This is a genomic window from Acidovorax sp. NN32 (assembly GCF_057597245.1).
The window spans coordinates 2702562-2815192 of sequence record NZ_CP199679.1; the positions used below are offsets into that span (position 1 = coordinate 2702562).

At 63.9% G+C, this 112631-nt stretch carries 104 protein-coding genes (2 of these 104 cut by a window edge); 52 read left to right on the forward strand and 52 right to left on the reverse strand.

Annotation, left to right across the window (positions count from 1 at the left end):
* From ACT89O_RS12650 to ACT89O_RS12665, 4 genes are all read left to right on the forward strand, one after another.
* Positions 1-669: the 3' portion of an NAD(P)/FAD-dependent oxidoreductase gene (locus ACT89O_RS12650; protein ID WP_218301029.1), read on the forward strand. It extends 429 nt beyond the left edge of the window; only the last 669 of its 1098 coding nucleotides appear in the window; its start codon lies off the left edge, out of view; it ends in the stop codon at positions 667-669.
* Between the two features lie 146 nt (positions 670-815).
* The gene (locus ACT89O_RS12655) at positions 816-1118 is read left to right on the forward strand and encodes a DUF883 family protein (protein ID WP_008904788.1); all 303 of its coding nucleotides are present in this window, start codon (positions 816-818) and stop codon (positions 1116-1118) included.
* 42 nt (positions 1119-1160) lie between these two features.
* Positions 1161-1556: a phage holin family protein gene (locus ACT89O_RS12660; RefSeq protein ID WP_055395878.1), complete on the forward strand. Its 396-nt coding sequence runs from the start codon at positions 1161-1163 to the stop codon at positions 1554-1556.
* Positions 1556-1888 (forward strand): hypothetical protein, encoded by a 333-nt coding sequence (locus ACT89O_RS12665; protein WP_487260184.1) that lies wholly within the window; start codon positions 1556-1558, stop codon positions 1886-1888. Before ACT89O_RS12660 ends, ACT89O_RS12665 begins: the two co-directional genes overlap by 1 nt.
* 106 nt (positions 1889-1994) lie before the next feature.
* On the opposite strand, the gene ACT89O_RS12670 is transcribed toward ACT89O_RS12665, so the two are convergent.
* Positions 1995-3047 carry a quinone-dependent dihydroorotate dehydrogenase gene (locus tag ACT89O_RS12670; protein WP_487260185.1) on the reverse strand — a complete coding sequence of 351 codons (1053 nt, stop codon included), beginning with the start codon at positions 3045-3047 and terminating at the stop codon, positions 1995-1997.
* A gap of 36 nt (positions 3048-3083) precedes the next feature.
* Between ACT89O_RS12670 and rpiA the strand changes: the two genes are divergently transcribed.
* The gene (gene rpiA, locus ACT89O_RS12675) at positions 3084-3773 is read left to right on the forward strand and encodes a ribose-5-phosphate isomerase RpiA (protein ID WP_487260186.1); all 690 of its coding nucleotides are present in this window, start codon (positions 3084-3086) and stop codon (positions 3771-3773) included.
* Positions 3774-3869: 96 nt separating this feature from the next.
* Here the strand turns inward: rpiA and ACT89O_RS12680 are convergent, their stop codons facing one another.
* The 5 genes from ACT89O_RS12680 to ACT89O_RS12700 all read right to left on the reverse strand — a co-directional run bounded on the left by ACT89O_RS12680 (position 3870) and on the right by ACT89O_RS12700 (position 10847).
* Positions 3870-4523 (reverse strand): glutaredoxin domain-containing protein, encoded by a 654-nt coding sequence (locus ACT89O_RS12680; protein ID WP_487260187.1) that lies wholly within the window; start codon positions 4521-4523, stop codon positions 3870-3872.
* A 70-nt stretch (positions 4524-4593) separates the two neighbouring features.
* Entirely contained in the window at positions 4594-6663 is a 2070-nt protein-coding gene (locus ACT89O_RS12685) for a M3 family metallopeptidase (protein ID WP_487260188.1), read from the reverse strand.
* A gap of 72 nt (positions 6664-6735) precedes the next feature.
* On the reverse strand, positions 6736-7590 hold the full coding sequence (folD, locus tag ACT89O_RS12690) for a bifunctional methylenetetrahydrofolate dehydrogenase/methenyltetrahydrofolate cyclohydrolase FolD (RefSeq protein WP_228895231.1): 855 nt from the start codon (positions 7588-7590) through the stop codon (positions 6736-6738).
* A gap of 72 nt (positions 7591-7662) precedes the next feature.
* The gene (locus tag ACT89O_RS12695; protein WP_007848524.1) at positions 7663-8289 is read right to left on the reverse strand and encodes a response regulator transcription factor; all 627 of its coding nucleotides are present in this window, start codon (positions 8287-8289) and stop codon (positions 7663-7665) included.
* Positions 8286-10847, reverse strand: a complete 2562-nt coding sequence (locus ACT89O_RS12700; protein ID WP_487260189.1) for a PAS domain S-box protein — start codon at positions 10845-10847, stop codon at positions 8286-8288. Before ACT89O_RS12700 ends, ACT89O_RS12695 begins: the two co-directional genes overlap by 4 nt.
* A gap of 167 nt (positions 10848-11014) precedes the next feature.
* Between ACT89O_RS12700 and aceE the strand changes: the two genes are divergently transcribed.
* From aceE to ACT89O_RS12730, 6 genes are all read left to right on the forward strand, one after another.
* On the forward strand, positions 11015-13738 hold the full coding sequence (aceE, locus tag ACT89O_RS12705; protein ID WP_121506474.1) for a pyruvate dehydrogenase (acetyl-transferring), homodimeric type: 2724 nt from the start codon (positions 11015-11017) through the stop codon (positions 13736-13738).
* A gap of 17 nt (positions 13739-13755) precedes the next feature.
* On the forward strand, positions 13756-15441 hold the full coding sequence (aceF, locus tag ACT89O_RS12710; RefSeq protein ID WP_487260190.1) for a dihydrolipoyllysine-residue acetyltransferase: 1686 nt from the start codon (positions 13756-13758) through the stop codon (positions 15439-15441).
* 19 nt (positions 15442-15460) lie between these two features.
* Entirely contained in the window at positions 15461-17305 is a 1845-nt protein-coding gene (gene lpdA, locus ACT89O_RS12715) for a dihydrolipoyl dehydrogenase (protein WP_487260191.1), read from the forward strand.
* A 61-nt stretch (positions 17306-17366) separates the two neighbouring features.
* Entirely contained in the window at positions 17367-18815 is a 1449-nt protein-coding gene (dgt, locus tag ACT89O_RS12720; protein WP_487260192.1) for a dGTP triphosphohydrolase, read from the forward strand.
* A 14-nt stretch (positions 18816-18829) separates the two neighbouring features.
* Positions 18830-19465: a hypothetical protein gene (locus ACT89O_RS12725; protein WP_487260193.1), complete on the forward strand. Its 636-nt coding sequence runs from the start codon at positions 18830-18832 to the stop codon at positions 19463-19465.
* A gap of 416 nt (positions 19466-19881) precedes the next feature.
* Positions 19882-21303: an aspartate kinase gene (locus ACT89O_RS12730; RefSeq protein ID WP_487260194.1), complete on the forward strand. Its 1422-nt coding sequence runs from the start codon at positions 19882-19884 to the stop codon at positions 21301-21303.
* Positions 21304-21388: 85 nt separating this feature from the next.
* On the opposite strand, the gene ACT89O_RS12735 is transcribed toward ACT89O_RS12730, so the two are convergent.
* The 7 genes from ACT89O_RS12735 to ACT89O_RS12765 all read right to left on the reverse strand — a co-directional run bounded on the left by ACT89O_RS12735 (position 21389) and on the right by ACT89O_RS12765 (position 27771).
* A complete protein-coding gene (locus tag ACT89O_RS12735) occupies positions 21389-22744 on the reverse strand; it encodes a four-carbon acid sugar kinase family protein (protein ID WP_487260195.1) in 1356 nt (451 codons plus the stop codon).
* A 3-nt stretch (positions 22745-22747) separates the two neighbouring features.
* Positions 22748-24028 carry a ribulose-bisphosphate carboxylase large subunit family protein gene (locus tag ACT89O_RS12740; RefSeq protein WP_487260196.1) on the reverse strand — a complete coding sequence of 427 codons (1281 nt, stop codon included), beginning with the start codon at positions 24026-24028 and terminating at the stop codon, positions 22748-22750.
* A gap of 84 nt (positions 24029-24112) precedes the next feature.
* Positions 24113-24655 (reverse strand): VOC family protein, encoded by a 543-nt coding sequence (locus tag ACT89O_RS12745; protein ID WP_431152951.1) that lies wholly within the window; start codon positions 24653-24655, stop codon positions 24113-24115.
* Between the two features lie 92 nt (positions 24656-24747).
* A complete protein-coding gene (locus ACT89O_RS12750; RefSeq protein WP_487260197.1) occupies positions 24748-25542 on the reverse strand; it encodes a transporter substrate-binding domain-containing protein in 795 nt (264 codons plus the stop codon).
* Between the two features lie 62 nt (positions 25543-25604).
* Complete coding sequence (locus ACT89O_RS12755) at positions 25605-26387, reverse strand: amino acid ABC transporter ATP-binding protein (RefSeq protein ID WP_192421421.1); 783 nt, start codon at positions 26385-26387, stop codon at positions 25605-25607.
* Between the two features lie 14 nt (positions 26388-26401).
* Complete coding sequence (locus tag ACT89O_RS12760) at positions 26402-27091, reverse strand: amino acid ABC transporter permease (protein ID WP_121506464.1); 690 nt, start codon at positions 27089-27091, stop codon at positions 26402-26404.
* Positions 27088-27771: an amino acid ABC transporter permease gene (locus ACT89O_RS12765; RefSeq protein ID WP_487260198.1), complete on the reverse strand. Its 684-nt coding sequence runs from the start codon at positions 27769-27771 to the stop codon at positions 27088-27090. The genes ACT89O_RS12760 and ACT89O_RS12765 overlap by 4 nt, the downstream gene beginning before the upstream one ends.
* Before the next feature lie 267 nt (positions 27772-28038).
* Between ACT89O_RS12765 and ACT89O_RS12770 the strand changes: the two genes are divergently transcribed.
* The gene (locus tag ACT89O_RS12770) at positions 28039-29106 is read left to right on the forward strand and encodes a LacI family DNA-binding transcriptional regulator (RefSeq protein ID WP_487260199.1); all 1068 of its coding nucleotides are present in this window, start codon (positions 28039-28041) and stop codon (positions 29104-29106) included.
* Between the two features lie 883 nt (positions 29107-29989).
* Here ACT89O_RS12770 and ACT89O_RS12775 read toward each other — a convergent pair.
* The gene (locus tag ACT89O_RS12775) at positions 29990-30688 is read right to left on the reverse strand and encodes a hypothetical protein (RefSeq protein WP_487260200.1); all 699 of its coding nucleotides are present in this window, start codon (positions 30686-30688) and stop codon (positions 29990-29992) included.
* Between the two features lie 565 nt (positions 30689-31253).
* Here ACT89O_RS12775 and ACT89O_RS12780 point away from each other — a divergent pair.
* From ACT89O_RS12780 to ACT89O_RS12790, 3 genes are all read left to right on the forward strand, one after another.
* Positions 31254-31769 (forward strand): hypothetical protein, encoded by a 516-nt coding sequence (locus ACT89O_RS12780; protein ID WP_487260201.1) that lies wholly within the window; start codon positions 31254-31256, stop codon positions 31767-31769.
* 66 nt (positions 31770-31835) lie between these two features.
* Positions 31836-32111, forward strand: a complete 276-nt coding sequence (locus tag ACT89O_RS12785) for a barstar family protein (RefSeq protein ID WP_487260202.1) — start codon at positions 31836-31838, stop codon at positions 32109-32111.
* A gap of 104 nt (positions 32112-32215) precedes the next feature.
* On the forward strand, positions 32216-32617 hold the full coding sequence (locus tag ACT89O_RS12790) for a hypothetical protein (protein ID WP_487260203.1): 402 nt from the start codon (positions 32216-32218) through the stop codon (positions 32615-32617).
* An 82-nt stretch (positions 32618-32699) separates the two neighbouring features.
* On the opposite strand, the gene ACT89O_RS12795 is transcribed toward ACT89O_RS12790, so the two are convergent.
* From ACT89O_RS12795 to ACT89O_RS12805, 3 genes are read right to left on the reverse strand one after another with little or no spacing between them, the layout of a single operon-like run.
* A complete protein-coding gene (locus ACT89O_RS12795) occupies positions 32700-33071 on the reverse strand; it encodes a DUF1731 domain-containing protein (protein ID WP_487260204.1) in 372 nt (123 codons plus the stop codon).
* A gap of 6 nt (positions 33072-33077) precedes the next feature.
* Positions 33078-33635 (reverse strand): NAD-dependent epimerase/dehydratase family protein, encoded by a 558-nt coding sequence (locus ACT89O_RS12800; protein ID WP_487260205.1) that lies wholly within the window; start codon positions 33633-33635, stop codon positions 33078-33080.
* Positions 33636-33686: 51 nt separating this feature from the next.
* Positions 33687-34106, reverse strand: coding sequence for a RidA family protein (locus tag ACT89O_RS12805; protein ID WP_487260206.1), 420 nt, complete (start codon positions 34104-34106; stop codon positions 33687-33689).
* A 144-nt stretch (positions 34107-34250) separates the two neighbouring features.
* Here ACT89O_RS12805 and ACT89O_RS12810 point away from each other — a divergent pair, with 144 nt between their 5' ends.
* Entirely contained in the window at positions 34251-35198 is a 948-nt protein-coding gene (locus ACT89O_RS12810) for a LysR family transcriptional regulator (RefSeq protein ID WP_487260207.1), read from the forward strand.
* Positions 35199-35335: 137 nt separating this feature from the next.
* Here the strand turns inward: ACT89O_RS12810 and ACT89O_RS12815 are convergent, their stop codons facing one another.
* Together ACT89O_RS12815 and ACT89O_RS12820 are read right to left on the reverse strand one after the other, a co-directional pair.
* On the reverse strand, positions 35336-37597 hold the full coding sequence (locus ACT89O_RS12815; protein WP_487260208.1) for a hypothetical protein: 2262 nt from the start codon (positions 37595-37597) through the stop codon (positions 35336-35338).
* 271 nt (positions 37598-37868) lie between these two features.
* Positions 37869-38630 carry a DeoR/GlpR family DNA-binding transcription regulator gene (locus ACT89O_RS12820; RefSeq protein ID WP_487260209.1) on the reverse strand — a complete coding sequence of 254 codons (762 nt, stop codon included), beginning with the start codon at positions 38628-38630 and terminating at the stop codon, positions 37869-37871.
* A gap of 93 nt (positions 38631-38723) precedes the next feature.
* Here ACT89O_RS12820 and ACT89O_RS12825 point away from each other — a divergent pair, with 93 nt between their 5' ends.
* Together ACT89O_RS12825 and nudK are read left to right on the forward strand one after the other, a co-directional pair.
* Positions 38724-38888, forward strand: a complete 165-nt coding sequence (locus ACT89O_RS12825; protein ID WP_487260210.1) for a hypothetical protein — start codon at positions 38724-38726, stop codon at positions 38886-38888.
* 20 nt (positions 38889-38908) lie between these two features.
* Positions 38909-39505: a GDP-mannose pyrophosphatase NudK gene (nudK, locus tag ACT89O_RS12830; RefSeq protein WP_487262857.1), complete on the forward strand. Its 597-nt coding sequence runs from the start codon at positions 38909-38911 to the stop codon at positions 39503-39505.
* 76 nt (positions 39506-39581) lie between these two features.
* Here the strand turns inward: nudK and ACT89O_RS12835 are convergent, their stop codons facing one another.
* On the reverse strand, positions 39582-39833 hold the full coding sequence (locus ACT89O_RS12835; RefSeq protein WP_055394624.1) for a GlsB/YeaQ/YmgE family stress response membrane protein: 252 nt from the start codon (positions 39831-39833) through the stop codon (positions 39582-39584).
* A gap of 299 nt (positions 39834-40132) precedes the next feature.
* Here ACT89O_RS12835 and ACT89O_RS12840 point away from each other — a divergent pair, with 299 nt between their 5' ends.
* From ACT89O_RS12840 to ACT89O_RS12850, 3 genes are all read left to right on the forward strand, one after another.
* On the forward strand, positions 40133-41086 hold the full coding sequence (locus ACT89O_RS12840; RefSeq protein ID WP_487260211.1) for a class I SAM-dependent methyltransferase: 954 nt from the start codon (positions 40133-40135) through the stop codon (positions 41084-41086).
* A 172-nt stretch (positions 41087-41258) separates the two neighbouring features.
* Positions 41259-41780, forward strand: a complete 522-nt coding sequence (gene xrtH, locus ACT89O_RS12845) for an exosortase H (RefSeq protein ID WP_121506455.1) — start codon at positions 41259-41261, stop codon at positions 41778-41780.
* Positions 41770-42381 (forward strand): exosortase H-associated membrane protein, encoded by a 612-nt coding sequence (locus ACT89O_RS12850; RefSeq protein ID WP_055394618.1) that lies wholly within the window; start codon positions 41770-41772, stop codon positions 42379-42381. Before xrtH ends, ACT89O_RS12850 begins: the two co-directional genes overlap by 11 nt.
* Before the next feature lie 55 nt (positions 42382-42436).
* On the opposite strand, the gene ACT89O_RS12855 is transcribed toward ACT89O_RS12850, so the two are convergent.
* Positions 42437-42922 (reverse strand): EVE domain-containing protein, encoded by a 486-nt coding sequence (locus ACT89O_RS12855; protein WP_487260212.1) that lies wholly within the window; start codon positions 42920-42922, stop codon positions 42437-42439.
* A gap of 292 nt (positions 42923-43214) precedes the next feature.
* On the opposite strand from ACT89O_RS12855, the gene ACT89O_RS12860 reads away from it, so the two are divergent.
* Positions 43215-45011: a DUF3592 domain-containing protein gene (locus tag ACT89O_RS12860; RefSeq protein WP_487260213.1), complete on the forward strand. Its 1797-nt coding sequence runs from the start codon at positions 43215-43217 to the stop codon at positions 45009-45011.
* A 10-nt stretch (positions 45012-45021) separates the two neighbouring features.
* Here the strand turns inward: ACT89O_RS12860 and alkB are convergent, their stop codons facing one another.
* The 3 genes from alkB to ada all read right to left on the reverse strand — a co-directional run bounded on the left by alkB (position 45022) and on the right by ada (position 47741).
* On the reverse strand, positions 45022-45675 hold the full coding sequence (alkB, locus tag ACT89O_RS12865) for a DNA oxidative demethylase AlkB (protein ID WP_487260214.1): 654 nt from the start codon (positions 45673-45675) through the stop codon (positions 45022-45024).
* 84 nt (positions 45676-45759) lie between these two features.
* Positions 45760-46515 carry a 2OG-Fe(II) oxygenase gene (locus ACT89O_RS12870; RefSeq protein ID WP_487260215.1) on the reverse strand — a complete coding sequence of 252 codons (756 nt, stop codon included), beginning with the start codon at positions 46513-46515 and terminating at the stop codon, positions 45760-45762.
* The gene (gene ada, locus ACT89O_RS12875) at positions 46512-47741 is read right to left on the reverse strand and encodes a bifunctional DNA-binding transcriptional regulator/O6-methylguanine-DNA methyltransferase Ada (RefSeq protein ID WP_487260216.1); all 1230 of its coding nucleotides are present in this window, start codon (positions 47739-47741) and stop codon (positions 46512-46514) included. The genes ACT89O_RS12870 and ada overlap by 4 nt, the downstream gene beginning before the upstream one ends.
* Before the next feature lie 300 nt (positions 47742-48041).
* Between ada and ACT89O_RS12880 the strand changes: the two genes are divergently transcribed.
* From ACT89O_RS12880 to fur, 4 genes are all read left to right on the forward strand, one after another.
* Entirely contained in the window at positions 48042-48515 is a 474-nt protein-coding gene (locus ACT89O_RS12880) for a hypothetical protein (protein WP_487260217.1), read from the forward strand.
* Positions 48515-49081 (forward strand): DUF3592 domain-containing protein, encoded by a 567-nt coding sequence (locus ACT89O_RS12885; protein WP_487260218.1) that lies wholly within the window; start codon positions 48515-48517, stop codon positions 49079-49081. The genes ACT89O_RS12880 and ACT89O_RS12885 overlap by 1 nt, the downstream gene beginning before the upstream one ends.
* A 185-nt stretch (positions 49082-49266) precedes the next feature.
* Complete coding sequence (gene zigA / locus ACT89O_RS12890; RefSeq protein ID WP_487260219.1) at positions 49267-50490, forward strand: zinc metallochaperone GTPase ZigA; 1224 nt, start codon at positions 49267-49269, stop codon at positions 50488-50490.
* A 31-nt stretch (positions 50491-50521) separates the two neighbouring features.
* Entirely contained in the window at positions 50522-51007 is a 486-nt protein-coding gene (gene fur, locus ACT89O_RS12895; protein ID WP_487260220.1) for a ferric iron uptake transcriptional regulator, read from the forward strand.
* 69 nt (positions 51008-51076) lie between these two features.
* On the opposite strand, the gene ACT89O_RS12900 is transcribed toward fur, so the two are convergent.
* From ACT89O_RS12900 to ACT89O_RS12930, 7 genes are all read right to left on the reverse strand, one after another.
* Positions 51077-53899 (reverse strand): DEAD/DEAH box helicase, encoded by a 2823-nt coding sequence (locus ACT89O_RS12900; RefSeq protein ID WP_487260221.1) that lies wholly within the window; start codon positions 53897-53899, stop codon positions 51077-51079.
* 42 nt (positions 53900-53941) lie between these two features.
* A complete protein-coding gene (locus ACT89O_RS12905; protein ID WP_487260222.1) occupies positions 53942-54664 on the reverse strand; it encodes a hypothetical protein in 723 nt (240 codons plus the stop codon).
* Between the two features lie 55 nt (positions 54665-54719).
* Positions 54720-56048: a sensor histidine kinase gene (locus ACT89O_RS12910; protein ID WP_487260223.1), complete on the reverse strand. Its 1329-nt coding sequence runs from the start codon at positions 56046-56048 to the stop codon at positions 54720-54722.
* Between the two features lie 4 nt (positions 56049-56052).
* Positions 56053-56742, reverse strand: coding sequence for a response regulator (locus ACT89O_RS12915; RefSeq protein ID WP_487260224.1), 690 nt, complete (start codon positions 56740-56742; stop codon positions 56053-56055).
* 14 nt (positions 56743-56756) lie between these two features.
* On the reverse strand, positions 56757-57302 hold the full coding sequence (locus tag ACT89O_RS12920; protein WP_487260225.1) for a cytochrome b/b6 domain-containing protein: 546 nt from the start codon (positions 57300-57302) through the stop codon (positions 56757-56759).
* A 51-nt stretch (positions 57303-57353) separates the two neighbouring features.
* On the reverse strand, positions 57354-57611 hold the full coding sequence (locus tag ACT89O_RS12925; RefSeq protein WP_121506444.1) for a PepSY domain-containing protein: 258 nt from the start codon (positions 57609-57611) through the stop codon (positions 57354-57356).
* 343 nt (positions 57612-57954) lie between these two features.
* Positions 57955-58848: a helix-turn-helix transcriptional regulator gene (locus ACT89O_RS12930; RefSeq protein WP_199731209.1), complete on the reverse strand. Its 894-nt coding sequence runs from the start codon at positions 58846-58848 to the stop codon at positions 57955-57957.
* Between the two features lie 206 nt (positions 58849-59054).
* Between ACT89O_RS12930 and ACT89O_RS12935 the strand changes: the two genes are divergently transcribed.
* The gene (locus ACT89O_RS12935) at positions 59055-59531 is read left to right on the forward strand and encodes a DUF3237 domain-containing protein (protein ID WP_055395923.1); all 477 of its coding nucleotides are present in this window, start codon (positions 59055-59057) and stop codon (positions 59529-59531) included.
* Between the two features lie 81 nt (positions 59532-59612).
* Entirely contained in the window at positions 59613-60653 is a 1041-nt protein-coding gene (locus tag ACT89O_RS12940) for a Bug family tripartite tricarboxylate transporter substrate binding protein (protein WP_487260226.1), read from the forward strand.
* A gap of 60 nt (positions 60654-60713) precedes the next feature.
* Here the strand turns inward: ACT89O_RS12940 and ACT89O_RS12945 are convergent, their stop codons facing one another.
* Positions 60714-61217, reverse strand: a complete 504-nt coding sequence (locus ACT89O_RS12945; RefSeq protein ID WP_487260227.1) for a hypothetical protein — start codon at positions 61215-61217, stop codon at positions 60714-60716.
* A 75-nt stretch (positions 61218-61292) separates the two neighbouring features.
* Complete coding sequence (locus tag ACT89O_RS12950; RefSeq protein WP_487260228.1) at positions 61293-61544, reverse strand: GlsB/YeaQ/YmgE family stress response membrane protein; 252 nt, start codon at positions 61542-61544, stop codon at positions 61293-61295.
* 280 nt (positions 61545-61824) lie between these two features.
* On the opposite strand from ACT89O_RS12950, the gene ACT89O_RS12955 reads away from it, so the two are divergent.
* Positions 61825-62211, forward strand: coding sequence for a hypothetical protein (locus tag ACT89O_RS12955; RefSeq protein ID WP_055395930.1), 387 nt, complete (start codon positions 61825-61827; stop codon positions 62209-62211).
* Positions 62212-62231: 20 nt separating this feature from the next.
* Here ACT89O_RS12955 and ACT89O_RS12960 read toward each other — a convergent pair whose 3' ends face one another.
* Positions 62232-62807 carry a C40 family peptidase gene (locus ACT89O_RS12960; protein WP_055395932.1) on the reverse strand — a complete coding sequence of 192 codons (576 nt, stop codon included), beginning with the start codon at positions 62805-62807 and terminating at the stop codon, positions 62232-62234.
* Between the two features lie 332 nt (positions 62808-63139).
* Between ACT89O_RS12960 and ACT89O_RS12965 the strand changes: the two genes are divergently transcribed.
* The 6 genes from ACT89O_RS12965 (at position 63140) to ACT89O_RS12990 (ending at position 69662) form a co-directional block, all read left to right on the forward strand.
* A complete protein-coding gene (locus ACT89O_RS12965; RefSeq protein WP_487262858.1) occupies positions 63140-64165 on the forward strand; it encodes a PQQ-dependent sugar dehydrogenase in 1026 nt (341 codons plus the stop codon).
* A 145-nt stretch (positions 64166-64310) separates the two neighbouring features.
* Complete coding sequence (locus ACT89O_RS12970; protein ID WP_487260229.1) at positions 64311-65927, forward strand: thymidine phosphorylase family protein; 1617 nt, start codon at positions 64311-64313, stop codon at positions 65925-65927.
* A 2-nt stretch (positions 65928-65929) separates the two neighbouring features.
* On the forward strand, positions 65930-66844 hold the full coding sequence (locus ACT89O_RS12975; protein ID WP_487260230.1) for a ribose-phosphate diphosphokinase: 915 nt from the start codon (positions 65930-65932) through the stop codon (positions 66842-66844).
* Positions 66845-66932: 88 nt separating this feature from the next.
* Positions 66933-67538, forward strand: a complete 606-nt coding sequence (locus tag ACT89O_RS12980; protein WP_055396123.1) for an isochorismatase family protein — start codon at positions 66933-66935, stop codon at positions 67536-67538.
* A gap of 112 nt (positions 67539-67650) precedes the next feature.
* Entirely contained in the window at positions 67651-68841 is a 1191-nt protein-coding gene (locus ACT89O_RS12985; protein WP_487260231.1) for a hypothetical protein, read from the forward strand.
* A gap of 191 nt (positions 68842-69032) precedes the next feature.
* Positions 69033-69662, forward strand: a complete 630-nt coding sequence (locus tag ACT89O_RS12990) for a transglutaminase-like domain-containing protein (RefSeq protein WP_487260232.1) — start codon at positions 69033-69035, stop codon at positions 69660-69662.
* Positions 69663-69863: 201 nt separating this feature from the next.
* Here the strand turns inward: ACT89O_RS12990 and ACT89O_RS12995 are convergent, their stop codons facing one another.
* The 3 genes from ACT89O_RS12995 to ACT89O_RS13005 are packed head-to-tail and all read right to left on the reverse strand — an operon-like array spanning position 69864 to position 73156.
* Positions 69864-70790, reverse strand: a complete 927-nt coding sequence (locus tag ACT89O_RS12995) for a Fe-Mn family superoxide dismutase (protein ID WP_487260233.1) — start codon at positions 70788-70790, stop codon at positions 69864-69866.
* A 33-nt stretch (positions 70791-70823) separates the two neighbouring features.
* Positions 70824-72191 (reverse strand): chromate efflux transporter, encoded by a 1368-nt coding sequence (chrA, locus tag ACT89O_RS13000; RefSeq protein ID WP_487260234.1) that lies wholly within the window; start codon positions 72189-72191, stop codon positions 70824-70826.
* Positions 72188-73156: a chromate resistance protein ChrB domain-containing protein gene (locus tag ACT89O_RS13005; protein ID WP_487260235.1), complete on the reverse strand. Its 969-nt coding sequence runs from the start codon at positions 73154-73156 to the stop codon at positions 72188-72190. The genes chrA and ACT89O_RS13005 overlap by 4 nt, the downstream gene beginning before the upstream one ends.
* 272 nt (positions 73157-73428) lie before the next feature.
* Here ACT89O_RS13005 and ACT89O_RS13010 point away from each other — a divergent pair, with 272 nt between their 5' ends.
* On the forward strand, positions 73429-75363 hold the full coding sequence (locus tag ACT89O_RS13010; RefSeq protein WP_255354221.1) for a propionate--CoA ligase: 1935 nt from the start codon (positions 73429-73431) through the stop codon (positions 75361-75363).
* 75 nt (positions 75364-75438) lie between these two features.
* Here ACT89O_RS13010 and ACT89O_RS13015 read toward each other — a convergent pair whose 3' ends face one another.
* The 5 genes from ACT89O_RS13015 to ACT89O_RS13035 all read right to left on the reverse strand — a co-directional run bounded on the left by ACT89O_RS13015 (position 75439) and on the right by ACT89O_RS13035 (position 83217).
* Entirely contained in the window at positions 75439-75987 is a 549-nt protein-coding gene (locus ACT89O_RS13015) for a hypothetical protein (RefSeq protein WP_487260236.1), read from the reverse strand.
* Between the two features lie 136 nt (positions 75988-76123).
* Positions 76124-79942 carry a sensor domain-containing protein gene (locus tag ACT89O_RS13020; protein WP_487260237.1) on the reverse strand — a complete coding sequence of 1273 codons (3819 nt, stop codon included), beginning with the start codon at positions 79940-79942 and terminating at the stop codon, positions 76124-76126.
* A 154-nt stretch (positions 79943-80096) separates the two neighbouring features.
* On the reverse strand, positions 80097-81023 hold the full coding sequence (locus ACT89O_RS13025) for a DMT family transporter (protein WP_055401926.1): 927 nt from the start codon (positions 81021-81023) through the stop codon (positions 80097-80099).
* Positions 81020-81568, reverse strand: coding sequence for a methylated-DNA--[protein]-cysteine S-methyltransferase (locus tag ACT89O_RS13030; RefSeq protein ID WP_487260238.1), 549 nt, complete (start codon positions 81566-81568; stop codon positions 81020-81022). Before ACT89O_RS13030 ends, ACT89O_RS13025 begins: the two co-directional genes overlap by 4 nt.
* A 65-nt stretch (positions 81569-81633) precedes the next feature.
* Complete coding sequence (locus ACT89O_RS13035) at positions 81634-83217, reverse strand: DNA-3-methyladenine glycosylase 2 family protein (RefSeq protein ID WP_487260239.1); 1584 nt, start codon at positions 83215-83217, stop codon at positions 81634-81636.
* Positions 83218-83374: 157 nt separating this feature from the next.
* Here ACT89O_RS13035 and ACT89O_RS13040 point away from each other — a divergent pair, with 157 nt between their 5' ends.
* The 3 genes from ACT89O_RS13040 (at position 83375) to ACT89O_RS13050 (ending at position 86974) form a co-directional block, all read left to right on the forward strand.
* Positions 83375-84763 (forward strand): phosphomannomutase/phosphoglucomutase, encoded by a 1389-nt coding sequence (locus tag ACT89O_RS13040; RefSeq protein ID WP_487260240.1) that lies wholly within the window; start codon positions 83375-83377, stop codon positions 84761-84763.
* A gap of 73 nt (positions 84764-84836) precedes the next feature.
* Positions 84837-85613: a carbon-nitrogen hydrolase family protein gene (locus ACT89O_RS13045; RefSeq protein ID WP_218301075.1), complete on the forward strand. Its 777-nt coding sequence runs from the start codon at positions 84837-84839 to the stop codon at positions 85611-85613.
* 20 nt (positions 85614-85633) lie between these two features.
* Positions 85634-86974, forward strand: a complete 1341-nt coding sequence (locus ACT89O_RS13050) for a 3-deoxy-D-manno-octulosonic acid transferase (RefSeq protein WP_487260241.1) — start codon at positions 85634-85636, stop codon at positions 86972-86974.
* A 27-nt stretch (positions 86975-87001) separates the two neighbouring features.
* Here ACT89O_RS13050 and ACT89O_RS13055 read toward each other — a convergent pair whose 3' ends face one another.
* The 6 genes from ACT89O_RS13055 to ACT89O_RS13080 are packed head-to-tail and all read right to left on the reverse strand — an operon-like array spanning position 87002 to position 94643.
* Positions 87002-88339, reverse strand: a complete 1338-nt coding sequence (locus ACT89O_RS13055) for a TolC family outer membrane protein (RefSeq protein ID WP_218301077.1) — start codon at positions 88337-88339, stop codon at positions 87002-87004.
* A gap of 56 nt (positions 88340-88395) precedes the next feature.
* Complete coding sequence (locus tag ACT89O_RS13060; protein WP_121420154.1) at positions 88396-88737, reverse strand: rhodanese-like domain-containing protein; 342 nt, start codon at positions 88735-88737, stop codon at positions 88396-88398.
* Positions 88738-88768: 31 nt separating this feature from the next.
* Positions 88769-89482 (reverse strand): protein-L-isoaspartate O-methyltransferase family protein, encoded by a 714-nt coding sequence (locus tag ACT89O_RS13065; RefSeq protein ID WP_487260242.1) that lies wholly within the window; start codon positions 89480-89482, stop codon positions 88769-88771.
* Between the two features lie 41 nt (positions 89483-89523).
* Entirely contained in the window at positions 89524-92706 is a 3183-nt protein-coding gene (locus ACT89O_RS13070) for an efflux RND transporter permease subunit (protein ID WP_055401745.1), read from the reverse strand.
* 24 nt (positions 92707-92730) lie between these two features.
* Positions 92731-93918 (reverse strand): efflux RND transporter periplasmic adaptor subunit, encoded by a 1188-nt coding sequence (locus tag ACT89O_RS13075; RefSeq protein ID WP_487260243.1) that lies wholly within the window; start codon positions 93916-93918, stop codon positions 92731-92733.
* A 2-nt stretch (positions 93919-93920) separates the two neighbouring features.
* Positions 93921-94643 (reverse strand): TetR/AcrR family transcriptional regulator, encoded by a 723-nt coding sequence (locus ACT89O_RS13080; protein WP_218301082.1) that lies wholly within the window; start codon positions 94641-94643, stop codon positions 93921-93923.
* 95 nt (positions 94644-94738) lie between these two features.
* Here ACT89O_RS13080 and msrA point away from each other — a divergent pair, with 95 nt between their 5' ends.
* A complete protein-coding gene (gene msrA / locus ACT89O_RS13085; RefSeq protein WP_436129305.1) occupies positions 94739-95275 on the forward strand; it encodes a peptide-methionine (S)-S-oxide reductase MsrA in 537 nt (178 codons plus the stop codon).
* Positions 95276-95348: 73 nt separating this feature from the next.
* Here msrA and ACT89O_RS13090 read toward each other — a convergent pair whose 3' ends face one another.
* Positions 95349-95795, reverse strand: coding sequence for a hypothetical protein (locus ACT89O_RS13090; protein WP_487260244.1), 447 nt, complete (start codon positions 95793-95795; stop codon positions 95349-95351).
* A gap of 384 nt (positions 95796-96179) precedes the next feature.
* On the opposite strand from ACT89O_RS13090, the gene ACT89O_RS13095 reads away from it, so the two are divergent.
* The 8 genes from ACT89O_RS13095 (at position 96180) to ACT89O_RS13130 (ending at position 104460) form a co-directional block, all read left to right on the forward strand.
* Complete coding sequence (locus tag ACT89O_RS13095) at positions 96180-96605, forward strand: Fur family transcriptional regulator (RefSeq protein ID WP_436129334.1); 426 nt, start codon at positions 96180-96182, stop codon at positions 96603-96605.
* On the forward strand, positions 96602-97285 hold the full coding sequence (locus ACT89O_RS13100; RefSeq protein WP_121420161.1) for an ABC transporter ATP-binding protein: 684 nt from the start codon (positions 96602-96604) through the stop codon (positions 97283-97285). The genes ACT89O_RS13095 and ACT89O_RS13100 overlap by 4 nt, the downstream gene beginning before the upstream one ends.
* Entirely contained in the window at positions 97282-98520 is a 1239-nt protein-coding gene (locus tag ACT89O_RS13105; RefSeq protein WP_487260245.1) for an FtsX-like permease family protein, read from the forward strand. The genes ACT89O_RS13100 and ACT89O_RS13105 overlap by 4 nt, the downstream gene beginning before the upstream one ends.
* A 59-nt stretch (positions 98521-98579) precedes the next feature.
* A complete protein-coding gene (locus ACT89O_RS13110) occupies positions 98580-98831 on the forward strand; it encodes a hypothetical protein (protein ID WP_487260246.1) in 252 nt (83 codons plus the stop codon).
* 60 nt (positions 98832-98891) lie between these two features.
* Positions 98892-99584: a DUF3299 domain-containing protein gene (locus tag ACT89O_RS13115; RefSeq protein ID WP_487260247.1), complete on the forward strand. Its 693-nt coding sequence runs from the start codon at positions 98892-98894 to the stop codon at positions 99582-99584.
* A 46-nt stretch (positions 99585-99630) separates the two neighbouring features.
* Entirely contained in the window at positions 99631-100113 is a 483-nt protein-coding gene (locus ACT89O_RS13120) for a hypothetical protein (protein WP_487260248.1), read from the forward strand.
* A 276-nt stretch (positions 100114-100389) separates the two neighbouring features.
* A complete protein-coding gene (locus tag ACT89O_RS13125) occupies positions 100390-102528 on the forward strand; it encodes a TonB-dependent receptor domain-containing protein (RefSeq protein ID WP_487260249.1) in 2139 nt (712 codons plus the stop codon).
* 309 nt (positions 102529-102837) lie between these two features.
* The gene (locus ACT89O_RS13130) at positions 102838-104460 is read left to right on the forward strand and encodes a PAS domain-containing protein (RefSeq protein ID WP_487260250.1); all 1623 of its coding nucleotides are present in this window, start codon (positions 102838-102840) and stop codon (positions 104458-104460) included.
* A 315-nt stretch (positions 104461-104775) separates the two neighbouring features.
* Here ACT89O_RS13130 and rbp read toward each other — a convergent pair whose 3' ends face one another.
* Positions 104776-105126 (reverse strand): RNA-binding regulator, encoded by a 351-nt coding sequence (rbp, locus tag ACT89O_RS13135; protein WP_055401895.1) that lies wholly within the window; start codon positions 105124-105126, stop codon positions 104776-104778.
* Between the two features lie 123 nt (positions 105127-105249).
* Entirely contained in the window at positions 105250-105459 is a 210-nt protein-coding gene (locus tag ACT89O_RS13140; RefSeq protein WP_055401919.1) for a hypothetical protein, read from the reverse strand.
* 585 nt (positions 105460-106044) lie between these two features.
* Here ACT89O_RS13140 and ACT89O_RS13145 point away from each other — a divergent pair.
* From ACT89O_RS13145 to ACT89O_RS13155, 3 genes are read left to right on the forward strand one after another with little or no spacing between them, the layout of a single operon-like run.
* Positions 106045-109656, forward strand: a complete 3612-nt coding sequence (locus ACT89O_RS13145; protein WP_487260251.1) for a hypothetical protein — start codon at positions 106045-106047, stop codon at positions 109654-109656.
* Positions 109653-110567 (forward strand): UbiA family prenyltransferase, encoded by a 915-nt coding sequence (locus ACT89O_RS13150; RefSeq protein ID WP_228895340.1) that lies wholly within the window; start codon positions 109653-109655, stop codon positions 110565-110567. The genes ACT89O_RS13145 and ACT89O_RS13150 overlap by 4 nt, the downstream gene beginning before the upstream one ends.
* Positions 110564-111253, forward strand: a complete 690-nt coding sequence (locus ACT89O_RS13155) for a glycosyltransferase family 2 protein (RefSeq protein WP_487260252.1) — start codon at positions 110564-110566, stop codon at positions 111251-111253. The genes ACT89O_RS13150 and ACT89O_RS13155 overlap by 4 nt, the downstream gene beginning before the upstream one ends.
* A gap of 191 nt (positions 111254-111444) precedes the next feature.
* Here the strand turns inward: ACT89O_RS13155 and ACT89O_RS13160 are convergent, their stop codons facing one another.
* A complete protein-coding gene (locus tag ACT89O_RS13160) occupies positions 111445-112074 on the reverse strand; it encodes a Crp/Fnr family transcriptional regulator (RefSeq protein ID WP_487260253.1) in 630 nt (209 codons plus the stop codon).
* Positions 112075-112211: 137 nt separating this feature from the next.
* Here ACT89O_RS13160 and ACT89O_RS13165 point away from each other — a divergent pair, with 137 nt between their 5' ends.
* Positions 112212-112631, forward strand: partial view of a hypothetical protein gene (locus tag ACT89O_RS13165; RefSeq protein WP_487260254.1) — the 5' portion only. It continues 141 nt past the right edge of the window; the window shows 420 of its 561 coding nt (coding positions 1-420); it begins with the start codon at positions 112212-112214; its stop codon lies beyond the right edge, outside the window.

Here is a 112631-nt window from a genome sequence, read left to right on the forward strand (position 1 = left end):
ACCGGCATTGTGGACAGCCATGCCCTGATGCTCGCGCTGCAGGGCGATCTGGAGCATGCGGGGGGACTTGTTGCACTGAATTCGCCCCTGGCGCTTGCGGAATGTGCGCAAGATGCTATAAATTTGGAAGCATTCGACGGTACGCGCTTGCGAGCGCGCACGGTGGTCAATGCAGCAGGGCTGCACGCCCCCGCGCTGGCCCGCCGATTCGCAGGGCTGGGGGTGGATCATGTGCCCCATGCTCGCTGTGCCAAAGGCAGCTATTTCACGCTGTCCGGCAAAGCCCCCTTCAGCCGCTTGATCTACCCCGTGCCCGAGGCCGCAGGCCTGGGCGTGCATCTGACACTGGACCTGGGTGGGCAGGCCAAGTTCGGCCCCGACGTGCAGTGGGTGGATTCGCCAGATGACCTGTTGGTAGACCCCGCACGCGGAGATGCGTTTTACGCCGAGGTCCGCAAGTACTGGCCCGCACTGCGCGACGGGGCGCTGGCACCCGGCTATGCGGGCATGCGGCCCAAGATCCACGGACCGGATGAGCCGGCAGCGGACTTTGTGATCCAGGGACCATCAGTCCATGGCATCCCCGGTCTCGTGAACCTGTTTGGCATTGAGTCCCCGGGGTTGACAAGTTCTCTGGCGATTGCAGAACATGTGGCCGCACTCGTTTGATCTGGGGTAAGCCATTTGCAATCGGTAACCTCTTGAGACCCCGTCCTACGAAGGGGAACAGAGCGGATGACTAAGATGAACTGGTGTTTTGCACGGCTCTGCCGACAGGGCTGACTGATTTTTTTGTTGCTTAAAGAAAGGCTTGTATGACTGCTTCCGACACCACCACGACCCAGGGCGAACTGGAAAAGCTGGTTTCTGATCTGCGGGGGCTACTGGCCAACAAAGATCTCGACGCGGTTCCGGAAATCAAGCTGCTGCGCCAGCGTCTTGACGATGGCATGCACAACGTGCGCGAGTCTGCCGTGCGTGCGGCGCAAGATGCCGCCCGCCAGGCCAAAGAAGCGGCACTTGCGGCCGACCGCTATGCGCATGATGAACCATGGCGCGTGGCCGGGGCCGCACTGGCGGTGGGCGCGCTGGTGGGCTTCCTGCTTGCACGCCGCTGATCCGGGCCGTCAGGGCTCGGTTGCACAACACGGGGGCTGCGCATGAACTGGCTTTCTCTTCTGGGGCTGGAGTCGCTGGTGGCCCGGTGGCGCGCCAATGTGATCGAAGGCGCCATTGCGGCCGAAGACCGGATGGACCTCGCCCGTCTGGAATGGCAGGATCAGAAACAGCGCCTGCAGCAGATGCTGGTGTTGACCATCGTGGTGGCAGGGCTCACGGTGGTGGCTTTGATCATGCTTTCGTTGGCGGTGCTGGTTCATTTCTGGGATACCCCCCATCGCACGCTGGTGGCCTGGTTGGTCGCGGCCGTGTGGACTGTGGGATGGGCCGCGACGCTGATGTCGCTGGTTTCCGTGGTTCAGAAGGCGGGCAATGGCTTCGCCCTCACGCGCCGCGAACTTGCGCAGGACTGGCGTGACATCAAGGAGCGTTTGTAATGGCGACGACCTCTTCATCTCCGTCTCCCATGTCGCAGCCTGTGGTTCCCTCGCCGACGGCTGCCCAGCAGCGGGTGCTGGACCGTATTGGCCTGCAACGCGAACGTCTTCGCGCCCGCAGGGCTGCGCGAGCCCAGTCGCTGGCCTTGGCGCAACGTGACCCTGGGGCGGGCGGCATGGACGAATCCCTGGCGCTTCGCGCCGCAGGGTTTGCGCGGGAGCATCCCCTGGCGGTTGCGGCCATGGCAGGGGTTGCCTTGGTGGCAGGGCCGCGCCGCCTGATTCGTTGGGCGGGTGTGCTGCTGCCCATGTTGATGCGGCTGCGGCGCTAGGCCGGTGCTGCACGCACCTGCGCAAGGCGGCCTGCCTCTCGCAAACACAAAGAGCCGCTGATCACAGCGGCTCTTTGTGTTTCCGGTTCAGCGGGGCGACCTGGACTCACCCCATGGCTTTGATGGCCTTTGCGGCCTTCACCACCAAAGCGGGGCCTTCGTAGATCAGTCCGGTATAGATCTGCACCACGTCGGCGCCCGCGCGGACCTTGCTGACGGCATCCTCTGCGCTCATGATGCCGCCCACACCGATGATGGGAAAGCGGCTGCCCAGTGCGGCCCGCAACTGGCGGATGACCTGGTTGCTGGCCTCCAAGACCGGCGCTCCGCTCAGGCCGCCGGTCTCTCCTGCATGGCGCAGGCCTTGCACTGCAGTGCGGCTGATGGTGGTGTTGGTCGCGATCACGCCGTCCATCCCGTGGCGTTGCAGTGTGGCTGCGATCACGGACACCTGGGCTTCATCGAGGTCGGGGGCAATCTTCACGAACACCGGCACGCGGCGGCCATGCTGTGTTGCCAGGGCCTCACGCCGCTCGGCGATGGCACCCAGCAGGGCATCCAGGGCCGCGTCGCTTTGCAGTGCGCGCAGGTTCTGGGTGTTGGGTGAGCTGATGTTGACCGTCACGTAGTCGGCGTGGGGGTAGACGCCCTCCAGGCAGGTCAGGTAGTCGCTGGTGGCATTCTCGATGGGGGTGGTGGCGTTCTTTCCGATGTTGAGGCCCAGCAGCAGGGGATGTTTGCGGCTTTGGGTGCGAAATTGCGCCTGCAGCACGTTGTGCAGGAAGGCGTCCAGGCCCTCGTTGTTGAAGCCCAGCCGGTTGATCAGCGCGCGGGCTTCGGGCAGGCGGAACATGCGCGGCTTGGGGTTGCCGGGCTGCGCCTTGGGCGTCACCGTGCCCACCTCGACAAAGCCGAAGCCCATGGCACCCAGCGCGTCGATGCAGCGGGCGTTCTTGTCCAGGCCTGCCGCCATCCCCACGCGGTTGGGAAAAGTCAGGCCTGCCAGTTCCACGGGGTCGTCCACGGTTTCGTTGCACCAGGCCCACTGCAGCGGAGTGCGCTGCCCGCGTGCCAGCATGTCCATGGTGAGTTCGTGGGCGGTTTCGGCATCCATGCCGAAGAGAAAGGGGCGGGTGAGGGCGTAGGGGATCAGGGACATGGGGGGATAATTCAGGATTACCCCTGATTTTCTCCCATGACGACCACCACTTCCCTGACCCAAGACGAACTCAAGACCCTGGTTGGCCAAGCCGCGCTGCAATATGTGGTGCCTGGCGAGATTGTGGGTGTAGGCACCGGCTCCACCGTCAACAAGTTCATTGACGCACTTGCCACCATCAAGGACCAGATCAAGGGTGCTGTCTCCAGCTCGGTGGCCAGCACGGAGCGGCTCAAGGCGCTCGGTATTCCAGTGTTTGATGCCAACGAAGTTGCTTCGCTTGCGGTCTACATCGACGGTGCCGACGAGATCGATGGCAAAGGCCATATGGTCAAGGGCGGTGGCGCTGCGCTGACGCGCGAGAAGATCGTCGCGGCTCTGGCCACGCGTTTTGTGTGTATTGCCGATGAATCCAAGCTGGTCCAGGCGCTGGGGCAGTTTCCCTTGCCGGTCGAGGTGATCCCCATGGCTGCCAACCACATTGCACGGCGTTTTGCGGCGATGGGTGGCCAGGCGCAGCTGCGGATGCGGGATGGGCAACCTCTGGTGACCGACAACGGTCAACACATCCTGGATGTCCGTGGGCTCTCGATCACGGACCCTTTGGCGTTTGAATCCGACATCAACCAGTGGCCGGGGGTGGTGACGGTGGGGGTTTTTGCCCACCAGAAGGCGTCTGTCTGCCTGTTGGGCACCGCACAGGGTGTGAAAACGCTCACCTATTGAGCATGAACTCCTGAGCAGTTTTTCTGGCAAAGAAAAAGGGGCTTGAAAAGGCCCCTTTGTTTTGGCAGTTGGCAGCGCGTTCTCGCACTCCGTGGATCAGAACCGGATACCTGCGGGATTGCTGGGTGATGGCCCATCATTGACAGGTGCGGGCGGGCGTGCCCTGGACGGTGCTGCGGGCGCTGGGGCCGAGGCCGCTGCTGCGGGTTCTGCCGCCTTGACGGCCACCAGCGGCGTAGGCGCTGGCTGGCGGTAGTTTCGGGGCAATGCGGATTGTTTCGGGTAGCCCGCAGCGTCCAGATACTGTACCCATTCCCCTTCGGAAAAGCCTGCGAGCTGCTGGCCGCCGATGGTGCCAAAGGGCAGGCCGGTACCGCCACTCAACCTTTGAAACGCCGCGATGTCTTCGTTGCTGGACACGGTGCGCTCGGTGAACGGGACACCCCGTGACGTGAGCAGGTTGCGCGCAGAGGTGCAGGGCGGGCAGTCGTTGCCGGTGTAGAGAGTGACCGGAAAGCGGTTGGCAACCTGGCGCAGCTCGTAGGGCAGCGCACCGTTGGCAACAGCGGGCGCCTCATTGGCCATGCGGGCGGGCTGAGCGTTGGCATCGGCGGGAGGTCGGTCCGAAAACGTCACTTTGCCATCCGGGCCGACGATGCGGTAGACGCCTTGTGCCTGCACGCTGGCGCAGGCCAGTGTCATCAGCAAAGTCGCCAACAGGGGGGCGGTCAGTGGCTTGTGCATGTTCATTCTCCTTGCTCCTTCTTTGTCGTCAGGCCTGGGTGCAACGTGTGCATTTCAGGCCGTGGGTTCGGTTCGCTCAGGCAGTCGATTCTTCCGCCATGCCCTGGTGGCGCAGCAGGGCTTCCAGGCTGGGCTCGCGGCCCCGGAAGGCCTTGAACGATTCCATCGCAGGGCGGCTGCCACCGGCTTCCAGGATGGCCTGGCGGTAGCGGCGACCCGTTTCTATACTCGGCAGACCGTCGCTTCCAGCGGTTTCCTCGAAGGCTGCGTAGGCGTCTGCACTCAGTACCTCGGCCCATTTGTAGCTGTAGTAGCCAGCGGCATACCCGCCCGCAAAGATATGGCTGAAGGTGTGTGCCGTGCGGCTGAATGCCGGGGGCTGCAGCACGGCCACTTCGCGGCGCACCTGGTCCAGCAGAGGCATGATGTCCTGGGCCGGGTCGTGTTCGGTGTGCAGCAGCATGTCGAACAGCGAGAACTCAATCTGTCGCAGCGTCTGCATGCCGCTCTGGTAGTTCTTGGCGGCAATCATCTTGTCGAACAGCGCGCGGGGCAGGGGCTCGCCCGTGTCCACATGGGCCGTCATGTGCTTGAGCACATCCCATTCCCAGCAGAAGTTCTCCATGAACTGGCTGGGCAGCTCCACCGCGTCCCACTCCACACCGCCAATGCCCGAGACGTCGCGCTCGTTCACCTGGGTGAGCATGTGGTGCAAGCCGTGGCCGAACTCGTGGAAGAGGGTGATCACGTCGTCGTGAGTGAGCAGCGGTGGCTTGCCGTCCACGCCGCTGGCGAAGTTGCACACCAGGTGCGCCACCGGGGTTTGCAGCACGCCCGTGTCGGGGCGCAGCCAGCGTGTGCGCACATCGTCCATCCATGCGCCGCCGCGTTTGCCGGTGCGTGCAGGTTGGTCGAGGTAGAACTGGCCCACCAGCTGGGTGCCCTTATGGGCGCCCTCCGGGTGCGTGCGCTCAATGCGGTAGAACTCAACGGCTGGGTGCCAGACGGCGGCCGTGTCGCGCCGGATGGACACTTCGAACAGGGTTTCGATGATCTTGAACAGGCCCGCCAGCACCTTGGGCGCCGTGAAGTACTTCTTGACCTCCTGCTCGCTGAAGGCGTAGCGCGCTTCCTTGAGTTTTTCGGAAATGTAGGGCCAGTCCCAGGCCTGCGGATTGGCCAGGCCCAGGTGTTCGGCGGCAAACGCGCGCAGGTCGGCGATATCCTTCTCGGCGTAGGGGCGTGCGCGTCGGGCCAGATCACGCAGGAAGGTGATCACCTGCGCCGGAGATTGGGCCATCTTGGGCACCACGGACACTTCCCCAAAATTGGCGTAGCCCAGCAGTTGGGCCTCTTCGCGGCGCAGTGCCAGGATTTCGCTGATCAGCGCTGTGTTGTCGAATTTGCGTGCATCGCCCTCAGCCTGGTCGGAGGCACGGGTCACATAGGCGCGGTAGAGCTTCTCGCGCAGGTCGCTGCGCGCGGCAAACTGCATGACCGGCAGGTAGCAGGGCATCTTCAGGGTGAGCTTGTAGCCTTCCTTGCCGTCTACCTGTGCTGCGGCCAGCGCGGCCTGTTGGACATCGTCTGGAATGCCATCGAGCTCTTCGGCCGTGGCGTAGTAAGCGTAGGCGTCGGTGGCATCGAGGGCGTTTTCGCTGAACTTCTGGCTCAGCTCGGCCTGGCGTTCCTGGATCTGCGCAAAACGCTCCTTGGCGGCACCGGTCAGCTCCGCGCCACTCAACACAAAGTTGCGCACCGCGTTCAGGTGTGCCTGCCGCTGCTCTGCAGTCAGGGTAGCGGGGTCGATGGCCTTGTACTTGGCGTACAGGCGTTCATCGGCACCCAGGCGCGTCCAGAACTCGGTGACCTTGGGCAAGGCGGCGTTGTAGGCTGCGCGCAGTTCAGGGGTGTCGGCCACGCTGTTGAGGTGGCTGATGCTGCCCCAGGCGGTGCCCAGCCGTTCGGTGGCCACATCCAGCACTTTCGCAATCGCATCCCAGCGGGCTGGAAAGTCGGGTGCGGTGACGGTCTCCAGCGCGGCATTGGCACGCTCCAGCAGAACATCCACGGCAGGCGCCACGTCCTGCGGTGTGATGCGGTCGAAATGGGGGAGGTCCGAGAAGTCGAGAAGGGCGTTGCTCATGCGAAATCAGATGGCGCCATATGGCGCAGGTTCAAGTTGCAAAGCCGCCGACATCGACAGCACTGACCCAGGTCAGTGCCCTGCAGTGCGCTCAGCGGCTTCGATGGTATTCACCAGCAGCATGGTAATGGTCATGGGGCCAACCCCGCCAGGCACGGGGGTGATCCAGCCGGCCACTTCCTTGACGCCGTCAAAGTCCACGTCGCCGCAGAGTTTGCCTTCGTCATTGCGATTCATGCCCACGTCAATCACCACGGCGCCAGGCTTGACCATGTCGGCGGTCAGCACATTGCGTTTGCCGACTGCGGCCACGATCACATCGGCCTGCAGGGTTTGAGCCTTGAGGTCCTGGGTGGCACTGTGGCAAATAGTGACGGTGGCGTTCTGGCCGAGCAGCATCAGCGCCATGGGCTTGCCCACGATGTTGCTGCGGCCGATGACCACGGCGTGTTTGCCCTTGAGCTCGTAGCCGATGCTTTCCAGCATCTTCATGCAGCCATAGGGTGTGCATGGCCAGAAGCCGGGCATGCCAGTCATCAGAGCCCCGGCGCTGGCGATGTGAAAGCCGTCCACATCCTTGGCGGGCGAGATGGCTTCGATCACCTTCTGCGCATCAATGTGTTTGGGCAGGGGCAACTGCACCAGGATGCCGTGAATGGCCGGATCGTTGTTGAGGGCCTCCACACGGGCCAGTAACGCGGCTTCGGTCATGTCGGCCTCGTACTTTTCGAGGACGGAGTACAAGCCGCTGTCTTCGCAAGCCTTGACCTTGTTACGCACATACACCTGGCTGGCAGGGTTGTCGCCCACCAGGACAACGGCCAGCCCGGGGGTGACGCCACGGGTTTTCAGGGAGGCGGCGCGTTGCGCCACGTCGGCGCGCAGTTGGCGGGAAAGGGCGTTGCCGTCGATGAGTTGGGCTGTCATGTCAGAGAATATGAGTCAAATTGGTCTCTAGCGCTTTATCAGCAAGCGCGAGAAGCTATCAAAATGTGAGTATCAACCCTTGGGGGCGTTTTGGCCGAGGGCGATCTTGAGCAGGTCGGCCACGGTGTTGGCGTTGAGCTTCTCCATGATGTTGGCACGGTGCGCCTCCACCGTCTTGATGCTGATGCCCAGGTCGTCGGCAATCTGCTTGTTCAGGCGACCGGCCACGATGCGTTCGAGCACCTGGGCTTCGCGGCTGGTCAGCTTGGACAGCAGGGCATCGCGGCTGGCGGCCTGCTGGTAGCCGGCGAAGGCTTCGCGGGCGTGGTCGAGCATGCGCTCGACGAGTCCGACCAGTTCTTCTTCGTCAAAAGGCTTCTGGATGAAATCCAGCGCGCCTTTCTTCATGGTGTTCACGGCCATGGGCACATCGCCGTGGCCTGTAATGAACACGATGGGCAGGGGGGACTTGCGCTCGATCAGTCGATCCTGAAGCTCCAGGCCCGTCATGCCGCCCATGCGGATGTCCACAATCAGGCAGGCGACTTCGCGGGGGTCGTAGCGTGAGAGAAAGGTCTCGGCCGAATCAAAGCAACGCACCCGGTAGTCCTTGCCTTCCAGCAGCCACTGCAGGGAATCGCGAACTGCCTCGTCGTCGTCCACAACGTAGACAGTGCCTTTTTTCGGAATCAAGCTCATGCAATTGTCCTTGGTTTTTGATTGTTTGCTACAGAATTTGTAGTGGCATCAGCAGGCTTGGCAAGCGGCAGCCAGAAGGAGAACTTGCAGCCCGTGACCTCGGATCCATTGTAGAGGTTCTCCGCCAGCATCCTGCCCTGGTGCGACTCGACGATGCTGCGGCACAGATTGAGGCCCATGCCCATGCCTTCTTCCTTGGTGGAGAAGAAGGCTTCGAAGAGGCGCTCCAGCACTTCGGGGGCCAGGCCCTTGCCGGTGTCCTGCACCGAAAATTCCACCACTTCGCGGTCTTCGACGTGTTTGGGCACCACGCGCAGTTCCACGCTGCGACCCGACGGTGGACGGTTGGCGTGCTGGATGGCTTCGGCGCCGTTCTTCATCAGGTTGACCAGCACCTGCTCGATCAGGATGGTGTCCACCATCACAGGCGGCAGGCGGGCGGCCACATAGTGCGTCAGGCGCACGTTGTGTCGGCGCAGCTCGATGTCGGCCAGCTCCACGGCTTCGTTGACCATCGAATGCACGTCGGCCAGGGTGCGGTTGGGCTCGCTCTTCTTCACAAAGGCCCGGATGCGCTGGATGATCTGGCCCGCGCGCTGGGCCTGGTGGGCGGTCTTTTGCAGTGCCGTGAGCAGCGCTTCTTCGGTCAGCTGGCCACTCTGGATGCGCGAGACCATGCCACTGCAGTAATTGTTGATGGCCGTGAGCGGCTGGTTCAATTCGTGCGCCACGCTGGAGGCCATCTCGCCCATGGTGATGAGGCGGCTGACGGATTGGGCGCGCTCGGCCTGGCGCGCCGCCTGCTCCTCGGCCTGGCGGCGGGGGGTGATGTCGGTGGCAATCACCATCTGGGCCAGTCGGCCGTCCACCCAGTTGAGGTAGCGCGAGCGTACTTCGAGCCATTTTCCCAGGTCGGGCAGGTAGATTTCGGCGTTCTCGGTGCGGGCGCTGGTGAGTGGGTCGGTGGGCAGGCCCATGAGTCCGTCTTCGTCGTCCATGCCCGTGTGCTCCGTGCCCGCTACTGGCACCACGCCCGCCTGCGCCACCAGCTGCAGGTGGCCGCCCGTCTGCGAGCCGAACCATTGGCGGTAGAGCTTGTTGGCGAACAGCAGTTCTTCGCTGCCCAGCGGGGCCACCGACACCGAGGCGTCCAGCGATTCCAGGACGATGGTGAAGCGCTCGTGCGATGCGGAAAGCTGTTCGCGGATGCGGTTGGGCTCGGTGATGTCCGTCATCGAGGTCATCCAGCCCGTCTGCTGGCCGTGTGCATCGATCAGGGGCGACACATACAGTCGCGCATCGAAGAGCGTGCCGCTTTTGCGCCGCACCCGCACCTGAAAGCCGCCGACGATGGTTTTGCCCGACAGTTCGTCGCGCAGCTTGGCGTGCAAGGCTTCGTGGTCGGAGTCGGGCCAATAGGGGAAGGGTGCTTTCAGGCCCACCAATTCGGCCTCGCTCCAGCCAGTCATCTGGCAGAAAGCGGCGTTCACATAGGTAATGCGGCCTTCCATGTCCAGCGCGCGCATGCCCGTCAGGATGGAGTTCTCCATCGCGCGGCGGAAGTTCGTCTCTGCCACCAGGGCCTGCTGGGCCTGCATGCGGCGGCGGGTGTGGCGCCAGGTGGCGATCAGCATCCAGGCCGTCATCGCGCTCAGCGTGCCCACCAGCCAGAACAGCCCGCTGCCCACCACGCCCAGCGAGGTGCGGTAGGCCTGTGCCTTGAGCACCAGCCCGTTGCCCACCGGGGAGACGGGGACCTCGTATTCGTTGGCACGGGGTGACCAAGGAAGGAGCTGTGTGGCCGTGTTGCGCGGTCCCAGGGGGGTTCCGGCCAGCACCTGGTTCTTGCCATCGAGCAGCGTGACGGCGTAGCGCGCCAGCACCTCGGTCGGCGTGCCGTAGCGCAGCAGGCTGTCGATGGAGTATTCCCCCAGCACCACGCCGCTGAACTTGCCCTGGTTGTTCAAGGGCACTTGCAGCTGGAGCAGCGGGGTCGAATCGCCCGAGGTTGCGGCGGGCTGGGCATACACCGGCTGCTGCAGGTCGCGGGCCAGGCCAAAGGTGTCGGCCGTGTCGCCGGATTTGAGCACTTCGCCGGCAATGCGCAGCTCGCTGCTGGCCAGCGTGGGCGCTGCATGGCTGGCGCGGATGCGGCGGCGCTCGTCGATCCAGGTGATCGCCTGCAGTTCGGGGTATTGGCTGATCAGGCTTTCTGCTCGGCTCACAAACTCTGTGCGTTCCAGCTCTTGGTTGGACAGGTCACGCGCAATGCGCATGAGCTGTTCTTGCCGCTCCAGCAGCCGCAGGCGCACACGCTGTTGCGCGTATTCCACGTCACGCCGTAGGGCTTCTTGTTCGCGCTCGGCCTCTTCGGCGCGCAAATACCAGAACGCCGCCACGATGGCGGCCAGAAACATCAGCACGGCAGCCAAGGGTGCCAGCGCCGCAAACCGGTCCTGCCGGGTAGGCGACAACCCGCGCCACCACTTGCGCCACCAGCGGGCGGGCGCCGCCACGACCATGGCTGTGGGGGAGGGGTGAGGGGGCAGGGAATCCATCCTTCAAGTGTAGGGGAGCCGCAGCTTGGAATCCGGGGCAAGTGCAATGTGCGTTCGCAGCATTTTCTTGCAATATGAAATGCATGGGCACCATTTGAAATTCTAAAAAAATATGCGAAACTAGAGCCAACGTACTAAATTGCTGCCACACCTACAGGAGACAAAGCATGTCAGCTCAGCCCGACCCTCAGGCCGGAAACGGCAACGCGCCCGCCACCGATACCGACCAACAGGAAACCCGTGAGTGGATGGATGCGCTGTCCGCCGTCATCGACAAAGAGGGGGCCGAGCGCGCCCACTACCTGTTGGAGCAATTGCTGGAACACGCCCGCCAGAACAGCGTGGACCTGCCGTTCTCGGCCAATACCGGCTACGTGAACACCATCGAGCCCAGCCAGGAGGCACGCAGCCCCGGCAACCTTGAAATCGAACAGCGCCTGCGCGCCTACATGCGCTGGAACGCCATGGCCATGGTGGTCAAGGCCAACCGCCATCACCCGCCCGAAGGTGGCGATCTGGGCGGCCACATCGGCTCCTTTGCCTCGCTGGCCAGCATGTTTGGCGCGGGCTTCAACCATTTCTGGCATGCCGAGAGCGAGAACCACGGCGGTGACCTGCTTTACATCCAGGGCCACGTATCGCCCGGTATTTATGCCCGCGCCTACCTGGAAGGCCGCCTGAGCGAAGAGCAATTGCTCAACTTCCGCCAGGAAGTGGACGGCAAGGGCCTGTCGAGCTACCCGCACCCCAAGCTCATGCCCGAGTTCTGGCAGTTCCCCACGGTGTCGATGGGCCTGGGCCCGCTGATGGCCATCTACCAGGCGCGTTTCCTCAAGTACCTGCACGCCCGCGGCATCGCCAATACCGAGAACCGCAAGGTCTGGGTGTTCTGCGGCGACGGTGAAATGGACGAGGTCGAATCCCTGGGCGCCATTGGCCTGGCCGCGCGCGAGAAGCTCGACAACCTGGTGTTTGTCATCAACTGCAACCTGCAGCGCCTGGACGGCCCCGTGCGTGGCAACGGCAAGATCATTCAAGAGCTCGAAGGCGAGTTCCGCGGCGCGGGCTGGAACGTCATCAAACTCATCTGGGGCAAGGGCTGGGACGAGTTGCTCGCCAAAGACCATGATGGTGCGCTGCGCAAGCTCATGATGGAAACCAACGACGGCGACTACCAGGCCATGAAGGCCAACGACGGTGCCTACGTGCGCAAGAACTTCTTCGGCCGCGACCCTCGCACTCTGAAGATGGTCGAGCACATGACCGACGACGAGATCTGGAACCTGCAGCGCGGCGGCCACGATTCGCAAAAGGTCTATGCCGCATTCCATGCCGCTCAAAACCATGGCGGCCAGCCTTCCGTCCTGCTGGTCAAGACCGTCAAGGGCTTTGGCATGGGCAAGATTGGCGAAGCCAAGAACACGGTTCACCAGACCAAGAAGCTCAGCGACGAAGACATCAAGGCCTTCCGTGATCGCTTCAACATCCCGATCCCCGACAGCCAACTTGCCGAACTGCCCTTCTACAAGCCCGCCGACGACACCCCGGAAATGAAGTACCTGCACGAGCGCCGCAAGGCCTTGGGCGGCTACCTGCCACACCGCCGCGTGAAGGCCGACGAGAGCTTCACCGTGCCTGCGCTGGACACCTTCAAGGCCATCCTGGAGGCTACGCCCGAAGGCCGCGAAATCTCCACCACGCAAGCCTACGTGCGCTTTCTCACGCAGCTGCTGCGCGACCAGGCCCTGGGCCCGCGCGTGGTGCCCATCCTGGTGGACGAAGCCCGTACCTTCGGCATGGAAGGCCTGTTCCGCCAGATCGGCATCTACAACCCCGCAGGCCAGCAGTACACCCCGGTCGATAAAGACCAGGTCATGTACTACAAGGAAGACAAGGCGGGCCAAATCCTGCAAGAGGGCATCAACGAAGCCGGCGGCATGAGCAGCTGGATCGCGGCGGCCACCAGCTACAGCACGAACAACCGGATCATGATCCCGTTCTACGTGTACTACTCGATGTTCGGCTTCCAGCGCATTGGCGACCTGGCCTGGGCGGCGGGTGACATGCAAGCCCGTGGCTTCCTGCTGGGCGGCACCTCGGGTCGCACCACGCTCAACGGCGAAGGCCTGCAGCACGAAGATGGCCACAGCCACATCCTGGCCAACACCATCCCCAACTGCGTGAGCTACGACCCGACCTTTGCGCACGAAGTCGCGGTGATCATGCACGACGGCATGAAGCGCATGGTCGAGCGGCAGGAAAACGTCTTCTACTACCTGACGCTGCTGAACGAAAACTACCCCATGCCCGGCCTGCAACCCGGCACCGAAGAGCAGATCATCAAGGGCATGTACCTGTGCAAACAGGCGCCCGCACTGCCCAAGGATGCGCCCACCGTGCAACTGCTGGGCAGCGGCACCATCCTGCGCGAATCGTTCTTTGCGCAAGAACTGCTTGAAAAGGACTGGGGCGTGGCCGCTTCGGTGTGGAGCTGCCCAAGCTTCAACGAACTGACCCGCGACGGCCAGAACGCCGAGCGATGGAGCCTGCTGCACCCGACCGAAGAGGCCAAGGTGCCGTTCGTCACCCAGCAACTGTCCGCATCGCAAGGCCCCGTGGTCGCGTCCACCGACTACATGAAGGCCTATGCCGAGCAGATTCGTCCGTTCATCCCCAAGGGCCGCACCTACAAGGTGCTGGGCACCGACGGCTTTGGCCGCAGCGACTTCCGCAGCAAGCTGCGCGAGCATTTCGAGATTAACCGCCACTACATCGTGGTCGCTGCGCTCAAGGCGCTGAGCGAAGACGGCATGCTGCCCGCCACCAAGGTGGCTGAGGCGATCGCCAAGTACAACATCCAGGCCGACAAGGTCAACCCGCTGTACGCGTAAACCGAACGGAGACAACAATGGCATTGGTAGACATTCAAGTCCCGGACATCGGGGATTTCGACGAAGTGGGCGTGATCGAACTGCTGGTCAAGGTGGGCGACACGGTCAAGGCCGAGCAGTCGCTCATCACCGTCGAATCGGACAAGGCATCGATGGAGATTCCGTCCAGCCACGCGGGCGTGGTCAAGGAACTCAAGATCGCCCTGGGCGACAAGGTCAAGCAGGGCTCTGTGATTGCCGTGGTCGAGTCGGCAGACGCGGTTGCCCCAGCCCCGGCTGCTGCGCCAGCCCCTGCCGCTGTTGCACCCGCCCCCGTTGCGGCCGCTGCGCCAGCACCGGTTGCACCCGCTGCAGCCCCTGCAACTGCAGGCCCGGTGGAAGTGCGCGTGCCCGACATCGGTGACTTCAAGGACGTGGCCGTCATTGAGTTGCTGGTCAAGGTGGGCGACACCATCAAGCTCGAACAATCGCTGTTCACCGTCGAATCCGACAAGGCCTCCATGGAGATTCCGTCGCCCGCCGCTGGCGTGGTCAAGGAGCTCAAGGTCAAGATTGGGGACACCGTCAACATCGGCGACTTGGTGGCCTTGCTGGAAGGGGTGGCGGGCAGTGCGCCAGCTGCCGCTGCAGCGCCCGCAGCGCCGGCGGCGGCTCCCGCTGCTGCGCCTGTTGCAGCCCCCGCACCGGTTGCAGCAGCCGTTGCACCGGTCGCCGCTACGGCCTCCGTGCCCGCCCACCAGCCTGGCACGCCCACAGCGGGCCTGCCGCACGCATCGCCCTCGGTGCGCAAGTTCGCCCGCGAGCTGGGTGTGCCCATCGATGAAGTCAAGGGCAGTGGCCCCAAGGGCCGTATCACGCAAGACGACGTGCAGTCCTTCACCAAGCAGGTGATGGCGGGTGCCACCCAAACCAAGGCGCAGGCTGCCAAGGCGCCTGCCGCATCCGGTGGCTCTGGCGGTTCCGGTGTGGTCCTGGATCTGCTGCCCTGGCCCAAGGTCGACTTCACCAAGTTCGGCCCCGTCGAGCGCAAGGACCTCTCGCGCATCAAGAAGATCAGTGGCGCCAATCTGCACCGCAACTGGGTCGTCATCCCGCACGTCACCAACCACGACGACGCGGACATCACCGACCTCGAAGCCTTCCGCGTGCAGTTCAACAAAGAGAACGAGAAGAGTGGCGTCAAGGTCACCATGCTCGCCTTCATGATCAAGGCCGCCGTGGCCGCGCTCAAGAAGTTCCCCGAGTTCAACAGCTCGCTCGACGGCGACCAGCTGGTGCTCAAGCAGTACTTCCACATCGGCTTTGCGGCCGACACGCCCAACGGCCTCGTTGTGCCCGTCATCCGCGACGCCGACAAGAAGGGCATCGTCCAGATCTCGCAAGAGATGGGCGACCTGGCAAAGAAGGCGCGCGACGGCAAGCTCGGCCCGGCCGACATGACCGGTGGCTGCTTCTCCATCAGCTCGCTGGGCGGCATTGGCGGGCGCTACTTCACGCCCATCATCAACGCGCCCGAAGTCGCCATCATGGGCGTGTGCAAGAGCAGCATCGAACCGAAATGGGACGGCAAGCAGTTCGCACCGCGCCTGATGCTGCCGCTGTCGCTCAGCTGGGACCACCGCGTGATCGATGGCGCGGCCGCCGCACGCTTCAACGTGTACTTTGCCTCGCTGCTGGCGGACTTCCGCCGCATCGTGATGTAACGAAAGGGCAAGACACACCATGGCAATCATCGACATCAAGGTGCCCGACATCGGCGACTTCGCCGAAGTGGCCATCATCGAAGTGCTGGTCAAACCCGGCGACACCATCAAGGCCGAGCAAAGCCTGATCACCGTGGAGTCCGACAAGGCCTCCATGGAGATCCCGTCCAGCCATGCTGGGGTTGTGAAGGAGCTGAAAGTGAAGCTGGGCGACAAGATCGCCGAAGGCTCGGTGGTGTTGACGCTGGAAGTGCAGGGCGCGGCAGCTCCAGCGCCTGCTACAGCCCCGGCACCCGCAGTTTCTGAGCAAAAACAGGCCCCATCGCCCGCCCCACAAGCGCAAGCAGCTATCAATTCGGTAGCATCCAGCTTTGCAGGCACTGCCGATATGGACTGCGACGTGCTCGTGCTCGGCGGCGGCCCCGGCGGCTACTCGGCTGCCTTCCGCGCGGCCGATCTGGGCCTCAAGGTCATCATCGTCGAGCGCTACGCCACCCTGGGCGGCGTGTGCCTGAACGTGGGTTGCATCCCGTCCAAGGCGCTGCTGCACGTGGCAGCCGTCATGGACGAAGTGAGCCACATGGCCGACCTGGGCGTGGACTTTGGCACACCCGCCGTCAACGTCGACAAGCTGCGCGGCCACAAGGAAAAGGTCATCGGCAAGCTCACCGGTGGCCTGGCCGCCATGGCCAAGATGCGCAAGGTGACCACCGTGCGCGGCTACGGTGCTTTTGTCGGCGCCAACCACCTTGAAGTGGAAGAGACCACCGGCACCGGCCAGGAGAAGACGGGCACCAAGAAGGTCATCGCCTTCAAGAAGGCCATCATCGCCGCCGGAAGTCAGGCAGTGCGCCTGCCCTTCATGCCCGACGATCCACGCGTGGTCGACTCCACCGGCGCCCTGGCGCTCAAGGAAGTGCCCAAGCGCATGCTGATTTTGGGCGGCGGCATCATCGGCCTCGAAATGGGCACCGTGTACAGCACGCTGGGCGCGCGCCTCGATGTGGTCGAAATGATGGACGGCCTGATGCAGGGCGCCGACCGCGATCTCGTCAAGATCTGGCAGAAGATGAATGCCAAGCGCTTCGATAACATCATGTTGAAGACGAAAACCGTCGGTGCAGAGGCAACCCCTGATGGCATCAAGGTCACGTTCGCGCCAGCGGAAGAGGGCGGCACCGCCCCCGAGCCGCAGGTGTACGACCTGGTGCTGCAGGCTGTGGGCCGCACACCCAACGGCAAGAAGATTGCCGCCGAAAAGGCAGGCGTTGCCGTGACGGACCGTGGCTTCATCAACGTCGACATCCAGATGCGCACCAACGTGCCGCACATCTTCGCCATCGGCGACATCGTGGGGCAGCCCATGCTGGCGCACAAGGCGGTGCATGAGGCGCATGTGGCGGCAGAAGTGATTGCTGGTGAACTGCAGGGCAACAAGGAACTGGCCTCCGCCGCCTTCAACGCCCGCGTGATTCCGTCGGTGGCCTACACCGACCCCGAGGTGGCATGGGTGGGCCTTACCGAAGACCAGGCAAAGGCGCAAGGCATCAAGGTCAAGAAGGGCCTGTTCCCCTGGACGGCTTCTGGCCGCGCCATCGCCAACGGCCGCGACGAGGGCGTGACCAAGCTGCTGTTCGACGACTCGCCCGAGGCCCATGGCCACGGCAAGATCCTCGGTGGTGGTATTGTAGGAACGCACGCGGGCGACATGATTGGCGAGATAGTGCTGGCCATCGAGATGGGGGCTGACGCGGTGGATATCGGCAAGACCATCCACCCTCACCCCACGCTGGGCGAGAGCATTGGCATGGCAGCAGAGATTGCGCATGGTTCGTGTACGGACGTGCCACCTCCGCGAAAATAGTGCCTTTCCTCCAATAGCCCTCTCCAGAGGGCTTTTTTTATTGCAACAACGAGGCGGGTAAATGCAAGAAAAATGGCAGAAACTTTTAAATCCGATGCGTAGAAAAGCCGAGTCGGAACAAAGTGCTGGAGGTTCTAAAAATGATACCCAAGGGAAAATGGAATATCGAACAGAGCTGGAAAGGGATCATGATCGAATATTGTTTTCAACTCCTGTTCGACGGCTGGCAGATAAAACACAGGTCTTCCCGCTTGATAAAAATGATAGCGTTCGGAATCGCCTGACTCACTCGCACGAAGTTTCAAATTTGGCGCGCAGCATAGGAGTCACATTTTCCACGTCCATTCGTCCAGAAATTACTAATGGGGTTAGGAATATCCCTTCAGTCCTTGGCGCTGTAGGATTGGTTCATGATCTTGGGAATCCTCCTTTTGGGCATCAAGGTGAGGCTGCAATAAGGAAATGGTTCTCATCTAGAGAAAAATATTTCGAAAAAACATTTGGCGATAACAAGAAAAAATTACTTAAAGATTTTTTGAATTTTGAGGGCAATGCTCAAACATTTAGGCTGGTAACTAGACTGCAGTTGATTAATGATGGCTTCGGATTGGATCTGACGCGCGCTACTCTGGCCGCGATGATGAAGTACCCAACTTCCTCTTACGAATTAGATAAAAAATTCTGTGCAAAGAAGAAGCACGGTTTTTTTGAGTCCGACAGAAAAGTTGCTGAAGATGTTTTGCACTCCGTCGGTCTTTCAATTGGTCGTCGCCATCCTTTGGCATATATCATGGAAGCATGTGATGATATTGCGTATGCTACGATTGATGTTGAGGATTGTGTGAAAAAGGGATTGGCATCTTTTAATGATGTTGTGGTATATCTAGAGAATAACTGCAGCGACGATGAATTAGTAAAAAAAGTTGTCTTCGATTCAAAAGAAAAATTTAAAGAATATTCTCAGCTAGGCTTATCTGCAAATGAGTTGGATGATATTTCCATTCAACGATTTCGGGTCTATGCGATCGGTGCAATGATCAATTCTGTAATTGACTGTATAAAAAGCAATATCGAAGAAATAGAGGATGGTTCGCATCGTGAGCCTTTGTTGGAAAAATCCACAGCTCATGCCCTTAGAGAGTGCCTTGGTGATTTTACAAAAAAGTATGCATTTACAAATCGCGCGGTTCTGGAGCTTGAGCTGAGAGGCTTTAATACTATTACGGAATTAATGGATATATTTTGGTTTGCTATTCAGCGTGCTCAGAGCAGCGATGATGCTCACGGCGTGCCAAAGGGTGAGCATCCGTTTGCGCGATATGTTTATTCAAGAATATCCGAAAACTACCGCCGTGTTTTCGAGCATCCTCTGCCGGAAGATAGTGCTTATCCAATCGACTACAGGCGATGCTTATTATTGACGGATATGATCTCTGGAATGACTGATTCCTATGCGCTAAATATACTTGATGAGTTGAAATCTTATAAGACGTTTAATTTGCAAATTTAGAGTTGCGAGGCCTTATGATTCTGTCGATTAAAAATGCGCCTGCATTAATTGATGCTGAATTGAATAAAACCAAAAATGGCGATGAAACGATAGTTGATTTCTTTTCTAGAAATATTGAAATATTCGAAGATGTAGTTTTGTTTGGGGGGGCAATTCGTGATATTTTTTTATTTGGGAAAATAAGTTCAGAATCGGATCTGGATTTTGTGGTTCGCTGTGATAAAGAGAGGCTAAAAAAGACGTTGGCATCTTTTAATCCGGTTGAGAATAAATTTGGTGGTTTTAGATTTTTATTCGGACAGCGCCAGATAGATATGTGGCCGCTCGAAGAAACTTGGGCTATAAAAAATGGGTATTCAAGAAAGTTTGGGAGCACGGCTGCCGGGCGCCCAAGCGCTTCAATGATGGATTTATTAAACACGACATTATTTAATGTTGATTCGGTTTATTACAGAGTTAATAGAGGCAATCTGATTTGCTCCACTTTTTTTCTGGATGGTATAAGAAATAATATTTTAAAACTAAATCTAGAAAAAAATCCGTCTCCGCAAGGGGTGATCAAGCGAATTGGGAGAATGAGGGACGAAAAGGGTTTTGAGGTTGATAGTAAAATATTTAGTTATATTAATAATTTGAAAATTAAGAATTAATTTGAGTTTGGGATTTGTTTTGGCTTTAATTTAATTGTGTTGATTTAAATATTTGGGGGATTGCCAATTCCTAAATAATTTTCTGTGAACGCGGTATTTCTTGTCGTCCGGTTCGCAGGGGGCTTTACATCGAGGCCTTGCTAACAAAAAGCCTCATCGAGCAAAAAGCCTCATCGAGCGAGCCCCCTTGAGGTCAGATTGCGGCAGCAAAGGAGCAGTTGGTAGCTGGTACCTTTGACTTAGTCACGCATATCACCGTCGGGCCGAGCCGGGTTACGGCCCCTTGTATGCTCCATCCGTCGCGTCCGTATGAGGATCAGGCAAAAGTCGTGGAAAATAGAGGGTTTCCTGCCGCTGAACCCCTTGGCAGAGCATTCGTCCAGCTTTCCAACCTTTTTGCTCCCCTGAGCCTGTCCATGCAAGACGTTCAAAACTCCAAGATCTCTGTCGAGAAAATCGGCGGCACCTCCATGACCGCCTTTGGCGATGTGCTGCGCCACATCATGCTGCACGATCCCAAGCGCATTTATGGCCGGATCTATGTGGTGTCTGCCTACTCTGGCGTGACGAACCAGTTGCTGGAGCACAAGAAGACGGGCGAGCGCGGCATCTACGCCCTGTTTGCAGAGGGCAAGGGCTACCAGGACGCCTTGACCCAACTGGCCGCCAGCCTCAAAAAGCTGAACGCGGGCTATGCCGACCTGGGCCTGCCGCTGGATGTGGCCGATGCCTTCATCGACCAGCGCATTGGCCAGGCGCGTGAATATCTGAACGCCATGCAGCACGTGCTGGCCAGTGGCTATCTGAGCCGCAAGGATGTGCTGCTGGCCGCGCGCGAAGTGCTGGCCTCCATTGGCGAGTCGCACAGCGCGTTCAACTCGGTCGAGATCCTCAAGGTCAATGGCGTCAACGCCATCCTGATGGACCTGGCCGGTTTTGACGACAACGAAGCCTGGACCATTGATGAGCGCATTGCGCAAAGCTTCAAGGGCCTGGACCTGAGCGACAAGGTGGTGGTGGCCACCGGCTATACCAAGGGCACCGAAGGCATCATGCGCGAGTTTGACCGCGGTTATTCCGAGGTCACCTTCAGCAAGATCGCCGTGGAAGTGCGCCCCGCCGAGGCCGTGATCCACAAGGAATTCCACCTCTCGTCCGCCGACCCCAACCTGGTGGGTCTGGAAAACGCCATCGTGGTGGGTGCTACCAACTACGACGTGGCCGACCAGCTGGCCGACGTGGGCATGGAAGCCATCCACCCCAAGGCTGCCAAGCCTATGGAACTGGCTGGCATTCCCATCCGCCTGAAGAACACGTTTGAGCCCGACCACCCCGGCACGCTGATCACCAAGGACTTCGTGGGCGAGCGCGCGCGCGTGGAGATCGTCACCGGTACCGACAAGGTCACGCTGATCGAGATCCACGACCCCAGCATGGTGGGCACGGTGGGCTTTGATGCAGGCCTGATGAACGTGTTCTGCAAGCACGACGTGAGCTACATCCTCAAGGCGACCAACGCCAACTCCATCGCCCATCTGGTGTGGGACAACCAGGTCACGCCCGAGCTGGTGGCCGAGCTGCAGGAGGGCTACCAGGTCGTGACGATCAAGCCCAGCGCGATCGTGTGCACCATCGGCTCCAACATCGGAATCCCCGGCGTGCTGGCCAAGGCCGCACAGGCGCTGGCCGATGCGCGGGTCAACGTGAACTGCGTGTCCCAGACCCTGCGTCAGGTGAACATGCAGTTCGTGATCGAGCGCGAGGATTACAAGACCGCGATCAAGGCACTGAACCTGGCACTGTGCGTGAACTCAGGAACTCCCGTTCCACGTGTTTGAAGGAATAGCGGCAGGCTTGCCTTCCGCTATGCCGTTCCATAACGAGCCCGCCATGCGCGGGCTTTTTATCGCCTGGATGTCTCCGTCAGGCGGTGCCGAGCAGCTTCTCGAAGAGACCCGTCCCCCCCATCTGTCCGCCCTTGAGCATCAGCTCCAGCCCGTCGCGCGACGGGCTTGCGCTGTGCGCGCGGCTCAGCGTGACCCCTGGGCAGACCGTCGTTTGGTACGACAAGCCCCACAGCTGAAGCGCCTGCACGGCGTGGCTGGAGGTGTCGCCGCCCGCAATGCCAATGCGCCCCAGGGGCGTGCCGTTGTCGGCCTGCGCCTGCACCACACCGGCGACCAGGGCAGCGCTGGCGGGTGCGACGGCTGCCAATGCGCCACCGGCGGGGGCATGGGCGCCGTCGTTTGGCCCGGTGTAGGCCAGAACGTGGTGGCCTTGCTGCAGCCCGGCACATATCGTGCGCTGGGTGGCCTGGGCATACGCTGCATCGTCGCCTAGGCGCTGCGCGTCCACAGAGATGCGCTGGTAAGACGCTGCGGCCTGGACCTGGGCCGCAGTGATGGGTGACAGGCTGCCCGCCCAGGCGAACACAGGGCCAGTCGATGGCGCCAAGGCTGGGGTGGGGTGGTTTGCGTGGGCTCCCCAGTGCGCGATCAGCGCTTGCGCCACGGAGCTGGGCCCCACTGCGAGCAGGCGCGCGTGTTGTGCCTGTTGCCACAGCAGGCGCCCCACGCTGGCCAACTGATCTGCACTGGTCAGGTCCAGCAGCGTGGGCACCAAAGGCAAATCGGGCAGATCGGCCGGGCCATTGTCCAGAAGCGTGCCCAGTGCGGTGCGCAAGGTTGCCGCGTTTGGCCCTGTATCCGCTTCAAACAACGGGTAATGCAACGCCGTGATGCCCTGCAATCCTTGTTGTGCCAGGTGCACCCTCAAGTCTGCCTCGGCCATGGGGGTCACTGGGTGGCGGTGCATCGTCGGGTGCCGGTCAATGCGGTAGACGGCTCCACCCGTCCCGGCCGCCGCAAACAGATTGCTGAACGCGCAGTATCGGCCCAGGCTGGGCTGGCCTCCGAGGATGGGCACCCAGCGGTTGTCCACGCTGGGATGCAGGGTCTGGATGGCGCAGGCAATGTTGCCAACATGCGGTGCGCTGTCGAAGGTGGAACACACCTTGTAGTGCAGCACGGTGGGCGCAACCTGCCTGAAAAATTGGCCCACACCGGTCAGCTCGGCGCGCATGGCGTCGGGCGCCATGGCACGCGCGGCGCCGGCAATGCCGATGGCATCCAGCGGCCCGGCGGCCACCAACGCTTGTGCGCTGGGCACGCCCATGAACAGCATGGACCGCAGGCCCGCTTGGGCCAGCACGGCCAGGGTGTCGGTGGCGCCGGTGAAGTCGTCGCCGTACCAGCCGAACCGGGGGGCTTCAGTGGTCATGGTTCAGGACTTCTTGCCGAAGAATTCGATGGCGCGGCGCAGCTCGGGGGCGCGTGCCGCGCGCTCGGCCAGGGTTTCGCCATGCTGCACCGCATCCCACGCCTGCTGCAGGCTGGCCACGCCCGCAGCGGGGCCGTCTGGGTGGGCCAGGATGCCACCACCGGACATGAACAGCAGGTCGTTGGACTGGATGCTGTCCCACGTGGCAGGCACGGTGCCGGCCCACTGGCCGTTGGAGAAGGCGGGCAACACGCGGTCGTCCAGGCCTTCGCACAGCGGGGCCAGGGTGTCGTGGGCGGATTCGATCACTTCTTCATCGGTCTGCGAGAACTTGCCCTGCAGGCCGTGCACATGCATGTGGTCCACGCCCGCCAGGCGCCACAGCGTCTGCCAGGCGTTGAACGAGAAGCCCAGCAGCGGGTGGCGCGACAGTGCGCCGTAGCCGTTGCGGTGGCCGTGCAATGCCAGCGGCGTGTGGCGGCGCAGCGTCTGCACGGCGGAGTAGCCACACCAGTTCAGGCTGACCATCACACAGCTGCCACCCTCGGCGGCGATCAGGTCGGCGTGGCGGCGCATGGCGTCGGTTTCGTCGGTGATGTTGAAGGCCACCATCACCCGCTTGCCGGTCTTGTCCTGGTGGGCGCGCACGCGGCGCATCACGGCTTTGACGCGGTCGGCCAGTGGCGCGTGAACCGGGTTGGCGCAGACCTCGTCGTCCTTGATGAAATCCACACCCGCCGCACACAGACGGCCTGCCAGGTCGCCGGTTTCTTCGGCCGACAAACCCACGTTGGGTTTGATGATGGTGCCGATCAGCGGGCGGCCCTGCACACCAGTTAATGCGCGGGTGCCGCTGATGCCGTGGCGGGGCATGTCGAACTGCGCGCGGTAGGCGCTGGGCAGTTTCATCGACTCCAGCCGCAGGCCGGTAACCTCGCCCAGGTCGTACAGGTTGCCCGACACCGTGGCGGCCAGCGTGGGCAGGTTGGGGCCGATGTTGTCGCACGGAAAGCTCACGCGCAGCCGGGCGCGCTGCCAGGTCTGCGGCGTGTCAAACATGCCGCGCCGCTGCATCCACCCGTTGGGCAGCGACGGCGCGGGCGCCACGTCCAGCAGCTCGACCGACTCGACCGTGGCGCGGGCACGTTCGCGCAGAGCGTCGGTCTCGCCCTCCACCCGGGTGAAGGTGCCACACGATTGCTCGCCCGCCAGCACCTCGGCCACATGGGCGGGGTCCAGGGGGGTCTCGATCAGGTAGGTGGCTTCAAAGCGGTCTGGGGACATGGTGGGTGAACTACTGTTTTGATATCTGCTAGCGCTTATGGAAAAAGCGCTAGAGGCCAATTTGGCTTAAAAATCAGACCTTCTTCAGATCTTCGACAGATCAGGAAACGGCCGCACCGGGTCGGTCATGCCGTCCCAGGTTTCCGACTCCGCACGGATCAGGTCGAACATTCGCCCCTTGGGCCCGGCCACTTCCGACAGCTCGATCACGGTGCCCGGGTGGTACTCGGTGTCGAAGTAGACAAAGCGGCCTTTTTCGCCCACCTCGCCGCTCATCACCGTCTTGAAGCCCTGGGCCGTCAGCCGCGCCAGGTCTGCGTCGTAGTCGCTCGTCCAATACGCCACGTGCTGCAGCCCGGTGCGCCCGGCCTGCAGAAAGTCGCGGTACATCGACGGCACATCGTTGCGCGTCTGGATCAGTTCGACCTGCACATAACCCGAGTTGGCCAGCGCCACCGAGTTGTGCGGCTCGTATCGCTCGCCCTTGTAAACGTAGTTCTTGATCGGAACCTTCGGGTTGTAGAACCAGGGGCCCACGCCCAGGGTCTTGCTCCAGTAGTCCATGGCGGCTTCGATGTCGTGGACCACATAGCCAAGCTGGCGGATGGCGCCGAAATGACGGCTCATAAAAATTTCCTTTGGTGGTGATGCGTCAGGGCAGGGCGCAGCCGGGCGGGGCCCGTCAGGCGCCGCCCAGGTTGCAGGCTTGCTTTATTTGCTTACTTGGCGCCGTCGATGATTTCTTTGGGGATCGGCACGCCCGCGTACTTCACATGGATGTCGTTCAGCTTGCCGTTGGCCAGGTTGGTCTTGATCCAGCCGTTCACGGCGGCCATCAGCTCGGGTTGGCCTTTGCGCATGGCCATGCCCAGCTGGTACGACTGCAGGATGAACTTGGTCTCGAAGTCGCGCGCCGGGTTCTTCTTGGCGATGGCCGCAATGATCGGCGGCGTGATGGCCACGATGTCGGCCTGGCCGGTGGCGGCGGCGGTGATGGAGGCCGATTCGTCATCAAACCGCACCACCTTGGCCTGCGGCGCACGCTCGGTCACGATCTTGTCTTGCGGGCCACCGCGCGTCACTGCCACGGTTTTGCCGGCCAGGTCTTCAATGCTGGTGAGCTTGAGGCCCTTGGGCGCGCCCACTGCGGCCTGGATGGCGCCGTAAGGGATGGAGAAGTCCACCGCCTTCTGGCGCTCAGGCGTGATCGACAGCGACGAGATGATCAGGTCCACCTTGTTGGACAGCAGGTTGGGAATGCGCGCGGAGTTGGTCGTGTTCACGATCTCCAGCGTCAGGCCCAGGTCCTTCGCCAGCAGCTCGGCCGCTTCCACGTCCGAGCCCACGGGCTTCATCTTGTCGTCCACGTAGCCGTAGAACGGCGCGCCAAAGTCGATGCCCACGCGCAGCTTGCCGGCGGACTTGATGTCGGCCAGCTCGGCCATGGCGGGCATGCACAGGGCGGCGGCGCCCATGGCCAGCATGGTGCGGCGGAGGAAGAGGGAAGTGGTCATAGTGGTTGTCTCCTGGTGGTTTTTGAGTACGGAATCGAAACGGGCTGGGCTGAAGCAGAAACTCAAAGCCCGTGAGAAAGAAAGTCGCGCAGCTCGGCGGTCTGTGGGTTCTTGAGCATGTCGCCTGGGCCCGTCTCCCACACTTTGCCCTCGTGCATGTAGATGATGGTGTCGGCCACCCGGGCGGCGAACTCCATCTCGTGCGTGACCAGCACCATGGTCATGCCGCCCTGGGCCAGGGCTTCGATCACGCGCAGCACCTCGCCCGTGAGCTGCGGGTCAAGCGCAGAGGTCACCTCGTCGAACAGCATCACCTGCGGCTCCATCGCCAGCGACCGGGCAATGGCCACGCGCTGCTGTTGCCCGCCTGACAGCTGCTCGGGGTAAGCCTGCGCCTTGTCCGCCAGGCCCACCTGCTGCAGCGTGCGGGCGGCAATCTCGCGCGCCTTGGCCGCTGGCAGGTTCTTCACGGCCTTGGGCGCCAGCGTGATGTTCTGCTCCACCGTCAGGTGCGGAAACAGGTTGTAGCTCTGGAACACGATGCCCACGTCCTGGCGCAGCTGGCGCAGGTCTATGGCAGGGTCGTGCACCGCGTGGCCGCAGACATTGATGGTGCCGCTGTCGATGATCTCCAGCCGGTCGATGCAGCGCAGTGCCGTGCTCTTGCCCGAGCCACTCTTGCCGATGATGGCCACCACCTGGCCCCGGGGAATGGCAAACGACACGCCCTTGAGCACCTGGTTGCTGCCAAAGCTTTTGTGTACGTCCTTTAGTTCAACGACGGGCTGCGCAGGCGAGGCCGCTGGCTGGGAGTGTTGCGCGGCAGCGTCTCGGGCGAGGTTCATGGTGTCTTCTCGTTTCATGCGGTGGTCACAGAGGGGGTGGCTGTGCCACGGGTGTTTCCAAACTGCTGGCGCTGCTCCAGCTTGCGGCTCCAGACGGACAGCGGGTAGCACATCGCAAAGTAGACGATGGCGATCAGCAGGTACACGGTGAAAGGCTGAAAGATGGAGTTGTTGATGAGCTGCCCCGCACGCACCAGCTCGATAAACCCCACGATGGACGCCAGCGACGTGTTCTTCACGATCTGCACCATGAACCCCACCGTGGGCGGCGTGGCAATGCGCACTGCCTGCGGCAGCACCACCAGCCGCATGCGCTGCGTGCGCGACAGCGCCAGGCACTCGGCCGCCTCCCACTGCGTGCGCGGCACCGACTCGATGCATCCGCGCCATATCTCACCTAGGTACGCGCTGACGTAAACAATCATCGCAATGCTGGCCGCCACGATGGCGGGCAGCTCCAGCCCGGCAATGCTCAGGCCGAAGTAGCACAGGAACAGCACCACCAGCAGCGGCGTGCCCTGGATGATCTGAATCCACGCAATCGTCGCCCAGCGCACGGCTTTGATGGGGCTGACGCGGCACAGCGCAATCACGCCCCCAGCCAGGCCACCGCCCACAAACGCAATCAGCGACAGGCCAATGGTCCACAGCGCGCCAAACAGCAGGTACTGCAGGTGATACGAGTTCAATCCACCGTCAATCATTTGGCGTTCCCCAATTTGCGTTGGCGCGTGAACACGAGCTGCCCGAACACCCACAGCCCCAGCCGCATCAACAGCGACAGCGCCAGATACGCCACCGCCACCAGGATGTAAGCCTCAAACGGGCGGAAGGTCTCGGACTGCACCCGCGCCGCCACGGCCGTCAGTTCTTCCACCGAGATCTGCGAGGTGATGGACGACGCCAGCATCAGCAGCACAAACTGGCTGGTGAGCGCGGGGTACACCTTCTCCATCGCCGGGCGCAGCACCACATGCCAGTACACCTGCCGTCGCGTGAGGCCCAGGCACTCGGCCGCCTCGATCTGGCCCTTGTGGATCGAATCCATGCCCGCCCGCATGATTTCGCAGGTGTAGGCCGCCACGTTGATCACCAGCGTCAGCAGCGCCGCAGCAAACGCCGACACCTTGAAGCCCAGGCTGGCCAGGCCAAAGAACACCAGAAACACCTGCACCAGCAGCGGCGTGTTGCGCAGCACTTCTACATATGCGCCGCAGGCCTTGGCCAGCCAGCGCGTGTCGCCGCGCCGCCCCATGGCCAGCAGCGTGCCACCCACAAAACCAATCACCGTGGCCGGGAAGGACAGCAGGATGGTCATCCAGGCCCCTTCCAGAAACTGGGGCCAGTTGGCCAGCACGCTGGCAAAGTCGAACTCGTATTGCATGGGCGCGGCGGCGATGCTTCAGCGCACGCAGGCGGGGCGCATGGTCACGAACGGCACGAAGGGCACGGGCAGGCCCGGGGCGCTGCACGCGGCGCGAGTTGGGGTGTCAGGCATGTCTTGTCTCCTGCGGAATCGGTTTTGGCCGCTGCAACCTAGGGTTTGTACTGATGGTTTTTGATGCCTTTCAGCATCGAACGCCCAGTGATACTATCCGCGGAATCCATCAAATACCAGCAAACCAAATGATGGTTTTTGATTGAATCCACCATGGCCCAAAACCCGCCCAACCCCAGCAATCTCCGCAGCCCGCGCATCCCCGACATCGCCCAGCTGTCCGGCGTCTCCACGGCCACGGTCGACAGGGTGCTGAACCAGCGGTCGGGCGTGCGCAACGCCACCGCGCAGCGGGTGCTGCAGGCCGCCGCCACCCTGGGCTACCTGCCGCAGGCCGAGCTGCACGCAGCGCTGCAACCGCAACCCTTGCGCCTGATGGTGCTGATCCCCGAGGGCAGCAACCGCTTCCTGCAAATGCTGGGCGACGTGATCGGCTACGCGCAAGACCACTGGGCACCGTTCAACGTGCGCTGCCAGGCGGCGTATATCGAAAGCTTCAACCCCGATGCGCTGGCAAAAGCACTGCTGCACTACGGCAAGCGCTGCGACGGCATCGCCTTCATGGCGCTGGAGCACCCCGTGGTGCGCGAGGCCGTGGCCCAGCTGGCAGAGCAGGGCGTGCCCACCGTCACACTGATCTCGGATTTATCCAACTCGCGCCGCGTGGCCTACGTGGGCCTGGACAACCGCGCCGCAGGCCGCACCGCCGCCTACCTGATCGCCCGCTTCATGGGCCCCTTGGCCCACAGCCGCAAGGCGCATGTGGCAATGATTGTTGGATCACTGCGCTACCGCGCCCATGAGGAGCGCGAGGCGGGCTTTCTGCACCTGTTTGAAGAGCAGTTCCCCCTGGTGCAGGTGGTGGGCGTGCGCGAAGGCCAGGACGACGCCGAACGCAACTACCGCCAGGCCCGCGCCCTGCTGGAGCAGCACGATGATTTGGCAGGCATCTACAACATCGGCGGCGGGGCCGAAGGCATCGGCCGGGCGCTGAAAGAGGCGGGCGCAGACCGCAAGATCGTGTTCATCGGGCATGGCCTCACGCCGGATACGCGCGCGCTGCTGATCGACGGGACGATGGATGCGGTGATAACCCAGAACCCGCAGGGCGCGGTGATGAACTGCGTGCGGATTTTTGCCAACCTGCGGGATCGGCGGGAGCCGACGAGCGGGGTGGAGACGACGCGGAGCCAGGTGATATTTCGGGAGAATTTGCCGTAGGGGCAATGCTGCACCGCGTTGGCGGCAGGCCAACAGGCGCGCGAAGGCTTGCTCTGTATTGGGAAACCCATGCTGAGGTGGCTCATTGACCGCACAGGCTGGTTGCAGTCATACGCTGACTGCAAACGAATGAGTACTATCGGCCAAGAACGGCCATTGGGTGCGGCTGCAAGCAGGCGCTCAACGTCTGTGAGCTAACCGGACCCTAGCAGCGCGTTGCTAAAGGCCAAGAATGAAATTGGCGAGCCTTTGGCAGCAAGCCGCAATGGGTACGGTTGAGCGAATGGCTAGACCTCACTATGGTAAATGCGGTCAAAGTCTTTCTCCATGCGCAGTAACTCTTGCTGAAATGAATGCGGCTCAAATGCTTGTAACGTGAGCCACGAAGACCCTAAGCGGCTAACAGGGTATCTGAGTTGAATACTAGGTTGAGCTGTGTGCTCCCGATAGTATTTTTTCTGATCCTGATTTAGATCATCCGGCAGTGAGTGGCGAAACGGGATATCCCAAGAGAGATTTGGCTCGGGAAATTGTCGCTCGTATTCGTTCGCTAGGCTGTGTATGTCGTGACTGAACGCCCATACGTCGAAGTTGGAGTTCTTGCGAAGCAAGGTGGCCTTCAAGAAAAGCTCAACAGCGTGCGCTGCATTCATTAGAACAACAGCTCCAGCTGGTCAATCCTTGAGTTCGGCGCGTTCTACTGCGCGTTGTCCCAGTACGGTTGCAGCTGCAAGATAGGCGTACGCGAACGCAAATAGCTGCTCGTGGACCGGCAGCATTCTGATGTTTGAGTCGGATGTCAGATTCCAGGGCATGTGGAGCTTAGCGTTCGACATGAGCATCATGACCCGGCTTGCCGGGACATATCCGCTTGATGGAGGGGCTAGACGCCCTCGTGCTTCGTTGCCTCGAGAGCAGTGTCATTGGCGACGATCCATTGTTCTAAGGTCTCGAAGGCCGCTGGCCACTCTTCGTTGTACTCGTAATCAAACAGCGACATGCACAGCTCGACGCCTGACACGTGGGAGCTTGAGTACATGGAGGCCCACTTGTTTGAAAACGTAGTGACATATTCGCTGGGATCAATGTCCGAGTATCCGAGGCAGATACCCTCGTGATTGGGATGTGCGCTTTCTGATAGTGCCGCATACAGAGCCTCTATTCCGGGGTATAGCGCTTCGCACTTCTGGAGCACAGTGATGATGTTGATCGCGGATACGCTGGTCGATTTATCTCTCGATCCCAGGAGAAGAGAAGTAGTCTTAGAGGAGAACTCATGAAAGCCCAACGTTCCGGCGACGACTTTTCTGGTTAAGTGGTTGAGATATACAAGAATCGCCACCGTTTCAAGTGCACTGCGAAGGAGGATCCTCGCGCCCAGCGCGTGGCCCGCATCGTGCAGAACGTATGACTGCGTGAGGAGGTCTTGTACGCGCCAGGCGACCGTTTCACGGAGGGTCAGACTTCTGAACGGTGCTTTCCATTTGTGAGCGATGGCGTTGCGGCTGAACAGGCCACCAACCTCGAAGCGCTTGCAAAGCGACTGCTTCCAATCGGCCAGAGTTTGCGGGACTCTGTGCATTGGCATCTAACGTGATGTATCCCGCAAAACCTGCGGGATAAGCTGGACCGTGCGGGATATTCTGAGCACTGGTTTCTCCTGTAAGTGGCTTGCAGCATGGGTCTGCAGGCGATTGCCAGTTTAGGCAAGCAGGTATGAAAATTCAGCGAAACCCGGCAGGCGTCAACGAGGCAAACTATAGCTCGCTACCAATCAGGGCCCACGCACTCAGCCAGCAGATTTTGGACTGTTAGGCAGCGGGTAGCGAATGAACGGCAGCTATGGGGGGTGTTGCCTAACGTCGGGTCGGGGCCCTAAACAGCCGGTGGACGAAACTACCGCAAAGCTGCCGTTGACTCACTACCCACTGGCTTGACGTCCAAACCGCGCTGTCTCAGTGCCCGGTGCCTGCCTACTGGCAAGCTATAGTTTGCTGAGTTGATGCCTGCCGGGTTTGTCGGAAATTTTATACCTGTGCTTTTGAACAGCGCACTGACCGCAAGCCCAATCTGCAAGCCATTTTCAGGAGGAATCAGTGTCCAGAATATCCCGCAGGTTTTGCGGGATACATCACGTTAGGCATCGCATGCACCACAAGCTTCGCATTTCTCCCAAAGAACTCCGGTCTTATCAGCAGCGATATGACTACAACGCTGACCCAAAGCTGGAACACATCCGCCCCTTGGCCAAGGCGCAGGGTTACCTAACTGTGTCGCAGCTGTATGAACTTGCGCGCTGGAAGTCGAAGCGGAGGGCCGAACTTGCCAGAGAAAATCCTGAAGCGTTCGTTCGTGAAGTCACCTCGTTTTCCTTTTCTGCCAAGTTCGAGCAATCCCGAATCGGCTCACTCGTGCTGCTGAGTGGGGTTCAGTTTCCAACGGCCTCAGTGATCCTGCACTTTTGCGTTGATTCCACGTATCCAATCCTTGACTTCCGTGCTATCTGGAGCCTTGGTTTAGAAAAGCCAGCCGTCTATTCACCCGACTATTGGGTTGAATACACAGATGTTTGCCGCTCACTGGCCGCTAAGCACGGGCTCACAGTTCGAGAGCTAGACATGGCTCTCTGGCAGTTCTCCAAGGAGCACCAACGCGATGCCTAACCCTTCAATCGAGAGGACATGCCCCGGCAAGCCGGGTCATGCCTCTCATCTCAAACGTTAAACCTTATGGGCACCTACACAATCGACTGTGCAGCAGTCACTGATGAAGAGAGTTTCTGGCGGGCTTACTTGTCGGCAACCACTCCAGAAGGCGCAAGCTACTTCGGACGCAACATAGATGCTTTTTGGGATGCACTACATGGCGGTCCTGGTTGGCCGGGTGAATGCGATTTGTGTTTCATCAACACATCGAGCATCAATAAATTCCGTGACGGGCAGTTCTACTCAGCGCTTCAACAGATCGCAAAGGATTCAAAGCATGTTCGTGTACGGCTTGAATAAGTTCAGGTTTAACATGTTGCTCGTCTCGGACGCGCAACCGAAGGCTGCCGCTTCGCGGCGCGGGCTGCCCGCCGGACAGCGCCAACGTTAGAGCGCCGCGCGTCATGCCATCTCTCAAACCACTTCGGTCTGTCGCTCACAATCTCGCGCATCAGTTTGCGAGCACGCTGAACTATTGGTCTGATGACTATGCAATCAATCGTTTGGCCAGAGCCGCTGTACTTGCAAACGAACCTGTCGTGATCATCGATGTTCTTGGGCAGAGCATGGAGCCAAGATCCGTTCAAGTAGGTGTAGTGATCGAGTTTGTTCCAGCCCTGATACGAACACTTGAAGACTTACTTCAGAAGGAAGGTATGAAGGCAATAGCCCTATCCGCCGCAAAACTGGAGTTCAACTTTGGTGCAAACAAGCTTGCCCCTCCAAGGGAAAGGGCGGCATGCCAATCTACGAATGCCTCTGCACTCTCGAAACGATTGAAGGCAAGAGGTTTGAAGCTCGCTTGACCGAGAGAAATAGCTGAAGAATGAACCAGCGCCCTAACCCTTCAATCGAGAGGACGTGCCCCGGCAAGCCGGGTCACGCCTCTCATCTCAAACGTTGAGCGTCCGATTTCGCCAGCCGCCACCGACTGCTTCTGGCGGATAGTAAGCGTTCGACGGCCAAGTCGAGATGACTGCAACCGCTGCACAGCTGACATAGCGACTCGCAATTGCTACTGTATTTATAGCTGCTAGCGCTTTGCCAATAAGCGCCAAGACCTATTTTGATTAATATTCTGTGTGAGCCAAATCCGTTCCCGCTAGCATCAGCTAGCGCAAGGTCTGCCAGCGCACCACTCAGCTGCGGGTGCACAAAACGGTATCCCTGACCCAGCGCTGTACTCGCCACCGCGTTCTGCCCGTCCAGCAGCAGAGTAGACAGTGCTCCCAGCAGGGCCCGCAACGGCAACCCCGGCATGCGCAATCAAGCCCGTCGGCCAAACGATGCAGCCAAGGTCCGCGCAAATATGGCTTGCGTCGCTGCTTCAGGCGCCACAGCATTGACAGGGCCTTGCAGGTATTGGTGCGCCGTCGCAAACCGCACCAGTCCCACCGCGTCAGCCAAGTGAACCCAAGGCGCAGGCTGGCGCCCATGCCCCAGCACGGCGCCCAGGCCCAGGCGGGCGCTCAGAGCCTGCATCGGATACGCACCACCACCGTGCCCGAGCACCACACCAAACCGCATGCGCACCACCCGCACGCCCAGGGCTTCGGCGCGCCGGGCCTCGTGTTCGATAGCAGCGCACAGGTCGGACTGGAACTCGCCCGGGCGGGGTGGGGCGGTTTCGTCCAAGGGCTCCATCGACGCGTTGGGCGATGCGCCGTAGAAGCCCACGGCCAATGCGCTGACCAGCACGCGCGGGGCCTTTTGCAGGCGCCGCATCAGTTGGACAACTGCCACGGTGGTGTCGACGCGGCTGGCCAGCAGTTGGCGTCTGCGCGCCTGGGTCCACGGCATGCCCAGCACGCGGGCGCCTGCCAAGTGACGACAGCGTCGATGGTGGTTATGGAGCAACGCGCGTGCCGCCACATTTCAGCGTCTCACCTCCTCCGGCAGCTTCGCAATCACCTTGATCTCGAACTGAAAGCCATACAGCCAGGTCACGCCAATGCCCGTGAGCGTGGGGTGCGGCGCATTGCCCCAGTATTCGCCCACCACTTCCCACGCGGCCTCGAAATGCTTTTCTGGGTCCACCATGAACACCGTCACATCGATCACGTCGTCAAACGTGCAGCCGGCGGCCTGCAGGATGGCGTTGAGGTTGTCGAACGCCAGCCGCACCTGGGCTTGGTAGTCGGGCTCTGGCGAGCCATCGGGCCGGCTGCCCACCTGGCCCGAGACGAAGAGGAAACCGTTGGAGCGGATGGCGGGCGAGTAGCGGTTCTTTTCGTAGAGCGCCTGGCGCCCGGGTGGAAAGACCACGTCGCGAGGGGATGTGTGCGTCGATGCCATAGGAGTGTTTTCCTTTCGGTAGGCCGCAGGGGCCTTGGGTTGTTGTTGAAAGGAATTTATCGGCGTGCCCCCGGCAGATAAACGGGCAAGCCTGTCCATCACTGTTTGTAAACTCCAAACAATCTCTGACGAGGCAGGAGCACCATGGACCGGTTCGATGCAATGCAGGCGTTTGTGCGGGTGGTCGAATCGGGCAGCTTCACCAAGGCGGCCGACACGATGCACGTGAGCAAGACCACGGTGACGCAGCTGGTGCAGCAACTGGAGGCGCGGCTGCGCGTGAAGCTGCTGCACCGCACGACACGGCGGGTGCAGGTCACGGCCGATGGGGCCGTGTATTACGAGCGCGCCGTGCGTCTCTTGGCCGACATGGACGATGCCGAGACCAGCCTGTCGAGCGCATCCGCCGCGCCGCGGGGCCGCTTGCGGGTGGATGTGCCCAGCCCGCTGGCCCGGCTGATCCTGGTGCCGGCCCTGCCGGAGTTTCATGCCCAATACCCCGACATCCAGCTCGACATGGGCGTGAGCGATCGCATGGTGGATCTGATCGGCGACAACGTCGATTGCGTGGTGCGCGGGGGCGAGATTCAGGACCAGTCGTTGATTGCGCGGCGTGTGGGCGACCTGCAGCTGGGCGTGTACGCAGCGCCCAGCTACCTGAGTCGTGCAGGCAGCCCTGTACACCCGCACGAGCTGGAGGATTCGCACCACCGCGTGGTGGGTTTTTTGTGGTCGAGCACGGGCAAGACGTTTCCGTACGCGATGCGGCGTGGCGCCGAGGACATTCAGGTGCAGGGCCGCTATGTATTTGCGGTCGACGACGGCAACGCCTACCTCGCGGCCGGGCTGGCTGGCATGGGCGTTCTTTGGCTGCCGCACTACATGGCCCGCCCGCACCTGGGCAGCGGCGAACTGGTGCCCCTGCTGGAAGACTGGGCGCTCGACCCCATGCCGCTGTACGTGGCCTACCCACCCAATCGCCATGTGAGCGCCAAGGCGCGGGTTTTCATCGACTGGGTGGCAGCGCTGATGGCAAAGCATGCGCCGCCGGTGCGCCCACCGGCCAAGCGGCCCAGCGGGGCGGCGGACTGAACACCACCGCCCATGCAGGTCAAGCTACTGCGCATTTTGCAAGAGGACACTTTTGACGCTGCCTTGCCTTGGCACCACGGTGGCCATGGAGAAGGCGCTCGGCTTTCATGGCCGCTGGGTGCCGCACTGCATCAGGGCTAAGGTTGCCCGAAGCTCAACATCACTTGATGCCCCTCTGGCTCCACGCTCAACATCCAGTAGCGTCCATCAATCAGGGCCAGGGCAGGGGTGATGTTGCTTAAAAGCTGCTCGCCGTCAGCTGCATCCACATCACCAGGAAGGTACTGGCGTTGTGTTGTGTCGCCAAGGGTCTGCTGGGTGATGCTGCGAAGTGCGTTGTCATCGTGCGGCACGACCAGCAACACCTGGCTGTCAGTGGGCTGTGCGGCAGCCGCTACGGCTGCTGACGTCCAAGCGACGCTCTTGTCGATCAGGCGGATGGGCTCGTTGCCGTAGAAGTAGAAGTTTCTAGCGGGGTCGTTGTCGCTGACCCAGATGGAGTACACACTGCGTCCGCCATGGGCGCGGAAGTACACGAAAGCACCCTCGCGCGTGCAGGCAGCGCAAGGCTGTTCATCTGTCATTGCTGCGTAGCCCTGGCCCGTCTGAACCGGTGTGTTTCCCAACCACTTGGTTTCCTTTTCAAAGCGCCATGCGTAGTAGAGGTCACTGGACCGAGATCCCTTGAAGAACAGCACAAGGTGACGTGCGTTGGGCAGTGACACCGCACAAGGGGCGCGATCGGTTTTGGCGGCACTGCCGTTGACTTGCACGGTGCCATGTTTCATCCAACGGTCGCCGTTCCATTGCAGCCACTGTAGACAGCCCTCGAAGTCGGCATAGAAGCAATGCAGCACGTCGCCATGAACAACCAGTGTCGCAGGGGTGGATGTCTGCACCGGGTCGCCGGACACCTTCAGCAGTTGAAAGTCGGTCCACTGCGTGCGGTGGCGCCCGATCAAAAACTGGTTTCCTTGTTTGACGCACACCCACCGTTCACCCTTGAACTCGGCGATGGCAGGTGAAGACTGCGTGGTCAGCGGTTTGCCCTGACGCTCCAGCAGACGGGCTTGCACTATCCAGTTTGTGGCGCTGCCAGAACCGGTGTTTGGGCCTGTGGCCTGGCCTTTGCCGGGTGGTACGCCAATTTTTGGGGGGCGCAGCGCACCATTGAGTTCTGCCGCCAGTACCCACCAAGGCGCGACGCCTAGTATTCCCGCGCGCATCCATTCGCGCGAATTGGGGTTTGCGGTTGGGACACGGACCCGAGCCAAGGCTTCACCCGGTTTTGCGACAAACAGTGGTGAAAAGTTGTCGGTAGCCTGAGGGTCGAGCGGGAGCTTGGGAAGAAGTCGCAGGTAAGTGGGAGCGGCCACGGCCTTGCCATCGGTGAACGCGCGATATACATCGGCGATAGCCGCGCGAAGGGCCGCGCGCATCACATTGCGGTTGGCCGCATTCACGGCGTCAAAGTAGCGCCCATCGCCGTAGGCGATCCAGTGGTCGCCAGCCGCATTGCTTACCCACAAACCGTTGAAACCGTCCTCGTCATGCATCGCCTTGGCGCATGCATCCGGCGCAAAGTCGATCGCATGGGTCTGAGAGCTCTGGAAGTCGTGCAGGTGACGCCGCGGCGTGCGCAGATGTCCGCTGGCGAAACCGTCGGTCAGATAGTGGCTGGCGAATGCCAGGTACGCATACGCCTTCAACAGTCCGTTGCTGCGATGCAGTCCCTGCTGGGCACTGGCTGAAGCGGCGGTCTCCATTGCTACTTGAAGACCTGCGCGGCAGACATCGTGGGCGTGGGCACCGAAGTGGTCCCAGTTGAAGCTGGCAATCCACATGTAGCGGCCCCAAAAACTGGTGTCATAGGGATAGATTTTTTTGTCCGCCCCGCCGGTGGCGACGTTGTATTGCAGGTCCCAGTGGTCGCTGTTGCGTGCGTAAGCTTCGTGGGGGTCTTCGCCCTTCGCGATCGCGTTGGCGATGGCCTGAAACTCTTCCTCCATGATTCCCAGAATTTTTTTGACCTCCTGCGGGTCTGCCTTGTCGAGCGTGGCGAAGGTTTCGCGAAACGCAGCGGGCTTGTCCGCCTGATCGGAGATGGGCTTGTGCGGAAGGGCATAAAAATCGCCAGCCAGCGCGACGATCTGGCCGAAACTCAGTCGGCAGCCGTTTTCCAGTGTGAATTCGAGATGAGCGGCATCGTGTGAGCTGCCATCCGCCAGCGTGAGCCTGAGCCCATCCACGATCGACCAGTGCTCGGCGCTACCGAAAAAAGCCCCCCCTGGCCTACGCCCACCCGCAAGCGCTGTGCGTGTGCGAAAGCGCATCGGGACCTTGCGAGGTTGCTGCTGCGTCTGATCCGGACCGAGCGGTTGATTGACTTTGATGTCCATGAGGTTCTCCTGGTAGTCGGCTTGGTGGGCGCTGCTCCGCGCCTGTCAGCCGGTGTTGGGAAGAACCGAAGGCTAGCGACAGAGGGTAGCGTCGAACAGTCCAAAGCTTGCATGGGTCGTGTGCGTGGCATGAACACACGAGGTTTTTCAGGCATTCGGCTGATCACCAACCTGAAGCTGCGCATCCGACCGTTGGCCACGAATTTGGGGAATCCTTCGAGCTCGGCATGGCCATGCTGTTGGCTGCTCCTGTCGGGGAAGCAGACGGCCATCACGGCCGGGCGCTGACGACCTTGGCCCCCGCCACTCGCAGGCTGGCGACAAGCTTGGCGGGCGTGGCGGCTGGCACTACCAGTGTGGTCAGCTCCTTGAGCGCCGCGATGCCGAAGGGGGAGGCGGCTCCGAGTTTGTCGATGGAGGCCAGCACCACGGTTTCTGCAGCGCGCGCGTGCAACGTGCGCTTGACGGCGGCCTCTTCAAAATCCCCGGTAGTCAACCCGGCGTCGGCATGCACACCCGTCACGCCCATCAGGTACAGGTCTGCGCGCAGCTTCATGGCGGCTTCGGTCACGCTGGCGCCCACGTTCACCATCGAATGGCGGAACAGGCGGCCGCCCAGCATCAGCACCTCTACCTGCAGGTGGTCCGCCAGCGCCACAGCCACGCTGGGGCTGTGGGTGACCACGGTGGCGCGCAGGTCCAGCGGAAGGTGTTGCACCACCTGCAGCGAGGTGGTGCCGCCGTCGAGGATCACCACCTGGCCAGGCTGCACCAGAGCCGCGCCGGCACGGCCCAGTGCGCGCTTGTCGTCGGTGGCAAGGTGCTCGCGCACCTGCAGGTTGCCCACGGCCTTTGATGCGGGCAGGGCGCCGCCATGCACGCGCTGCAGCTGGCCCTCGGCCGCCAGCTCGCGCAGGTCGCGCCGCACGGTGTCTTCCGAGATCCCGAGTTCCTCGCTGAGTGCCTTGGCCACGATCTGGCCGTCTTGCCGCAGGCGCTCCAGAATGAGTTGTTTGCGTTGGGTGGTGAACATGGGCGTGAAGCGGGGCAACCGTGGATCAAAATCAGGGTTGCATGAATTTGCATGCTTGTGCATGATATTGCACGAATCAAAATTTGCAAGACCATGTCCACCCCTACCGACCCCAACCCTCCGCTCCTGGTGCCTATTGCTGGCCCCTATCTCTCGGGCACCGACGGCGACCCCGTGGTGCACCCCGTGAATGAATGGCCGCTGCGGCAGCACGCCTGCGCTGCCAAAGCCATTCCCGCAACGGAGCCAAGCCTGTGAGCCGCCCCGTGCCCGCACCGGTGCCTGCCAGTACCGAGCAGGTCAAGCTGCAGTCGGTGGAGGTGCTGTCTGACCATTGGTACACCCTGCGCAAGGTGACCTTTGACCTGCGCCGCCGCGACGGCCAGTGGCAAACGCTCAGCCGCGAGGCCTATGACCGCGGCAACGGCGCGGCCCTGCTGCTGTATGACCCGCGCCGTCGTACGGTGGTGCTCACACGCCAGTTCCGGCTGCCGGCGTTCCTCAACGGCAGTGTCGACGGCATGTTGATCGAAACCTGCGCCGGCCTGCTCGACGGGGACGACCCCGAAACCTGCATCCGCCGCGAAGCCGAGGAAGAAACCGGCTACCGTGTGCGCCAGCCACGCAAGGTGTTCGAGGCCTACATGAGCCCCGGCTCGGTCACCGAAAAGCTCCACTTCTTCATCGCCGAATACGAACCGCAGGACCGCATCCGCACCGGAGGTGGCCTCGCCCACGAGGGCGAGGACATCGAAGTGATCGAGATGCCACTGGCCGAAGCCCTGGCGGGCATTGGCAGCGGCGTGATCGAGGACGGCAAGACGGTGATGCTGCTGCAGCATGTGGCGTTGATGCTGCAGGAGGCGGCGGGATGAGGACATGCGGGCGGCGCAGGCGTTAAGGCCTGCGATGCCTATCGCGGTGTGCCGCCGGGCAATGCGCCGCCGCGCATCAGGCCTTCTTCTTCACCAGCCCGTAGATCACCAGCAGCACGATGGCGCCGATGATCGATGCGATCCAGCCGACGGACGCGTTGGGCCCGTACCAGCCCATGGCCACGCCCACATAGCGCGCCAACAGCGACCCGGCAATGCCGAGAACGGTGGTCATGATCAAGCCCAATTTGTCATTGCCCGGCTTCAAGGCGCGCGCGAGCAATCCGACGATGAAGCCGACAACGATGGTTCCGAGAATGGAAAACATGGAATTCCTTTGTGATGATGGTCAAGCCGCACCGATGGCCCGGCAGCGACTGTAATTGCATTTCTGACCACGGTTTTCCACGCAGGATCCAGGTCGTTGCAGGCTGACGGCGCACTATTGAGAATGGCCTGCATGCTCCTGGCGAGGCGATGGTGGCGCGGATCGGCACGGCGCCTTGGTCCTTGCAGGCACGATAATGGAAGACGCTATTATTTCAGTAGCTAACAGCGCTTATATTTCAAGCACCAGCGGCCATTTTTTCTCATAGTCTCGTTTATCCAACCCGCCCCCGCTCCTCCATGCAAGCTTTGCTCGACGCCATCGCCGCCATGCCCCTGCCCGTTGAGGCCCAACGCGTCTTTCACGGGCGGGGCGGGCTGCATCCGGGTTCTGAGCAGTGGTCGCTGGACGCCTACCCTCCGGTGTTCGTACTGACCAGTTTCGCACCCGCCACGGACGAAGACCTGGCCGCCATCGGCGCCGCGTTGCAGGCGCGCTGGGCGCAGATCGCACCGGCTGGCGAGCCGCTCAACTGGGTCTTTCAGCACCGGGGCGAGGCTCTGCGCATGGAGGGCCGTAGCGAAACACGGCTGATGGCAGGCGCCGTGCCCGACCCGCACATCGTGACGGAGGCTGGCGCGCGCTATCGCGTGCATGTGCTGCGGGGGCAAAACCACGGCCTGTTCCTGGACATGGCCGAGGGCCGTCGCTGGGTGCGCGACCACGCGGCAGCCCGCAGCACCGACCGCTACGGCCTGAAGGTGCTCAACCTGTTTGCCTATGCCTGCGCTTTCTCGGTGGTGGCGCTGCAGGCGGGCGCCAGGCACGTGGTCAACGTGGACATGAGCCATGGCGCCATCGGCGTCGGGCAGCAAAACCACCAGCTCAACGACATTACCACGGGCGCGGCGTTTTTGCCGCACGACATCTTCAGCAGCTGGGGCAAGATCACCCGCAGCGGGCCGTATGGCCTGGTCATCGTGGACCCGCCCAGCTACCAAAAGGGCAGCTTCGTGGCCACCAAGGACTACGCACGGCTGATGCGCCGCCTGCCCGACCTGCTGGCACCCGGCGGACATGCACTGCTGTGTCTGAACGCGCCCGAGCTGGGCGTGGGCTTCCTGCAAGAGCAGATGCAGGAGCTGGCGCCTGAACTGCACTTTGTCGAACGGGTGGCCAACCCGGCTGTGTTTGCGGATGTGGACCCCGAGCGCGCCCTCAAGGTGCTGGTGTACGCCGCCCCGAACCTTTGAACAGGTTCTCAGGGCCGCTTACGAGTGCCATTTGGGCTTTGTGGGTTATGGGTAGCTTCTGATATTCTTTGCGGCGCCTGTGTGAACCACAGGCCCACGTTCTCACGGCCTCGCCGCCTGGCGCATTCCTGGCGCGTTGGTGCGCGCTTCACCAGGTTCTTCTCATCGACGTATGGTCCGATTTTTCTTGATTTTCATCGCCGTCTTGGCGGTCCTCTTTCGCATCGACATGCTCGATGAGGTGCAACGGGTCGCCATCGAGCCCTGGACCAGCCTGCTCGCCACCGCCAGCGCAGCGCTGATGACCCCGCTGGACTCGGATGTGGCGCACCATGGCCGCATCCTGATGAGCAAGGCCACGGGTTTTGCAGTGTCCATCGAGGCGGGCTGCAACGGCGTGGAGGCGGCCATCATCCTTATCGCCGGCATGATCGCGTTTCCTTCCAGCTGGAAACACAAGCTCGCCGGCATCGCCATTGGCATTGCGGCGGTGCAGGTCGTCAACCTGCTGCGCATCATCAGCCTGTACTACCTGGGCAAGTGGAACATGACCGTGTTCGAGTTTGCCCACCTGTACCTCTGGCAGGCGCTCATCATGCTGGATGTGCTGGTGGTCTGGATGCTCTGGATTCGCTGGATCGCCCGCCAGCAACCTCCCTCACCCCCTCAACCCCCCCTCGCCAATGCAGCTTAGTTCTGTCGGACGTTTCCTGCTGGTTGCCATCGCTAGCCTGCTGTGCCTGATGCCGCTGTGGTACTACCTGTCGCCACAACTGTCCAAGCCCGTGTTCTTCATGGCGGGCGAGGCGGCTTCCACCCTGTTCCATTGGGCACTGAGCTACACCCAGAAAGAGACCACGGCGTTGTTGAACACCACGCTCAAGGTGGTCTCCGTGCAAAACGGCCAGTTCAAGTCGGGCAAGCTTGCGCCTTTGGTGGACTACCGCTTGCTGGGGTACGGCATCGTGATCTTCTGGGCGCTGGTGCTGGCATCGTTTCCCCGTCACTGGGGGCGCAAGCTGCTCATAGGCTCCTTGGCCATGCTGCCGATCCAGGCGCTCAACGTGGCCCTGCAGTGGTGCAACGATGTCTTCAACCGGGCGGGGCCTGAGGTGTTTGTGCAGACGGGACTGCCCGGGTGGGTGGCCGACGTGGTGGCATTTCTGTACCACTTCAACCTGTTCATCTTTACCGCACTGGCCCCGGTGATGCTGTGGCTGTTGCTGGACCGGGAGTTCCTGGCCAAGCTCCACGCCCAGGCGCGTGCCGCCGTGGCCGTTCAGCGGCCACAGTAAAGCGGGGAGGCCCCAGGGCGGGCAGGGCGGTGGTAAAGCAGGGCAAGCCTGTGGCTCAGCCCAGCATCTCCATGATTGCAGCCCACTCGACGGGCTCCACGGGGGTGATCGACAGGCGGTTGCCGCGCTGCAGCACCCGCATCTGCGCCAGATCCGGGTGGTCCCGCAGCTGCGCCAAACCCACCACCTGTGTCTTGCGCTGCGCCTGCACATCCAGCAGCAGCCACCGGGGTTTGTCGGCAGGGGATTTGGGGTCGTAGTACGGCGAGGCGGGATCAAACTGCGTCGGGTCGGTTCGTGTGCCGCTCGCCACGCGCGCAAGGCCGGCAATGCCTGGTTCGGGGCAGCTGGAGTGGTAGAACAAAACGCCATCGCCCACCTGCATGTCGTCGCGCATGAAGTTGCGGGCCTGGTAGTTGCGCACGCCCGTCCAGGGCACGGTGGCATTGGGCGCGGCCAGGGCGTCGTCGATGGAGCACTCGTCAGGCTCTGACTTCATGAGCCAGTAGCGCGCGGGGCGGGGTGTGGCAGAGGCAGTCATGGCCGCCATTCTGGCAAAGGTGTGGTGGTGCGCATACAGGACAGGCCACGCATGTTTTACCAAGGTGCTTCTGTTTTTATAGCTAATTGCGTTTGACGGATAAGCGCTGAGTGCCATTTTGGTTTGTATTTCTGCGTCTGACCTGCAGCAGAACGGACCCTGCAAAACCACAAGGGCCCGTAGGAGTTGCAAAACGTACTGGCCCGCCGCCGCAGCAAGCCGCAGAATCAGCGCCGCCCGGGTTCCGGAAGAACAAAAGCCCCCGGCAAGGGGGCACGCAGAGGGAGGGTGTATGGCCAACCAGGCACGGCGGCGCACCAAAGGTGCCAACCATCAGGCAGCGGCAAGCAACAAAAGCAGCTCCTGGTTTCTCATGCTGTTTGCGCTGCCGTTTTCCGCCGTGGGCATTGGCATGCTGCTGCTAGGTGTGCTGCCTACTCTGTACGACTGGTCGCGCATGCAGTTCTGGCATGAGGTGCCCGCACGGGTGGTTTCGGCCCAGCTGAACACGCACCGGGGCAGCAAATCAGGCAGCACCTACAGCGTGTCGGTCCACTACCGTTATGAAGTGGCGGGCGTGGCGTATGACGGCCACCGGCCTGCCATCAACACCTTGGCCGACAACATTGGCAGCTTCCATGAGAACCTGGCCTGGCGCTTGGAGAGCGCCCAGCGCAGCGGAATGCCTGTGCCGGTGTGGGTGAACCCGTCGCGCCCGCAGGATTCGGTGGCCGACCGCAGCCTGCGCCTGGGTTTGCTGGGTTTTCAGATGATTTTTGTGGTGCTGTTTGGTGGTGCCGGGGTGGGCATGTTGATCTGGGGGTGGAGCCTTCGGCGCAGCGATGCACACAAGGCGGAGCGCTTGCAGACCCTGGGCGGTGAGCCATGGCTTGCCAACAAGGCATGGGCCGACAACCGCATCCGCTCCAGCAAGCGCTGGGAGGTGTGGTTCGCCTGGGGCTTTGCCGTGGTGTGGGGCGCCATTGCCTACCCCGCGGCGTTGTCTGCCATTCCCCGCGCCTGGCACAACGAGAACCACATCGTGCTGTGCGTGCTGGTGCTGATGGTTGCCGTGGGGCTGGGCCTGCTGGTGTGGGCCGCGCGCGCCACGCTGGATGCGCGGCGCCATGGCGAGGTGCGGCTGGTGATGGACCCGTTTCCTGGAGCCATCGGCGGGCATGTGGGCGCCACCGTGGACCTGCCCGGTGTGCCGTACCGGCCTGATCTGCGATTTGCCGTGACGCTGCGCTGTGCCTACCACTACCAGACGCGCACGGGAGGCGGCGACAACAGCAGCGAATCGCGTGAGCAGATGGTGTGGGAGGGCGAGGGTGCCGCACAGGTGCAACCCCAGGGACGGGGCAGCCGCATGGCGTTCCGCCTGAGCGTGCCCAAGGGCCTGCCCGAGTCTGAACAAGCCGTGGGCACCAACGAGCACCACTGGACGGTGCTGCTGGAAAGCACCGATCCGGCGCTGAAGTTCTCACGCCGGTTTGAGGTGCCCGTGTATGCCACGGGTGAAGAGTCCACTTGGCTCGCACACGACGCCGCCAAGCACCCGCAGATGCAAGCCCTGCGCGAGGCCGAGCTGGACGCGGTGAGCGACATCGAGCCCGTGGAAGGTGGCGTGCGGCTGTACCAGCCCTACGGCCGCCTGTGGCGGCAGAACCTGCTGTGGCTGGTGATGGGCGGGGGCTTCCTGGGCCTGGGCGTGATGGCGGGCTACATCGGCGCGCCTGTGTTGTTTCCGCTGGCGTTTGGTGGCGTGGGCGGCGCCATGCTGGTGTGGGGCTTCTATGCAGTGTCCAACAGCCTGACCGTACAGCTGGACCGCCAGGGCCTGCGCACCGAACGCCGCCTGTTGGGCCTGATGCTGGCCTGGCGGCAGGTGCCTGCACACGACATTGCCCGCCTCTCCATCCAGGAAAGTTACACACTGCAAAGTGGTCACCAGCGCACCACGTTCTTTCGGGTGCAGGTGAATCTGCGCAACGGCAAGAGCGTGAGCATTGCAGACAGCCTCCAGGGCCGCCCTGTGGCGGAGCAGATGCTGAGCACCTTGGCCAAAGCCACGGGCTATGCCCGGTGAAGGGGTGGGTTCAGTGCGCCTTGCGAAACGTGAGGTTGATGCGGTAGCTGCCCGTCATCGGGTGATGGGCCTCAGGTAGCGGCAACACCCCATGAAACCGCAGCCGCGCCGGGCCGCCCCACACCACGACATCTCCATGCATCAGCGCAATGCGCCGCGCCTTGTCGGAGCGCTGTGCGCCGCCCCACAGAAACACCGCCGGAATGCCCAGTGACACCGACACGATGGGGTGCGCGTAGTTGCCCTCGTCCCGGTCCTGGTGCAGCGACAGCCGGGTGCCAGGGGCATATCGGTTGATGAGGCAGGCGTCAGGCGCAAAGCCTGGGAAGCCCGCTGCTTGCGCCGCGTCAAATGCCAGCTGGCGCAATAGCGGCGGCATGGCGGGCCAGGGCTGGCCGCTGTCGGGGTCGAGGGGGTCGTAGCGGTAGCCGCTGCGGTCGCTCACCCAGCCGAGTCTTCCGCAGTTGGTCATGGCCACCGACATGCGCAGTCCCCCGGGGGTGATGAGGTGCCGGAAGGGGGCTTGTGCCGTCACCTGCTGCACCGCTTGCAGCAGGTCTGCCGCCTTCTCCAGCGCAAAGCCGCGCAGCACCATGGCGCCGGGCTCCAGCACCTCGGGCGGCTGGGCAGGCTGGGGTGGGTCGTCGAAAAGGCTCAGGCTCATAACGGTGGCAATCCATGGCGGCAGTGTGGACCGCAGCTGCCGTCGTCCCCGGAGGAGAAGGCGCGAAGCGGCACAGGGGGAACATCATCCAGCATCGTGAAAGATCACACCCAGCGTATGCCGCTGCCCGCTGCGCAAGCGGCTCACGCCATGTCGCATCTGCACGCGGTACGGCCCGCGCGTGCCCTGCACGGGGCGGTGGTGCACGGCAAACACCACGGCGTCGCCGCGCAAGAGCGGCACCACCTCGGCCCGCGACTGCATGCGCGGGCGCTGCTCGGTCAGCACGAATTCGCCGCCCGTGAAGTCGCGCCCGGGCTCTGACAGCAGCACCGCGACCTGCAGCGGAAACACATGCTCCCCATACAGGTCCTGGTGCAGGCAGTTGTAGTCGCCAGCGCCGTATTGCAGCAGCAGCGGGGTGGGGCGCACCTGGCCTGCGGCATGGCAGCGGGCAATGAAGTCGGCATGCCGCGTGGGGTAGCGCACATCGATGCCCATGGCGGTGTTCCACTGGTTGGCGATGGGCGCCAGGCGCGGGTACAGTGCCTCGCGCAGCCCGGCCACCACACCGGGCAGCGGGTAGCTGAAGTACCGGTATTCGCCCTGGCCAAAGCCGTGGCGCTGCATCACCACGCGGCTGCGGAAGGTGCTCTCATCCGCGTTGCCATACAGGCGGGCCAGCGCGGCGCATTCGATGGCGCTGAGCAGTTGCGGCAGTACCGCGTTGCCTTGCTGGTGCAGGGCCTCCGTGGTTGTTGGCCAGTCGATGGCAACTGCACGCTGCGCCCAGTCGTCGTTCTTCAGACCGGGTTGGTGAGACAGCGGGACAGCGCTCATGCCACCTTCTCCGCCAGCGGTTGTGCGGGCTCTGGCGCGGCTTCACGCGTCAACAGCGCACGTTTGCGTTCCACGCCCCACCGGTAGCCCGACAACGCGCCATCACTTTTCACCACCCGGTGGCAGGGTATGGCCACCGCCAGCGCGTTGGCCGCGCAGGCCTGCGCCACGGCGCGCACGGCGGTGGGGGCGCCTATGCGCTGGGCCACCTCGGCGTAGCTTGCAGTCTGCCCGGCGGGGATGGCCTGCAGGGCCTGCCACACGCGTTGCTGAAACGCCGTGCCACGCACGTCCAGCGGCAGGTTCAGCCCCAGGCCCGGGGCCTCGACAAAGGCCACCACCTGCGCCACCAGCGCTTCAAACGCGGTATCCCCGCCAATCAGGTGGGCCTGCGCAAACCGGTCCTGCAGGTCGCGCACCAGGGTGTCGGCGTCGTCGCCCAGCAAGATGGCGCAGATGCCCCGGTCGCTCTGGGCGACCAGAATGGCGCCCAGCGAACACTGGCCGATGGCAAAGCGGATGTCCTGCGCCGCACCCCCCGCGCGGTAGCGGCTGGGCGTCATGCCCAGCACCTGGGCCGATTGTTCGTAAAAGCGGCTGCTGGACTGGTAGCCCGCGCTGTAGATCGCATCCGTCACCGAGGCCGTGGGTGCGTTGTCGAGCGCACTGCGCAGGCGCTGCGCACGCTGGGCGGCGGCATACGCCTTGGGCGTGAGGCCCGTGGACTGCTTGAAGATGCGGTGCAGGTGCGACGGGCTCAGGCCCATCTGGGCGGCCAACGCATCCAGCGTGGGCGCCTCACCGGCGGCAGCGCCTTCGATGATGCGGCAGGCCTCTGTGACCAGCGCGGCGTGGTGCGACAACGCCGTGGGCTGCCGGGGCTTGCAGCGCTGGCAGGGGCGAAAGCCTGCGGCTTCTGCATCCGCGCAGCTTTCGTGAAACCGCACATTTTCCGGCCGGGGTGCACGCGCCGCGCAGCTGGGGCGGCAGTACACACCCGTGGTCTGCACCGAATACCAAAAGCTGCCGTCCGCCGCCGCGCTGCGCGCCGCCACCGCCGCCCAGCGCGGGTCGGCCTGGGTGGCGGCGGCCTGGGTGGCGGCGGCTTGGGTGGCGGCGGCTTGGGCGGCCTTGGTGGAGGGGGTGACGCGGTGGGGCATGGCGACGGCGTAGGTAAATGGTCGGTCCGGGGCGTTGGCGCTGTGCTGGGTGGCGTTCGGGTTCATGGTGGATGGCTCACAAGGGGGTTGCGATGCCATGCACTCTAGGGATGGGGTGCGCAGTGTGCACTCCGAAGCTTGCTTTTGAATTCTGCGCCACGGCACCGAGGTGGTTCTAGTGCTGAATTTGCTCTCAGTTCAATAGCTGTTGGCGCTTTCCAATCAAGCGCTGGAGGCCTAAAAGGCACAAATCTACCGGCTGTTGTGTGGGATTGATCGCGCCCCCATCTTTTAGACTGCACCCGGCTTGCCGCCCGCGCCCAGGCCAACCAGAACACAGCCCACCATTCGGGAGGAGACCCATTTATGCCGCACATCCGCCACACACGCAGGGCGGGGTTCCGCAAGGCCCTGTTGCTTACCTTGTTTGTCGCCGCCGGGGGCGTGGGGGCTACTGCAGGGGCCGCTGACCCACAGGCTGCACACCCTCTGGTGGGCCGCTGGAAGGTTGCCAGCATCAACGGCGCGCCGCCGCCCAAGTTCCTGGCTGGCCAGGTGCTGGTGATTCAGGCCGACGCGCAGGTTATCAACCTCGACCTGGGCGCGTCCGGTGGCGCCTCCACCTCGGAGGGCGCCGTGCAAAAAGCCCTGCGCGACGCGCTGATGCGCGGCACCTGGCGTGCCGACAAGGCGCGGCTGTATGTGTCGAACAGCCCACGCCGCGACACCGGCAGCGCCTACGCCATCACGCAACAAGGCACGTTGCTGAGCCTGGACCCGGACCCGTATTTCTCGAATAAGGACGTACCCTCCAAAGCCACCTACGAGCGCTTGCCGTGATGTCCCCCGCGTCCCCACGCCACGCGACGCAGCGGCGTGAAAAGCTGCCGGGAGGCATTTGGGTTCTGGCCTTGTTCGCCGTGCCCTTCGCCGCAGCGGGCATTGGCATTTTCTGGTTCATGGTGGCTTCGCCCGTGTTTGACTGGGCGCGCATGCAAACCTGGAGCCAGGTGCCCGCTGTGGTCGAATCGGCCACGCTGCAAAGCCACCATCCGAGCAAGGGCGGCACTACGCACAGCGTGTCGGTGCGCTACCGGTATGTGGTGGAGGGTGTGGCCTACACCGGGCAGCGCGCCGCCATTCACGAGCGTGCCGACAACATTGGCCGCTTTCAAGAGGAACTGGGCCGTCGCCTGCGCGGCTTGCAGCACACGGGCGAAGCCGTGCCGGTGTGGGTGAATCCCCGCAACCCTGCCGAGTCGATAGTGGATCGCAGCCTGCGGCCAGGCCTCATTGCCCTGGCGCTGGTGTTGTCCTTGGTGTCGGGATGGTTTGGACTGGCGGTGCTGGCAAAGATAGCCCGCGCCGTCTTGAACGGTGGCACGCCTGTCTTGCCGTGCTCTTAGCCTCCGCCCTGAGAGGTAGGCGCGCCACAGGCGCCAAGGTACGCGCCAAGGCCTGCATCACCGCAGCTTGTTAAAAATGCAATCAAGTTGCGTTATGCTCAGTTAACGCAAATTGGTTGCATTTGCTCGTGCTGGGCCAGACGGCGACCGGAGCAAGCTGCAACACAACACGCACGCCAACTCCCATGACCTCTGCCACCACCCACCGCACTCCACGCCGCCCGCATACCCGCCTTCCCGTCACCGTGCTCTCGGGCTTTCTGGGCGCGGGCAAGACGACGCTGCTCAACCACATCCTGAACAACCGCGAGGGCCGCCGCGTGGCGGTCATCGTGAACGACATGTCCGAGGTCAACATCGATGCGGCCCTGGTGCGCCAGGGCGGCGCTGAGCTGTCGCGCACCGATGAGAAGCTGGTGGAGATGAGCAACGGGTGCATCTGCTGCACGCTGCGCGAAGACCTGCTGCTGGAGGTGGAACGCCTGGCCAAAGAGGGCAGGTTCGACCAGCTGGTGATCGAATCCACCGGCATCTCCGAGCCCTTGCCCGTGGCCGAAACCTTCACTTTCACGGGGGAAGACGGCAAAAGCTTGTCGAGCATCGCGCGGCTGGACACCATGGTCACCGTGGTGGATGCGTTCAACTTCCTCAAGGACTACAGCTCGCGCGACAGCCTGCAGGCCCGTGGCGAATCGCTGGGCGAGGAGGACCAGCGCACGGTGGTGGACTTGCTGATCGAGCAGATCGAGTTCTGCGACGTGATCGTGCTCAACAAGGTGGATTTGATCGACGCAGCGCAGCGCGAGCAGCTCATGGCGATCTTGCGCAGCCTGAACCCGCGTGCACGCATGGAGGTGTCCCAGTTCGGCAAGGTGGCACTGGCCTCGGTGCTGGACACCAAGCTGTTCGATTTTGAAGAAGCGTCCAAGGCGCCCGGCTGGCTGGCCGAGTTGCGTGGCGAACACACGCCCGAGACCGAGGCCTATGGCATCAGCAGCTTTGTCTACCGCGCCCGCGTGCCGTTCCATCCACGCCGCTTTTTTGATTGGGTAGAAAGCGAGTGGCCCGGCGTGGTGCGGTCCAAAGGCTTCTTCTGGCTGGCCAGCCGCCCGGCGTATGCGGGGTCGTGGTCGCAGGCCGGCGCCGTGGCGCGCCATAGCGCAGCAGGCTTCTGGTGGGGCGCAGTGCCCCGCGATCGCTGGCCGCGTGATGCCGAATCCTTGGCGGCCATCCAGAAAAACTGGGCCGATGGCGTGGGCGACGCCCGGCAGGAGCTGGTGCTGATCGGTATCGGCATGGACGAATCCAAACTGCGCCAGCGCCTGGACGCTTGCCTGCTGACCGATGCGGAAATGGCCCAGGGCCCGCATGCGTGGACGCGGTATGACGATCCGTTTCCCGCCTGGTAGTGATGGCTAGTCTCTGGAATAGGGCCGTTTCATGAGCTTGCACCCGAACCCCGGCGTCCGCGCGGACCCGCTCAAGCAGGCAGGGCTTAAGGCCACGCTGCCGCGCATGAGGATCCTGGAGGTCTTTCTGGCCGCGCAGACGGCGCCCGATGGGCTGCGCCACTTCACGGCCGAAGACGTTTACCGGCGCATGCTGCATGAGCGCACGGACGTGGGCCAGGCCACGGTGTACCGCGTGCTGGCCCAGCTGGAGCAGGCGGGTCTTTTGCGGCGCAGCAGCTTTCAAGTGGACCGCGCGGTGTATGAGCTGGACGACGGTTTGCACCACGACCACCTGGTGTGCCTGGACTGCGGCAAGGTCGAGGAATTCCACGACGCATCCATCGAATCCCGCCAGGCCGAGATCGCGCACGCCAAGGGCTTTCGGCTGCAGGAGCATGCGTTGTCGCTGTATGGCACCTGCACGCGTACCGACTGCCCCTCACGCCCGCAGCGCGCAAAGGCGCGAATTGCGTGAGTTGACTGCGTTGCTATATTAGTAATAGCTTCTAGCGCTTACTGGACAAGCGCTAGAAGCCAAAAACACTCAAACTTCTGGTGGCTGCAACGGCCGGGGCCGCCGTTTGCCCGTGCCGCCCCAGCGCAGCGCGTCTTCGCCCGGAATGCCCAGCGGGTTGTTGGCGGGCTCGCTCAAAGGCGCCAGCAGCGCATGCAGGTCGGCCTCGCTGAACTTGACCGCGCCTTCAGCATCGTGGCCCAACACGCCCTGGGCCAGCGCGGCCTTGCGGGCCTGCAGCTCCAGCATGCGTTCTTCGATGCTGCCTTCCACCACCAGCTTGTAGACAAACACCGGCTGGTCCTGCCCGATGCGGTGGGCGCGCGCGGTGGCCTGCTCTTCGACGGCGGGGTTCCACCAGGGGTCGAGGTGGATCACGGTGTCGGCGGCGGTGAGGTTCAGGCCCAGGCCGCCGGCCTTGAGGCTGACGAGCAGGATGGGCGCGCTGCTCGCGTCCTGCGCCTGAAAACGTTGAACCACGGCGCCGCGCTGGCCCGGTGGCGTCTGGCCGGTGAGGGTGAGGTAGGGCAGGGCCAGCGCGTCCAGTTGTTCGGCGGCCAGCATCAGCATTTCCGTGAACTGCGAGAACACCAGCACGCGTCGGCCTTCTTCGACCAGGGCGGGCAGCATGTCGGCCAGCAGTTCGAGCTTGGAGCGTTCGGTGCCGGGGTGCACCTTGGCCCCTTTTACAAGGTGTGGGTCGCAGCACACTTGGCGGAGTTTCAGCAGCGCATCCAGGATGGTGATCTGCGCGCCATCAAAGCTCTGGCGCTCCAGCACGCGGCGCACCTGCTTGTCGGTCGTGGTGCGCACTGCCTCGTACAGCTCGCGCTGCTTGCCTTGCAGCTGCACACGCAAGATGGTCTCGGTGCGCGGCGGCAGTTCGGTGGCCACTTCCTGCTTGCGGCGGCGCAGGATGAAGGGGCGCACGCGCTGGGCCAGCAGCTGGGCGCGCAGGGTTTCGCCGTTTTCCTCGATGGGCTTGCGCCAGCGGGCATTGAAGCTGCGCACATCGCCCAGAAAGCCGGGCATCAAAAAGTCGAACTGCGCCCACAGCTCACCCAGGTGGTTTTCGAGCGGCGTGCCCGTCAGGCACAGCAGGTGCGGGGCCTGCAGCTTGCGCAGGGCGCGGGCGCTGCGGCTGCCTGCGTTCTTCACCATCTGGGCTTCGTCCAGGATCAGCAGGTGAAAGGGCTCTGCCGCCAGCGCATCCACATCGCGCCAGAGCAGCGGGTAGGTGGTCAGCACCAGGTCATGGTCGGCGATCTGCAGATAGCGCTGGCCCCGGCTCGCGCCATGCAGGGCCAGCACCCGCAGGCCGGGCGCCATGCGCGCGGCCTCGGCCTGCCAGTTGAAGAGCAGCGAGGTGGGCAGCACCACCAGGGCCGGGCGGGTGAGGCGGCCCGCTTGTTTCTCCACCAGTACATGGGCCAGCGCCTGCGCGGTTTTGCCCAGGCCCATGTCGTCGGCAAGAATGCCGCCCAGGCCCTGGGCGCGCAGGTACTGCAGCCAGGCCAGGCCGTCGAGTTGGTAGGGGCGCAGCTGCACCTGCAGGCCCTGGGGCGCCACCACGGGCTGCGGGGTGCCGATGCGGCGCAGGCGCTGGGCGAGCTGTGCCAGGCCCGCGTCGCCCTGTAGCTGCCAGTCGTTGCTCCAGCCGCTGACGGTGCCCACGCGGTGGGCTTGCACCAGCCCGGCACGCAAGGCCTCGATGCGGCGGACCTCCCAGGCGCCCAGGCGCAGCGGGTCGCCGTCCTTCAGCTGTTTTCGGGTGGGGTCCGTCAGCAGGTCCACCATGGCGCCCACGATGGCCTTGAGCGGCCCTGCGGGTGCGTCGATGCGCCGCCCGCCAGGAGCGCGCAGCGAGATGACGGCGATGTCGTCGATGGCCGCCATCTGCCGCGCGTTGAGCCAGCGCACGTCGCGGCGCAGCAGGTCAGCCAGCATGGGGGCCAGGTCCAGCGTTTCACCGTCGATCTCGATGCCCAGGCTGAGCAGCCAGGCGCCTTCGCGCTCGGGCAGGTGCAGTTTCTGCACGGGGCGCTGGCGTGTGCCCAGCGGGCCATCGACTTCCTTGGCCAGCAGCTCGCCAGTGTCGGGGGCGATGACCAGCTTCCAGCGCGACACGGGCACGCTTTCGTGTGCGAAGCCGGGGTGTACCACCACGCTCCAGCCCTCGGCGCGCAACTGCGGAACCACGTCGGCCCAGAAGTCGCCAAAGTGGGCCTCCTGCGCCAGCGTCCACACGGGGCCCAGCGTGGCGGCTGCGGCGCGGTGGCGCCATTGCAGCTTGTTCGCATCGACGGGGATCAGGCCCAGATCCCACACGCGGTCCATGGCGTTGGCCTCGGCGGCCACGTTGCGCTCCATGCGCACCACGGGGGCGCCGGTGTCGAACAGGTCTTGCACGGGGGCAGGGCGTGCATTGAGGATGGAGGTGGGGGCAGGCGTCTGCCAGTGGGCGCCATCATCAGTGCGGTAGGTCCAGTCAATCTGCACCAGCGTCACGCTGTCGCCGCGCGGCCCCAGCTTGCCCTGGGGCGCCATGCCCAGCAGGCCGTCGCCCCGGCCCAGTGTCATGAGGGTGATGCGCGGGCGGAAGTGGCCGCTGGTTATGCCAGGGTTGTGGGCGCTTTCGGAGGCAGGGCGGTCGGGTTGAACAGACTTGTGGGTCGCGTCGTTGCGCAGCAGAGCCATTACGCGTGCGGCTTCCGCATCACTCAGGGGCGCTAGCGCCTGCAGCTGGGCTGGCCCGGCCTGGGTGCGCAGGGCCAGCACCCAGGCCTGTACCAACGCCGCCCGGTCAGAGTGGGGCGGGATGGGTTCTGTGGGGCGGGCACCGGATGCAGGCATAGGCCGCCGATTGTGCCGTGGCGGCGGCGTCCCGGACTGCGCCTAGAACTCCCAGGCCATGCCCACTTGGCTGAACGTGCGGCCGTTGCCACGGCCCACGGCGGCGGATGCTTTGAGCCCGTCGGTGATGGCGTAGCGCAGGCCCACTGCCTTGTCCGGGCGCGACCTTTGTTCGCCATACACCTCAGACGTGAGCTGTAGTTGTTCAGTAAGCGGAATCTCATAGCCCACGGCCCAGGTGGCCGCACGGTGGCGGGCGCCTTGTGCCCTGACGGTTTTGTGGCCGGCATTGAGGTGCAGCACCTGCGCATTGGCCAACCGGTAGCTGGCCAGCGCTGTGAGGGCGGTTTCGCGCTCGGTGAAGCGCTGCGGGGTGGCGTGGTCGCGAACGCGGGTGTGGCCCATGTCGAACCGCGCACCCACCGACCAGCCCGTTTCGTTCTGGATGGGTACCCACTTCACACCCCAGCCATGCCCGTGGAAGGTGGTGGATGCACCCATGGCCGTGTCTTTGGCGCGTGCCAGCGAGACTTCCATTTCCAGCTGTGGCGCGACGCCAGCGCCAAAGAGCAGCTCGGCACCTCGGGTCTTGTCATCGCGGCCGAAGACACCTTCGAGCTTCATGGCGCCTTGGGTCAGCGTGCCCGCGTCGTCGGTGTGCATGGGCGCTTCGGCGTGGGCGTGCAAGGCGCTTGCCAGGCTGGACAGTGCGATGCACAGGGGCGCGATTTGCGAGGGTTTTGTGGCTTTGGGGGGGCGTCTCATGGGGTCTCTCTTTGTAGTGGGATTCGAATTATTGTGGGGCGGGTCAGGCGCATCGTCAGTCCGAAGAACGGGGCAGGGCGGCAGGCCATCGCAGCTCAATGCCAAAGCCCGAAGCACAGTCTGGCAGCACCGTGTGGCCCCCGTGCGCGCGCGCCACCAGGTCGGCCAGCACCAGCCCCAGGCCACGCATGGCGCTGCCTTCGCCATAAGCCTGCTGCTGCAGCGATTGCTGCAAACGGGCTTTGGTGTGGGGCTGGCAGCCATCGCCATCGTCCTGCACGCGCAACACGGTGTCTGCGCCCTCCTGCAGCGCCGTGATGGTGACCTGGTGGGCGTTGAAGCGGTGCGAGTTGTCCAGCAAGTTCAGCAGGGCGGCGGCCAGCAGATCGGGGTCGGCGTCCACTGGGGTGGTTTGTTGGATGGAGATGGTCATGTCGTGAAACGCCAGCGCATCGATGAGCTGGCGCAGGTCAACGTTTTGGCGCTGTGGCTCCATGCCGCTGCGAAACATCATCAGCAGCGCCTGCATGACCCGACCGAGCCTGCCCGCAGCGTCGCGCGCGCGCACCAGGCGCGGCCTTATCGACTCGGGCGCCTCTTTGATCGCCAAGGCCAGTTGCACGTCGATACCCGCCACCGGCGTGCGCAGGGCATGGGCCGCGTGCGAGGTGAACGCGCGTTCGCTGATAATCCGCTGCGCCAGCCGGTGCCCCAGGTCGCCAATGGCCTGCTCGATGGGATGCAGCTCCTGCCTCGGTGCGGCCTTGGGTGCGGTGTCGGGCCGAAGCGGGTCATAGTGCTGAACGCTTTGGCCCAGGGCGCCCAGCGGGCGAAGCTCCTGGCGGATGCGCCAGTTCATCAGCAGGGCCGACAGCAGGCCCATCGACAGCGCCGCCATCAGCGTGTACCAGACCACTTCTCCGTGCACCTCGTCGCGCTCCGTGCGGCTTTGCGCCACCACCAGGAATTGCCCGGGGCGCTGGCTGAATACCGATGTGAAGGCGCGCCATTGCCCGTCTTGCGTCCAGGCGATCGCCTCGGTGGGGGCGGTTTGCAAGGCCAGCTCGGGGGCCTTGTGCGAGCGGCTTTTCACGCGGCCCGACGGAGCGTCCACCACCTGCCAGACCAGGTGTTCCTCATACGAAAAGTGTTTGGTGGCGCTTTGGCCGCTGGTGGCCAGATCGGGCTGGATGGCCATGACGCTGTGAAAAATCTCAGCAGCCTCTCGCAGTTCCTGGTCCATGAGTTCGCCCATTTCGTGGGCGATCACGTACCAGACGACCACGGAGGTCAACAGGCCGAACGCGATGGAGATAAACAGCAGCGATTGGACGAGCCGCCCCCGGATGGACGGCGGTTTTGTCTCGCCCGCGCGCATACCCATGTCGTTAGCCCGTAGAGGCCGTTAGTGCCGTCGGCGGGGCAACGGGTGCAGGAATGCGGTAGCCCATGCCCCGCACCGTCTGGATCACGTCCTTGCCCAATTTGCTGCGCAGATTGAAAACGTGCACCTGCAGCGCGTTGCTGGCCAGGTCGCTGTCCAGCCCCAGCACCAGTGCCTCCAGATCCGACGTGGAAACCGTGCGCCCCGCGCGCAACACCAGCGCCTCCAGCACCGCCCATTCACGGGCGGTCAACTCCACCCGCTGGCCGTGCAGCCGCACTTCTTTGTCGGCCAGCAGCACCTCCACCGCGCCAAACGCCTTGCTGGGCGTGCCGCCGGTCATCCGGCGGGACAGTGCACGCAGCCGGGCACACAGCTCTTCGGGTGCAAAGGGCTTGACGAGAAAATCGTCGGCCCCACTGTCCAGGCCATGGATGCGGTCACTGAGCATGTCACGCGCGGTGAGCACCAGGGCCGGTGTCTTAGCCCCTTTGGCGCGCAGGCTGCGCAGCCAGTCGAGGGCGGAGCCGTCGGGCAGGTTCCAGTCCAGCAGCCAGGCGTCGTAGGGCTCTGTGATCAAACCCCGCGCTTGCGCCAGGGTGGTGCACCAGTCCACCAGATAGCCGTCGTGCTGCAGAAAATCCCGCAAGCCTTCGCCCAGAGTGTGATCGTCTTCCAGCAGCAACAGTCGCATGCGAGTCTGGTCCGTCAAAAGTGCTGCTTGGTGCCGGTGACCATGGCCCGCACGAGGCGCACCCGCTCCAGCCGCCCCATCACGATGGCCGCCGCAGCGTGCAACCCTGCCGCCAGCAGCAGTCCGTTGGCCAGCACCTCGTGCAACTCCATCAGCCATTCTTCGCCGAAGAATGTGTCGGTGGTTTGCATCCACCCCGTTACGCCCAGGGCCAGAACGATGGCCATCAAGGCCAGCATCATCAGCGCCCCGAGGGGGTTGTGGCCCACGTAGACCGGATGCTCGCCATTGCGAAGTGCGCCCAGGTGCTTTGCCAGTCTGCGCGGGGTGGGGAAAAAGTCACTGAACCGCGCGTGGCGGCTGCCTACGAAGCCCCAGACCAGCCTCGCCAGCACCAGGGCGCTGGCGGTGTAGCCCACCCACTCGTGTGCTGTTTTTCCGGGCTCCAGAACAAACTGGTTCAGGACCACGCAGCTCACCAGGCTCCAGTGAAAAATGCGGACAAACGGGTCCCACACCTTGGTGCCGGCAGGGGGGTGGTGGAGAGGGACGGGCTTCATGGGCGACTCGGGGTGCAGGCGAGGGGGCTGGACGGGACGCTTCGCTGAGGCTTACTTGCGCTCGATTTCAGCGCCGGTGGCGGGGTCGAAATAGATCTCCACTTTCTTGCCCGCCTTGTCCAGACCGTAGATTTCGTAGCACTTGCCTTTGCTGACCTTGAAGGTCCGGATCTGGTAGCCCTGCTTTTCGAGCCCCGCCTTGAAGTCGGCTTCTTTCATCCATTTTTCTTCTGGAACATTGCAGGTGGGGCCCGCAAATGCAGCGGTAGAACCAAGGGCGAGAACAAGGGCGGTGATATGCAGTTTCATGGTGAATGTTGGTGTCAGTGGGTTTGAACATGTGGACTGACTGCCCACAAACTGCATTGGACGCGGCCAAGATTAAGTGGGGATGAAGCCGCACTGCGGCGAGCCGGACACAGGCCACAGATGCGCTGCACCTCCAGGAAAACTTTTGTTAACAGGGGGATGGTGGAAGGTGCTGCGGTGAGTGGGGCCGCCGCAGACAACGCAAGGACAGCCTTCGGCAACCAATCGGCTTGGGGGACGGCTCTGCGCCTGCATACACCGCTGGCTGTAGCGCAACCGAGCTGTTCCGTTAGCGAAGGACTTGTCCCCAGCGTCGCCCCTTACCTGGGCAGTGGCCTTCGTGCTAACCGCTCAGCACCCGCGCAAACAGCTCGTTGCGAAAGTGGATGCCCAGGCGCGCAAAGGCGCGGTTGCGGTAGGTTTTGACGGTGGGCACGCCCAGCCCCAGGTCGCTGGCGATGCCCTCGTGTGTCATGCCCTGCAGCAGGCGGGCACACACGTCCAGCTCGCGGTCCGTGAAGTCGGCGTGCACGCGCAGCAGGCGCTCACGCAGCGCGGGCAAGCTGGCGGGCAGGGGGCCGTGCCGGGCAGGGTGTTCGGCCTGCGGCAATGCCAAGCCGGCGCTTCCAGACCGTGGCCAGGCGGCGGGCGCAAGGGTGTCGCTGTGCGACAGTGCAATGTGTTTGCGTGCCAGCGCCAGCAGCACGGGCGCCACCGCCTCGAAGCCGCCGATGTGGGCATCGCGGAAGGGTTTTTGGTGCTGGTGGCGGTAGAAGTTGACGGCAAATACCGATCCATCGCTTTCGTATTCGACTACCGACACGCGCTCGGCCACGCCATGGGCCTCGTACACCCGGGCGCGGTGCTCTCCATCGACCTCCCGGGCCGTCAGGTGGCACAGGCGGGTAGGGGATTCTGCGGGCGCCGCTTCGTCAAAGGAGCGGCCCCAGGTGCGGTCATGGCGGTAGGGGCCTGAGAGGTAGGCCCACCAGCAGTCCTGCGTGGTGTCTGGCACGCCCAGGCTGGCCGACATGAACAGCGTGGGCTTGCAGCGATGCCCTGTGCGGTACACCGACCACGAGGCAGCCGGCAGCACGGGGGCCAGGTCCTGCAGCAAGCCCGACGCAAAACCGGGTTCGCCCAGCCGGTGCACCATGCCCGCCAGCGCATGGCCCGCCGGGCCCGTGGTGGCCTGCCTGCCGGTGGCAGACGGTGGGGAAGGGGTCCATTGCCTCATGGCGGGCAGGGGTGGGGGTTACGCCGTGTCATTGCGTTGTCATCCTCTGGGATGACAGGGGGTTTGCGCCACGGGATTTACGCTAGGTTCATAACCAATAGGGTTTACGCAAACCGGGATGCAGCGGCCGCCTCGCTCTGGGGTGAACCGCTTGCCTGAACCCTGTTTGCGTAAGTCATGACTCATTCTGCAGCCCAAGCCCTCTTATGCCTGACCTACCGACCCTGGCCGAACCTCGGCTGAAATTTTTTGCCGATCTGCGTGTGGAAGTGGGGGCACCCCAGCAGGTGGGGCAGACCGTGCATGGCCTGCGCCGCCTGATTCCCATCACCGGCGGTACCGCCACGGGCGATGGCTGGAGCGCCCGGGTGCTGCCAGGCGGTGCGGATTTTCAGCTCATCGTGAATGACCGGCTGTCAGAGCTGGATGCGCGCTACGTGCTGGAGACCGACGCAGGCGACTTCATCTATGTACAGAACCGGGCCGTGCGCTCCGGGCCGCCGGAGCTGATTGCCCGCCTGGTGCGCGGCGAGCCGGTGGACCCGGCACAGATCTACTTCCGCTGCAGCCCGAGCTTCGAGACCGCTGCCCCCGCGCTCTCCTGGATGGGCGAGCGCATGTTTGTGGGCACGGGTGCCCGCTATCCCGACGCTGTGGTCATGCGTTTTTTCGAGCTGCTTTAGGAGCCCGGTTCCTCCTTCTGACCACCCAGCGCTGCATTCTTTTTTCCCTTGACCACACTGACAGAACTCCTGGAGACAACCATGACGCCTTCTTTCCATTCCGCCCCCGCCGCCGATGCACGAAAAAGCGGCACACGCCGCACACTGCTTGCCACAGCGGTCACTCTGGCCGCCAGCCTGCTGCCCTGGTCGGGCGCGCAGGCGCAAGCCAGTGGCGGCGCGTATCCGAACAAGCCGGTGCGCATCATCGTGGGCTTTCCGGCGGGCACGGGGCCCGATATCGTGGCGCGCCTGCTGGCGCAAAAGTTGTCGGAAGGCTGGGGCAACCTGGGCGTGATCGTGGACAACAAACCCGGCGCTGGTGGCCTCATTGCAGCGGGCGAAGCAGCCCGCGCCGCGCCGGACGGCTACACGATCATGCTGGGCGAGACGGGCCAGCTCAGCATCGCCCCGAGCAGCTACAACAAGCTGCCCTACGACCCGGCCAAGGACTTCGCCGCTGTGAGCCAGGTGGTCACGTCCGACTTTGTGCTGCTGGTCAACCCCCAAAAGGTGCCGGCACGCAACGTGAAGGAGTTTGTGGACTGGACCAAGCAGCAGAAGGGCCTGTTCCTGGCCACCTTTGGCGCCGGCACTCCGGGGCATTTTGGCGCCTTCATGTTTGGGGACGCGGTCAAGCTCAAGCCAGAGCCCGTGCACTACAAGAACACGTCGGATGCGCTGGGCGGCCTGTTCAGTGGCGACGTGCAGGGCGTGTTTGCCAGCGTGGGGCTGGCCGCGCCCAACGTGAAGGCTGGAAAGCTCGCCGCGCTGGGCACCACCGGGGCCACGCGCACGCCCACGCTGCCCGATGTGCCCACCATCAAGGAGCAGGGCTACGCCAATCTGGAGTTCTCATCGTGGTTTGGCATCGTGGCACCCGCCAAGACGCCCCCCGAGATCATTGCCAAGCTCAATGCCGACATCGTGCGGGCCGTGCAGTCGCCTGAAGGCAAGGCGAAGATGGAAGAGGCCGGTTTCCGCGTGACGGGCACCAGCCAGCAGGACTTTACCCGCACCATTGCCGCCGACACGGTGACCTGGGGCAAAGCAGTGGCCGCCACGGGTTTCAAGGCCGATTGATGTACCCAGACGCTAGGGCCACGCCATCTGCGGCGTAGCCCTCGCAGGTTCTCAGCAGGATTACCGAGATGCCTTAGGTGCGGGCAACTGCAGCTGTGCCTCCTGCACCACGCGAACGCAGTCCTTCAAGTGCTGCTCGCCCAGGTAGCGCAGCGTGGCATAGCCAATGGTGGCAGCCACAGCCTGCCCCGCGAGGGGAACATACTTGGCGGCCTGTTTGGTCGTCAGGCGAAGACCCACGGTCTGCGTGGCGCGGATGACGAGTTCGCGTGTGATCAGCTTGCCGATCAGCACCGACCCCACAAGGCTCACCGCTTTTTGCACCTGCTCGCGCTTGTTCGGTTCGAGTTGGTCAATCTGCGCCGCCGACAGGCCGAACTCGGCATTGATCTGCGGTAGCAGGCGTGAGAGCAATGCGGCATCCACCGCCCAATCGAGCCCGGGCACAGGCACGGCACTGGCGGCGGCAGCCACCAGGGCACGCCGATGGAGCAATTTGCGGCTGCGTTGCACGGCGGCAGCCAAGGCGGGATTGCCAGCTGCCATCTGCAGGGAAGTGGGCATGGTTGGGTGGTATTGAATGAAATGTCGGCGAAAGAAGGAGCGGCTGCCAACAGTAGCAGTGAATCCATCATTCCATCAGTTTTTGCCCTTCACAAGGCTGTATACCGCCAGCAGCAGCATGGCGCCCACCACCGAAGCGATCCAGCCTGCGGCCTCGCCCTGCTGGTACAAGCCCATGGCCAGGCCCAGGTAGCTGGCCAGAAATGAACCCGCCACCCCGAGCAGTGCGGTCATGATCCACCCCAGCTTGTCATCCCCCGGCTTGAAGGCCCGGGCCAGAAGACCCACCACCAGACCGACCACCAGCGTTCCGATCAATGACACCATATTTGTTTCCCCTTGTGTTGTTACGACGGCGATGCGCTGACTCTAAAGAAGGCGGGAAAGTGGGGGTGTCGGACAACGCGCCCTGTGGGCGTCCCGTCTGGTGGCGCGCCGTCGCCTGTTCTCGCCGTGCGTTCGCTCCGCGTGTCGGCGCCGTTGGATGACGCTGCAAGCGGTCGGTAGCGGGTTGTGGGTGCTGTCTGACATCCTGGTGCGGCGGGTGCTTGCCAAGCCTGCGTGCGCTGGGCCCTACATTCAAGCGTCTGCACTTTAAGGAAGACTGATGACCCAAATCCCCAAAACCCGTTCTTTCTCCCTAGTGTTGATGGCCGCGCTGGCCCTGGGGGGCGCCGTGGCGCTGCCCACCACTGCGGCCGCACAAAATGGCGATGAGGCTTCGCTGGCGCGCGGTGCGGTACCGGACACGACCCCTCAGCAACGCTACCAGACCGCCATCCGCGAGGCAGGCGGAGGCCTCAAGGTCAGCCTGGAGGAATGCCGCACCATGGCTGCGGCGGAGCGCAGAAGCTGTGAGTCCCAGGCCCGGGCACGCTATCAGGCCGACATGGCCACGGCCAAAGCCATGTTGCGTGACCCTTCGCTGGGGCCGGTGAATGTCGTGGGAGGCCCGATCCGCAGCACCGAAACGGTGTACGAGATCAAAAAGTAACCGGTGCCGCAGGTAGGCGGTTACTTGGCTTGCGCGGTGTCGCCGTCGGCAGTGCCCGCCACGCGGCGCGCACCATTGAAGCGGCGGGCCCAGTAGGCCACGCCCATGTCTTCCACACGGATCTGGGCGCCGCTTCGAGGAGCATGGATGAACTTGTTGTCCCCCACGTAGATGCCCACGTGGCTGAAATTGCGGCGCATGGTGTTGAAGAACACCAGATCACCCGGCTGAAGCTCTTTTTTGTCGATGACCTGGGTGGCGGCAGCTTGCTGATCTGCACGGCGGGGCAGCAAAAGGCCCACGGTCTGTTCGTACATGGCACGCACGAAGCCGCTGCAGTCAAAGCCTGTTTCGGCACTGCTGCCACCACGCTTATAGGGCACGCCCAGAAACCCCATGGCGTTGACCACCAGGGAAGATGCCTGGTCGGCCACGGTGTGGGCCCGGTCCGCCACCTTGTGGCTCACGTCTTCCAGCCGCGTCAGCAGGCCTTTGTCCGTGATGAAACGGTCCATATCGTCAGGGTTTGCCGCTTGCGGCGCAGCCTGGGCGGTGGTGGCGCAGGCCAGGAGAAGTATGCAAAGCCATCGGGACATGGGGGCGAAGGGTAACACGCAACGCTTGCTTATCGAAAATAATCACCTTTGCAAGCCGTTGATTTCGTTGAAGTAAATCAAAACCCCGGGTCTCCCCAGGGATCACAAGGCCCTGAAAGCCCCTGCAGGCACACTCCGACGATGCACCTCGGGCGTCGCCCGGGGACGGGGGGTTTCCATCGCTTTTTCAGGAGCGCAGCCTTATGAAATTCAAGTCAAAAATGCCTCCAGCGCTTGCTGCAAAAGCGCAAGCAGCTATATTTTTGGTAGTGGCAGGGGTTTCAGTCAGTGCTGACGCCCAGAACACCACACCGGCGGTGGCGCTGGTGCCCATGGCTCAGGGCCTGGATCACCCTTGGGCGGTGGCCTTTTTGCCGCAGGGGCAGTTTCTGATCACTGAGCGGCCGGGGCGCATGCGGGTTGTCAGTGCCAGCGGGCAGGTTAGCCCCCCGCTGGCCGGGGTGCCTGCTGTGGCAGCAGGCGGGCAGGGCGGCCTGCTGGATGTGGTGACGGACACTGCCTTTGCCCGCAACCGCCGCATCTTCTTTTGTTTTTCCGAGCCCGCAGCGGCGGGCGCACGCGGCAACAGCACGGCGCTGGCCCGGGCCACGCTGTCCGAGGATGCTCGCAGCCTGCAGGACGTCAAGGTGATCTTCAGCCAGCGGCCCAAGGTCGACAGCAGCCTGCATTTTGGATGCCGCATCGTGCAGGCGGCGGACGGCAACCTGTTCCTGACCCTGGGTGACCGCTACCACCGCAAGGACGATGCCCAAAAGCTCGACAACCACCACGGCAAGATCATCCGCATCACCCCCGAAGGGGCCGTGCCGCCCGACAACCCGTTCGCCAAACAACCTGGCGCCTTGCCCGAGATCTGGAGCTACGGCCACCGCAACCCCCAGGGTGCAACGCTGGGGCCAGACGGCAAGCTGTGGATGCACGAGCACGGCCCGCAGGGTGGCGACGAAATCAACCAACCCCAGCCGGGCCGCAACTACGGTTGGCCGGTGATTACCTATGGCGAAAACTACGGCGGCGGCAAGCTGGGCGAAGGCACAGCCAAGGCAGGCATGGAGCAGCCGCTGCACTACTGGGTGCCGTCGATTGCGCCGTCGGGCGTGGCTTTTCTGACCAGCGCGCGCTATGGCGCAGCGTGGCAGGGGAGCCTGTTCATCGGTTCGCTCAAATTTGGCACCCTGCACCGCCTGGAGGTGGCGGGCGGCAAGGTACAGCGTGAGGAAAAACTGCTGCAAGGCAATGGCGAACGTATCCGTGATGTCCGCCAGGGGCCGGATGGCTTGCTCTATATGGTGACTGACAGCCCACAAGGGCGGTTGCTGCGGCTGCAGCCGAACTGACAAGCGTGAGAACGGGAGTGAAACCGCCGCAGGAGGCATGGCAGTCTTGACCTAGGTCATGGCGGCTGAAAGATCTACGCTCCAGACGCCGTCGCGCGGGGTGTTCCCAGGGTCTTGGTGGTCACTTTGGAGTTAGGCTGACGCGATGCATTCCGAGCCGTCCTCTTCTTCCTCTCCTGCCTCTGATCCCGCAGAGCCATCCGCTTCGGCCGACGCGCCACCCCGGTCTCAGCTGGCCCTGCGCCGCGTGGCCATCGACACCTGGCGCGAAAACGTCGCCTACCTGCACCGCGACTGCGCCGTGTATCGGGCCGAGGGCTTCCAGGCCCTATCCAAGATCGAGGTGCGCGCCAATGGCCGCCGTATCCTGGCCACGGTCAACGTGGTGGACGACCCTGCCATCGTGGGTTGCAACGAGCTGGGCCTGTCGGAAGACGCGTTTGCCCAGCTGGGCGTGGACAACGGCCACACCGTGTCGGTCGCCCAGGCCGAGCCTCCCGAATCGATGGGCGCGCTGTTCCGCAAGATCGCCAGCGAGCGCCTCACCCGCGAGGACTTTGGCGCCATCGTGCGCGACATCGCCGACCACCGGTATTCCAAGATCGAACTCACCGCCTTTGTAGTGGCCTGCCACCGCAGCGAGCTGGACCGGGAGGAGGTGTTCTTCCTCACCGATGCCATGGTGGCCAGCGGCCGGCGGCTGGACTGGCACGAACCGCTGGTGGTGGACAAACACTGCATTGGCGGCATCCCCGGCAACCGCACGACCATGCTGGTCGTGCCCATCGTGGCGGCGCACGGCATGTTGTGCCCCAAGACGTCTTCGCGTGCCATCACCTCGCCCGCCGGTACGGCCGACACCATGGAGGTGTTGGCCAAGGTCGAGCTGCCGCTGGAGCAGCTGGCCGACATCGTGCGCGACTACCGGGGCTGCCTGGCCTGGGGCGGCACGGCCAACCTGTCGCCCGCCGACGATGTGCTGATCTCGGTGGAGCGGCCGCTGTCCATCGACTCTGCCGGGCAGATGGTGGCGTCCATCCTGTCCAAAAAGGTGGCGGCCGGTGCCACGCACCTCGTGCTCGACATCCCCATAGGCCCCACGGCCAAGGTGCGCTCCATGCCCGACGCGCAGCGCCTGCGCCGCCTCTTTGAATATGTGGCGCGGCGCATGGGCCTGTCGCTGGACGTGGTCATCACCGATGGCCGCCAGCCCGTGGGCAACGGCGTGGGCCCGGTGCTGGAGGCGCGCGACGTGATGCGCGTGCTGCAGAACGACCCGCGCGCACCCGACGACCTGCGGCAGAAGGCGCTGCGCCTGGCTGGGCGCCTGATCGAGTGCGACCCTGATGTGCGCGGCGGCGACGGCTACGCGATTGCGCGCGACATTCTTGATTCTGGCCGGGCGCTGGCGCGCATGAACGCCATCATTGCCGCTCAGGGCAGCACGGGGTTTGACCACAACCACCCGGCGCTGGGTGCCCTCACACTCAACGTGGTGGCGCCCGCCAGCGGCGTGGTGGCGGGCATCGACAACTACCAGATCGCCCGCGTGGCCCGACTGGCAGGGGCCCCCAAGGTGCCCGGCGCGGGGGTGGACCTGATGCACAAGCTGGGCGACACCGTAGCTGCCGGGGACGTGCTGTACCGCGTGCACGCCAGCTACCCCGCCGACCTGGAGTTTGCGCGCCATGCGTGCGAGCGTGACACCGGCTACCGCCTGGGGACCGCCGACGAGGTGCCCAAGGTTTTTGTGGAGTTCTGACAGTGACTGTTGCCCCCCACCAAGCGTGTCTGCTGTACTTTGCTGACGAAGAGGCCCCTGCGCTGCGCCTGGCGCAGGCAGCTGGTATGACTGCCCAGGCCATCGAGCGCCACCGCTTCCCCGATGGTGAACTCAAGCTGCGTTTGCCCGTCAACGCGGCGGGCCGCCTGCCCCGGCGGGTGGTGCTGCTGCGCAGCCTGCACCAGCCCAATGAAAAGCTGGTGGAACTGCTGCTGACCGCGCGCACGGCCCGCAGCCTGGGCGCGCAGCAGCTCACGCTGATAGCGCCGTACCTGGCCTATATGCGGCAAGACATCGCCTTCCACCCCGGCGAGGCCGTGAGCCAGCAGGTGGTGGGCGGGTTTCTGGCGGGCCTGTTCGACGCGGTGATCACGGTGGACCCGCACCTGCACCGCATAGACCGGCTGGAGCAGGCCATTACAGTGCCGCAGGCCGTGGTGCTCAGCGGCGCCGAGCCACTGGCCGACCTGATCGCTGATCGGCGCCCCAATGCACTCCTGGTAGGCCCGGACGGCGAATCCGCCCAGTGGATCGCCCAGGCCGCCGCCCGCCACGGCTTTGACCATGCCGTCTGCACCAAGGTCCGCCATGGCGACCGCGATGTCGCCATCGAACTGCCCCCACTCAACGCACAGGGCCGGGCCGTGGTGCTGCTGGACGACATGGCCAGCACCGGCCGCACGCTGGCGTTGGCGGCGCGGCTGCTGCTGCAGGCGGGCGCGGCATCGGTGGATGTGGCTGTGACGCATGCGCTGTTTGCGGGCGATGCGCTGCAGGTGCTGCATGAAGCCGGGGTGGGGGAGGTGTGGAGCACGGACTGCATCCCGCACCCGAGCAACGCCGTGCGCATGGCCGGGCCGCTGGCCACCGCGCTGCAGGCCGTCCTTCGCACCTGAAAACCCGGGCACAGGGCTGCGACAATGCGCCATTGCCTCCCACGCTGCGCCCGCACAGCGATACAACGAACACAGAAACGGTTCCACCATGCTGCTTGACGCCACCGAATCCCAACTCGTCCTGGTCGATTACCAGGAGCGCCTGATGCCCGCCATCTTTGAAGGCCCCGCCGTGCTGGCCAACGCACGCCGCCTGGCCGAGATCGCCCGCATGCTGGATGTGCCCGTGTGGGGCACCGAGCAAAACCCCTCGCGACTGGGTGCCAATGACCCCGCGCTGCGCGCCCTGTGCCAGAAGACCTTGGCCAAGATGCACTTCAGCGCCGCCGAAGAAGGCCTGGGCGAATGGCTGCGCCCCCCGGCCAAGCCCCAGCAGGGCGGCAACGCGCGCAGCCTGCCCAAGCACCTTCAAAAACCCGCTCAACAGGAGCCCGAGCGCGGCACCATCGTCATTGCCGGGTGCGAAGCCCATGTCTGCCTGCTGCAGACCGCGCTTGATTTGCTCGAGGACGAGTTTGAGGTGTGGGTGGTGACCGACGCCTGCGGCTCGCGCACCGAACGCAACCGCGACGCCGCCTTCGACCGCTTGGCCGGCGCGGGCGCCGAGCTGGTGACCACCGAGATGGTGGCGTTTGAATGGCTGGGCACTTGCGAGCACCCGGCGTTCAAGGATGTGCTGGGCTTGATCAAGTAGCCAGTTTTTGAGTCTTTTTGCCCTCTGGCGCTTATCTATCAAGCGCTAGCAGCTATCAAAATAGTAGTGCTCGTTAGGCACCGCCGAGGGCGCTGATTGCTCCCATTCGCCCATGTCCCCTGTCTTGATTGGCCTCGTTCTGCTCGTGGTGTTGCTGGTCCTGAATGTCCAGGCCACCCGCCAGATTGTGCGCACCGGACTGCAAGGTTTTCGCAAAACGATGCTGACGGGCGGTGTGTGGGTGCTGCCGTTCCTGGGTGCCTGGCTGGTGAAGATCCACCTGCAGTCCGCCGCAGTGCCGGCGCCCGGTGAATCTGGTGCAGGGGAGGCCGAGCCAGCCCCCGAGCACCTTGAGGCGCCAGGCGTTGCGAGTTTTGACGTACGGGGGCATCTGCAAAACACACAGAATCTGCCGCAGCTGGATTGGCCCGCGCTGGACGCCTGGGCCCACGGCGCGGGCAATCGTGCACCGGCGGCCGTGGCCGACGCGCTGAACCAGGGCCGACGCGCCTGGCTGCTGCACCTGCGCGATGCGCTGGGCACGCACATGCATCTGCACGAAGGGGCGGATTGCTTCATCCTGTCGCCGCTGGAACCGTCAGTGGCGCGCGCCACCGCGCGCTATGTGACCACCACACGTCAGCGCATCGACCGGCTGCTGGCGGGCATGGCGCATTTCCCCGTGGCCGAAAAAAGCATCTTGCTCGTGCTGGATGACGAGGACACCTACTACCACTACGTCGCGCAGTTCTATGGATCGGACGGTGAGTTTGCGCGCAGCGGCGGCATGTTCATCCACTTCGGCTGCCCGCATTTTGTGGTCGTGGCGGCCGACCTTGCAGCCATCGAGCCGGTGATTGCCCACGAGATGACGCACAGCGCGCTGGCCCACCTGCACCTGCCCACCTGGCTGGATGAGGGCCTGGCTGTCAACACCGAGCGCCGCCTGAAGGGCGCGCCACCGGCACAGCACACCCCCGCGCAACTGCACCATCTGCACCAACGCTTCTGGACGCCCGAGCGCATGCAGGAGTTCTGGGCGGGCACGTCGTTTCAGCGCACCGACGACGGCAACCTGCTGTCGTATGAGCTGGCGCGCATTCTGGTGGACCACGTGGCGCGCGACTGGGCCGCGTTTACCGCTTTTGTGACCACAGCGCAGCGCCGCGATGCCGGGGCACAAGCTGCGGTCGAGGTTTTGTCCGTGGAGCTGGGGAGCAGTGTGGGCGCCTTGCTGGACATTGTCGATAACGAGGGCTGGGCGCCAGACCCTGCGCGTTGGGGGGGCAGCGGCGTGAGGTAGCACTGGTCAGCGGCGGTCATCGAATTGAAGACACCCGAGCGCCCAAAGCCTATGCTTGGGCAGCCCAACAAGGTGGTTTTTTCATGTACCGACGTTTTTATTCTTCGTCTTCCCCTGTTTTTTGGGTCAACTTGCGCCGCGCGGCGCCTGAAGGGGCGAGGCGGTCGTTCTTTACGTCGTGTGCATGGCTATTGGCGACGTTCACGACGTTGGCGGCGCTCAGTGGCTGCAGTGCAGTCCCACAGGCCGCGGATCCCAACTCCGACGCCCCCGAGGCGGCGTTTGCCCCGCGTGGCCCATTCATCGACGCGCCGACATACGACGAAGCGCTGCAGCGCTGGCAGAGTCCAGAAGACATCAACGCCTGGATTGGCGCGCGGTTCCGGTACGACACAGACCGCGCGATGCAGCTGTCTGAAACCCAGCGCCAGGCCAGCGGGCGCATGCCCATCCTGGCGCCTGACGCCTTTTTTGCAGCCTCCAGCGGCGTGTGTGTGGACGTGGCCCGTTTTGCGCTGGAGACACTGCGAACCCTGCAACCCGGCGTGCAGCCGCGCTACCTGATGATCGAGTTCGACCCCGTCTCCGTGCGCGGCAACACGCTGCGCCGACACTGGCTGGTGTCGTTCGAACGGGGCGGGCAGCATTATTTTTTTGCCGATTCCAAACGCCCAGGCCACATCGCCGGGCCGTACGCAAGCGTGCAGGCCTTTGTGGACGAATACGCGCACTACCGCGGGCGGCGCATTGTGGCTTTCAGCGAGCGGGAGTCCTATGAGCGCAGGCTGCGCACCCGGGCGGTTGCTGAACCGGCATCGTGAGATGGGTAGAGGTTTGGGCGGCCTCTGAGTGAGCCAAGGTATGGCGCATGGAATGGGCCCAAACCCCGATCATTGCGACACACGGGGCCGCGATTAGAAATGGGAGTGATTTTTGCCTCTAGCGCATATCCACCAAGCGCTGATAGCTATCATTTTTAGAGATACAACGAAGCTGTGGACGGGTGTCCAGTCAGTCCCGGCTCAACCCGCGGGCAATGTGAAGGCTTTGGCCTGCACCGGTTGGCCCGACGCGATCCAGCCGTCGATGCCACCTTGCAGAAAACGCGCCTTGATGCCTGCGGCACGCAGGCGCAACGCGGTGGAACGGCTGACCTCGTGGCCATAGACGCAGTACACCACCACCTCTTCGTCGGTCGGCAGCTCACCGGCCCAGGCGTCGATGGCCACCGGGTCGCGCCAGGGGGCATTGGGCAGGATGGTGGTGGCGGCGTTGTAAACACCAGCGCGGCGCACATCGATGCGATGGCATGCCTGCTGCGCGTCTTGTACCGATGCCTCCAAGCCCTCGCTAGCGGCGTGGACCGCGCGCTGGTAGCGCTCGTACACGGCAGGCCAGTCGATATTGGCCATGAAGGCATCGACATACGCGCCCGCTGCAGCGCCGTGGTCGAGGTGGTAGGCATGTTCATACATGTCCAACGCGAGGATGGGCACCCCACCGGCAGCAGCCTGGGTGTGGTCGCTGGCCCACTGGTTGACGAGTGTGCCATCGCGCGGCTGGAACACCAGCAGCACCCATCCCGAGCCGCCGCCCAGTGCCTTGCCCATGGCGACAAACTCTTCACGCCAGCGCTCAGCGCTGCCAAAGCTGGCTGCCAGGGCCAGCAACATGCCGGGGGCAGGGGCGGCGCCACCGCCGCCCAGGCTGCCAAAGTACAGTTCGTGCAGCAGCATCGAATTGCTGGCGATCAGCTCCTCGCGCTTGAGTCCGTTGACGACAAAGCCGGGCGTGGAGGCAAAGTCCAGCCCCGAGAGCTGCGCCCGGATGGCGTTGAGCCGCGCCACCGCACCGCCATAGTTATTCTGGTGGTGGCTGCGCAGCAGCCTTTCGGACAGGCCTGGCAGCGTGGCCGGGTCAAGGGGAAGGGCTTGGGGGCGTGCTTGCATGGGGATACTCCCGGGAAGTGGATGACAACTGGTTCAGGCCAGCCAGGGTTTGAGGAAGGTCACTGCCAGCCCCACGGCCGCGCACAGCCCCAGCAGCGGCATCACCCCCAGCTTGAAGCGGAACAGCGCCACCAGTGCGCCCACGGCGATCACCGCCGACACGGCATCGAACGCCCCGCCAAAACCCTTGGGCCATAGCAGGTGGTAGGCAAAAAACAGCGCCAGGTGCAGGATCACACCCACCACAGCGGCGGTGATGGCCGACAGCGGGGCGGTGAAACCGAGCTTGCCGTGGGTGGCCTCTACCGCCGGGCCGCCCGCGAGGATGAAGATGAACGAGGGCAGAAAGGTCACAAACGTCACCACCGTGGCGGCTGTAGCAGCGCCTGCAAACAGCGCTTCCGGCCCCGACACCTGCTGCAGCCAGCCGCCCACGAAACCGACGAAGGCCACCACCATGATCAGCGGGCCGGGCGTGGTCTCGCCCAGCGCCAGGCCGTCGATCATCTGCGGGCCGCTGAGCCACTGGTATTGCTCCACCGCGCCCTGGTACACGTAGGGCAGCACGGCATAGGCGCCGCCAAAGGTCAGCAGCGCGGCCTTGGTGAAGAACCAGCCCATCTGCGTGAGCGTGCCCTGCCAGCCCTGCGTGGCCACCAGCACGGCCATGGCCGCGAGCCACAGCGCCAGCCCGGCTGCGAGCACCTTGGCCAGGTGGCTGCGCGAGAAGCGGGCATGGGCAGGCGTGGGCGTGTCGTCGTCGATCAACGCCGGGCCGTAGCCCTTGTGGCCGTTGGCATGGCCGCCTCCCAGAGCGAACACGGCAGGCCAGCGCTGCGCACCAAAGTAACCGATGAGCCCGGCGGCCAGCACGATGGCCGGGAAGGGCGTGTTGAGCGCAAAGATGGCCACAAAAGACGCAGCCGCAATGCCCCACATCCAGCCGTTTTTGAGAGCCCGCGTGCCGATGCGGTGGGCCGCATGCAGCACCAGCGCGGTCACAGCGGGCTTGATGCCGTAGAAGATGCCTGCCACCACGGGCACGTCGCCAAACCGCAGGTACACCCACGACAGCGCGATCAGGATGAAGAGCGAAGGCAGTACAAACAGCGCCCCGGCCACGATGCCGCCCCAGGTGCGGTGCATGAGCCAGCCGATGTAGGTGGCCAGCTGCTGCGCCTCGGGGCCGGGCAGCAGCATGCAGTAGTTGAGGGCGTGCAGAAATCGCTTTTCGCTGATCCAGCGGCGGCGCTCGACCAGCTCGGCATGCATGATCGCAATCTGGCCCGCAGGCCCGCCAAAGCTGATGAAACCGAGCTTGAGCCAGAACAGGAAGGCCTCGCCAAAGCTTACGGGGGTGGGGCGGTCCAGGGCGGAGGGGGTGGGTGCAGGGGTGGTCATGGAGCGGCGCTGGTCAGCGGAGCCTGGGAGGATGGAAGGGTGGGCGGCACGGCATACAAGGCGTCGAACACCTGCGCGGCGGCCTGGGCGAGGGCATCGTCGTCGGCATGCACTTCGCGCAGGCCGGCCAGCACGGCCTCCAGCCCAGCGGCTTCGGGCACGGGCATGCCGCCGGTGTCCAGATAGTGCACGGCGCGGGCCAGGCGCTGCAGGCGGGGGTCGGTCTCCAGCCCGAAGCTGGCAATGAGCACCTCGAAGGTCACCAGGGCACCCACATGGGTGAACCGGGCGCCATCAAAGTCAAAGCCCAGGACATCAGCAGGCGGCGATGCCGGATCGGCCAGCCACACAAAACGCGCACCCGGGTCAACGAATCGGCGGATCAGCCAGGCGCAGGCCAGTCGGTCCACCCAGGGCCGCGCCCGCGTCGCCCAGCGCTGGTTCTGGAACTGGGCGGTGTCAAGGCGCTTGATGCCATGGGCGGGCAGGGCGGCAGGCTCCCCGCGTGAAAAGCAGGCGTCCAGGGCCTGCCGCAGGGTGGCCAGGTCGGCATCGGCCTGCGCGGCGGCGCCGCTGGGGTAGTAGTCGGTGCGGTGCAAGGCCTGCAGGGCGTCGGCAATGCCACGCAAGCGGCGGCGCGCTTCGGTTTCCGTGAGCTGTGCCAGCTCCGCCTGCAAGGCGGTGGCCGTGTCGCGCCACTGAGTGAAGGCTTCTGTGCGGTCGAACAACGCTTCGATCTCCTGGCGCTGTGCGCTGTCCGGCGCAGTAAGAGTCAGCAGCATGGCCGTCCCGCCGTGTTCTCGCACCTCGGTGGCAATGGGGGCCAGCAGGCCCGCGTGTTCTTCAGGCAACAGGTAGGCGCCGTCGCGCAGGGCGGCGCAACCCAGTGCCTTGAGATTGCGCCAGATGCGCAGCCGCACGGCGTTGGGCTGCGTCGGCAGCGTCATGATGAGGGTGGACCACATGGTATTGAAGTATATGCATTAAGTAGTGAAATAGTTATTTCTATTTCAGAAATCGTCATCACCAAAGATTCCTTGCATGCCGGGTGCTTCTGGTCATACAAGGGAGCGGAGCGGGCAAAAAGCATGCGGTACACAGGAACAGCGCCCAATGCAGGGCGGCAGTCGCTTTGTCCATGGAGATGTGGCCCCGTGTAAGTGGATTCAGGGCCGATGCCAAGCCCTGCGTCAGTTTGCCGCAAGCCCGTTATGAATAATTATGAATTCAAAACCTGCTGTCTTGGCAGGCCGAGAGAGATGCCGAGGAGACCCCCACAATGACCGCTTACGCTGATTTCTACCGCCAGTCCATCGACCACCGCGACGCCTTCTGGAGCGAACAGGCGCAGCTGATCGACTGGAAGACGCAGCCCCAGCAGGTGTGCGACTACAGCAACCCGCCCTTTGCCAAATGGTTTGTGGGCGGCACCACCAACCTGTGCCACAACGCAGTAGACCGGCACCTGGCCACGCGCGCCAGCCAAGCGGCGCTGGTGGCCATTTCGACCGAAACCGATACCGAGCGCAGCTACAGCTTTGCCGAGCTGCATGCCGAGGTGCAGCGCATGGCAGCCGTGTTGCAGAGCCTGGGGGTGAAGAAGGGCGACCGCGTGCTCATCTACATGCCCATGATTGCCGAAGCCGCCTTTGCCATGCTGGCCTGCGTGCGCATTGGTGCACTGCATTCCGTGGTGTTTGGCGGCTTTGCGTCGGGCTCACTGGCTTCGCGCATCGAAGACGCCGAACCCGTGGCTGTGGTCAGCGCCGATGCCGGGTCGCGCGGTGGCAAGGTGGTGCCTTACAAGCCGTTGCTGGACGAGGCCATTGCGCTCTCCAAACACAAGCCCGCCGCTGTACTCATGGTGAACCGCGGCTTGGCCCCCATGCACCTGCAGCCGGGCCGCGACCATGAATGGGCGCCGCTGCGCGAGCAGCACCTGAACACCGTGGTGCCGTGCGAATGGGTGGAGTCCACCCACCCTAGCTACACGCTGTACACCAGCGGCACCACGGGCAAACCCAAGGGCGTGCAGCGCGACACTGGTGGCTACACCGTGGCGCTGGCCGCCAGCATGAAGCACATCTTTGATGCCAAAGCGGGTGACACCTACTTTGCGACCAGCGACATCGGCTGGGTGGTGGGTCACAGCTACATCGTCTATGGCCCGCTGATCGCGGGAATGACGACCATCATGTACGAAGGCTTGCCCACGCGACCCGATGCCGGTGTGTGGTGGAGCATTGTCGAAAAGTACCAGGTCACCCACATGTTCTCGGCACCCACGGCGGTGCGGGTGCTCAAGAAGCAGGACGCCAGCTGGCTCAGGAAGTACAACGTCTCCACCCTCAAGGCCCTGTGGCTGGCGGGCGAGCCGCTGGACGAGCCCACGGCCCAGTGGATCAGCGACGCGCTGCAGGTGCCCATCATCGATAACTACTGGCAGACCGAAACCGGCTGGCCCATCCTGACGCTGGCCAATGGCGTGGAGCAGCAGACCACACGCTTTGGCAGCCCCGGCAAGGCCATGTACGGCTACCACGTCAAGCTGATCGACGAGAGCAACGGCGAAGAGCTGACCGCCCCCAACCAGAAGGGCGTGGTCGCCATCGAAGGCCCGCTGCCCCCCGGCTGCATGCAGACCGTGTGGCGCGACGATGCACGTTTTGTGAACACCTACTGGAAGAGCATTCCCGGTCGGCTGATCTACAGCACCTTCGACTGGGGCATCCGCGACGCCGACGGCTACCACTTCATCCTGGGCCGCACGGACGACGTGATCAACGTGGCAGGCCACCGCCTGGGCACGCGCGAGATCGAGGAGAGCATTGCCTCCCACCCCAACATCGCCGAAGTGGCCGTGGTGGGCGTGGCCGACAGCCTGAAGGGCCAGGTCGCCATGGCATTTGCCGTGGCACGCGATGCGTCGGGCCTCACGGACGATGCCGCGCGCCTCAAGCTCGAAGGCGAGGTGATGAAGCAGGTGGACCACCAGCTCGGCGCGGTGGCCCGGCCGTCGCGTGTGTACTTCGTGACCGTGCTGCCCAAGACCCGCAGCGGCAAACTGCTGCGCCGCGCGCTCCAGGCCGTGGCCGAGCGGCGCGACCCGGGTGACTTGACGACGATGGAAGACCCGGCGGCGCTGCAACAGGTGAAGGACCTGGTGGGGTGACGAGCCTTTTCGACCCGCAGTGGGCTCCGTGCAAAGGCCGCCGTGCTGTTCGCGTGGGGCTTGGCACGCCAGGGCTCAGGAGATCACCAGGGTGAAGTAGCCAAACTCCATGTCGGTCGCTTCGGACACTGCTGTGACGGTGGCGTTGGGATTGGATGTGGTCACGCTGTCAGTCGTGATGCCATTGATGACGGCGTAGACGGAGTAGACATCGCTGATTTCCACCGTGACCTGCACGAATGAGTCAGGCACTACGACGTCTTGCACTGGCACACCTTGGTGCGTGATCTGGAAGGTCACCGGGCCAAGGCTGGTTTTTTCGAATTGCATCTGGTTGGCAACGCTACTGGGTGTTGTCACCACTTCGAATTCGTAGGTTTGCTGGGCGCGCTGCTGCTTCACCTGCGCCAGAAAACGGGTCGCACCACTGACTGCTATCGGTGCGGAGGTATAGGTGTTGCCTTCCAGTATGGTGCTGGCCGTGATCTCGAAAGTTTCGGCCTCCGGGACGGATAGCGTCGCGCCGGGGGTGAGGCCCGGCAGGCGGGCGAGGGCCAGCCCACCCCGGTGAATCACGTACTGGGCGATGTACGAGGTGCTGTTGGTCAAAGTCAAAGCGCTCATGGGACCCCTCCGATAGTAAGAAAAGAACGGAGATTCATTGTTACCGCCTTGGCGGTCGCAACGCCCGGATTTTTTGCCATCGACGCAGTGCGCTGGCACCGGGCCAGAGCGGGGCGAGACTCCGGCCGGAGCGCAATCACGCAGGCCGGTTTTTCTGCCATCCCACCGGCGGTTGCCACCCTGGCGTCCAGCCGATGAAATCCTGCAGCGGCATGGGCCGGGCGATACAGTAGCCCTGGGCCTGCATGCAGCCCAGCTGCAGCAGCATCTGGCCTTGTTCGATGGTTTCCACGCCTTCGGCAATCACGCGGTAGCCGAAGGAGCGGGCCAGGCCGATGACCCCCTGCACGATGGCCAGGTCGCCGGGGTCGCCCATCATGCCGTGCACAAAACTCTGGTCGATCTTGAGCGTGTCCATGGGCAGGCGGCGCAGGTAGGTCAGCGACGAGTAGCCGGTGCCAAAGTCGTCCAGCGACACCGCCACCCCCAGCGCACGCAGCGCCGTCAGGGTTTGCGCCACGGCGGTCAGGTCGTAGAGGGCGGCGCTTTCGGTGATTTCGATTTCCACCAGGTGGCCGGGCACGCCTGGGTGGCGGGCGATGCACCGGGCCATCCAGTCGGCAAAGTCTGGGTTTTGCAGGTGCTGGGCGGCGATGTTGATGCTCAGCGGCAGGTGCAGTCCGTGTGCCTGCAGTTGCGCCAGCACGGTGAGTGCGGCTTCGACCACCCATTCTCCAAAGTCGATTTCCAGCTCGGTGCCCTCCAGCAGGGGCAAGAACTCGCCCGGCGGCACCAGGCCGCGTTCGGGGTGCTGCCAGCGCGCCAGCGCTTCGGCACCCACCACGGCCCCACTCCTCATGTCCACCTTGGGCTGCAGGTACAGCGTGAACTGCGCGGCGGCCAGGGCCTCGCGCAAGTGGCGGCCCTGTTCGCGCTGCAGTTGCAGGGCGCGTTCCTGCGCAGCGTCGAACTGGTGGAACCGGTTGCGCCCGGCCTGCTTGGCGGCGTACATGGCCTGGTCGGCGTGGCGCAGCAGGGCGTCGGCGTCGGCGTCATCCTGCGGGAACACGGTGTAGCCGATGCTGGCAGTGACCACCACACGCTCGGTGTCGAGTGTGTAGGGCGCTGAGATGTTGTCCATCACCCGGTGCAGCATGCGCTCGCAGTCGCCCACGGATTCAAGGTCGGGCATGAGGATCACGAACTCGTCGCCGCCCAGGCGCGCCACCGTGTCCAGCGGGCGCAGCGCGCGTGTGAGGCGGCCACCCACCACCACCAGCAGGCGGTCGCCCGCGCCGTGGCCCAGGCGGTCGTTGACGGGCTTGAAGCCGTCCAGGTCCAGGTAGGCCACACCCAGTTGCCGACCGTTCTGGCGCGCCTGGTCCATGCACTCCTGCAGCTTGCGGGCCAGCAGCACGCGGTTGGGAAGGCCCGTGAGGGCGTCAAACAGGGCCAGCCGCTGCAGCAGAACCTCTTGCTCGCGCTGGGGCGTGACGTCAATGGCCACGCCCAGCATGCGTGCGGGGCGGCCCGCCGCATCGAAGCCCACGATCTTGCCCAGGTTGCGCAGCCAGCGGGCGGGGTCGCCCTGCTGGTTCACACGCCAGGTGGCGTCGAACGGGGTGCCGGGGTGGGTGGTGTGGCGGGCCAGTTCGCTGGTGATGCGGTCGATGTCGTCGGGGGCAATGCCGGCGGTCCACTGCGTGGAGGCCAGTGGGGTGTGGGGCGTGTCCAGGCCTCGCATGGCGTGCCAGCGGCTGTCGCCGGTGACGGTGCCTGTGTGCAAATTCCAGTCCCACAGGCCCAACGATGCCGCCGAGATGGTGAGCGAGAGCAGTTCCTCGCGTTCCCGCACCTGCTCTTCGTTGCGTTTGCGGTCGGTGATGTCGTGCACCGAGAACAGCCAGCACGGCTCGCCATCGAATTCGGTGGCGCGCATGGACTGCAGCACGGTGCGGGGTGGGCCGCCACGCACATTCAGGTTGACCTCGTAGCTGCTCAGGTGGCCCGAGCGCTCCACCTCCGCAATCAGCTTTTCGCGGTCGTGCGCGGTGAAGATGCCCAGCTCGACCGCAGTACGGCCGATGGCCTCCTCGCGCGGGATGCCCAGCATGTCCACCCAGGCGGGGTTGATGTCCACATAGCGTCCGTCGCGGCGGTGCGACAGGCCCATGGGGTAGGGCATGAGCTGAAAGATGCGCGAGAAACGCTCTTCGGACTGGCGCAGGCGCTGCTCGGCGCGCTTGGCCTCGTCGATGTCCTGCATCACGCCGCGTACGCGGGTCACGCGCCCGTTTTCGATCACCGGCTCGCCCATGGCGCGCACCCACACCAGCCGACCGTCGGTGTGCAGCACCTCGATCTCCATGCTCCACTCGCGGCGCTCCAGAATGCTCAAGCGGAAGTTGGCGCGCAGCGTTTCGCGGTAGGCGGGCGCCACATGGCGGTCAATGTAGTCGTGGGGCAGCGGCGAACCGGGGGGCAGGCCGTGGATGTCAAAACACACGTCTGACCAGTAGACCAGGCCCTTGCCGCGCTCGTCCTCCCAGGCACCCAGCCGGGCCAGGCGGCCGGCCTGCTGCAGCAGGCCATTGAGGGCCCGCAGCTCGTCACTGGCGCGGTGGGCTTCGGTCATGTCATGGAAAACGAACACAAAACAGTTTTCGCCATCCACAAGCACGGAGCGTGCCGACATCAGCCCCGGGATGCGTCCGCCCTCGCGCTGCGCAACCAGCGGCAGGCGGTCCACCTTGCCGTCACGGCGGAAGGTCTCCACCAGCCGCTTGCGTTCCTGTTCAGAGGCCCAGATGTTCAGCTCGGTCGATGTGCGGCCGATCACCTCCTCGCGCGGGCGCCCCAGCACCTCGCAGAATGCGGGGTTCACGTCGATGTAGCGGCCGTCCGAGATGCGCGAGATGCCTGCGGGGTCGGGCAGCGTCTGGTAGAAGGTCGTGTACTTGGCCTCGGACGAGCGCAGCGCATCTTCGGCCGCGCGGTGGGCGGTGATGTCCACGTCCATGCCGATGAGGCTGGTCGGCCGGTTCTGGGCGTCGCGCGTGGCCACCGTGCCGCGCGACATGAGCCAGTGCCAGCGGCCCTCGGTGTCCATCACCCTGAATTCGGCTTCGTAGCTGTCTTCCAGCCCGTCCATGGCCCGCGCCAGCCTGGCCGCATTGCGCTCGGCATCCTGCGGGTGGCGCCGGGCATACCAGCGCTGCCACAGGTCTGGCGCCTCCAGATCGGCGGCGGTGATGCCGAAGGTTTCATAGAAGCTGCCATGGCAGCGGAACTGGCGCTGCACCACATCCCACTCCCAGTGCCCGCCACCCATGGAGTCGAGCACCAGGCGCAGCCTGCGCTCTTGTTGTGCAAGGGCTTGCTGAATGTCGCTGCGTGAAAGCTCGGAGCGTGCTCCGTTGGCCAGCAGCAACCGGCCCACGCCCAGCATCAGCACCCCGGCGCCGTGGTGCCATGGCAGGCTTCGCGCCATGTCGGATGCGCCGTCGGTGGCCCACAGGCTGCCAGACACGGCCAGGGGCAGGGTCAGCGTCAGGCCGATCAGTGCAGCCCATTTGGGCACCTGCAGGCGTGCCCCCACATGGCGCCACAACAACCCCGTGGCCACCGACACGCCCAGCACGGCAACGGCTGGAACCGCATCGGACATATCAGTGCGCACCGCTGCCACCAGGGCGATGAGCGCCGCAATGATGGCCGCCGGAAACCTGAAAAAGAGCGCCAGAAACGCCGCCACCGTGGGGTAGGCCACCACCCGCAGCTCAGGGGCGTTCCAGCGCAGCGCCTCAAAAGAAATCCAGGAAACGAGGCCGCCTGCCAACCCCAGCAGCAGCAAGGTGCGGCGCGACGGGTGCAAGGACTCGCGCGGCGGCAGCCAGGCAAGCACCAGCAGCAGCGACATCAGCGCTGTGGCGGCCAAAAGGGTGTTGTTACCCATGGAAAACCCCTGGGCAAGCCAATTGCGGCGGGGTAGCCGCAGGCCAGGAGTTGCAGGGGGAGCGGCCGGGGATGTGTGTGGCAGTACAGCGCCCGGTGCCGTTGACGGACTTGGTCAGATGGCAAAAGCCCGAAGAAAACCCCATGGGCCAAGTTTAGGGCCGTTCTGAGGCGGGCAGGGCGGGCCTGAGTGTCCTGATAAGTCCGGTTGACAACAATGTGCCGCACACGATGACCACGGCGCAGCCCACCATCCAGGGCGTGATGCGTTCGCCCAGGAAGACCGTGCCGTACAAAACCGCAAACACGGGGGTGATGAAGGTCACGGCCAGCGCCCGGCTGGGGCCGGCACTGGCGATCAGGCGAAAGTACAGGATGTAGGCAATGCCCGTGCACAGCACCGCAATGGCAATGATGGCGCCCCAGGCGCGCAGGCCCGGCATCTGCGCAGGCCAGAACCACAGCGTGGGCAGGGCCAGTCCCAGCGCCGCGCCCAGCTGGCTGCCGGTCGCGGTGGCCAGCGGTGGAATGCCCGTGAGGTAGCGCCGCGCAAAGCTGGCCGACAGCCCGTAGAAGCTCGAAGCCAACAGGCAGGCGGCAATGGCCCATTCGGCGCTGTCACTCTTGAACCCGGTGCCCGCTGGCGCACGCCAGGCCAGCAGCGCCACGCCCACAAAACCGAGCGCTAGGCCCGCCCAGCGCAGGCGGTTGATGCGGTCACCCAGCCACATCCAGGCCACCAGCGCGCCAAACAGCGGCACGGTGGCGTTGAGGATGGAGGTCAGGCCCGTGGCAATGTGCAGCACAGCCCAGGAAAACAGCGCAAATGGAATGGCCGAATTGATGACCCCCGCAAACAGGATGGGCCGCCAGTGCTGGCGCAGCGCAGGCCAGTGGCCCTGGCGCAGCATGATGGGCCACAGGAACACCGTGGCCAGCGCCACGCGCAGCCCGGCCGTGGGCAGAGGGCCGAAGTCGGACGCGCCCAGCCGCATGAACAGAAAGGACGCGCCCCACAGCGCCGCCAGCAAGATGAATTCGCCGATCCAGGTGGAAACGGGCTGGTTGCCGGGGCTGTTCATGCATGTCCTTTGCGGAAAGCGTTGGGGGAGGTGGAGGGCAGCGCATTTTCCAGCGTCAGCAAGACCGCTTTGCGATCAAGGCCACCGGCATAGCCCGTCAGGCTGCCGTCCGATCCCACCACGCGGTGGCAGGGCACCACCACGCTGATCGGGTTGCGCCCCACGGCGGCGCCCACTGCGCGCACGGCCAGGGGGCGGCCCAGCTGGCGGCTCAAGGCGCCGTAGCTGGTGGTGGCACCCCGGCCGATGGCCAGCAAGGCACGCCACACAGCCTGCTGAAACGGCGTGCCACCCGAAAGGTCCAGCGGCAGGTCAAACCCCGCACGTTGCCCGGCGAAGTACTGCTGGAGCTGGTGGGCGGCTTCCTCCAGCACGGGGTGGCTTGCCGTGTCAGCCCAGGCCGTGGGGCCATGAAGCCGCTGGCTGGGCTCGTGGCGCTGGCCTTCAAACCAGACGCCGACCAAGCCGGCGGGCGACGCCGCCAGGCGCACGGGCCCCAGCGCGGTGGAGGTGCGCATTTGCACGGTGTGGGGGTGAAATTGCATGACTGAATGAACGATTTTTAGATGAAATTGGCCTCCAGCGCTTGATGGATAAGCGCTAGCAGCTCCTACTTTGATAGTGATGGAACTGGTGGCACGGCACCCGCCGGGGTGCCCGCTGCCCAGGCGCGCAGCACCGCGTAACTGCGCCAGGGCCGCCAGGCCTGCGAGGCCTCGCCTGCGGCGCGGGCCGGGTTCTTGTGCCCCTGCACGCCCAGGGCCTTGTGCAGCGCCACATCCCCGGCCGGAAACGCATCGGGCCAGCGCAACACGCGCATGGCGATGTACTGGGCCGTCCAGTCGCCAATACCGGGCAGAGCGCACAGCGCGGCCGTGGTGCTGGCCACGTCGGCGCCCGCGTGCAAGGCCAGCGTGCCGCCATCCACGGCGCGGGCCAGCGCCACAATGGCAGCCTGGCGCTGGCGCACGATGCCCAGCTGGCCCAGGGTGTCGCCGTCGGCCGCTGCCAGCGTGGCAGCGGTGGGGAACAGGCGGTTCAGCCCGGGCCAGGGCGTTTCGATGGGCTCACCCAGCCGCTCCACCAGCCGCTGGCCCAGGGTGCGCGCAGCGGCCACGGTGATCTGCTGGCCCAGCACGGCGCGCACGGCCAGCTCAAAGCCGTCGAACGCACCGGGCACACGCAGGCCGTCGCCCTGGGGGAAGTGCGGATGCAGCACGGCGTTAATGGCCGCAGGGTCGGCGTCCAGGTCGAGCATGGCGCGCACGCGGCGGATCACGAGCGGCAACACGGGGTACAGGCTGTCGCTGGTCTGCAGCAGCACCTGGTGGCGGGCCCCGTCAAAGCGTGCGCTGAACCATCCCGTGGTTTCGCCGGGCAGGCCGGTGCAGGAAGCGGGCAGACGCACCGTGCGCCGCAGCGTGGTCTCCTCCGGCAGCACCCATTCCACGCCGTGGAACTGCCGCCGTTCAAAAAAGGCCAGCAGCGCAGGCACATCAAACGGCGGGCGCCAGGCCAGGCGCAAGGTGCTGGTGGGTTGCGCCCCTGCGGTGGTGCCGCTGCGCCGCAGCTGTGTGGGGTTCAGGCCGTAGTGCCCCGAGAACGCCGCATTGAAGCGCCGCACACTCGCAAAACCACTGGCCAGCGCCACCTGGGTAACGGGCATGGGGGTATCGGTGAGCAGTTGTTTGGCGGTCAGCAGCCGGCGCGTCTGCAGGTATTGCAGGGGCGACACGCCCAGGGCCGCCTCAAAAATGCGGCGCAGGTGCCGGTCGCTCACGCCCAGGCGCTCGGCCAGCCGGGCCACGGTGGCGCTGCCTTCGCCCGGTGCGGAAGGGGCGGGCCACAGGTCGGGCGCATCCAGCAGGCGCACGGCCTGCTGCACCAGGATGCCACTGGCGTCCTGCACCGACCACACCAGCGCCTGCGGCGCCAGCTCGGGCCGGCAGCGCAGGCAGGGGCGAAAGCCCGCGTTCTCGGCCTGTGCGGCCAGCACAAAAAAGCGGCAGTTCTCGCGCCGGGGCGTGCGCACGGCGCACACGGGGCGGCAATAGATGCCGGTGGAGGTCACCGCCGTGAAAAAATGCCCGTCAAACCGTGCATCCCGCGCCAGCACCGCCAGGTAGCGGCCTTCGTCCAAGGCGGTGTCAGGTGCCTGGGCAACGGATGGGGTGGGGGGGGAGGGCGGATTCATGGGCTGGATCATAGGAGCCGGGGGTGTTTTCACTGGCCGTTTTCGGACATGTGCCTCAGCCCAACGCGAGGGGTTGCCCCCAGTACCCCCGGAGGGCGCGCCTACAATGCAGCGGACTTCCGAAAACAGCCCAACTCCCTACGCGAAAGGCCCCTGCGTGCAGCCCACACCCGCCATTTTCAAAGCCTACGATATCCGCGGCATTGTGCCGTCCACGCTCAACGAAGAAGTTGCTCTCGGCCTGGGCCGGGCCTTTGGCACGGCAGCCCGCGCCGAGGGGCAGACCACCGTGGCGGTGGGGCGCGACGGGCGCCTGTCGGGCCCGGCCATCTCGGGTGCGCTGATCCAGGGGCTGGTGGAGGCGGGCATTGAGGTGATCGATGTGGGCCTGGTGACCACGCCGCTGCTGTACTTTGCAGCCAGCACGCTGTGTGCCAGCGGCATCCAGGTCACCGGCAGCCACAACCCCAGGGACTACAACGGTTTCAAGATGGTGCTGAACGGCCGCGCCATCTATGGCGAAGAAATCCAGCAGCTTCGCCACACCATGGAGCAGGAAACCTGGCAGCTGCTGCCCGGCGGCTCGGTGCGCCATGTGGACGTGCTGCCCGCGTACCGCGAACGCATCGTGGGCGATGTGAAACTGGCCCGCCCGATCAAGATCGTGGTGGACTGCGGTAACGGCATCGCCGGCGCCTCGGCGCCGGACATCTTCCGCGCCCTGGGCTGCGAAGTGATCGAGCTGTTCTCCGAGGTGGATGGCAACTTCCCCAACCACCACCCCGACCCGAGCAAGCCCGAGAACCTGCGTGATTTGATCGAGGCCCTGAAGGCCAGCGACGCCGAGCTGGGCCTGGCGTTTGACGGCGACGGCGACCGCCTAGGGATCGTGACCAAGGACGGCACCAACATCTTCCCCGACCGCCAGATGATGCTGTTTGCGCAAGACGTGCTCTCACGCGTGCCCGGCGGCGAGATCATCTTCGACGTGAAGTGCACCCAGCGCCTGGCGCCTGCCATTGCGGCCGCTGGCGGCGTGCCGGTGATGTTCAAGACCGGCCACTCGCTCATCAAGGCCCGCATGAAGGAGACCCACTCCCCGCTGGGCGGCGAGATGAGCGGCCACATCTTCTTCAAGGAGCGCTGGTACGGCTTTGACGACGGCACCTACGCGGGCTGCCGCCTGCTGGAAATCCTGAGCAAGTCCACCGACCCGAGCGCCGTGCTCAACGCGCTGCCCACCAGTTTCTCCACCCCCGAGCTGAACGTGGCCTGCGCCGAGGGCGAACCCCACCGCCTCACGGCCGAGCTGCAGGCCCTGGCTGCAGAGACCTTTGCCGCGCCCTCTCAGATCAGCACCATCGATGGCCTGCGCGTGGACTGGCCCGACGGTTTTGGCCTGATCCGCGCCAGCAACACCACGCCGGTGCTGGTGCTGCGCTTTGAGGGCCACACCACCGAGGCCCTGGCCCGCATCGAAGCGGCCATGCTGGCCCTGCTGCACCGGGTCAAGCCCGATGCGCACGTCGGCGCCGCCAGCCACTGACGCCGTATCGTCGAACCCGGCGCGCCCCTCTTTCTGTGCCCCTCTTTCTGTATTTGTTGTTGAACCGCCCCGCATGAAACCGTCACTGTCCACCCCCTTGCGTGTTGCCGCTGCCCAGTCGCCCTCGGCGCCGGGTGATGTGGCGCGCAACGTGCAAACGCACCTGGCCTTCGTGCGGGCGGCGGTGCACGAACGTGTGCTGGTGCTGGTGTTTCCCGAGCTGTCGCTCACGGGGTATGAACCGAACCTGCTGGCGGCCAACGTGCTGTCGGCCGACCATCCCGCGCTGGCTCCCTTGCGGCAGTCTGCTCAGCAACATGGCATCACCCTGGTGGTGGGCGCCCCGGCTGCGCCGGTGGTGGCGGGCGCCTTGCCCGCCATTGGCGCCTGGGTGCTCGGGGCCGACGGCAGTGTGGCGCTGTACCGCAAGCGCCACCTGCACCCGAGCGAGGAGCGGTTCGCCAGTGCTGGCACCGACGACGCCCAGGTGCTGTTGCTGGCCGGTGAACCCACGGCGCTGGCCGTGTGTGCCGACATCACCCATCCCGAACACGCAATGGCCGCCAGCAATGCGGGAGCCGCGCTCTACGCGGCGGGCGTGCTGATTTCCGAGAAGGCCTATGGGGCCGAATCGGCTCTGCTGCAAGGCTATGCCCGTGACCACGACATGGCAGTGCTGGTGGCCAACTACAGCGGGCCCTCTGGCGGCTACGTGAGCGCGGGTCGCAGCGCCTTCTGGGCACCCGGTGGCCACTGCGTGGCAGCCGCGCCCGATGACAGCCCCAGCCTGGTGTGGGCGGCACGGGGCGACAGCGGCTGGACGGGCGGGGTGGTGGAGCTGGTCGGCTGATCCGCTGATCGATCCCCCGCATGAACGCTGCCCGCGCCCTGTATTCGCTGGTGACCTGGTGCGCGCAGCCCCTGCTGCGCCGCAAGCTGCGCCGCCGCGCCGTGGCCGAACCCGGCTATGCCCATGCGGTGGGCGAGCGTTTTGGTCGCTATCCGGTGCCCATGGACAGCATGGTGTCGCACCACAGCGTCGATCCGATAGGCCAGTTTGTCTGGGTCCACGCCGTATCGCTGGGCGAAACCCGCGCCGCCGCCATCTTGCTGGCCCAGCTGCGCGAGCAGCTTCCGGGCATGCGTCTGCTGCTCACCCACGGCACGGCCACCGGGCGGGCCGAGGGCGAAAAGCTTCTGCTGCCCGGCGACGTGCAAGTGTGGCAGCCCTGGGATACACCGGGCGCCGTGGCGCGCTTTCTGCGCACCTTTCGCCCGGCCATCGGCATCCTCATGGAAACCGAGGTCTGGCCCAACCTGGTGGCGGGCTGCCAGCAGCGTGGCGTGCCGCTGGTGCTGGCCAATGCGCGGTTCAACGCCAAGTCGCTGCGCAAGGCCCAGCGGCTGGCAGCGCTGGCCCGGCCCGCCTATGGGGCGCTGACCGCTGCCTGGGCCCAGACCGAAGACGACGCCACCCGCCTGCGGGCCATCGGCGCCCCGGTGCGCGGCGTGTTTGGCAATCTCAAGTTTGACGTGGTGCCCGACGCCCGCCAGATCGCCCAGGGTCGGGCTTGGCACACCCACACCGGGCGCCCCGTGGTGCTGCTGGCCAGCAGCCGGGAGGGCGAGGAGGCAATGTGGCTCGAAAACTTCAAGCCAAAACAGGCCGCAGCGCATGATGGACAATCGCAAGCAGCTATTAATAATATAGCAAATGGCGTGCAATGGCTCATCGTGCCGCGCCACCCTCAGCGGTTTGACGAGGTGCAACAGCTGCTCCTGCGCGCTGGGCTCACCGTATCGCGCCGCAGCCACTGGGCGGCAGAACCCGAGGCGGCCGACGTGTGGCTGGGGGATTCACTGGGCGAAATGGCGCTGTACTACGGCCTGGCCGATGTGGCCTTGCTGGGTGGCAGTTTTGCCCCCCTGGGCGGCCAGAACCTGATCGAGGCCGCCGCCTGCGGCTGCCCTGTGGTGCTGGGGCCGCATACCTTCAACTTTGCCGAGGCCGCCGAGCTGGCCTGCGCGGCAGGGGCTGCGCAGCGCGTGCCCGACATGGCCGCAGGCATGGCGCTCGCGGCCCAATTGGCGACGGATGCCCCGGAACAGGCTGCGGCCAGCGAACGTGCCAGCCGTTTTGCCACGGCGCACCGGGGAGCGGCCCGGGCTACGGCGCAGGCGGTGCAGGCCGTGCTGCAAGCCGCCGGGTAGCTCCGCGCGGCCCGTCCGCCAACCCCGTCAGGGCTTGATGAGCAAGGCGTTGATCGCCTCGATGTCCTGCTGCGTCAGCGTGCCCGCCGCCTGGCGCAATTTCAGCGTGCCGAGCAGCACGTTGTAGCGGGCCTGGGCCAGGTCGCGCTTGGTCTGGAAGAGCTGGCTTTGGGCATTGAGCACGTCGATGTTGATGCGCACGCCCACCTGATAACCGAGCTTGTTGGCATCGAGCGCACTCTGGCTGGAGGCTTCGGCAGCCTCCAGGGCCTGCACCTGGCCCTGGCCGGATTGCACGCCAAAGAAGGCGGCGCGCGTGGCCTGGGCCACGTTGCGGCGCGTGGTCTCCAGGTCGGCGCTGGCCTTTTCTTCGAGGGCCAGGGTTTCCTTCACGCGGTTTTGCACCGCAAATCCGGCAAACAGCGGCAGATTGAAGGCCACGCCCACGCTGGCGCTGTTGGTGCGGTTGTTCACGCCGGGCGCCGTGATGGTGCCATTCGGATTGCGCGTGACGTTGTAGCCCACCTGCAGGTCCAGGGTGGGCAGGTGGCCGGTTTCGGCCTTTTTGGTTTCAAGGCGGGCAATGTCCAGCGCGATGGCGGCTTGGCGCACGCCGGGCTGCTGGTCGCGTGCAGTGTCCACCCAGGTGGTCACGTTGTCGGGCTGCACCGTGGGCAGTTGCACGGGCAGCGCCAGCGGCTGGGGCTTGGTGCCGGTGATGCCCACCAGCTGGTCCAGTGCCAGGCGTTTCACGCGCAGGTCGTTTTCGGCCGCGATTTCCTGGGCCACCACGAGGTCGTAGCGGGCCTGGGCCTCGCGCGAATCGGTGACGGTGGTGGTACCCACCTCGAAGTTGCGCTTGGCGGAGGCCAGTTGTTCTGACACGGCCGCTTTTTGCGCCTGCACGAAGGCCAGGGTGTCCTGCGCGGCCAGCACGTCAAAGTAGGCCTGACTCACGCGCACCAGCAGGTCTTGCGTGGCGGCGTCCAACTGCGCCTGGGCCACGTCAATGCCGCGCTGGCCTTGCTCCAGCGTGATGCGGTTGGCGGGCCGGTACAACGGTTGCGAGGCCTGCACGCCCACCGTCTGCGTGGTGCCGGTGTTCTCCACAGGCGGGCGGCTCAGTTCCACATTGGCGCGGCTGAGTCCGGCCGTGAGCGCGGCGCTGGGCAGCAGGCCGGCGCGGGCCTGGTCGGCGCGGCGGGATGCTGCGTCGAGCTGGGCTCGGGCCGACTGCCAGGTCGTGTCATAGGTGCGTGCCGATTCCACCAGCTCCAGCAGGCTCTGGGCGTGCGCTGGAGCGCTCAGCGCCGCGCCGAGCGCCAGGGACAGAAGTGACAGGGAGAGGGGCCGGTGCGGAGTCATGGGGGTCCTTCGGAAGAGTCTGCGGTTCGATGGGAGAGCGGGTGCCAGGGGCGCGATCAATAGCGGGGCACGGTGGGGTCGTTTTCGTGCGACCAGGCATCAATGCCACCGGTGATATTGGCCAACTGTTCAAACCCGTTGTGTTGCAGGAACGATGCCACCCGCAGGCTGCGTGCGCCGTGGTGGCACAGGCACGCAATGGGGCGGGCGGGGTCCAGCTCGGCCAGTCGCCCGGGCAATTCGCCCATGGGGATGGCCACCAGTTCAAACCCGTCGGCGCGCACGCTGGCTGTCTGCAGCTCCCAGGGTTCGCGCACGTCCAGCACCAGGGGCTGGCTGCCTTCGGGTGCGGCGGCAAACCAAGCAGACAGCTGGGCGGGGCGGACGTGATCGATCATGCAGAACTCCGAAGAAAGCCGAACAACAGGGTCAGAACGTAAAGCCGGAAGGTTCCGGGAAGTTCACCAGGCGCGGGGCGATGGTGTCCCAGGGCGAGGTGGTCTCGAAACGGTCGCCGGTGCGGCGGGTCAGGGTGAAACGCATCACGGGCTCGCCGCCCACGATGGCGCCCAGACGGCCACCGTCCTTGAGCAGCGAGAGCAGGGCGGTGGGCACTTCGGCCACCGAGCCGCTGAGTACGATCACGTCGAACGGGCCGTCGGGAATGGCGTCGCGGGCGCCGTCGTTCAGGCGCACATCGGCGTTTTGAACACCCGCATCGCGCAGGTTCTCACGGGCCATTTCGGCGAGTTCGGGGTTGATTTCGAGCGACACCACACGCTCGGCGCGGGCGGCCAGCAGGGCGGCCATGTAGCCCGAACCTGCACCGATCTCCAGCACGCGGTCTGTTGGCTGGATTTGCAGGTCTTGCAGGATGCGTGCCTCGACGCGCGGCTGCAGCATGCTGTGGCCCAGGCGCACGGCCTCTTCGGCGTCGTTGCCCAGCAGGGGCACTTCGATGTCCATGAAGGCCAGGCTGCGGTAGGCCGGGGGAACAAAGTCTTCACGGCGGACCACCGCCAGCAGATCGAGCACGTCAGCGTCGAGCACATTCCAGGGGCGGATCTGCTGCTCGATCATGTTGTAGCGGGCCTGGGCAATAGGGTCGCTGGTGTTGGCGGACGTGTTCAGGGGCAGGTTCATGGGATTTCTCCGTGGGGCAGATGCAAGGCCGATCGGGACGATCAGGACAAACCTTCGATTTTAGGCGCTGCCGGGGCGCGTCCCATCTTGCGAAGGGCCCACTGGGCCAAGTCGTCCATGTAGCAATACACCACCGGCACCACCACCAGGGTCAAGAGGGAAGAGGTAATGACCCCGCCAATCACAGCCTGTCCCATGGGCGCGCGCTGCTCCGAGCCTTCGGACAACGCGAACGCCAGTGGCACCATGCCGAAGATCATGGCCAGAGTGGTCATCAGGATGGGGCGCAGCCGCACCCGGGCGGCCAGCAGCAAGGCGTCGGCACGGGGCAGGCCGGGCACGGTCTGGCCCTGGTCGTTCACGTGCTCCTCGCGGGCACGGATGGCAAAGTCCACCAGCAAGATGGCGTTCTTGGTGACCAGCCCCATCAGCATCACCACGCCAATGATGGAGAACATCGACAGCGTGGAGCGAAACATCAACAGCGCCAGCACCACGCCAATCAGCGTAAGCGGCAGCGAGGTCATGAGCGCCAGCGGCTGCAAGAAGCTCTTGAACTGGCTCGCCAGGATCATGTAGATGAAGATGATCGCCATGGCCAGGGCCGAAATGGCATAGCCAAAGGACTCGGCCATGTTCTTGGTGGAGCCGCTGAACTGGTAGCGATAGCCGGGCGGGAAGCTCACTTCCTCCAGCGCCTTCTTGATGTCGTTCGACACTTCACCGGCCGAGCGCTTTGCCACGTTGGCGTTCACCGCCACTTCGCGGGTCAGGTCGCGGCGGTTGATCTGGTTGGCGCCGGTGGATTCGGTCACGCTCGCTACCTGGTTCAGGCGCACGATGCGCGTAGTGCCGTCGGTGGCCGCCAGGGCAAAGGGCAGGCGCTCCAGGTCGGCGGGCTGGGTGCGGGCTTCGGGGGCCAGGCGCACGTTCACATCGTAGGTCTGGTCATCGGGGGCACGCCAGTTGCCCACCGTGGTGCCTGCCACCAGGGTGCGCAGCGATGCTGCCATGGGCGCCACCGACAGGCCCAGGTCCGACGCCACGTCGCGCTTGACCTCCAGGGCGATCACCGGCTTGTTGGGCTTGGCGCTGGTGTCCAGGTCCACAAGCCCGGGAATGTCGCGGATTTTTTCGGTGACCACCTTGGTCAGGCGCTCCAGCTCCTGCAGGTCGGGGCCTTGCAGCGAGAACTCCACCTGCTTGTTGCCGCCCACGGCGTCCAGCAGGCCCACGTGGGTGATGGTGATGCCGGGCACGGTCTTGAGGCGTTCCCGCAGCACGTCGGACATCTGGTCCACGCTGCGGCTGCGGTCCTTGCGGTCTACCAGGCGCACATAGATATTGGCGTAGATCTTGCCCTGGGCGCTGCCGGTGTTGATGGTGGCCAGTGTGTAGCGCACCTCCGGCATCTCGCGCAGGATGCCCTCCACCTGTTGTGCCTTGGCCTCGGTGGCCTCCAGCGACGAGCCCACGGGGGTGTAGAAATTGAGCGAGGTTTCGGAGAAGTCGGCCTTGGGCACGAACTCGGTGCCCAGCAGCGGCACCATGAAGATGCTCAGCACAAAGATGGCCAGCGCAATGGCCATGGTGGTCAGCTTGTGCACCAGCGACCACCGCAGGATGCGCTGGTAGCCCTCGGCCAATGCATCGGTGGCACGGTCGAACCAGCCTGTGACGCGGCCAATGGTCTTGTCGTAGAAGGTGACGGGCTCGATCTTCTGGCCGTGGGCATGGATGCTCGGGTCGTGCCAGATGCTCGACAGCATGGGGTCAAGCGTGAAGCTCACAAACATCGAGATCATCACCGCCGCCACGATGGTGATGCCGAACTCGTGGAAAAACTTGCCGATGATGCCGCCCATGAAGCCAATGGGCATGAACACCGCCACGATGGACAGCGTGGTGGCCAGCACCGCCAGGCCAATCTCCTGCGTGCCGTCCATGGCGGCTGCGTAGGCGCCTTTGCCCATCTGCACGTGGCGCACGATGTTCTCGCGCACCACGATGGCATCGTCGATCAACAGGCCCACGCACAGGCTCAGCGCCATCAGCGTGATCATGTTGATGGTGAAGCCGAACATGTTCATGAACAGGAACGTGCCGATCAGCGCAATTGGCAGCGTCAGCCCGGTGATCACGGTGGAGCGCCAGGAGTTCAGGAACAGGAACACGATGAGCACCGTGAGGATGGCGCCCTCGATCAATGTCTGGCGCACGTTGTTCACCGCCACGCGGATCGGGCGGGCGCTGTCGCCAATGGTCTCCAGCCGCACGCCGGGAGGCAGCTGGTTCTTCAGCTCCACCACAGCGGCGTTCAGGCCGTCCACCACCTCGATGGTGTTTTCGCCCTGCGACTTCTGCACCGACAGCAGCAGCGTGCGCTGGCCGTTGTACAGGGCCAGGCTCTCCACTTCCTGCGCGCCGTCGTTGACGCGGGCCACCTGGTCCAGCCGGACCGGCGCTCCGTTCTTGCGGGCCACGATGATCTTGCCAAAGTCTTCGGGGCGTTCCATGCGAGCGTCGATCTGCACCACGCGCTCCTGCGCGAGGGACCGGATGGAGCCCACGGGCAGGTCCTGGTTCTCGTTGCGCACGGCCTGCGCCACCTGGTCGGGGGTCACGCCAAACGCTTCGAGCGCCTGCGGGTTCAGGTAGATGTTGATCTCGCGCTTGGTGGCGCCCACCAGGTTCACGGCGCCCACGCCGCGCACGTTTTCCAGGCGTTTCTTCAGAATCTGCTCGGCCCAGGTGGTCAGCTCGACAGCGCTGCGACCGGATTTTTCGTCCGGCAGTACCGCGAGCGACCACACGGCGCGACTGGCCGGGTCAAAGCGCAGCACGCGGGGTTCCTTGACCTCGGTGCGCAGCAGGGGGCGCACAGTGGCCACCTTTTCGCGCACGTCCTCGGCGGCCTTGCGGCCGTCGATGTGGAGCTGAAACTCGATGATGACAACGGCCGTGCCTTCGTAGCTGCGCGAGGTCAGGGCGTTGATGCCTGCAATCGAGTTGACGCCTTCCTCGATCTTCTTGGTGACTTCGCTCTCGACGATTTCCGGCGACGCACCGGGGTAGTCCACGGTGACCACCACCACCGGAAAGTCGATGTTGGGGAACTGGTCAACCTTCAGGCGCTGGTAGGAGAACAGGCCCAGCACGACGATGGCAAGCATCACCATCGTGGCGAACACGGGGTTTTTGAGGCTGACTTTGGTGAACCACATGGCGGGTTGGGGTAGTCAGGGTGATCAGGGAGCAGCGCGGGATGCCGCTGCCAATGCATGTGCAGCAGCGGCTGTCGCAGCTGATGCAGCCACCGCCACGGCCGTGCCCTCGCGCAGCAGGCCGATCCGGCCCGCAATCACCACCGTGCCTTCGGGCACACCTTCGACCGCCACCAGGGTCTGGCCGCCCACCACCGCGCGGGTGCCGGTCTTGACGGGTGCATAGACCACGCGGCCATCTTTCAAGGTTTGGAGGTAGGGGGCGGGCTTGTCGGTGCGCACGGCGTCCAGCGGCACGGCCAGCACGTCGGCCCGCCCGGTATCTAGCGTTCCCTGCACAAACAGGCCTTGCCGCAGCGGCGTGGCGCCGGGGGCTTGCTCAACCCGCAGGTAGACGGGCACCGTGCGGCTGCCTGCCTGGGCGCTGGGGTTGATGCGCACCACGGTGGCAGGCACCGGGGCGGGAATGCCCTCGATGGTGAGCTGCGCCTTCTGGCCCACCTGCACCGCCACGGAATCCGCCGGGTTGAGCAGCGCTTCCAGCTCGAGCCGCGACAGGTCCACCACCTCGATGATGCGGGTGTCCACTGCCACGCGCTCGCCCGGCTGGGCCAGGCGCTGCGCCACCAGCCCGCTGATGGGGCTCTTGAGCACCGTGTCTTCCAGTGCCTTGCGGGCCACGTCGGCGGCGGCCATTGCGGCCTGGTGGTTGGACTGCGCAGATTCGAGGCTGGCTTGCGAGGTGACCAGCGCCGTGGCCGAGATAAAGCCCTGGTCCACCAGCGCGCGGTTGTTGGTGTACTGGCGCTGGTTGATGTCCACCTGGGCTTTGGCGGCATCGGCCTGCTGCTGCGCCTGGCGCAGGCGGGCGCGGGCTTCGGTGGGGTCGATGCGGGCCACTTCCTGCCCGGCCTTCACGCTGTCGCCTTCGCGCACCGTCAGCCCCTGCAACTCACCGCCCACGCGCGCCTTGACCATGGCCGAGTCCACCGCCCGCAAGGCGCCCGATACGGGCACGCCAAGCGCCAGGTTCTGCCGCCGCACCGGCAACACCTCTTGGGCTGCCAGTTGCAGCGGCGCCTGGGCGCGCTGGGCCGTGGTTTCGGCCAATGCCTTTTGCTGCGCCTGCCGCGCCGCCATGGCCCGCCACACGCCGCCGCCAAGCAAGACAACAACGACGGCTGCCACCATCCAGGGAATCCAGCGTTTCATGGTCAGGAGCCGCGTGAGGGCGGCGCAGAAGAAGTGTGAGAGGGGGAGGGCACGGGAGAAGAAGGGTCGGGCCGCACCAGCAGTCCGTTCAGCACATTGTCGATCTGGGCATCGATATACAACTCAGGCCGCAGGCCCAGCGAGTCTGGAATACAGGCCCCCACCGAGTGCTTCCACATCATGAGGAAGATCATGGGCGCCAGAACCACATGCACGATGTAGTCCAGTGGCACGGGGCGGAACTCGCCGCGCTCGATGCCGCGTTCGACGATGCGGCGGATCAGCGCCTGCCCCGGCAGAATCACCTCCTGCTGGTAGAACTCGGTGATCTCCGGGAAATTCTGGGCCTCGCTGAACATCAGCTTGGTAATACCCGAGGCCTTGGTGGCGCCTATGCGCTCCCACCACACCTGGTAGCAGTAGCGCAGCAGATCGCTGGTGGTGCCCACAAAGGAATCAAGCTCATCCCGCCACTCTTCAAAACGGCCCGCGATGTTCTGGCGCACCACCGCCTTGAAAAGCTCTTCCTTGCTGGGGAAATACAAAAACAGCGTGCCCTTGGAGACGCCTGCACGGGCCGCCACTTCATCCACCCGTGTCGCGGCAAACCCTTTTTCGACAAACAGGTCCAGCGCGGCCTCCAGCAGCTCACCCGGGCGGGCTTCCTTGCGGCGCTCGCGTTTGGTGCCGACGGAGGCGGTGGGGGGAAGGGAGGTGGAAGGCAAGGAAGGGCTTCGTTAATGACTGACCGGTTAGTAATGTAGCAAGCACGGGATAGGGCGTCAATTCATAATGGTCAAGTTTGAACCCAAGGACCACCATGACTTTGCAAACCATCACCCTGGGCGGCGGCTGTTTCTGGTGCACTGAGGCGGTCTTCGACCGCGTGCGCGGCGTCACCGACGTGGAAAGCGGCTACACCAACGGCCACACGCTGAACCCCAGCTACGAACAAATCTGCCGGGGCGACACCGGCCACGCCGAGGTGGTGCGCCTGACGTTTGACGCCGACGAGATCAGCCTCCAGGAGATCCTGGAAATCTTCTTCCATACCCACGACCCGACCACCCTCAACCGCCAGGGCAACGACGTGGGCACCCAGTACCGCAGCGGCATCTATTACGAAGACCCTGCGCACGGTGACATTGCCAACGACATGATTCGCCAGATGTCGCAAGACAAGCTGTTTGGTGCACCGATCACCACCGAGGTGAAGCCGCTGCAGAACTACAGCACGGCCGAGGCGTATCACCAGGACTACTTTGCGAACAATCCGAACGCGGGGTATTGCGCGTTTGTGGTGGGGCCGAAGGTGGAGAAGTTTCGCAAGACGTTTGCGCGGTATTTGAAGGGTTGAGAGACCGCCGAGCAGTCTTCTCGGCAGCAAAACCAACACGGGTCCAAGCCAATGGATAGATTAACTAGTCAATCTATCCATTGGCAGTCGGGTGGAGCAAATAAAGCCCCAGCCCCAGCGCGAGTATTATTCCCGCCAAGACGATGGCTCCCATTTTGTGTTGCAGATGATCTACGGCGTCAAACGCTTGCCAATGACCTTGCACGGCAAGTCGATGGCGCTTGAAGACCAGATATACGCAATAGGTATTGGTGGCAATGGCTATCAAGGCAAAACCAAGCTTGGCGTAGAGGATCGGGGTTTTTGGGGCGGTTGCCAACAGCATTGCACCTGTAGCCAAAACCATGGTGAAGGTGGGTATTTCAATGAAAATATCCACGCGCTTGTGAAGCGCCGAAAGAATGAGTTCCTTGTCACGACCTTGACCCAACAACGCGCGTTCAAAAAGGGCTTCGGTAAGAACACAACCGAGCCAAAGACCGACAAACGTGAGATGAAGTGGTAATAGCAGTGCTTGCATTTTGGTTGGACCTTATCCAGACGGTATTCAACTCAATATGTCGAATGAAGTGAACGATTGGGGAAATTAGGAATTATGGTCAGGGCTTGAGCCTCACAATTGATATGCATCACGGGCATGCCATGGAGGCACGCCTGAAAGACTCAGCCAAAAGGTCCATCCAACCTGAGGCGCTTCTCTGTGTTGAACGGCTCCATCGCCAACCATGTCGCTGCAGCCGTCAGGCCTCTGCCATTTCATTCAGGGGTTTCAGTTGGGGGAGGGCCAGCACGAAGGCATAATGCAAACCGATTGCGTTACAGACATCACCTGCCGCCGCATCTCGCCATGCCCTCCACCCCATCTTCTTCATCCCCACACCGCCTTTGGTCGCTCCCCCCGGGCATGCGCGCCACCCGCGCCACACGGGCGCTGGCGGTGCTGTACGAGGCCCGGCCTGACGCGGCGCTCTCCGAACCCGAAGTAGAAGCCGCCCTCGCCACCGCTGGCGCTCCCGTCAACAAGGTCACCGTGTACCGCATGCTCGACCGCTTTGCCGCTGCTGGCCTGCTGCACAAGCAGGTGGACGCTGCCCGCGTGACCCGGTATGCACTGGCACCCCAAGGCGAAGAGGGCACAGCCCCCAGATTCGAATGCGACGACTGCCACCGCCAGTTCCGCCTCTCGCAGGGATCGGCCAAGGTGCAGACCGCCCTCAAGCAGGTGCTGCAGGCGCTGGCCACTGCCGGGCATGAGAGCCTGGCGGTGGACATTGCCGTGCACGGCCGATGTGCTGAATGCGCCCACCCGGCCGGGGGCGCTGCCGCATGATCCGCACCCGAGGCCTTTCCTACACCTATGCCACGGGCGGCGCCGCGCCGCTGCGCTTCCCCGATGTGGACCTGCGCCAGGGCGGCACCTTGTTGCTGCGCGGGCGCTCGGGCTCGGGCAAGTCCACCTGGCTGGCGCTGATGGCCGGGCTGCGCGGAGCCAGCGGGGGCGACCTGTTTGTGGCGGGCACGCAGCTGGGCACGCAGCGCGGGGCCGAGATTGATGCCTGGCGCGCGCGCAGCATTGGCTTTTTGCCGCAAAAGCTCTACCTCAGCAGCGCGCTCACGGTGGCCGACAACCTGGCGCTGGTCTACTTTGCGGCCGGGCTGCCACGCGACGATGCCGCCATCACGCGTGCGCTGGCGCAGGTCGGCGTGGCCGAGCTGGCCGGCCGCAAGCCGCACCAGCTTTCGGGCGGGCAGGCGCAGCGCGTGGCGCTGGCGCGGGCCGTGCTGCTGGCGCCGCAGGTGCTGCTGGCCGACGAGCCCACGGCCAGCCTGGACGACGAGGCCGCCGCCGACGCGCTGGCGCTGCTGCAGCACAGCGCCGCCGCCTGTGATGCCAGCCTGGTGATTGCCACGCACGACCAGCGTGTGGTCCAAGCCCTGGCCGGTGTGCAAACGCTGGATTTGAATGAAATCGGCGCCCAGCGCTTGATGGATAAGCGCGAGCAGCTATGAATTCAGGAGTCTTCAAACTGGCGCGCCTGTCATGGCGCTACCTGTGGTCCCGGCCTTTGGCGGCTGTGCTGAACCTGCTGGTGCTGACGCTCGGCCTGGCCGCCATCACGCTGGTGCTGCTGGTGGCCACGCAGCTCGACAAGGCGTTTGAGCGTGATCTGAGCGGCATCGACCTGGTTGTGGGCGCCAAGGGCAGCCCGCTGCAGCTCATCCTGGCGGGCGTGTTCCATATTGATGTACCCACTGGCAACATCCCCCTGCAAGAAGTGCAGGCTCTGCAGAAGAACCCGCTGGTGGCGCAGGTCATCCCGCTGAGCCTGGGCGACAGCTACCAGGGCTACCGCATCGTGGGCACCACGCCCGACTACGTGGCGCACTACGAGGCAACGTTGGCTGAGGGCGCACTGTGGCAGCAGCCCATGGACGCGGTGCTGGGCGCCAGCGCGGCGCGCGGCATTGTCAAAAGCAGCCATGCGGGCGCACCGCTGGTGGGCGCCACCTTCATCGGCAGCCACGGCCTGGGTGGGGGAGGGCACGCGCACGGCGACCACCCTTACCGCGTGAGCGGCGTGCTGGCGCCCTGCGGCTGCGTGCTGGACCGGCTGATCCTGACCAGCACCGAATCCGTCTGGATGGTGCACGAGACCGCCACGGCCACCGATGCCGAAGACCTGGAAATCTTGAAAGAAGAGCGCGAAGTGACCGTGGCCCTGGTGCGCTACCGCACGCCCATGGCCGCCATCACGCTGCCGCGCCAAATCAACAGCGACACCGCCATGCAGGCAGCGGCGCCCGCCATCGAGGTCACCCGCCTGATGCGCCTGCTGGGCGTAGGGGCCGACGTGCTGCGCGCCTTTGGCGGCGTGCTGCTGGCGGTGGCCGCACTGAGCGTGTTCATCGCGCTGTGGAACGCCGTGCGCGAGCGCCGTGCCGATCTGGCCATGCTGCGCATGCTGGGCGCACCGCCGGGCCGCGTGGCGGGGCTGGTGCTGTGGGAGGCCCTGTGGCTGGCCGCGATGGCGTCTGTTCTGGGCCTGCTGCTGGGCCACGGCCTGGCCCATGGCCTGGGCTGGGCACTGCAGGCGCAGGGGCTGCTGCCCGTCACCGGCCTCATCTGGCTGCCCGCCGAAGCGGGTGTGCCGCTGATGGCGGCCGGTGTGGCGGCGCTGGCGGCGCTGCTGCCCGCCATGCAGGCGTACCGCACGGACGTGGCCGACCTGTTAAGCCAGCCCTGATGCAGCCATCGAGTTCTGTCCTCTAAAAACCGTCCCCCAACCAATCTGAAAGGCCTGTCATGAAAAAGCTCCTCACCGCACTTGCCCTGTCCCCCATGCTGCTCGTCGGCGCCCTGGCGCACGCCCAGGCCCACAACGACAAAGAGACCAAAGAAGACATCGCCCGCCACCGCGCCATGGCCGCCGCCCACGAGGCCGCCGCCAAGTGCCTCGAATCCGGCAAGGGCGAGGACGTCTGCCAGAAGGAACTCCAGACTGCCTGCAAGGGTCTGGCTATTGGCAAATACTGCGGCATGAAGCACGCGCACTGAGGCGATGGGCCTCCCGGCCCACTACCATTTCTGAAAACGCTACAGATCAGGTTTCCCGCCATGGCAATCCACCCCGCTCACCGTCATCCCGCAGTACAACCCGATGCCCGAGCCAGCCGCACCCGCACTGCCCGGCACGCCTGTGCATGGTTGGCGCTGGCCTGGGCGGGGGCCGTACTCGCACAGTCGCCGGCCGCTGCGCCCACGGGCAAACCAGCGCCGGGGGAGTTTGAACGCGCGACCGGCAAAACGCCCGGTGCCGCGCCCACCACCGCACCCGCGCTCTCGTCCCCTTTGCCTGCGGGCGCGGGCACCGCCATGCCATCGGGCGTTGCGTCGGGCAGCGGGGCGGGCTACCACAGCCCCAACAGCCCCATTGCGCCGCTGCCCCAGCGCAATGACGTGGTGCCGTGGTCCGTGCTGACCGACCTGACCAAAAAGACCACCAAGGACGGCATCCTGCCCGTGTTCAACGACGCGCAAAAGGGCATGGACAAGACCACGCAGCGCATCCAGGGCTTCATGGTGCCGCTGGACGCCAAGCCCACGCAGACCCACTTTCTGCTTACCTCGGTGCCAATGACCTGCTCGTTCTGCACGCCGGGCGGGCCAGAGAGCATGGTCGAGGTCAAGGCCAAGACTCCCGTGCGCTACTCGCTGGAGCCGGTGGTGGTGGAGGGCAAGTTCACCGTGCTCCCCAACGACCAATATGGCCTGTACTACCGCGTGGTGGACGCGGTGCCCGTGAAGTAATTCCTCCGCCTTTTTCCCCGATCCCGCTGCCTTCCTTGTTCCTCTTGTGACCCCGTTGTTTCCAACCCCACTGGCCGCCCTGTGGCGCCGCCTGCGCCAGCAGTTGCCCGCGCAGGCCGCCCTGGCGTGGCTGCTGCTGGCGCTGGTGGTGGTGCCCACGCTGGGGCGCCTGCACCAGGTGGAGCATGCGGGGGCGCTGGAGCAGATGCGCGCGGGTCACGCGGTGCAAGCTGCGCAACAAGCCGACGCACACCACAGGCTCGCAGCCGCTTCGCTGGCAGCGGATGAGGACGCGGCCACATCCACTGAGGCAGATCACACCCACGGGCTGCTATCACTGCTCCTGGTCCCCCACGCGGCCGTGGACTGCCTTTTGCTCGACCAGCTCGCGCTGGGCGACGCACTGCACAGCGCCCCCCAGGCGCTGCCCACCCTGGTGCCCGCGCAGGCACCGCCGGTACAACATGCCGGGCGCTCTGCCGCCCCGCACGTTGCGCTGTTCCAGGCGCGTGGTCCGCCCACGGCCTGATCCAAGAGCCTACGCGCCCACCGCATCGCGGGCCGGGCCGCCAACACCTTGCCTGGCCTTGCAGGGCTGCGCTATCGCGCTTCGCCCGTTTACTCCTGATTCCATAGCTGCTCGCGCTTGATAGACAGGCGCTGGCGGCCATTTTTAGTCAAACTTTCATGCCCAGGGCGTGGAAGCCATGTATCTGCGTGCCGGCCCCGCCAGCACCGGTGCATGCACCACGCCCCTGCGCATGCGTACCCGCACACGCTCAAGCACCCGTTGCCACATCCCACCATGACCTACACCACATCCCAACCTCGCCGCCCCGTCGTTGTTCTTCGCGCCTGTCCCACCCTCCACCCCGTGGCCCTGGCCGCCATGCTGGCGCTGACGGGCACCGGCGTGGCGCACGCGCAGACCGCGCCGGTGGCAGCACCTGCCGATAACAGCGCTGCGACCCCCGCCAGCCTGCCCGCCGTCACCGTCTCGGCCAGCGGCCTGCAACTGGGCGCCAATGAGATGACCACGCCGGTCACCGTGCTGGAAGGCGACGAACTCGTGCGCCGCCGTGAGGCCACCCTGGGCGAAACGCTGAACAGTGAGCCCGGCATCACCAGCAGCCACTTCGGCGCCGGTGCCAGCCGCCCCATCATCCGGGGCATGGACGGCCCGCGCGTCAAGGTGCTGAGCGACGGCGCCGAGCTGCACGACGCCTCCACCATCAGCCCCGACCACGCCGTGGTGTCCGAGCCACTGCTGGCCACACAGATCGAAGTGCTGCGCGGCCCCTCGGCCCTGGTCTACGGCAACGGCGCCGTGGGCGGCGTGGTCAATGTGCTCGACGGCAAGATCCCCACTGCCGTCCCGCAAAAGGGCTACGAGGGCAGCGCCGAGCTGCGCGCCAACTCCGGCGCGCGTGAAAAAGCAGGTGCCTTCTCGCTGACCGGCGGCGCTGGCAACTTGGCCGTGCATGTGGAAGGCGTGGCGCGCGATGCGGGCGACTACCGCGTCGGCAAGGGCTGGGCGCCCGAGGGCGAACCCACCCGCAAGGTGCTGGGCAGCTTCAACCGCACCGACACCGGCAGCGTTGGCCTGTCGTGGGTGGGCGAGCGCGGCTACCTGGGCGCCGCCTACACCCGCCAGACCGCCAAATACGGCCTGCCGGGCCACAACCACAGCTTTGAAGGCTGCCACACGCACGGCGACCACCTGCACTGCGGCGCGCACGAAGAGGAGGAAGACGGCCACGACCACGGCGAAGAGGAACATGGCGACGTGCCAGTGGTGGACCTGCGCAGCGAACGCTTCGACATCCGCGGCGAGCTGCGCAACCCCTTCGCCGGCTTCTCGGCCTTGCGCCTTCGCGCGGGCGTGACGGATTACGTGCACGACGAAGTCGAAGACGGCGCCATCAGCACCACCTTCAAGAACAAGGCCTACGACACCCGCATCGAGCTGCAGCACGAGCCCATTTCAGGCTTCAAGGGCCTGATCGGCCTGCAGACCTCGCAGCGCAAGTTCAGCGCCGACGGCGAAGAGGCCTACGTGGAGCCCACCATCACCCGCAAGCTGGGCTTCTTCGCGCTGGAGGAATACCGCCTGGGCGACTGGCGCTTCGAAGCCGCCCTGCGCCACGACCGCCAGACGGCCGAAGCGCAAACCAGCGGCATCGAGCGCAGCCACAACGGCACCTCGGCATCGCTGGGCGCGGTGTGGAAGTTCACGCCCGGCTACCAGGTGGGCACCTCGTTCACCCGCGCCAGCCGCGCCCCGTCGGCCGAAGAGCTGTATGCCAAGGGCCTGCACATGGCCACCAGCACGTATGAGCGCGGCAACGCCGACCTGAAGTCCGAGATCTCGCAGAACATCGACGTGAGCCTGAAGAAGACCAGCGGCGACACCACCTTTGGCGTCAGCATCTTCCGCAACCGCATCAACAACTACATCTACGGCCGCACGCTCGATGAAGTCGATGGCCTGCAACTGCTGCAATACAGCCAGGCCGACGCCACCTTCACCGGCATCGAAGGCCAGGTGCGCCAGCGTCTGAACCGCAACCTGGGCATCACGCTGTTCGGCGACACCGTGCGCGCCACGCTCGACGCAGGCGGCGGCCGACTTCCCCGCATCCCCGCCACCCGCGCGGGCATCCGCCTGGACGCCAACTGGCAAGCGTGGGAAGGCCAGGTCGAATGGGTCCAGGTGGCCCGCCAGAACCGCGTGGCCGAGTTTGAAAGCGCCACCCCCGGCTACGGCATGCTGAACCTGGGTGTCAGCTACAACGGCCAGTTCAGCAGCGGCGCGCCGTGGCAGGTGTACCTGAAGGCGAACAACCTGACGGACCGCCTGGCGTATGCGCACACCTCGTTCATCAAGAATGCCGCGCCGTTGATGGGCCGCAATCTGACGGTGGGGGTGAAGGTGGCGTTCTGACGGGTGAAGCCGTCGTGATGTGAGTGAGCCAGCGGCGGCGGACGGCGTTGCTGGCTCGCACATCTGGCGGCCCCAAACCACCCAAACCACCGAGTCCAAAGGTGACTTGGATGCATGCCATACTCGCTTTGACGTGGTTGATTTTTCGATCCGTCAAGGCGACGCTGCCTCAGTCCCGGTGATGGCGCGCACCCGATTCGGAAATGGGATTGGCTCCGCAGCAGGCCGCCCAACGCAGGGTTGCGCGACGCGCGAAGGACTTGTTCGGCGCGGCCGTGCATGAATCTGACCCATTTGCAATAGCCCTGCATGCCCACCACTCCCACGCCGTCCGCAAACCTGTTGCAACTGCTTCCTGAGGCGGTGGTGCAAACCGATGCGCTGTGGGAGATCATCTATCTGAACCCGGCGTGGCACAAGCTCACCGGCCATTCGGTGGCGGCGGCGCTCGGCAGGTCTTTGCTGGAGTTCGTGCATCCCGACGACATCGGCACCATGCGCTCGGGCATGCCGGTGTTCCGCTTGCGTTTTGCCGACGCGGACTATCGCTGGGTGCGTCTGCAGCTCCACCCGGAGACGGATGCGGCGGGCCGGGTGATCAGCCGCCAGGGTGTCCTGATCGAGATCACCGAGGTCACCGAACAGGTGCTGGTGGAAATTCGCCAGCGCTTTCTGCGCTTGCTGGAAACCATTGATGGCGTGGTGTGGGAGGCTGAAATCGGCGTGGGCAATACCTTCCTGAGCCCGCAGGTCGAACGCTTGTTCGGCTACTCCGTCGAGGAATGGCGGGCTGACCCGGGCTTCTGGCGGGCGCATGTACACCCCGACGATCTGGAGGAGGCCATGCGCATCGACGATGCCGCTTACAACGCCACGCACAGCCATGCCTACGAGATGAGCTATCGGCTGATTGCCAAGTCCGGCAAGGTCGTGTGGGTGCGCGATCTGTGCCGCGCGGTGGTCGAGCCGGGGCGGCCGAACCGCATGATCGGCCTGATGATCGACGTGACCCAGCAGAAGAACACCGAACTCGATTTGTTGCGCTCCGAAAACCGCTATTCGCTGGCGACGCGCGGATCCAATGACGGTATCTGGTATTGGGACTTGCGAACGGACGCGCTGCATGTGTCCGGGCGTTTTCTCCAGATCGTCGGACTGGGTAGCGCCGATCTTGTGCATGACGGAGGCTGGCGCTTTTTGGAGCAGCTCATCGATACCGAGGATCGCGAGCGCGTGCAGGAGGCCTACCGCAGGCACCTATCGGGAAACAGCCCGAACTTTTCGGTGGACTTCCGCGCGTTCCACGGAGCAGGGCGGCTGGTGTGGGTCAATTGGCGCGGGCTCGCCGAGTTCGAAGAGGGTGTTCCCGTGCGCATGGCGGGATCGTTGAGCGATCTGGCTGAGCGTGGCAGTTCCTACGATGCGCTGACCAACTTGCCCGGCCGGCCGTTGTTCCGCGATCGCCTCGCGCAACTCATCGCGCTGCACCAGAACGAGGTGGTGAACGGAGGTGGCGTTCCGATACGCGATGGAGCCACGATGTTCGCCGTGCTGCTGCTGGATCTCAATGGGTTCAAGGCCGTCAATGACAGCTACGGGCACCATGTGGGCGACCAGCTCTTGCAACAGGTGGCGCGGCGGCTCGAATCCTGCGTGCGGGCTGTCGATCTGGTCGCCCGCATGGGTGGCGACGAGTTCAATGTGCTGTTGGAGTCCATCGATCCCGCTGAAGCCCGCCAACGCGCGGAGCAGATTGCCGCCGCCCTGGAGGTACCTTACGTCATTGGCAGGCACACCGTGATCAGTGGTGCGAGCATCGGATTGGCCAGCAGCGCATCCAGGCTGGCGACGGTCGACGACTACCTGCGCGCTGCAGACACCGCCATGTACCGGGCCAAAAGTCAGTCATTGGGCGTTTGCGTGTTTCAGTAAGGCGTGCCAGGGGCAATTGCCTGCGAGGCTGTCGCATGGCTTGCCTTCCTCGTCCCCTTCTGGTTTTCGGTGGTTTCGCTGGGGTGCTTCCAGTGCGCTTTTGCCTGGGACCAGGGGGTGATTGCTGCCTGATGCCTGATGCCTGATGCCTCCATTGGATGCTGGCAATCGAACATGTTTTTGGACTTGTGCGCTTTGCCATCAAGCGCAAGCAGCTACTGTATTGATAGCAACTGAAATCCTGCGCATCCTATGGATGCGATGCGAAAAAAAACCGGCTCCTCAGAACCGGTTTTTCACAGAGGGTTGCCTGGATCAGTAACGACCGCCGCCGAAGCCACCCGTGCCGTAGCCAACGTCCGAGCGTGTGCTCGCACTGTAGCCGCCGGCCTTGTAGCCACCGGCGCCGCCACCCTCTTCACGGGGGCGGGCCAGGTTCACGACGATCGAGCGGCCGTCAACAGACATGCCATGCAGGGCGCTGATGGCGGCCTGGGCGACTTCGGCGGAGGCCATTTCCACAAAGCCGAAGCCCTTGGAGCGGCCGGTTTCGCGGTCCATCATGACCTTGGCAGAAGAGACCCGGCCGAATTCGGAAAAGTTGCTTTCCAGGGTGGAATCGGTCACGGAGTAGGGCAGGTTGCCCACGTAGATTTTGCTGCTCATGGTTGAGCCTTTCTGAAATGTGGTGCGCAACGAAGGGCGTACCGTTGGGATGCAGCTGTGCGGATCGAGTGTCCGCAGCAACTGAGATGGGTGGATGGGATCTGCAGGTCGCAGATCAGGTCTTCAGCACGTTGGGGGGTGCGGCATGCACGTTTGCAGCCAGCCCTGGGTGACTGCAAAGAGCCGGGCGGCTTCGCGCGAGGCAAAGGCTTTGTCAAAACGGAACACGCGGCAATAGCTGCCGTTGCCCTGAGAACGATGGACCGAGAAGGAGGCGCGGAAGCGGCCGCAGTCGGTCGGGTGTGTCGTGGGCGAAACGACGTACTTGCCCATGGAAATGGCGGTCTGTGAAATCTGGATCAATCAGGATCGCAGGCGTGGAAATCGACCTGCGTGAGCATCAAGGGACGCAGTGGGCTGCAGCTCTACAGACCCAATGGGCAACCACAAAGGTTGCAAAAGGCGGCTTGCCTGGGGCGGATTGCCACCCTGAGCAGGCGTTGCGGTGACTGCACGCGTCAAGAGCCGTGACTGCAACGACACGGAGTATACAGCAATTTGCATGTATCTACAGTTTAATATTATTTTTGGTTTTAAAAGGCGCTCTTGCTGGATTGCGTCGGCGCCCCACACGGCCCCATCCCTTCGGTTGCTCGGCCCTCGATCAGGCCCCAGCAAGGGCCGCAACTCTGCTCATGCTGTGGATCAGGCCGAGCAAGGGGGTGACTTTTGCCTGCCGCGTACAGGCTTGTTTCCCCAGGACCGCTTGGCTTTTAGAGTACGCGTGCCGAGCGATTCACCCCCAGAAAATGGCTTCTAGTGAGCTGCATGGTATATTTGCAGAAGTAACAATTTGTGATAGAAAATCAACAAAATTAATTTATTTTTGTGTTGCCAATGTGAATATTTTATAAATCAATGATTTTCTCCGTTTCCTTGTTGTTGATCGTCTGGTCCTCACAGCGATGGGCTTCACGCTTTGCCAATTCTTCTGCCGATAGTTTCTGGATTTTCATCGCCAGCACAATGCTGCAGGTGGGTGCAATTGCAGGCCTGACTTCGTTGGTTCACGCATTGAATCCGGCTGCGTGGATGCTGGTCCAGTTGCTTTTTTGCATTGCCACTTTGCGGTTGACACGCGAAATGGGGTGGCCCACGCTTCGGGACTTTCTGGGGATATGGAGTGCGCAGCGCACAAGGCTTGCAGCGTTCGCGCGGGGATTATCGCAGTGGGGAGTGATAACGCTGATGGCGATTTGCGGAGTCCTCTGGATGTCGTTGGTAGGGCAGGCCGTAGCGCCTCTCCAGAACTTTGATGACAGGATGTACCACGCCTCGCGGGTTATCTACTGGATTCAAAATCAATCGGTATTTCCGTTTGACACGCACAATATCCGACAGACGATGATTCCGTTCGGGAGCGAGTTATTCTTCCTGTGGCCGGTGCTGTTCACCAAAACTGAAGCTATGGGCCGCATTGTGTTTTGGCTGGCGTTTCCATTGGCAGCCATCGGTCAATATTATTTATTGCGGGCACTCAAATTGAGCCAGACAGTGGCTCTGGTGGGCGTGTTGATTCTGGTCTCTACGCCTCTTGTTGCATCCAGTGCAGTGGGGCTCAAGCCTGAAATCTGGTCCATCGTCACCCTGCTGGGTATTGCCTATTGGGTGGTTTCCATTTGCACGCAGCCTGATGCATCGAAGGCCCAATATTTCTTCCTGGGGACATTCACGGTACTGAGCATCAATGTCCGGTCGTTTCCAGTGTCGATGATTCCTAGCTTGCTGCTGATCGTGTGGTGGGCGCCGAGTCCGTTTTCATGCATTGCGCGGTTCAAGGCACTGGCTGCAGGATGGGTGTGTGCGGGTGTTTTGAGTTCGCTGCTTGTTCCCCTGGCATTCAACACGGCGCTCTACCACCACCCCTTGGGGCCACAGGAGGTGCGGCGCGTGGTGCAGGCCGACATCACTCCGCAAGTGATCTATACGCACGCGGTACGTTTTGTATTTTTGCTCCTGGAACTGCCGGACGTTCCGGCTTCGAGCGAAACGCGGTCCCGTTTCAGCAGTGCCGCCAACCAATTCATTTATTTCATTGGCGCTGGCGCACCCTTGGCGGGCGAAAACAAGGGCGCGTGGCCGGGGAGTTTCGTGTACTCGCTGCCAGAGCACTCCACACGGTTTTCGTTGTGGGGGTTGCTGTGGATTCCCATGTCGCTGATCGCTGTGTACCTTCTGGTTCGCAATCTGGTCGCGACCTGGCCGCACGTGAGGCTGACGGCGTTGTCGGCACAAACGCTTTTGGCAATTCCATTGCTGTGCGCAATCCTGTTTGGCGCGCGGTGGATGGCCCAGTCCGACGTGCCTGCGCGATTTCTCATTGGCCCGTATGCATTGCTGCTGCCCGTTGGCATTGCGCTGGTTGCGCCGTACCTCTCCATAAAGAAATTTGCCCAGGCGCTCATCGCGATGGTGGTCACGTATGCCGCATACCAGCCGATGAGGGCTCTGGCTTACGACGCTGTACAGGCCATCGCAGCTCCCGCCTCGGAAAAGCTGATCAATGAGCCATTTGAAGAAATTGTCGGGTCCATGCTGCCGGCTGGTTCCCGCGTGCTTTTTGTGGGGCACCAGGACGCCCGCGACTATTCGCTCTTCTCGCCGGAAACCCGTTATTCCAACGCAGTGATTCCCTGGGGCACGGGGCCTTTTGACCCAGAAAGAATGGGCCGGATGATCGCATCCGAAAAAGCCACCCACGTCTTGATCCAGGACGACAAGCAGGTGTTCTTCGAGTGGTTTCCAACCGTCGATACCCGCGAAATGGTGAAGTGGCTCAGCGCCCAGGCCGGACTGAAGTCCACCCCCCTCAACACACCCCATATGCGTCTGTTCGAAGTGAGCGGCACCACATTGGCCAACGAAAGGCCATTCCAGACGACGGCCGTCCCGCCGGGTTCACCCTTGATCAGGGTCACCGACAGTCTCAAAACCAAGGTGGGTATCGATCCCGCCTTGCTGGAGACGCCATGGCCTGTTGAAAACCTGGGTGGCAGAGAGGGCGGTTTCCTGTGGATGGGGCAGGGGCATGCCGAGGGCATCGAGTTCGCACTCTGGTCGCGCGAGGACCACGACGTGGACCTCCGGTTCGAGGTATCCCCGGGGCACGGCCTGACTGCGCCCGACCGGAGGGTCATGGTGCTGCAGGACGGCGTCCCTGCGGCGGAAGGCGAGTACACCTTCCGCGGGAGGGCTTCGGTGGTGGCGCACACCCGCCTCCATGCGGGGCGGAACGTCATCAGCTTCTTCGCGGTGGATACCGCCACCATCAAGCCACTGCCCAATGGCGATACCCGCAATCTGGTCATGGGCCTGCACGAGATACGCATCGAACCAGGGCCGGTTGCCGCACCTGCAGCCACCGCAGGCGTGATGCGGCCTGCTTTGCCCGACAAAGCGGACCCAGCCCCCAACGCCACCCGCCACGGCGAGCTTGCGCACAGCGCCCGCAAGGCTGTGGGTTTGATCAGCCGCAGGCAACAGGTCGATGGCTACTGGCTCACTGCGTACACCAGCGAAGAGCGTTTTGAGAAGCCGAAGCTGGAAATGAATACCTACGTCACTTCGATGATGGTGGACGTTCTCGGTTCAAGACCAGGCCCCGTGGGGCTGGGGGGAAGCCTGGACCGGGCCCGGACCCATCTGCGCAGCCAGATCGAGGCCAGTGGGCTCGTGCGCTACCACGGCCGGCCGGATGGCGCCGCCATGAGCACACATGGGCTGTGCCCCATCACACCCGATGCCGACGACACCGCCCTGGTGTGGAGACTGGCCCCCGGTGCAGATGCACTGCGGCCAGCGGCCCTGACGGCGCTGCTGCAGTACCGTACCGCCGAAGGCCTGTACAACACCTGGCTGGGCCAGCGCAATGAGTACCGGTGCATCGACCCAGGCTCCGACCCGAACCCCACCGACGTGGCAATCCAGATGCATGTGCTGATGTGGCTGGCGCAGGCCGACCCACCAGCGGCCCAGATGTTGTGCAGCGCGCTTCGCCAAGCCATCGACCAGGACCGCGTGTGGGTTTACTACCGCAGGGCACCGCTGGTACCCGTCCTGCGCCAGGCCGACATGAAAGCTGTGGGCTGCGATGTGCAGTTGCCGCCCTCGCGTTCGCAAACAGCCCTGCCAGGGCAGGAAATCTGGCTGCACGCCAGCGACATGTTGCAGCGGCTCCAGGGCGGCAAGGGCAGGGTGCCCGAGCCGACCCAGATCATCCATCTGCTTCAAGAGCTGTCAAAAAATGACTTCTTCGCCGTGAAGCTGAACCCGCCCTTGCTGTACCACAACGATCTCACCGCCTCGGTGCGCAGGTTCTACTGGTCGGAAGATGTGGGCTATGCGCTCTGGCTGCGGCTGTACCTGGAAAGCGCGCGACTGGGCCTTCTGGCCGACAACGGCAACGGCCTTGACAACAACACCGGCAGCTCTGCAGCCGATGGCAGGCGGACTGCCCCGAAAACACCATGATGGATCGTCCCCAGGGAGCCCGGCGGGTTCTGCGCCTGTTGTCGTGCATTCGATTCGACGAGGTTCTGGTGCTTCAGGGCGCGCCTTTGCTGGGCGCCGTCTTTGCCATGGGCCACTTCACATATCAGAGCGCGGCGATGCTGTTGCTGTTGATGGCAGGAAACGCCTTTTTGGTGGCCCACATTTTCATGCTCAACGATTGGTCCGGAGTGCACCAGGACCTTCGGGACCCAACCAGGGCCGCAGGGGTTTTTATCAATCGCGGTATTCGGCGCAATGAGATCGGGGCCTTGTTGCTGATTCTGCTGGCGCTGAGCCTCATGACCCTCAGCCAGCTGAACGCGGCAACGCTGGCTATTGCGCTGTCGATCGCAGTGGCAGGAGCGCTCTACTCCATCCCGCATGTTTACCTGAAGGGCATCCCGCTTGCGAACACACTGCTCCATGTTGCCAGCGGGTTGCTGCATTTTTTGCTGGGCTATTCAGTATTCAGAAGCCCCGACATGAATGGTCTGCAGATCGGATTGTTCTTTGCCACTATTTTCAGCGCGGGCCACCTGACGCAGGAGGTTCGCGATTGCGAGGCCGACCTAAGCAACGGGATTCAAACCAATGCAGTGAAGTTCGGCAAAAAGCGGAGCTTCATCGCTAGTTTTGTGCTTTTCACGCTGGCCGACGCCCTGTTGGTCCTGCTGGCGCTGAGAGGAACGGTGCCGCAAGTGCTGGCCATGTTTGTCGCGTTGATCTATCCGCTGCATTTTTACTGGATGCTCCAGGCGATGCGGGAAGGACTGACGTTTGAGAGTGTACGCAGTCTGCAGGCGCGCTATCGTGCGCTTTATGCGGGCATGGGCGTTGTCATGATTGTTTCCGTACTATTGGCGCAAAAATGGATATACCTTCTTCCATGAAGCTGACGATTGTCATTCCTTGCTTCAATGAAAAGCAAACCATCCGGTCTATTGTGGACGCAGTGCGTTCAGCGCCTTATCCGCAGAAAGAAATTATTGTTGTCGATGATTTTTCAACAGATGGAACCAGAGAGATACTTGCTAATGAGTTGGCTGGCAAGATTGATAGACTGGTATTTCATGAAACCAATCAGGGCAAGGGGGCGGCACTCAGGTCTGGCATCCTACATGCCACCGGGGATATCGTCATCATTCAGGATGCCGATCTTGAATACAACCCCGATGAATATCCTATTTTAATAGAACCTATTTTATCCAACAGGGCCGATGTAGTTTTCAGTTCACGTTTCATTGGTGGCAATTGCCACCGCGTCTTGTACTTCTGGCATCGCGTGGGCAATGGGTTCTTGACGTTGGCATCCAATGTATTCACCAATTTAAATCTGACGGACATGGAATCCTGCTACAAGGCATTCCGGCGAGAAATAATTCAATCCATTCGCATTGAAGAAAATCGTTTTGGATTTGAGCCGGAGATTGTAGCCAAGGTTTCAAAATTGAATTGCCGCATCTATGAGGTGGGCATTTCCTATTTTGGAAGAACTTACGAAGACGGCAAGAAAATCGGCTGGAAAGACGGGGTCAGAGCCCTCTATTGCATAATAAAATATAATATTTTTCGATAATTTTATTTGCCAATATGGACATCAGCGCTTCGCGCCCGACAGGATGAGCCTACTTTCCATAAACCCTTTTTGTCTCGCGGCAATACGTGCCCTCATCAGCAAGCACCTGCCGAAAAGGGTGTTGATGCTCCCCGTCAGTGGCACGTGCTGCAGACCGCGGTGGACGATGGAGGAGGGCGGGTGTTGGGCTCCTAGCCCAAGGCCCGAAGCAAGTTGCCGTTTATATAGATCAGCCCTTCGTCCTGCATTCGCCGCAGGGTTCGGTAAAGGGCCTCATGCGTAAGGCCCAGTTCGGCGGCCCAGGCCTTTCGAGGCTGCTGCAGGGTTAAGCAGCCATCAACCCCTTCAGCGTGGATGTAGTGAGCAATGCGGTCCGCAGCCCTGTGCAGGCTCAGCCGCTCACACTGCGCACGAAGCTTGCGCAGTTCTTGCGACAGCTGCAACAGCCAAGCTGCGCGAAAGTCTGACGAATCGTGCAACGCAGTGCGAAACGCATCCGCTGGAAATTCCAGCAGATCGCTGGGCTCGGAGGCTACGGCGGTGCAGTGGTAAAGCTGGCTGTCCAGGCTGGCTTCTGCCACAAAGCCCTGCCGTGATCGCTGAAGGATGACTTCGCTGCCGTTGCGGCTGAACCGAACGAGGCGCACTTCACCCGTGGTCACCAGGTAAATGCTGCACACAGGATTGCCAGTTTGAAAGACGGCGTGGTGTGCTGCGAATTGCCGCGCCTTTGCCAGTTCGCGCAGGCTTGGGGGCATCAGCCGCATCCATGGCAAATCGGCTCCCGAGCCGGACACACCCACACCTATCGTTTTTTTCATATGACCAAAATCATATCGTTCAGGGCGACCTTCTTCGTAGCATGCGCACGGTAATCACAACAACGTGGGCCATGACCATGACAGCAAGAGTTCAGCTACGCAATACAGGCGCCCGGTCAACACAGGGTAGGGGCCACATGCCCGCACTGATCAAGACGGCGGGGTGCATTGCACTGGCATTGGCTGCCCATCTCGCCACCTCCGAGCCTGCGCCCTATGCCGGCCAGCAAAAACGCGCCATCAAATCGTTGTCTGACCAGGAGGTGACAGATCTGTTGCAGGGGCAGGGCATGGGTTTGGCCAAGGCTGCCGAGTTGAACGGCTACCCCGGACCAGCCCACGTTCTGGAGCACGCAGACGCGCTGGCGTTGACCGACCAGCAGAGAACGGCCACAACCGCCTTGCTGCACGCGCACAAGGAGGCCGCGCGAAAGCTCGGAGCGGCCCTGATCGCTTCGGAAGAGGCGCTGGATGAGGCGTTCAAAACGGGCACGATCCACCCCGCAAGGCTATCGGCACTGACCGGCAAAATCGGACAACGCCAGGCGAGCTTGCGC

Bases quoted from the DNA above. Each gene is read 5' to 3' on its own strand.
- ACT89O_RS12855 (WP_487260212.1), bottom strand. From the start codon at position 42,922: ATGACTGCCTCTGCCACACCCCGCCCCGCGCGCTACTGGCTCATGAAG.
- ACT89O_RS12880 (WP_487260217.1), top strand. From the start codon at position 48,042: ATGCCGCACATCCGCCACACACGCAGGGCGGGGTTCCGCAAGGCCCTG.
- ACT89O_RS12725 (WP_487260193.1), top strand. From the start codon at position 18,830: ATGATTCTGTCGATTAAAAATGCGCCTGCATTAATTGATGCTGAATTG.
- ACT89O_RS12815 (WP_487260208.1), bottom strand. From the start codon at position 37,597: ATGGACATCAAAGTCAATCAACCGCTCGGTCCGGATCAGACGCAGCAG.
- ACT89O_RS12940 (WP_487260226.1), top strand. From the start codon at position 59,613: ATGACGCCTTCTTTCCATTCCGCCCCCGCCGCCGATGCACGAAAAAGC.
- ACT89O_RS12680 (WP_487260187.1), bottom strand. From the start codon at position 4,523: ATGAACATGCACAAGCCACTGACCGCCCCCCTGTTGGCGACTTTGCTG.
- ACT89O_RS12870 (WP_487260215.1), bottom strand. From the start codon at position 46,515: ATGAGCGCTGTCCCGCTGTCTCACCAACCCGGTCTGAAGAACGACGAC.
- ACT89O_RS12670 (WP_487260185.1), bottom strand. From the start codon at position 3,047: ATGTCCCTGATCCCCTACGCCCTCACCCGCCCCTTTCTCTTCGGCATG.
- ACT89O_RS13155 (WP_487260252.1), top strand. From the start codon at position 110,564: ATGAAGCTGACGATTGTCATTCCTTGCTTCAATGAAAAGCAAACCATC.
- ACT89O_RS13035 (WP_487260239.1), bottom strand. From the start codon at position 83,217: ATGAATCCGCCCTCCCCCCCCACCCCATCCGTTGCCCAGGCACCTGAC.
- ACT89O_RS12780 (WP_487260201.1), top strand. From the start codon at position 31,254: ATGCACCACAAGCTTCGCATTTCTCCCAAAGAACTCCGGTCTTATCAG.
- ACT89O_RS12915 (WP_487260224.1), bottom strand. From the start codon at position 56,742: ATGCGACTGTTGCTGCTGGAAGACGATCACACTCTGGGCGAAGGCTTG.
- ACT89O_RS12840 (WP_487260211.1), top strand. From the start codon at position 40,133: ATGCAAGCTTTGCTCGACGCCATCGCCGCCATGCCCCTGCCCGTTGAG.
- ACT89O_RS12785 (WP_487260202.1), top strand. From the start codon at position 31,836: ATGGGCACCTACACAATCGACTGTGCAGCAGTCACTGATGAAGAGAGT.
- ACT89O_RS12730 (WP_487260194.1), top strand. From the start codon at position 19,882: ATGCAAGACGTTCAAAACTCCAAGATCTCTGTCGAGAAAATCGGCGGC.
- aceE (WP_121506474.1), top strand. From the start codon at position 11,015: ATGTCAGCTCAGCCCGACCCTCAGGCCGGAAACGGCAACGCGCCCGCC.
- ACT89O_RS12755 (WP_192421421.1), bottom strand. From the start codon at position 26,387: ATGAACCTCGCCCGAGACGCTGCCGCGCAACACTCCCAGCCAGCGGCC.
- ACT89O_RS12740 (WP_487260196.1), bottom strand. From the start codon at position 24,028: ATGTCCCCAGACCGCTTTGAAGCCACCTACCTGATCGAGACCCCCCTG.
- ACT89O_RS12770 (WP_487260199.1), top strand. From the start codon at position 28,039: ATGGCCCAAAACCCGCCCAACCCCAGCAATCTCCGCAGCCCGCGCATC.
- ACT89O_RS12745 (WP_431152951.1), bottom strand. From the start codon at position 24,655: ATGAGCCGTCATTTCGGCGCCATCCGCCAGCTTGGCTATGTGGTCCAC.
- ACT89O_RS13100 (WP_121420161.1), top strand. From the start codon at position 96,602: ATGATCCGCACCCGAGGCCTTTCCTACACCTATGCCACGGGCGGCGCC.
- ACT89O_RS12950 (WP_487260228.1), bottom strand. From the start codon at position 61,544: ATGGTGTCATTGATCGGAACGCTGGTGGTCGGTCTGGTGGTGGGTCTT.
- ACT89O_RS13045 (WP_218301075.1), top strand. From the start codon at position 84,837: ATGAAACCGTCACTGTCCACCCCCTTGCGTGTTGCCGCTGCCCAGTCG.
- ACT89O_RS13055 (WP_218301077.1), bottom strand. From the start codon at position 88,339: ATGACTCCGCACCGGCCCCTCTCCCTGTCACTTCTGTCCCTGGCGCTC.
- ACT89O_RS13060 (WP_121420154.1), bottom strand. From the start codon at position 88,737: ATGATCGATCACGTCCGCCCCGCCCAGCTGTCTGCTTGGTTTGCCGCC.
- ACT89O_RS13110 (WP_487260246.1), top strand. From the start codon at position 98,580: ATGAAAAAGCTCCTCACCGCACTTGCCCTGTCCCCCATGCTGCTCGTC.
- ACT89O_RS13090 (WP_487260244.1), bottom strand. From the start codon at position 95,795: ATGCAAGCACTGCTATTACCACTTCATCTCACGTTTGTCGGTCTTTGG.
- ACT89O_RS13115 (WP_487260247.1), top strand. From the start codon at position 98,892: ATGGCAATCCACCCCGCTCACCGTCATCCCGCAGTACAACCCGATGCC.
- ACT89O_RS12795 (WP_487260204.1), bottom strand. From the start codon at position 33,071: ATGCCGGGGTTGCCGTTGCGGGCCCTGCTGGGAGCACTGTCTACTCTG.
- ACT89O_RS12920 (WP_487260225.1), bottom strand. From the start codon at position 57,302: ATGAAGCCCGTCCCTCTCCACCACCCCCCTGCCGGCACCAAGGTGTGG.
- ACT89O_RS13025 (WP_055401926.1), bottom strand. From the start codon at position 81,023: ATGAACAGCCCCGGCAACCAGCCCGTTTCCACCTGGATCGGCGAATTC.
- ACT89O_RS12935 (WP_055395923.1), top strand. From the start codon at position 59,055: ATGCCTGACCTACCGACCCTGGCCGAACCTCGGCTGAAATTTTTTGCC.
- ACT89O_RS12660 (WP_055395878.1), top strand. From the start codon at position 1,161: ATGAACTGGCTTTCTCTTCTGGGGCTGGAGTCGCTGGTGGCCCGGTGG.
- aceF (WP_487260190.1), top strand. From the start codon at position 13,756: ATGGCATTGGTAGACATTCAAGTCCCGGACATCGGGGATTTCGACGAA.
- ACT89O_RS12910 (WP_487260223.1), bottom strand. From the start codon at position 56,048: ATGGGTATGCGCGCGGGCGAGACAAAACCGCCGTCCATCCGGGGGCGG.
- ACT89O_RS12765 (WP_487260198.1), bottom strand. From the start codon at position 27,771: ATGCAATACGAGTTCGACTTTGCCAGCGTGCTGGCCAACTGGCCCCAG.
- ACT89O_RS12700 (WP_487260189.1), bottom strand. From the start codon at position 10,847: ATGGATTCCCTGCCCCCTCACCCCTCCCCCACAGCCATGGTCGTGGCG.
- ACT89O_RS12805 (WP_487260206.1), bottom strand. From the start codon at position 34,106: ATGGCATCGACGCACACATCCCCTCGCGACGTGGTCTTTCCACCCGGG.
- chrA (WP_487260234.1), bottom strand. From the start codon at position 72,191: ATGACCACCCCTGCACCCACCCCCTCCGCCCTGGACCGCCCCACCCCC.
- ACT89O_RS12750 (WP_487260197.1), bottom strand. From the start codon at position 25,542: ATGACCACTTCCCTCTTCCTCCGCCGCACCATGCTGGCCATGGGCGCC.
- ACT89O_RS12825 (WP_487260210.1), top strand. From the start codon at position 38,724: ATGTCCACCCCTACCGACCCCAACCCTCCGCTCCTGGTGCCTATTGCT.
- ACT89O_RS12820 (WP_487260209.1), bottom strand. From the start codon at position 38,630: ATGTTCACCACCCAACGCAAACAACTCATTCTGGAGCGCCTGCGGCAA.
- xrtH (WP_121506455.1), top strand. From the start codon at position 41,259: ATGGTCCGATTTTTCTTGATTTTCATCGCCGTCTTGGCGGTCCTCTTT.
- ACT89O_RS12980 (WP_055396123.1), top strand. From the start codon at position 66,933: ATGCTGCTTGACGCCACCGAATCCCAACTCGTCCTGGTCGATTACCAG.
- ada (WP_487260216.1), bottom strand. From the start codon at position 47,741: ATGAACCCGAACGCCACCCAGCACAGCGCCAACGCCCCGGACCGACCA.
- ACT89O_RS12965 (WP_487262858.1), top strand. From the start codon at position 63,140: ATGGCTCAGGGCCTGGATCACCCTTGGGCGGTGGCCTTTTTGCCGCAG.
- ACT89O_RS12695 (WP_007848524.1), bottom strand. From the start codon at position 8,289: ATGAGCTTGATTCCGAAAAAAGGCACTGTCTACGTTGTGGACGACGAC.
- ACT89O_RS13160 (WP_487260253.1), bottom strand. From the start codon at position 112,074: ATGAAAAAAACGATAGGTGTGGGTGTGTCCGGCTCGGGAGCCGATTTG.
- ACT89O_RS12955 (WP_055395930.1), top strand. From the start codon at position 61,825: ATGACCCAAATCCCCAAAACCCGTTCTTTCTCCCTAGTGTTGATGGCC.
- ACT89O_RS12905 (WP_487260222.1), bottom strand. From the start codon at position 54,664: ATGAGACGCCCCCCCAAAGCCACAAAACCCTCGCAAATCGCGCCCCTG.
- ACT89O_RS12760 (WP_121506464.1), bottom strand. From the start codon at position 27,091: ATGATTGACGGTGGATTGAACTCGTATCACCTGCAGTACCTGCTGTTT.
- ACT89O_RS12985 (WP_487260231.1), top strand. From the start codon at position 67,651: ATGTCCCCTGTCTTGATTGGCCTCGTTCTGCTCGTGGTGTTGCTGGTC.
- ACT89O_RS13150 (WP_228895340.1), top strand. From the start codon at position 109,653: ATGATGGATCGTCCCCAGGGAGCCCGGCGGGTTCTGCGCCTGTTGTCG.
- ACT89O_RS13050 (WP_487260241.1), top strand. From the start codon at position 85,634: ATGAACGCTGCCCGCGCCCTGTATTCGCTGGTGACCTGGTGCGCGCAG.
- rbp (WP_055401895.1), bottom strand. From the start codon at position 105,126: ATGAGCAGCAAAATCTACGTGGGCAACCTGCCCTACTCCGTGACCGAT.
- ACT89O_RS12900 (WP_487260221.1), bottom strand. From the start codon at position 53,899: ATGCCTGCATCCGGTGCCCGCCCCACAGAACCCATCCCGCCCCACTCT.
- ACT89O_RS12885 (WP_487260218.1), top strand. From the start codon at position 48,515: ATGTCCCCCGCGTCCCCACGCCACGCGACGCAGCGGCGTGAAAAGCTG.
- ACT89O_RS12665 (WP_487260184.1), top strand. From the start codon at position 1,556: ATGGCGACGACCTCTTCATCTCCGTCTCCCATGTCGCAGCCTGTGGTT.
- ACT89O_RS12945 (WP_487260227.1), bottom strand. From the start codon at position 61,217: ATGCCCACTTCCCTGCAGATGGCAGCTGGCAATCCCGCCTTGGCTGCC.
- msrA (WP_436129305.1), top strand. From the start codon at position 94,739: ATGACTTTGCAAACCATCACCCTGGGCGGCGGCTGTTTCTGGTGCACT.
- dgt (WP_487260192.1), top strand. From the start codon at position 17,367: ATGCAAGAAAAATGGCAGAAACTTTTAAATCCGATGCGTAGAAAAGCC.
- ACT89O_RS13065 (WP_487260242.1), bottom strand. From the start codon at position 89,482: ATGAACCTGCCCCTGAACACGTCCGCCAACACCAGCGACCCTATTGCC.
- ACT89O_RS12835 (WP_055394624.1), bottom strand. From the start codon at position 39,833: ATGTTTTCCATTCTCGGAACCATCGTTGTCGGCTTCATCGTCGGATTG.
- ACT89O_RS13005 (WP_487260235.1), bottom strand. From the start codon at position 73,156: ATGTGGTCCACCCTCATCATGACGCTGCCGACGCAGCCCAACGCCGTG.
- ACT89O_RS12860 (WP_487260213.1), top strand. From the start codon at position 43,215: ATGGCCAACCAGGCACGGCGGCGCACCAAAGGTGCCAACCATCAGGCA.
- ACT89O_RS13070 (WP_055401745.1), bottom strand. From the start codon at position 92,706: ATGTGGTTCACCAAAGTCAGCCTCAAAAACCCCGTGTTCGCCACGATG.
- fur (WP_487260220.1), top strand. From the start codon at position 50,522: ATGAGCTTGCACCCGAACCCCGGCGTCCGCGCGGACCCGCTCAAGCAG.
- ACT89O_RS13030 (WP_487260238.1), bottom strand. From the start codon at position 81,568: ATGCAATTTCACCCCCACACCGTGCAAATGCGCACCTCCACCGCGCTG.
- alkB (WP_487260214.1), bottom strand. From the start codon at position 45,675: ATGAGCCTGAGCCTTTTCGACGACCCACCCCAGCCTGCCCAGCCGCCC.
- zigA (WP_487260219.1), top strand. From the start codon at position 49,267: ATGACCTCTGCCACCACCCACCGCACTCCACGCCGCCCGCATACCCGC.
- ACT89O_RS13015 (WP_487260236.1), bottom strand. From the start codon at position 75,987: ATGAGCGCTTTGACTTTGACCAACAGCACCTCGTACATCGCCCAGTAC.
- folD (WP_228895231.1), bottom strand. From the start codon at position 7,590: ATGACAGCCCAACTCATCGACGGCAACGCCCTTTCCCGCCAACTGCGC.
- ACT89O_RS13125 (WP_487260249.1), top strand. From the start codon at position 100,390: ATGACCTACACCACATCCCAACCTCGCCGCCCCGTCGTTGTTCTTCGC.
- lpdA (WP_487260191.1), top strand. From the start codon at position 15,461: ATGGCAATCATCGACATCAAGGTGCCCGACATCGGCGACTTCGCCGAA.
- ACT89O_RS12810 (WP_487260207.1), top strand. From the start codon at position 34,251: ATGGACCGGTTCGATGCAATGCAGGCGTTTGTGCGGGTGGTCGAATCG.
- rpiA (WP_487260186.1), top strand. From the start codon at position 3,084: ATGACGACCACCACTTCCCTGACCCAAGACGAACTCAAGACCCTGGTT.
- ACT89O_RS12970 (WP_487260229.1), top strand. From the start codon at position 64,311: ATGCATTCCGAGCCGTCCTCTTCTTCCTCTCCTGCCTCTGATCCCGCA.
- ACT89O_RS13140 (WP_055401919.1), bottom strand. From the start codon at position 105,459: ATGGGCAAGTACGTCGTTTCGCCCACGACACACCCGACCGACTGCGGC.
- ACT89O_RS12775 (WP_487260200.1), bottom strand. From the start codon at position 30,688: ATGCACAGAGTCCCGCAAACTCTGGCCGATTGGAAGCAGTCGCTTTGC.
- ACT89O_RS13095 (WP_436129334.1), top strand. From the start codon at position 96,180: ATGCGCGCCACCCGCGCCACACGGGCGCTGGCGGTGCTGTACGAGGCC.
- ACT89O_RS13130 (WP_487260250.1), top strand. From the start codon at position 102,838: ATGCCCACCACTCCCACGCCGTCCGCAAACCTGTTGCAACTGCTTCCT.
- ACT89O_RS12930 (WP_199731209.1), bottom strand. From the start codon at position 58,848: ATGAGGCAATGGACCCCTTCCCCACCGTCTGCCACCGGCAGGCAGGCC.
- ACT89O_RS12925 (WP_121506444.1), bottom strand. From the start codon at position 57,611: ATGAAACTGCATATCACCGCCCTTGTTCTCGCCCTTGGTTCTACCGCT.
- ACT89O_RS13075 (WP_487260243.1), bottom strand. From the start codon at position 93,918: ATGAAACGCTGGATTCCCTGGATGGTGGCAGCCGTCGTTGTTGTCTTG.
- ACT89O_RS12960 (WP_055395932.1), bottom strand. From the start codon at position 62,807: ATGTCCCGATGGCTTTGCATACTTCTCCTGGCCTGCGCCACCACCGCC.
- ACT89O_RS12995 (WP_487260233.1), bottom strand. From the start codon at position 70,790: ATGCAAGCACGCCCCCAAGCCCTTCCCCTTGACCCGGCCACGCTGCCA.
- ACT89O_RS13145 (WP_487260251.1), top strand. From the start codon at position 106,045: ATGATTTTCTCCGTTTCCTTGTTGTTGATCGTCTGGTCCTCACAGCGA.
- ACT89O_RS13105 (WP_487260245.1), top strand. From the start codon at position 97,282: ATGAATTCAGGAGTCTTCAAACTGGCGCGCCTGTCATGGCGCTACCTG.
- ACT89O_RS12790 (WP_487260203.1), top strand. From the start codon at position 32,216: ATGCCATCTCTCAAACCACTTCGGTCTGTCGCTCACAATCTCGCGCAT.
- ACT89O_RS13020 (WP_487260237.1), bottom strand. From the start codon at position 79,942: ATGGGTAACAACACCCTTTTGGCCGCCACAGCGCTGATGTCGCTGCTG.
- ACT89O_RS12655 (WP_008904788.1), top strand. From the start codon at position 816: ATGACTGCTTCCGACACCACCACGACCCAGGGCGAACTGGAAAAGCTG.
- ACT89O_RS12850 (WP_055394618.1), top strand. From the start codon at position 41,770: ATGCAGCTTAGTTCTGTCGGACGTTTCCTGCTGGTTGCCATCGCTAGC.
- ACT89O_RS12685 (WP_487260188.1), bottom strand. From the start codon at position 6,663: ATGAGCAACGCCCTTCTCGACTTCTCGGACCTCCCCCATTTCGACCGC.
- ACT89O_RS12735 (WP_487260195.1), bottom strand. From the start codon at position 22,744: ATGACCACTGAAGCCCCCCGGTTCGGCTGGTACGGCGACGACTTCACC.